At 70.2% G+C, this 114,703-nt stretch carries 101 protein-coding genes, 1 tRNA gene, 1 pseudogene and 1 riboswitch (1 of these 104 cut by a window edge); of the genes and pseudogenes, 36 read left to right on the top strand and 67 right to left on the bottom strand.

Features of this window, described 5'->3' with window-relative positions; translation table 11 throughout:
- From ACYVL2_RS11570 to ACYVL2_RS11520, 11 genes are all read right to left on the bottom strand, one after another.
- On the bottom strand, positions 1-1,000 hold the 5' portion of the coding sequence (locus ACYVL2_RS11570; protein ID WP_460543363.1) for a hypothetical protein. It extends 1,229 nt beyond the left edge of the window; only the first 1,000 of its 2,229 coding nucleotides appear in the window; its start codon is at positions 998-1,000; its stop codon lies off the left edge, out of view.
- A 7-nt stretch (positions 1,001-1,007) separates the two neighbouring features.
- Complete coding sequence (locus ACYVL2_RS11565) at positions 1,008-2,105, bottom strand: glycosyltransferase family 4 protein (RefSeq protein ID WP_460543361.1); 1,098 nt, start codon at positions 2,103-2,105, stop codon at positions 1,008-1,010.
- Positions 2,102-3,733 (bottom strand): murein biosynthesis integral membrane protein MurJ, encoded by a 1,632-nt coding sequence (murJ, locus tag ACYVL2_RS11560; protein WP_460543359.1) that lies wholly within the window; start codon positions 3,731-3,733, stop codon positions 2,102-2,104. Before murJ ends, ACYVL2_RS11565 begins: the two co-directional genes overlap by 4 nt.
- Positions 3,730-4,614, bottom strand: a complete 885-nt coding sequence (locus ACYVL2_RS11555) for a hypothetical protein (RefSeq protein ID WP_460543357.1) — start codon at positions 4,612-4,614, stop codon at positions 3,730-3,732. The genes murJ and ACYVL2_RS11555 overlap by 4 nt, the downstream gene beginning before the upstream one ends.
- Before the next feature lie 10 nt (positions 4,615-4,624).
- Complete coding sequence (locus ACYVL2_RS11550) at positions 4,625-5,557, bottom strand: copper transporter (protein WP_460543355.1); 933 nt, start codon at positions 5,555-5,557, stop codon at positions 4,625-4,627.
- On the bottom strand, positions 5,554-6,735 hold the full coding sequence (gene steA / locus ACYVL2_RS11545; RefSeq protein WP_460543400.1) for a putative cytokinetic ring protein SteA: 1,182 nt from the start codon (positions 6,733-6,735) through the stop codon (positions 5,554-5,556). The genes ACYVL2_RS11550 and steA overlap by 4 nt, the downstream gene beginning before the upstream one ends.
- Before the next feature lie 81 nt (positions 6,736-6,816).
- Complete coding sequence (recN, locus tag ACYVL2_RS11540; protein ID WP_460543353.1) at positions 6,817-8,553, bottom strand: DNA repair protein RecN; 1,737 nt, start codon at positions 8,551-8,553, stop codon at positions 6,817-6,819.
- Positions 8,554-8,670: 117 nt separating this feature from the next.
- Complete coding sequence (locus ACYVL2_RS11535) at positions 8,671-9,570, bottom strand: diacylglycerol kinase catalytic domain-containing protein (RefSeq protein ID WP_460543351.1); 900 nt, start codon at positions 9,568-9,570, stop codon at positions 8,671-8,673.
- Positions 9,567-10,364: a TlyA family RNA methyltransferase gene (locus tag ACYVL2_RS11530; RefSeq protein ID WP_460543349.1), complete on the bottom strand. Its 798-nt coding sequence runs from the start codon at positions 10,362-10,364 to the stop codon at positions 9,567-9,569. The genes ACYVL2_RS11535 and ACYVL2_RS11530 overlap by 4 nt, the downstream gene beginning before the upstream one ends.
- Positions 10,365-10,388: 24 nt before the next feature.
- Positions 10,389-10,589 carry a hypothetical protein gene (locus ACYVL2_RS11525; RefSeq protein ID WP_460543347.1) on the bottom strand — a complete coding sequence of 67 codons (201 nt, stop codon included), beginning with the start codon at positions 10,587-10,589 and terminating at the stop codon, positions 10,389-10,391.
- A complete protein-coding gene (locus tag ACYVL2_RS11520; protein WP_460543345.1) occupies positions 10,586-10,981 on the bottom strand; it encodes a phasin family protein in 396 nt (131 codons plus the stop codon). Before ACYVL2_RS11520 ends, ACYVL2_RS11525 begins: the two co-directional genes overlap by 4 nt.
- Positions 10,982-11,159: 178 nt before the next feature.
- Between ACYVL2_RS11520 and ACYVL2_RS11515 the strand changes: the two genes are divergently transcribed.
- Positions 11,160-11,498 (top strand): SCP2 sterol-binding domain-containing protein, encoded by a 339-nt coding sequence (locus ACYVL2_RS11515; protein ID WP_460543343.1) that lies wholly within the window; start codon positions 11,160-11,162, stop codon positions 11,496-11,498.
- Between the two features lie 184 nt (positions 11,499-11,682).
- Positions 11,683-12,030 (top strand): SCP2 sterol-binding domain-containing protein, encoded by a 348-nt coding sequence (locus ACYVL2_RS11510; protein WP_460543341.1) that lies wholly within the window; start codon positions 11,683-11,685, stop codon positions 12,028-12,030.
- A 51-nt stretch (positions 12,031-12,081) separates the two neighbouring features.
- Here the strand turns inward: ACYVL2_RS11510 and ACYVL2_RS11505 are convergent, their stop codons facing one another.
- From ACYVL2_RS11505 to ACYVL2_RS11470, 8 genes are all read right to left on the bottom strand, one after another.
- Positions 12,082-13,113 carry an HAD-IA family hydrolase gene (locus ACYVL2_RS11505; protein WP_460543339.1) on the bottom strand — a complete coding sequence of 344 codons (1,032 nt, stop codon included), beginning with the start codon at positions 13,111-13,113 and terminating at the stop codon, positions 12,082-12,084.
- Complete coding sequence (locus ACYVL2_RS11500; RefSeq protein WP_460543337.1) at positions 13,088-14,731, bottom strand: tetratricopeptide repeat protein; 1,644 nt, start codon at positions 14,729-14,731, stop codon at positions 13,088-13,090. The genes ACYVL2_RS11505 and ACYVL2_RS11500 overlap by 26 nt, the downstream gene beginning before the upstream one ends.
- A gap of 52 nt (positions 14,732-14,783) precedes the next feature.
- The gene (tyrS, locus tag ACYVL2_RS11495) at positions 14,784-16,040 is read right to left on the bottom strand and encodes a tyrosine--tRNA ligase (RefSeq protein ID WP_460543335.1); all 1,257 of its coding nucleotides are present in this window, start codon (positions 16,038-16,040) and stop codon (positions 14,784-14,786) included.
- A gap of 80 nt (positions 16,041-16,120) precedes the next feature.
- Complete coding sequence (locus tag ACYVL2_RS11490) at positions 16,121-17,965, bottom strand: RNB domain-containing ribonuclease (RefSeq protein ID WP_460543333.1); 1,845 nt, start codon at positions 17,963-17,965, stop codon at positions 16,121-16,123.
- 72 nt (positions 17,966-18,037) lie between these two features.
- A complete protein-coding gene (locus ACYVL2_RS11485; protein ID WP_460543331.1) occupies positions 18,038-18,763 on the bottom strand; it encodes a cupin domain-containing protein in 726 nt (241 codons plus the stop codon).
- 2 nt (positions 18,764-18,765) lie between these two features.
- The gene (locus tag ACYVL2_RS11480; protein ID WP_460543329.1) at positions 18,766-19,680 is read right to left on the bottom strand and encodes a DUF6807 domain-containing protein; all 915 of its coding nucleotides are present in this window, start codon (positions 19,678-19,680) and stop codon (positions 18,766-18,768) included.
- 40 nt (positions 19,681-19,720) lie between these two features.
- Positions 19,721-20,818, bottom strand: a complete 1,098-nt coding sequence (locus ACYVL2_RS11475; protein WP_460543327.1) for a Gfo/Idh/MocA family protein — start codon at positions 20,816-20,818, stop codon at positions 19,721-19,723.
- Between the two features lie 56 nt (positions 20,819-20,874).
- On the bottom strand, positions 20,875-23,184 hold the full coding sequence (locus ACYVL2_RS11470; protein WP_460543325.1) for a beta-glucosidase family protein: 2,310 nt from the start codon (positions 23,182-23,184) through the stop codon (positions 20,875-20,877).
- A 270-nt stretch (positions 23,185-23,454) separates the two neighbouring features.
- Here ACYVL2_RS11470 and ACYVL2_RS11465 point away from each other — a divergent pair, with 270 nt between their 5' ends.
- On the top strand, positions 23,455-24,492 hold the full coding sequence (locus ACYVL2_RS11465; RefSeq protein WP_460543323.1) for a LacI family DNA-binding transcriptional regulator: 1,038 nt from the start codon (positions 23,455-23,457) through the stop codon (positions 24,490-24,492).
- On the opposite strand, the gene bioB is transcribed toward ACYVL2_RS11465, so the two are convergent.
- Positions 24,489-25,556: a biotin synthase BioB gene (gene bioB, locus ACYVL2_RS11460; protein WP_460543321.1), complete on the bottom strand. Its 1,068-nt coding sequence runs from the start codon at positions 25,554-25,556 to the stop codon at positions 24,489-24,491. The two genes, ACYVL2_RS11465 and bioB, sit on opposite strands and share 4 nt — an antisense overlap.
- Before the next feature lie 222 nt (positions 25,557-25,778).
- Between bioB and ACYVL2_RS11455 the strand changes: the two genes are divergently transcribed.
- Positions 25,779-26,720: a C40 family peptidase gene (locus tag ACYVL2_RS11455; protein ID WP_460543319.1), complete on the top strand. Its 942-nt coding sequence runs from the start codon at positions 25,779-25,781 to the stop codon at positions 26,718-26,720.
- Here ACYVL2_RS11455 and ACYVL2_RS11450 read toward each other — a convergent pair.
- Positions 26,686-27,717, bottom strand: coding sequence for a TerC family protein (locus ACYVL2_RS11450; protein WP_460543317.1), 1,032 nt, complete (start codon positions 27,715-27,717; stop codon positions 26,686-26,688). The genes ACYVL2_RS11455 and ACYVL2_RS11450 overlap by 35 nt on opposite strands.
- A gap of 271 nt (positions 27,718-27,988) precedes the next feature.
- Here ACYVL2_RS11450 and ACYVL2_RS11445 point away from each other — a divergent pair, with 271 nt between their 5' ends.
- Positions 27,989-28,279: an antibiotic biosynthesis monooxygenase family protein gene (locus ACYVL2_RS11445; RefSeq protein WP_460543315.1), complete on the top strand. Its 291-nt coding sequence runs from the start codon at positions 27,989-27,991 to the stop codon at positions 28,277-28,279.
- Between the two features lie 9 nt (positions 28,280-28,288).
- On the opposite strand, the gene uvrB is transcribed toward ACYVL2_RS11445, so the two are convergent.
- Positions 28,289-30,343 carry an excinuclease ABC subunit UvrB gene (gene uvrB, locus ACYVL2_RS11440; protein ID WP_460543313.1) on the bottom strand — a complete coding sequence of 685 codons (2,055 nt, stop codon included), beginning with the start codon at positions 30,341-30,343 and terminating at the stop codon, positions 28,289-28,291.
- A gap of 78 nt (positions 30,344-30,421) precedes the next feature.
- On the opposite strand from uvrB, the gene ACYVL2_RS11435 reads away from it, so the two are divergent.
- The gene (locus ACYVL2_RS11435; protein WP_460543311.1) at positions 30,422-31,822 is read left to right on the top strand and encodes a hypothetical protein; all 1,401 of its coding nucleotides are present in this window, start codon (positions 30,422-30,424) and stop codon (positions 31,820-31,822) included.
- Positions 31,823-31,849: 27 nt separating this feature from the next.
- Here ACYVL2_RS11435 and coaE read toward each other — a convergent pair whose 3' ends face one another.
- From coaE to ACYVL2_RS11415, 4 genes are all read right to left on the bottom strand, one after another.
- Entirely contained in the window at positions 31,850-33,040 is a 1,191-nt protein-coding gene (gene coaE, locus ACYVL2_RS11430; RefSeq protein ID WP_460543309.1) for a dephospho-CoA kinase, read from the bottom strand.
- 67 nt (positions 33,041-33,107) lie between these two features.
- Entirely contained in the window at positions 33,108-34,598 is a 1,491-nt protein-coding gene (gene rpsA / locus ACYVL2_RS11425) for a 30S ribosomal protein S1 (protein WP_460543307.1), read from the bottom strand.
- A gap of 285 nt (positions 34,599-34,883) precedes the next feature.
- Positions 34,884-37,583 (bottom strand): DNA polymerase I, encoded by a 2,700-nt coding sequence (gene polA, locus ACYVL2_RS11420; protein ID WP_460543304.1) that lies wholly within the window; start codon positions 37,581-37,583, stop codon positions 34,884-34,886.
- Between the two features lie 120 nt (positions 37,584-37,703).
- Positions 37,704-38,321, bottom strand: coding sequence for an ANTAR domain-containing response regulator (locus ACYVL2_RS11415; RefSeq protein ID WP_460543302.1), 618 nt, complete (start codon positions 38,319-38,321; stop codon positions 37,704-37,706).
- Between the two features lie 195 nt (positions 38,322-38,516).
- Between ACYVL2_RS11415 and ACYVL2_RS11410 the strand changes: the two genes are divergently transcribed.
- Positions 38,517-38,590: transfer RNA gene (locus ACYVL2_RS11410), tRNA-Leu, on the top strand.
- Positions 38,591-38,679: 89 nt separating this feature from the next.
- Here the strand turns inward: ACYVL2_RS11410 and ligD are convergent.
- Complete coding sequence (gene ligD, locus ACYVL2_RS11405; RefSeq protein ID WP_460543300.1) at positions 38,680-39,585, bottom strand: DNA polymerase domain-containing protein; 906 nt, start codon at positions 39,583-39,585, stop codon at positions 38,680-38,682.
- A gap of 466 nt (positions 39,586-40,051) precedes the next feature.
- Between ligD and ACYVL2_RS11400 the strand changes: the two are divergent.
- Positions 40,052-40,933, top strand: a pseudogene (locus tag ACYVL2_RS11400) (anti-sigma factor RsbA family regulatory protein); the annotation flags it as partial.
- 120 nt (positions 40,934-41,053) lie between these two features.
- Here the strand turns inward: ACYVL2_RS11400 and ACYVL2_RS11395 are convergent.
- Positions 41,054-42,934: a glycoside hydrolase family 127 protein gene (locus tag ACYVL2_RS11395; RefSeq protein ID WP_460543298.1), complete on the bottom strand. Its 1,881-nt coding sequence runs from the start codon at positions 42,932-42,934 to the stop codon at positions 41,054-41,056.
- Positions 42,935-43,178: 244 nt separating this feature from the next.
- On the opposite strand from ACYVL2_RS11395, the gene ACYVL2_RS11390 reads away from it, so the two are divergent.
- Entirely contained in the window at positions 43,179-44,207 is a 1,029-nt protein-coding gene (locus tag ACYVL2_RS11390; protein ID WP_460543296.1) for a LacI family DNA-binding transcriptional regulator, read from the top strand.
- On the opposite strand, the gene ACYVL2_RS11385 is transcribed toward ACYVL2_RS11390, so the two are convergent.
- Complete coding sequence (locus ACYVL2_RS11385) at positions 44,200-44,772, bottom strand: DNA-3-methyladenine glycosylase I (protein ID WP_460543294.1); 573 nt, start codon at positions 44,770-44,772, stop codon at positions 44,200-44,202. The genes ACYVL2_RS11390 and ACYVL2_RS11385 overlap by 8 nt on opposite strands.
- Positions 44,773-44,986: 214 nt before the next feature.
- Here ACYVL2_RS11385 and ACYVL2_RS11380 point away from each other — a divergent pair, with 214 nt between their 5' ends.
- The 3 genes from ACYVL2_RS11380 (at position 44,987) to ACYVL2_RS11370 (ending at position 47,948) form a co-directional block, all read left to right on the top strand.
- Positions 44,987-46,291, top strand: coding sequence for a cytochrome P450 (locus tag ACYVL2_RS11380; protein ID WP_460543292.1), 1,305 nt, complete (start codon positions 44,987-44,989; stop codon positions 46,289-46,291).
- 39 nt (positions 46,292-46,330) lie between these two features.
- Positions 46,331-47,098 (top strand): class I SAM-dependent methyltransferase, encoded by a 768-nt coding sequence (locus ACYVL2_RS11375; RefSeq protein ID WP_460543289.1) that lies wholly within the window; start codon positions 46,331-46,333, stop codon positions 47,096-47,098.
- An 82-nt stretch (positions 47,099-47,180) separates the two neighbouring features.
- Positions 47,181-47,948 (top strand): class I SAM-dependent methyltransferase, encoded by a 768-nt coding sequence (locus ACYVL2_RS11370; protein WP_460543287.1) that lies wholly within the window; start codon positions 47,181-47,183, stop codon positions 47,946-47,948.
- A 6-nt stretch (positions 47,949-47,954) separates the two neighbouring features.
- On the opposite strand, the gene ACYVL2_RS11365 is transcribed toward ACYVL2_RS11370, so the two are convergent.
- Entirely contained in the window at positions 47,955-48,416 is a 462-nt protein-coding gene (locus ACYVL2_RS11365; protein ID WP_460543285.1) for a PPC domain-containing DNA-binding protein, read from the bottom strand.
- A 263-nt stretch (positions 48,417-48,679) separates the two neighbouring features.
- Between ACYVL2_RS11365 and ACYVL2_RS11360 the strand changes: the two genes are divergently transcribed.
- Positions 48,680-49,009, top strand: a complete 330-nt coding sequence (locus ACYVL2_RS11360) for a hypothetical protein (RefSeq protein ID WP_460543283.1) — start codon at positions 48,680-48,682, stop codon at positions 49,007-49,009.
- Positions 49,010-49,042: 33 nt separating this feature from the next.
- On the opposite strand, the gene ACYVL2_RS11355 is transcribed toward ACYVL2_RS11360, so the two are convergent.
- The 3 genes from ACYVL2_RS11355 to ACYVL2_RS11345 are packed head-to-tail and all read right to left on the bottom strand — an operon-like array spanning position 49,043 to position 51,892.
- The gene (locus ACYVL2_RS11355; protein ID WP_460543281.1) at positions 49,043-49,840 is read right to left on the bottom strand and encodes an energy-coupling factor transporter transmembrane component T family protein; all 798 of its coding nucleotides are present in this window, start codon (positions 49,838-49,840) and stop codon (positions 49,043-49,045) included.
- Positions 49,834-51,276 (bottom strand): ABC transporter ATP-binding protein, encoded by a 1,443-nt coding sequence (locus tag ACYVL2_RS11350; protein WP_460543279.1) that lies wholly within the window; start codon positions 51,274-51,276, stop codon positions 49,834-49,836. Before ACYVL2_RS11350 ends, ACYVL2_RS11355 begins: the two co-directional genes overlap by 7 nt.
- Before the next feature lie 7 nt (positions 51,277-51,283).
- Positions 51,284-51,892 carry an ECF transporter S component gene (locus ACYVL2_RS11345; RefSeq protein ID WP_460543277.1) on the bottom strand — a complete coding sequence of 203 codons (609 nt, stop codon included), beginning with the start codon at positions 51,890-51,892 and terminating at the stop codon, positions 51,284-51,286.
- A 36-nt stretch (positions 51,893-51,928) separates the two neighbouring features.
- Positions 51,929-52,032: riboswitch (TPP riboswitch) on the bottom strand.
- Positions 52,033-52,130: 98 nt separating this feature from the next.
- Between ACYVL2_RS11345 and ACYVL2_RS11340 the strand changes: the two genes are divergently transcribed.
- Positions 52,131-52,472, top strand: a complete 342-nt coding sequence (locus tag ACYVL2_RS11340) for an MGMT family protein (protein ID WP_460543275.1) — start codon at positions 52,131-52,133, stop codon at positions 52,470-52,472.
- Here ACYVL2_RS11340 and ACYVL2_RS11335 read toward each other — a convergent pair whose 3' ends face one another.
- Positions 52,473-53,054, bottom strand: a complete 582-nt coding sequence (locus ACYVL2_RS11335; protein WP_460543273.1) for a DUF1349 domain-containing protein — start codon at positions 53,052-53,054, stop codon at positions 52,473-52,475.
- 80 nt (positions 53,055-53,134) lie between these two features.
- Between ACYVL2_RS11335 and ACYVL2_RS11330 the strand changes: the two genes are divergently transcribed.
- Entirely contained in the window at positions 53,135-55,246 is a 2,112-nt protein-coding gene (locus ACYVL2_RS11330) for a RecQ family ATP-dependent DNA helicase (RefSeq protein ID WP_460543271.1), read from the top strand.
- A gap of 66 nt (positions 55,247-55,312) precedes the next feature.
- Here ACYVL2_RS11330 and ACYVL2_RS11325 read toward each other — a convergent pair whose 3' ends face one another.
- Both ACYVL2_RS11325 and ACYVL2_RS11320 read right to left on the bottom strand, forming a co-directional pair.
- Complete coding sequence (locus tag ACYVL2_RS11325; protein WP_460543269.1) at positions 55,313-56,098, bottom strand: SGNH/GDSL hydrolase family protein; 786 nt, start codon at positions 56,096-56,098, stop codon at positions 55,313-55,315.
- 11 nt (positions 56,099-56,109) lie between these two features.
- The gene (locus tag ACYVL2_RS11320) at positions 56,110-56,934 is read right to left on the bottom strand and encodes an SGNH/GDSL hydrolase family protein (RefSeq protein WP_460543267.1); all 825 of its coding nucleotides are present in this window, start codon (positions 56,932-56,934) and stop codon (positions 56,110-56,112) included.
- Positions 56,935-57,165: 231 nt separating this feature from the next.
- On the opposite strand from ACYVL2_RS11320, the gene ACYVL2_RS11315 reads away from it, so the two are divergent.
- Complete coding sequence (locus tag ACYVL2_RS11315) at positions 57,166-57,726, top strand: hypothetical protein (RefSeq protein ID WP_460543265.1); 561 nt, start codon at positions 57,166-57,168, stop codon at positions 57,724-57,726.
- Here ACYVL2_RS11315 and ACYVL2_RS11310 read toward each other — a convergent pair.
- Positions 57,665-58,615 (bottom strand): DMT family transporter, encoded by a 951-nt coding sequence (locus ACYVL2_RS11310; RefSeq protein ID WP_460543263.1) that lies wholly within the window; start codon positions 58,613-58,615, stop codon positions 57,665-57,667. The two genes, ACYVL2_RS11315 and ACYVL2_RS11310, sit on opposite strands and share 62 nt — an antisense overlap.
- Positions 58,616-58,739: 124 nt before the next feature.
- Between ACYVL2_RS11310 and ACYVL2_RS11305 the strand changes: the two genes are divergently transcribed.
- The 3 genes from ACYVL2_RS11305 to ACYVL2_RS11295 all read left to right on the top strand — a co-directional run bounded on the left by ACYVL2_RS11305 (position 58,740) and on the right by ACYVL2_RS11295 (position 63,817).
- Positions 58,740-59,372 carry a hypothetical protein gene (locus ACYVL2_RS11305; RefSeq protein ID WP_460543261.1) on the top strand — a complete coding sequence of 211 codons (633 nt, stop codon included), beginning with the start codon at positions 58,740-58,742 and terminating at the stop codon, positions 59,370-59,372.
- 159 nt (positions 59,373-59,531) lie between these two features.
- On the top strand, positions 59,532-60,734 hold the full coding sequence (locus ACYVL2_RS11300; RefSeq protein WP_460543258.1) for a sulfotransferase family protein: 1,203 nt from the start codon (positions 59,532-59,534) through the stop codon (positions 60,732-60,734).
- A gap of 185 nt (positions 60,735-60,919) precedes the next feature.
- Positions 60,920-63,817, top strand: a complete 2,898-nt coding sequence (locus ACYVL2_RS11295) for a glycoside hydrolase family 2 TIM barrel-domain containing protein (RefSeq protein ID WP_460543256.1) — start codon at positions 60,920-60,922, stop codon at positions 63,815-63,817.
- 59 nt (positions 63,818-63,876) lie between these two features.
- On the opposite strand, the gene ACYVL2_RS11290 is transcribed toward ACYVL2_RS11295, so the two are convergent.
- From ACYVL2_RS11290 to gltB, 8 genes are all read right to left on the bottom strand, one after another.
- Positions 63,877-65,418: an ABC transporter substrate-binding protein gene (locus tag ACYVL2_RS11290; RefSeq protein WP_460543254.1), complete on the bottom strand. Its 1,542-nt coding sequence runs from the start codon at positions 65,416-65,418 to the stop codon at positions 63,877-63,879.
- Complete coding sequence (locus tag ACYVL2_RS11285) at positions 65,415-66,365, bottom strand: hypothetical protein (protein ID WP_460543252.1); 951 nt, start codon at positions 66,363-66,365, stop codon at positions 65,415-65,417. The genes ACYVL2_RS11290 and ACYVL2_RS11285 overlap by 4 nt, the downstream gene beginning before the upstream one ends.
- 175 nt (positions 66,366-66,540) lie before the next feature.
- Entirely contained in the window at positions 66,541-67,746 is a 1,206-nt protein-coding gene (locus ACYVL2_RS11280; protein ID WP_460543250.1) for a sulfotransferase family protein, read from the bottom strand.
- Between the two features lie 114 nt (positions 67,747-67,860).
- Positions 67,861-70,038 (bottom strand): acyltransferase family protein, encoded by a 2,178-nt coding sequence (locus ACYVL2_RS11275; RefSeq protein ID WP_460543248.1) that lies wholly within the window; start codon positions 70,036-70,038, stop codon positions 67,861-67,863.
- Between the two features lie 162 nt (positions 70,039-70,200).
- Entirely contained in the window at positions 70,201-71,097 is an 897-nt protein-coding gene (locus tag ACYVL2_RS11270) for an acyl-CoA thioesterase (protein WP_460543246.1), read from the bottom strand.
- Positions 71,098-72,507, bottom strand: coding sequence for a pyruvate kinase (pyk, locus tag ACYVL2_RS11265; RefSeq protein ID WP_460543244.1), 1,410 nt, complete (start codon positions 72,505-72,507; stop codon positions 71,098-71,100).
- A 158-nt stretch (positions 72,508-72,665) separates the two neighbouring features.
- Positions 72,666-74,135 (bottom strand): glutamate synthase subunit beta, encoded by a 1,470-nt coding sequence (locus tag ACYVL2_RS11260; protein WP_460543242.1) that lies wholly within the window; start codon positions 74,133-74,135, stop codon positions 72,666-72,668.
- The gene (gltB, locus tag ACYVL2_RS11255) at positions 74,128-78,609 is read right to left on the bottom strand and encodes a glutamate synthase family protein (protein WP_460543240.1); all 4,482 of its coding nucleotides are present in this window, start codon (positions 78,607-78,609) and stop codon (positions 74,128-74,130) included. The genes ACYVL2_RS11260 and gltB overlap by 8 nt, the downstream gene beginning before the upstream one ends.
- 352 nt (positions 78,610-78,961) lie before the next feature.
- Between gltB and ACYVL2_RS11250 the strand changes: the two genes are divergently transcribed.
- From ACYVL2_RS11250 to ACYVL2_RS11225, 6 genes are all read left to right on the top strand, one after another.
- The gene (locus tag ACYVL2_RS11250; protein ID WP_460543238.1) at positions 78,962-79,951 is read left to right on the top strand and encodes a hypothetical protein; all 990 of its coding nucleotides are present in this window, start codon (positions 78,962-78,964) and stop codon (positions 79,949-79,951) included.
- Positions 79,952-80,140: 189 nt separating this feature from the next.
- Entirely contained in the window at positions 80,141-80,953 is an 813-nt protein-coding gene (locus ACYVL2_RS11245; protein WP_460543236.1) for a hypothetical protein, read from the top strand.
- 39 nt (positions 80,954-80,992) lie between these two features.
- A complete protein-coding gene (locus tag ACYVL2_RS11240) occupies positions 80,993-81,937 on the top strand; it encodes a sigma-70 family RNA polymerase sigma factor family protein (RefSeq protein ID WP_460543234.1) in 945 nt (314 codons plus the stop codon).
- Positions 81,938-82,016: 79 nt separating this feature from the next.
- Entirely contained in the window at positions 82,017-83,222 is a 1,206-nt protein-coding gene (locus tag ACYVL2_RS11235) for an NAD(P)/FAD-dependent oxidoreductase (RefSeq protein WP_460543232.1), read from the top strand.
- A gap of 10 nt (positions 83,223-83,232) precedes the next feature.
- Entirely contained in the window at positions 83,233-84,168 is a 936-nt protein-coding gene (locus ACYVL2_RS11230) for a sigma-70 family RNA polymerase sigma factor family protein (RefSeq protein ID WP_460543230.1), read from the top strand.
- An 81-nt stretch (positions 84,169-84,249) separates the two neighbouring features.
- Positions 84,250-85,500 (top strand): NAD(P)/FAD-dependent oxidoreductase, encoded by a 1,251-nt coding sequence (locus tag ACYVL2_RS11225; RefSeq protein WP_460543228.1) that lies wholly within the window; start codon positions 84,250-84,252, stop codon positions 85,498-85,500.
- Here the strand turns inward: ACYVL2_RS11225 and hisS are convergent.
- Positions 85,420-86,742, bottom strand: a complete 1,323-nt coding sequence (gene hisS, locus ACYVL2_RS11220; RefSeq protein ID WP_460543226.1) for a histidine--tRNA ligase — start codon at positions 86,740-86,742, stop codon at positions 85,420-85,422. The two genes, ACYVL2_RS11225 and hisS, sit on opposite strands and share 81 nt — an antisense overlap.
- A 40-nt stretch (positions 86,743-86,782) precedes the next feature.
- Positions 86,783-87,463, bottom strand: a complete 681-nt coding sequence (locus ACYVL2_RS11215; RefSeq protein WP_460543224.1) for an MBL fold metallo-hydrolase — start codon at positions 87,461-87,463, stop codon at positions 86,783-86,785.
- 195 nt (positions 87,464-87,658) lie between these two features.
- Here ACYVL2_RS11215 and ACYVL2_RS11210 point away from each other — a divergent pair, with 195 nt between their 5' ends.
- From ACYVL2_RS11210 to ACYVL2_RS11200, 3 genes are all read left to right on the top strand, one after another.
- Positions 87,659-87,973, top strand: coding sequence for a hypothetical protein (locus tag ACYVL2_RS11210; RefSeq protein WP_460543222.1), 315 nt, complete (start codon positions 87,659-87,661; stop codon positions 87,971-87,973).
- 36 nt (positions 87,974-88,009) lie between these two features.
- On the top strand, positions 88,010-88,969 hold the full coding sequence (locus tag ACYVL2_RS11205; protein ID WP_460543220.1) for a peptidylprolyl isomerase: 960 nt from the start codon (positions 88,010-88,012) through the stop codon (positions 88,967-88,969).
- Positions 88,970-89,106: 137 nt separating this feature from the next.
- Positions 89,107-91,476, top strand: a complete 2,370-nt coding sequence (locus tag ACYVL2_RS11200) for a RelA/SpoT family protein (protein ID WP_460543218.1) — start codon at positions 89,107-89,109, stop codon at positions 91,474-91,476.
- Between the two features lie 11 nt (positions 91,477-91,487).
- On the opposite strand, the gene ACYVL2_RS11195 is transcribed toward ACYVL2_RS11200, so the two are convergent.
- Positions 91,488-92,687 carry an FAD-dependent oxidoreductase gene (locus ACYVL2_RS11195; RefSeq protein ID WP_460543216.1) on the bottom strand — a complete coding sequence of 400 codons (1,200 nt, stop codon included), beginning with the start codon at positions 92,685-92,687 and terminating at the stop codon, positions 91,488-91,490.
- A 196-nt stretch (positions 92,688-92,883) separates the two neighbouring features.
- Here ACYVL2_RS11195 and ACYVL2_RS11190 point away from each other — a divergent pair, with 196 nt between their 5' ends.
- Positions 92,884-93,105 (top strand): hypothetical protein, encoded by a 222-nt coding sequence (locus tag ACYVL2_RS11190; protein WP_460543214.1) that lies wholly within the window; start codon positions 92,884-92,886, stop codon positions 93,103-93,105.
- Positions 93,106-93,171: 66 nt separating this feature from the next.
- Here the strand turns inward: ACYVL2_RS11190 and secF are convergent, their stop codons facing one another.
- From secF to ruvC, 6 genes are all read right to left on the bottom strand, one after another.
- The gene (gene secF / locus ACYVL2_RS11185) at positions 93,172-94,332 is read right to left on the bottom strand and encodes a protein translocase subunit SecF (RefSeq protein ID WP_460543212.1); all 1,161 of its coding nucleotides are present in this window, start codon (positions 94,330-94,332) and stop codon (positions 93,172-93,174) included.
- A 9-nt stretch (positions 94,333-94,341) separates the two neighbouring features.
- Positions 94,342-96,195 (bottom strand): protein translocase subunit SecD, encoded by a 1,854-nt coding sequence (secD, locus tag ACYVL2_RS11180; protein ID WP_460543210.1) that lies wholly within the window; start codon positions 96,193-96,195, stop codon positions 94,342-94,344.
- Between the two features lie 227 nt (positions 96,196-96,422).
- Positions 96,423-96,875, bottom strand: a complete 453-nt coding sequence (yajC, locus tag ACYVL2_RS11175; protein WP_460543208.1) for a preprotein translocase subunit YajC — start codon at positions 96,873-96,875, stop codon at positions 96,423-96,425.
- A 75-nt stretch (positions 96,876-96,950) separates the two neighbouring features.
- Positions 96,951-98,027: a Holliday junction branch migration DNA helicase RuvB gene (gene ruvB, locus ACYVL2_RS11170; protein ID WP_460543206.1), complete on the bottom strand. Its 1,077-nt coding sequence runs from the start codon at positions 98,025-98,027 to the stop codon at positions 96,951-96,953.
- 3 nt (positions 98,028-98,030) lie between these two features.
- Positions 98,031-98,627, bottom strand: coding sequence for a Holliday junction branch migration protein RuvA (ruvA, locus tag ACYVL2_RS11165; RefSeq protein ID WP_460543204.1), 597 nt, complete (start codon positions 98,625-98,627; stop codon positions 98,031-98,033).
- A complete protein-coding gene (ruvC, locus tag ACYVL2_RS11160; protein ID WP_460543202.1) occupies positions 98,624-99,139 on the bottom strand; it encodes a crossover junction endodeoxyribonuclease RuvC in 516 nt (171 codons plus the stop codon). Before ruvC ends, ruvA begins: the two co-directional genes overlap by 4 nt.
- Before the next feature lie 221 nt (positions 99,140-99,360).
- Here ruvC and ACYVL2_RS11155 point away from each other — a divergent pair, with 221 nt between their 5' ends.
- Both ACYVL2_RS11155 and ACYVL2_RS11150 read left to right on the top strand, forming a co-directional pair.
- Positions 99,361-100,581 carry a multidrug effflux MFS transporter gene (locus tag ACYVL2_RS11155; RefSeq protein WP_460543200.1) on the top strand — a complete coding sequence of 407 codons (1,221 nt, stop codon included), beginning with the start codon at positions 99,361-99,363 and terminating at the stop codon, positions 100,579-100,581.
- 81 nt (positions 100,582-100,662) lie between these two features.
- Positions 100,663-102,663, top strand: coding sequence for an erythromycin esterase family protein (locus tag ACYVL2_RS11150; RefSeq protein ID WP_460543199.1), 2,001 nt, complete (start codon positions 100,663-100,665; stop codon positions 102,661-102,663).
- Positions 102,664-102,711: 48 nt separating this feature from the next.
- Here the strand turns inward: ACYVL2_RS11150 and ACYVL2_RS11145 are convergent, their stop codons facing one another.
- The 5 genes from ACYVL2_RS11145 to pdxT all read right to left on the bottom strand — a co-directional run bounded on the left by ACYVL2_RS11145 (position 102,712) and on the right by pdxT (position 105,663).
- Entirely contained in the window at positions 102,712-103,128 is a 417-nt protein-coding gene (locus tag ACYVL2_RS11145; RefSeq protein WP_460543197.1) for a type II toxin-antitoxin system VapC family toxin, read from the bottom strand.
- Positions 103,125-103,433, bottom strand: coding sequence for a type II toxin-antitoxin system Phd/YefM family antitoxin (locus ACYVL2_RS11140; protein WP_460543195.1), 309 nt, complete (start codon positions 103,431-103,433; stop codon positions 103,125-103,127). The genes ACYVL2_RS11145 and ACYVL2_RS11140 overlap by 4 nt, the downstream gene beginning before the upstream one ends.
- Positions 103,434-103,559: 126 nt before the next feature.
- On the bottom strand, positions 103,560-104,213 hold the full coding sequence (locus ACYVL2_RS11135; protein ID WP_460543193.1) for a dienelactone hydrolase family protein: 654 nt from the start codon (positions 104,211-104,213) through the stop codon (positions 103,560-103,562).
- Positions 104,214-104,248: 35 nt separating this feature from the next.
- Positions 104,249-105,007, bottom strand: coding sequence for a YebC/PmpR family DNA-binding transcriptional regulator (locus ACYVL2_RS11130; protein ID WP_460543191.1), 759 nt, complete (start codon positions 105,005-105,007; stop codon positions 104,249-104,251).
- Positions 105,004-105,663, bottom strand: coding sequence for a pyridoxal 5'-phosphate synthase glutaminase subunit PdxT (gene pdxT, locus ACYVL2_RS11125; RefSeq protein ID WP_460543189.1), 660 nt, complete (start codon positions 105,661-105,663; stop codon positions 105,004-105,006). Before pdxT ends, ACYVL2_RS11130 begins: the two co-directional genes overlap by 4 nt.
- Before the next feature lie 174 nt (positions 105,664-105,837).
- Between pdxT and ACYVL2_RS11120 the strand changes: the two genes are divergently transcribed.
- Both ACYVL2_RS11120 and ACYVL2_RS11115 read left to right on the top strand, forming a co-directional pair.
- Positions 105,838-106,248 carry a hypothetical protein gene (locus ACYVL2_RS11120; RefSeq protein WP_460543187.1) on the top strand — a complete coding sequence of 137 codons (411 nt, stop codon included), beginning with the start codon at positions 105,838-105,840 and terminating at the stop codon, positions 106,246-106,248.
- 21 nt (positions 106,249-106,269) lie between these two features.
- On the top strand, positions 106,270-106,800 hold the full coding sequence (locus tag ACYVL2_RS11115) for a hypothetical protein (protein ID WP_460543185.1): 531 nt from the start codon (positions 106,270-106,272) through the stop codon (positions 106,798-106,800).
- Here the strand turns inward: ACYVL2_RS11115 and ACYVL2_RS11110 are convergent, their stop codons facing one another.
- The gene (locus ACYVL2_RS11110) at positions 106,801-107,106 is read right to left on the bottom strand and encodes a hypothetical protein (RefSeq protein ID WP_460543183.1); all 306 of its coding nucleotides are present in this window, start codon (positions 107,104-107,106) and stop codon (positions 106,801-106,803) included.
- A 78-nt stretch (positions 107,107-107,184) separates the two neighbouring features.
- Between ACYVL2_RS11110 and ACYVL2_RS11105 the strand changes: the two genes are divergently transcribed.
- Entirely contained in the window at positions 107,185-107,592 is a 408-nt protein-coding gene (locus ACYVL2_RS11105) for a subtilase-type protease inhibitor (protein ID WP_460543181.1), read from the top strand.
- A 72-nt stretch (positions 107,593-107,664) separates the two neighbouring features.
- Here the strand turns inward: ACYVL2_RS11105 and pdxS are convergent, their stop codons facing one another.
- From pdxS to ACYVL2_RS11075, 6 genes are all read right to left on the bottom strand, one after another.
- Positions 107,665-108,585, bottom strand: a complete 921-nt coding sequence (gene pdxS, locus ACYVL2_RS11100; protein WP_460543399.1) for a pyridoxal 5'-phosphate synthase lyase subunit PdxS — start codon at positions 108,583-108,585, stop codon at positions 107,665-107,667.
- A gap of 91 nt (positions 108,586-108,676) precedes the next feature.
- Positions 108,677-109,156 (bottom strand): hypothetical protein, encoded by a 480-nt coding sequence (locus ACYVL2_RS11095; protein WP_460543179.1) that lies wholly within the window; start codon positions 109,154-109,156, stop codon positions 108,677-108,679.
- 52 nt (positions 109,157-109,208) lie between these two features.
- Positions 109,209-110,327, bottom strand: a complete 1,119-nt coding sequence (locus tag ACYVL2_RS11090) for a glycosyltransferase family 4 protein (RefSeq protein ID WP_460543397.1) — start codon at positions 110,325-110,327, stop codon at positions 109,209-109,211.
- 8 nt (positions 110,328-110,335) lie between these two features.
- Positions 110,336-111,232 (bottom strand): phosphatidylinositol mannoside acyltransferase, encoded by an 897-nt coding sequence (locus tag ACYVL2_RS11085; protein ID WP_460543177.1) that lies wholly within the window; start codon positions 111,230-111,232, stop codon positions 110,336-110,338.
- A complete protein-coding gene (pgsA, locus tag ACYVL2_RS11080) occupies positions 111,225-111,854 on the bottom strand; it encodes a phosphatidylinositol phosphate synthase (RefSeq protein WP_460543174.1) in 630 nt (209 codons plus the stop codon). The genes ACYVL2_RS11085 and pgsA overlap by 8 nt, the downstream gene beginning before the upstream one ends.
- Before the next feature lie 79 nt (positions 111,855-111,933).
- Positions 111,934-112,410 carry an HIT family protein gene (locus tag ACYVL2_RS11075; protein ID WP_460543395.1) on the bottom strand — a complete coding sequence of 159 codons (477 nt, stop codon included), beginning with the start codon at positions 112,408-112,410 and terminating at the stop codon, positions 111,934-111,936.
- A 151-nt stretch (positions 112,411-112,561) separates the two neighbouring features.
- Between ACYVL2_RS11075 and ACYVL2_RS11070 the strand changes: the two genes are divergently transcribed.
- Positions 112,562-114,055 carry a potassium/proton antiporter gene (locus ACYVL2_RS11070; RefSeq protein ID WP_460543172.1) on the top strand — a complete coding sequence of 498 codons (1,494 nt, stop codon included), beginning with the start codon at positions 112,562-112,564 and terminating at the stop codon, positions 114,053-114,055.
- Position 114,056: 1 nt separating this feature from the next.
- Here the strand turns inward: ACYVL2_RS11070 and ACYVL2_RS11065 are convergent, their stop codons facing one another.
- On the bottom strand, positions 114,057-114,386 hold the full coding sequence (locus ACYVL2_RS11065; protein ID WP_460543170.1) for a helix-turn-helix domain-containing protein: 330 nt from the start codon (positions 114,384-114,386) through the stop codon (positions 114,057-114,059).
- A 146-nt stretch (positions 114,387-114,532) separates the two neighbouring features.
- On the opposite strand from ACYVL2_RS11065, the gene ACYVL2_RS11060 reads away from it, so the two are divergent.
- Positions 114,533-114,703: helix-turn-helix domain-containing protein (locus tag ACYVL2_RS11060; RefSeq protein WP_460543393.1), on the top strand; the 171-nt coding region annotated here is incomplete at its 3' end.

Genomic DNA, 114,703 nt, shown 5'->3' with positions numbered 1-114,703 from the left:
CGAAGACCGCCTGCCGCTGCTCGAAGGACAGGTTGTCGTGTGCGGCTCCGGCCGAGACGCCGGTGACCGTCTCCGGCAGCGGGGCGCCCAGGAGCGTCAGGATGGTGGCGCTCAGGTCGGTGAGCCGCAGGTAGCCGGGCCGCTCGGAGGGCAGGTCGAGGAGGTTGTGTCCGTCGTCGCCGCCGAAGTTCGCGATGGCGGCGAGCAGCCGGTTGGGTTCGGCGTTCTGGCTGATGCCGGTGACGATGATCGCCGAGTCGGGGCCGCGGGCCTGGTCGAGGCGGCCGACAATCGAGTCGAGGACGGCCAGTGCGGCCTGCCGGGGGCCTTCGGCGGTCGGCAGGACGCCGCCGTCGACGACGGTGAGCGGGCATTCGGTCAGGGCGTCCGGCAGTCGCTCTTCGCCGGGCATCAGCGAGTAGTAGTCGGAGACGCGTCCGACGGAGTTGGCGGTGGCGTAGGCGGCGCCGGGTCCGATGGCCGCGGCGCACGAGGTGCCGGCGGCGAGCGTGCCGACCTCGGTGCCCTGGTCGAGGTCGCGGTTGAGCTCGACGAGCTGGGTGAGGTCGTCGACGGCGGCGTCGGTGTCGTCGGCGGTGATGCGGTCTTCGGGCACCGGGCCGCAGTCGGCGGCGTCGCCGAAGGCGGTGCTGACGGCGGGCGCGCCGGCCGAGAGGGTGAGCCAGCCGTCGAGGGTGCAGGTGAAGTTCCGGGCGGAGTTGGTGTTGAGTTCGGCGACCGACCCGTCGGAGGCGAGCGCACTGAGGTTCGGTGTGGTCTCTTCGTCGATGTCGCTCCAGGTCAGGCCGCCGACGCCGACGACGATGACCGAGGACACGGTGTCGGGGACGCGTTCGCCGGCCGGTTCGGGGAGGATGTGCCAGGCGGCGATGACGGCGAGGAGTGCGACGGCGGCCCAGGCGGCGATGGTGGCGCGGTGGCGGGCGACGGACCTGCGGAAGCGGCGGACGAAGCGTCCGAGTGCGAACGTCTCAAGCACGAGCGGACTATCTTCCCGTCAGTTCGAGGTAGAGCGCGTCGAGGGTGTCGACCATCTGCTCTTCGTCGGGCCAGGTGGCGGCCTTGGCGCGTCCGGCTTCGGCGAGTTCGTTCAGGCGCGCCGGTGCGGCGATGAGGTCGCGGACGGCCGATGCCAGGGCGCGGGCGTCGCCGACGTCGAACAGGACCGCGGCGTCGCCGACGAGCCCGGGGATGCCGCCGGTGCGGGTGGCGACCAATGGGACTCCGGATTGGAGCGCCTCTTGGGCGAACAGCTGGCGGGCCTCCCATTCGCTGGTGACGACCGCGAGGTCGGCCGCGGCGAGGAGGTCGCCGACGTCGGTGCGGTGGCCGAGCAGGCGCACGTCGACGCCGGCGGCGTCGATGAGCTGTTCGAGGCGGAGCCGTTCGGGACCGTCGCCGGCGATGGCGACCACCGGTGCCGGCACCAGGTCGCTCCAGCGCTGTGCTGCGGCGATGAGGGTGTCGTAGTCCTTCTGGCGGTGGAGGCGGCCGACCGAGAGGATCAGCGGCCGGTCGCCGAGGGCGAGCTCGTCGCGGATGGCGGCGGAGTCGCCGGTGGGGCGGCGCGGCGGAGCGGCCACGGGCGCGAGGCGGGCGTCGGCGGCGCCGAGCGCCATGAGGTGCTCGTGCAGGTCCGAGGAGGCGGCGAGGGCGACGTCGACGCCGCGCGCGAGCCGCTTCTCGATCTGGTCGGAGAGTTTGCGTTTGACCCCGGAGGTGATCAGCTGGTTGTGCCAGGTGGTGACCAGCGACGCGCCGCTCGGCTTGGCCGCCAGCGCGGTGATGCCGGCGGTGAGCCCGTGGGCGTGGACGAGGTCGACGCCGCGTCCGGTGGCGCCGCGCAGGGCGCGGCGGGCGGCGAGCCAGGCGGCCGGGAGTTCCGGTGACGGCTTGGCGGTGATCGGGGCGGGGGCGAAGCGCGCGCCTCTGGCGCGGAAGCCGAAGCGCTCTTCGGTCTCGGGCGGGCCGACGACGAGCACGGCGTCGCCGCGGTCGACCAGGCCGGCGGCCAGCGAGGCGACGTGGGTGCCGATGCCTCCGGTCGAGGGGCCCAGCACCAGTGCGATGCGTCGGTGGCTCACTGGTCTTCTCCGCTCTCTGCTTCCGGTTCTTCGGTCGGTCGTATTGTGCCAGTCTTGCGTCGCACGGCTCCCAGTATGTCGCGCCGGTCGATCAGTGCGGCCAACCCAACGTAGACCAGCGCGGCGACGGCGCCGGCCGCGAGGCCCTCGGCGAGTGCGCCCGAGACGGTGCCGACGGGCCCCCACCAGGCGATGAGGCCCCGGGCGGAGGCGACGGCCGCGGCGGTGGCGATGAGCGTGGCGGCCAGCGCCCGTCCCATGCCGTCCAGGCTCGCCGCTCCGGTGCGTGCGGCGACGACGGCGGTCAAGGCGACGCCGATGACGGTCATGCCGATCGACCAGGCGATCGCGAGGGCGACGGTGCGGTTGTCGACGTCGATGACCGCCGAGAGGATGACGGCGCTGACGGCGGCGGCGGCCCAGCCGGCGGCGGTCGCGGCGGCGGCGGCGTAGGCGCGTCCGACCGCGTAGAGGCCGCGGGAGTAGACGGCGAACATGGAGTAGCCGAACAGGCCGAAGGCGAGTCCGGCGAGAGTGGCGCTGATCTGGCCGTCGGGGGCGTCGTTCTGGACGATCTCGAGGACGCCGGCGATCGGGTCGGCGACGCCGGCGAGGGCGGTGACGCCGAGTCCGGAGAGCACGAGGACGCCGCGGCCGGTGGAGGCGAGGCCGCGCTGGTAGGCGCGGGTCTGGCCGAGCGCGTGGGTCTCGGAGAGGTTCGGGAAGGCCGCGGTCGCCAGGGGCACGGCCAGGATGGCCCAGGGCAGGAGGAAGAACGTCTGGGCGACGGTGAAGACGACCGCCGGGCCGTCGCCGGCGTCGTTGGCGAGCCGGAGCAGTACGAACTGGCACAGCTGCTGGGCGCCGAGCGTGATGACGCCGGCGAGGGTGAGGGCCCTGACGCTGCCGGAGATCTCGGTGTCGAACCGCCAGGTGGGGCGCAGTCGCAGTCCGAGGCGGCTGAGCGGGATGAACAGGCATCCGGCGAGGACGGCGACGCCGAGCGTGGTGCCGCCGGCCAGCAGCCACAGTTCGCCCTGGGTGACCGCCGCGGCGTCGGATTCGCCGCCGGAGACGGCGGCGTAGACGATGTAGACGCCGATCATGGTGATGCTGGAGAGCAGGGGCGCGATCGCCGGCCAGGCGAAGCGGCGGTGCGCTTGGAGGACGCCGGTGAGGACGACGGCGATGCCGTACAGCGGCAGCTGCGGGGCGAACAGGATGAGCATCTCGGCGCCGGCGTCGACTGTGGCGGCGGAGACGTTGTCGGTGAGGACCAGTTCGACCAGGGGCCGGGCGAACAGGGCCGCGGCGGCGGCGATCGGGACGAGCGCGGTGAGCGCCCAGGTGAGCAGCCCTGAGGCGATCCTGTCGACCTGGCCGGCGTCGTGGCGGGCGAGCGGGCCCGACAGCAGCGGCACGGCCAGGGCCGCAAGCGCCCCTCCGGCGACGAGTTCGAAGATGAGGTTGGGTATGGCGTTGGCGCTCTGGTAGGCGGTGCCGAGGGAGAAGTACCCTACCGCCCAGGTGAACACCAGGATCCGGCCGAACCCGGCCAGGCGGGAGCCTATGGTGATCGCACCGATCAGGGTGGCGGCACGACCGACTTCGCGTCGGGTGTCGGTCACGCCTGGTTCCGGCCCAGTTCGTCCAGTTCGCGGAGCACCGGCGTTTCGGCGATGACCTTGGTGAAGGAGACTCGTTCGCTGGCGCCGATGAGGGCGACGAGTCCGGCGAGGGCCACGTGGCGGCCCACCGGGCCGGTGCGGGCGATGTAGGACAGGCCGAGGAGGGCGCCGAGCGCGTTGGCGCCGCAGTCGCCGAGCATGGTCTTGCCGTCGAGGTCCTCTCCCATGGCCGCGGCGGCGGCCGAGGAGACGGCCACGGCGGTGCCGGCGCCGCCGGCGGCGGTGGGGCGGGCGCCGTCCTTCGGCGGGCGCGACAGCGGCGCGGACAGCAGGCTGACGACTTTGAGGGCGCGGCCGGGGCGCAGGTCGAACAGGTTGATGAGGTTGGCGGTCCCGGCGACGACGCCGCCGGCGACGCCGATGTTCCACAGCCGGGAGGCTCGGCTCCGGTGCTGTTCGCCTGAGGCAGCGTCGATCATGGCGGCGGAGGCGATGCCGGCGGTGCCGATGCCGAGGATCTTGACCAGCCCCGCGGAGACGCGGCCCTTCGTCAGGGCGCGGAGGTGTCCTTTGAAGCCTTTGGCCTTCTCCCCTTTGGCGTCGGCCAAGTCGTCGTAGAGCCCGAGCGCTCCTCCGGCCAGTCCGGCGGTGGCCGCGGCGGCGGCGTAGGCCGGTGAGTTCGCTCCCGCGACGGCGGCGACGGTGGCGCCGACGGTGACACCGGGGCCTTCGGCCAGGCTCACGGTGTCGCCCTTGTGGTTGACCCGTTCGAGGTCGGTGGACCATTTGGACCGGCGGACGGCGCTGATGGCGGCGAGCGTGCCGCCGGCGGCCAAGCCGCCGAGGAACGCCCGGCCGGCTGCGCGGGAAAGCTGGCTCATGGGCGGAATCCTAGGCCGCCTCGGGCAGCAGGCCTTCAGCGCCCTCCCCGGTGCCGAGGTGGTGGACGGTGCCGTCGTTCATCAGTTCGGTGAGGGCGATCACGGCGGCGATCTGGCCCTGCGGGGAGTTGGCGTTGTCGACCGTGGCGATGGTGACCTCGGTTTCCTCCGAGCGCAGCGTCGCGATCGGGTTGCCGTCGCCGACCGAGGAGGTGGTGGCGTACACCGACGGGTCGTCGACGGCGAAGGCGCCGGCGATGGTGACGACTCCGGCGTTGCGGGCCTCGGATTCGGAGTCGGCGGCGGCGCTCGTGCCGACGAGGACGACGCCGTCGGCCACGCCGGTGGGCTCGGTCTCGACGGTGAGCATGCCGAGGTCTTCGAGTCCGGTGGTGACGCGGGTGATGTCGCCGGCGTCGGTCTCGACCGGCTGGCCCTCGAAGCTGCCGGTGGTGACGGCGGCGAGGACGGCGCTCATGGCGGCGACGCCGTCGTAGGTGACCGGCGCTTCGATGGTGTCGGGCGTGACGCCGTCAACGAGGTCGGCGAGCTGGTCGCTGTTGGCCGGGTCGAGGAAGTCGTCGAGGACGGTGATGCGCCCGGTGATGTTCGCGTCGGCGTAGCCGAGCATCTGCTCGACGCTGTCGACCACGGCCGAGTCGACGCCGGGCAGGGCGACGATGAGGATGCTCCGCTCGGTGAGCTTGCCGTCGAGGTGGGAGGGGGCGATCGCGGAGGCGAAGGACTGGTCGTCGTTGAGCTCTTCCTCCAGCTCCGTGATCTCGGCGCGGAGCGCTTCGTTGTTGTCGCGGAGGTTCTGGCTGGTCGCCTCGAGCGCGTCGATGGCGGGGCCGTTGAGGGCGGCGGTCCCGAGGATGAGCCCGACGGTGAGGGCGAGGAACACCGCGGTGAGGCTGACGAGATGGTAGCGGAAGTTGATCACGAGAAGAGCCTTTGAATCTGGAAGAGCAGCCCGTCCCACCAGTCGGCGATGACGTCGACGAAGGAGCGGCCGACGGTGGAGATGGCGATGGCGGTGGCCATGGCGGCGAGCGCCGACACGATGAGCAGGAGCAGGGCGGACACGGACATGTCCTGGCGGTAGAGGCGCGAGACGCCTTTGGCGTCGACGAGTTTGCCGCCGACGCGCAGGCGGGTCAGGAAGGTCGAGGCCATGCCGCCGCGGCCCTTGTCGAGGAACTCGACCATGGTGACGTGGGTGCCGACCGCGCAGATGAGCGAGGCGCCCTTCTCGTCGGCCAGGAGCATGGCGATGTCCTCGGAGGTGGCCGCGGCCGGGAACGGGATGGCGGGGACGCCGAGCTTCTCCATGCGCTCCATGCCGGGGGCGCGCCCGTCGGCGTAGGCGTGGACGACGATCTCGGCGCCGCAGCGCAGCGCGTCGTCGGAGACCGAGTCCATGTCGCCGACGATCATGTCGGGCGTGTAGCCGGCCTCCAGGAGCGCATCGGCGCCGCCGTCGACGCCGACCAGGACGGGCTTGAACTCGCGGATGTAGGGCCGCAGGACGTCGATGTCCTCCTTGTAGTTGTACCCGCGGATGACGACCAGGGCGTGGCGGCCGTTGAAGTCGGTCGCGACGTCGGGAACGCCGACGCCGTCGAGCAGCAGGTCGCGCTCGCGTTTGAGGTATTCCATGGTGTTGGCCGCGAAGGCCTCGAGCTGGACCGACAGCCCTTCGCGGGCGGCCTCCATGTCGGCGGCGACCGACTCCTCGGACTGCAGGATGCCTTCGGCGATCTCCTCGCCGCCGAGGAAGACCTTGTTGCCCTCGACGCCGACGGTCTTGCCTTCGCGGACCCGGTCGAAGATCTCGTCGCCGACGCCGTCGATGAGGACGATGCCGGATTCGACCAGGACCTCCGGTCCGAGGTTCGGGTAGCGGCCCGAGATCGACTTGGCGGCGTTGACCACGGCGGCCACGCCGGTGGCCACGAGGGCGTCGGCGGCGACGCGGTCGAGGTCGACGTGGTCGATCACGGCGATGTCGCCGGGTTCGAGACGGCCGGAGAGCCGTTTCGTCCGGCGGTCGAGACGAACGGTCCCGACCAGCCGGCCGTTCCCGGAGTCGTCCTCCGGGTTACGGCCGGGCAAACGCAAGCTAGGTACACGCATCGTGCATCATCATGCCATTCGACCGCCGGTGCGAGGCAGCGGCGCGCCGCTCCGGCGGAGGTGAGGCTACGACTTCATTTTGGCGGCCTCTGCCAGCAGTTCTTCGGCGTGGGCCACCCCCAGGTGGGAGTCGGGCATGCCGGCGAGCATGCGAGCAAGCTCACGTGCCCGCTCGGCGTCGTCGACGACGCGGACGCCCGAGACGGTGACCGACCCGCTGGTGTCCTTGCTGACGACCAGGTGCCGGTCGGCGAACGCCGCGACCTGCGGCAGGTGGGTGACCACGAGCACCTGGTAGCGGCGGGCGAGCTTGGCCAGGCAGCGACCGATCTCCACGGCCGCGCGGCCGCCGACACCGGCGTCGACCTCGTCGAACACCAGTACGGGAGGCCCGCCGATGCCGGCGAAGACCACTTCGATCGCCAGCATCACGCGCGACAGCTCGCCGCCGGAGGCGCCTTTGTGCAGCGCGGCCGGGAGGGCGCCCGGGTGGGGTCGCAGCTGCAGCTCCACGTCGTCGGCGCCGTCCTCGGTGGCCCCGGACACGGCCGTGTCGACCGCCAGGTCAACTCCCCCGCGCCCGGCCGGGCGCGGCTCGACGGCGGCGGTGACTTCGGCGTGCGGCATGGCCAGGCCCTTGAGTTCGGCCGAGACGGCCTCGGAGAAGCGCTCGGCGGCGCTCTTGCGCGAGGCGCGCAGCTGGGAGGCCAGTTCCGCGGCGCGTGCCTGGAGATCGGCGTGGCGCGACTCGAGTTCGGTGACGCGCTCGTCGGAGACGTCGAGCTCGCTCAGCCGCTTGCGGGCGTTCTCGGCCCAGGCCAGGACCCCGGGCAGGTCCTCGGCGTACTTGCGGTACAGGGACTTCAGGGCCGCCTGGCGCTGGTAGATCTCCTCCAGGCGCGACGGGTCGGCGTCGAGCTCCTCGAGGTAGCGCGACAGGTCGACGGCGGCCTCGGACAGCAGCGCGGCGGCCTCGCCGAGTCGATCGGCGAACTCGCCGATCTTGGCGTCGGCGGCGGCGTCGTGCTCGAGGGCGCGGTTGGCCGATCCGACGGTGTCGACCGCTCCCCCGTCGCCGGTGGTCGGGTCGCCGGTCAGCGCGGTGTGCGCGGCCGTGGCGGCCTGCCGCAGGGTCTCGGAGTTCTCCAGTCGGCGGGCCTCGGCGGCCAGTTCGGCGTCCTCGCCCTCCTGCGGGTCGACGGCGGTGATCTCCTCGAGGCCGAGGCGGAGCATGTCGGCCTCGCGGGCCATGTCGCGGGCGCTGGTGCGCAGCCGCGACAGCTCGGCGGCGCATTCGCCGAGCTCGCGGAAGACGGATCGGTAGTCGTCGAGGATCTTGGCGTGGTCGGCTCCGGCGAAGCGGTCGAGCGCGGCCCGCTGCTCGGCCGGCTGGAGCAGCCGCATCTGATCGGACTGGCCGTGGACCGAGATCGCCAGTTCGCCCAGTTCGGACAGGACGCCGACCGGCGCGGCGCGGCCGCCGACCCAGGCTTTGGAGCGGCCTTCGGAGGAGACGGTGCGCGAGAGCAGCAGCTCCCCGTCGTCGAGGTCGGCGCCGGCCTCCACGGCGCGCTCGCGCAGTTCGTGGGCGCCGTCGGACACCAGGAAGCGGCCCTCCACAAGGGCCTTCTCCCTCCCGATGGGGGCCCGGGAGGCCCTGCCGCCGAAGAGCAGGCCGAGACCGGCGACGACCATGGTCTTCCCAGCGCCGGTCTCGCCGGTGATGCAGGTGAGGCCGGGTGCAAGCGGAAGCGTGGCGTCAGCGATCACGCCCAGGTTCTGGATGCGAAGCTCGTCCAACACGCTCCCGAGCCTATCGGGTCGTCCCGACAAGCGTGGGGTGAGATGCGGCCGGGAGGCCCGTGTCTCCGGCACGCGGACCGCAACTCGTTCCGGACCGCAAGCGGCGCTTCGTTACTCCTAAATCCGGCCGTGGCGCCAGCCGTCGACCGGCAACGAGAGTTTGGTGACCAGGCGGGAGGAGAAGGACCGCTCGGACATGCGCACGAGTTTGACCGGGCGCTCCGACCGCCGGATGGTGACGGTGGACCCGGCGGTGAGCTCGGCGACGGGCTTGCCGTCGGTGATCAATGATCCGGCCGTGCCGGCCGATTCGACGCCGATGCGGATCTGGGAGGACGAATGGATCACCATCGGCTTGGCGAACAGCGCGTGCGCGTTCATGGGGACGACCAGCAGGGCGTCCACATCGGGCCACACGACCGGACCGCCGGACGACAGGGCGTGCGCGGTCGAGCCGGTCGGCGTGGCGCACAGGATCCCGTCGCAGCCGTAGCGGGCGATGCGGGAGCCGTCGATCTCGACGAAGACCTCCAGCATCCGGGCCGGTTCGGCCTTCTCCACGGCGATGTCGTTGAACGCCCACGAGGAGGTGGTGGAGCCGTCGGCGTCGGTGGACTCCACGGTGATGGTGGTGCGCTCCTCGACGGCGTAGTCGCCCTCCAGGAGGCGGGAGACGACCGTGTCGAGCTCGCCGGTCTCGGCTTCGGCGAGGAAGCCGACCCGGCCGAAGTTGACGCCCAGCAGCGGCACATCGGCCTCGGCGGCCAGCCGCGCCGACCGCAGGACGGTGCCGTCGCCGCCGAGCGCGAGGACCAGGTCCGCCGCGGCGGCCTCCCCGTCGCCGACCATGATCGCCTCGGCCCGGCCGAGCCGCGAGACCTCCCCCGACACCACGCGCGAGGCGACGCCGGCCTCCCGCAGAGCGAGGGAGACCTTCTCGGCAAGCTCCGCGACGTCTTCGCGCAGCGGGTGCGTGACGACCAGGACCCGGCTCGGCTTCTGCTGCACTGGGCTCATCCGCCTTCCCTATCTGGCGCCACGGCCGCGAAGACCGCGTCGCGGTCCAACGTGTCCGCGCCGTAACGCATGCGGCAGAAGAACTCTACATTCCCCTTCGGGCCGGGCAGCGGGCTCGGCACCACGCCTGTGGTCCCCCACCCAAGCTCACGGGCCGCCCCCACGACCTTCCAGACCGCCTCGGCGCGCCTGACGGGGTCGGCGACGACGCCGCCGGCGCCCACCTGCCCCTTGCCGACTTCGAACTGCGGCTTGACCATCGGCAGCATCGTGCCGCTCGGATCGGTGCAGGCCGCCAGCGCGGGCAGCACGAGTCCGAGTGAGATGAACGACAGGTCGCCGACGGTCAGGTCGACGCGCCCGCCGAGGCGGTCGGGGTCGAGGTGGCGGACGTTGGTGCGGTCGTGGACCTTCACGCGCTCGTCGGTCTGGAGTTTCCAGGCCAGTTGGCCGTATCCGACGTCGACGGCGAGGACTTCGGCTGCGCCGCGGCGCAGCAGGACGTCGGTGAAGCCGCCGGTGGAGGCTCCGGCGTCGAGGCAGCGCAGCCCGGAGGGGTCGACGTCGAAGGCGTCGAGGGCGCCGATGAGTTTGTGGGCGCCGCGGGAGACGTAGTCGTCGGTCTCGCCGACGAGCCGGATGGAGTCGCCTCCGGTGACGCCGGTGGCGGCTTTGGAGGCCGGGATGCCGCGGAGGTGGACGCGGCCGGCGGCGATCAACTCGCGGGCGTGCTCGCGGGAGCGGGCGATCTTGCGGCGGACGAGTTCGACGTCGAGGCGGTTGCGCGCTGGCATTCGGCGGCCCGGGGTTCTTCTGTCTCAGACGTCGTCGACGTTGCTGAGGATCTCGGACAGGCGCAGTTGGACGCCCTCGAAGACGGCGACGTGGTCGGTGACGGCCAGGTCCGGCAGCGCCTCGAGTTGGCCGAGCGCGGTCTCGACCTCGGCTTCGACCTCTTCGGTGTCGGTGGTCGGCTGGAGGCGCCGGGCGAAGGTTCCGGGTGTGGGCGTGTCGCTCATGCCTGCTCTTCGTCGGTCGGTCCGTCGGCGGTTTCGGGGCCGCGGGTCGGCGGCGCGGCGGTCGCCTCGGCCAGGCGCATGCGCAGCTCGCGGACCTCTTCCTCGGTGTGCTCGAGGCGGAGGTTGAGGTCGTCGAAGTCGGCTTGGGTGGCGAGGCCGAGCCTGGTGAGTCCGGCGTCGACTTCGGCGCGGACCAGGCGGCCGATGTCGCTGAGGGTGCGCGAGCTTTGGTCGCGGAACTGCTCGGTGCCCGTTCGCAGGTCGGACCGGAATCGTCCGGCGCCGTCGCGGAGGTCGTCGCGGACCTTGTCGGCGAAGTCGCGGGCGCGCCGGCCGGAGTCGCCGGCCAGGCTGAAGACGGTGTCGAAGTAGGCGCGGGCGGTGTCTTGCATCGGCCCTGCTCCTTCCTGCTCGGCGGTGCGGCGCGGCGGCCGTGGAGGCGCGGCCCCGCCTTTCTCAACGGTACTGCCAAGGTACCCGCGGCGGGTCGCGCCCACCGCGTTCTACCGGCCGGTAACCTTCAGGTGGGCGCATCGCCGCGTCCTCGCTCGATTCGAACAGGAGGGCACCATGGCCACCGTCGACGAATGCCGGACCGCTTTGGAGCAGTTCGCCGCCAATCTCGCCGCGAACCCGAAGTCCGTACGCAAGCTGACCGGGTTCCAGCGCTCGCTCGCGTGCGACATCACCGACCTCGGGACGTCCTTTCACGGGAGGTTCGACGGGGGCAAGCTCGTGGACATCACCGACGGGGACGATCCCGACGCGGACATCCGCATGATCGTCTCCTCGGACGACCTGGTCAAGCTCGTGGACGGGGAGTTGGACTTCATGAAGGCCTTCACCGCCGGGCGGGTCAAGCTCAAGGCCAACATGATGGACATGATGAAGCTCCGAGGGGTGCTCTAGCGGCGTCGCGGGACGGGCCGCCAGGCCCGTCCACAATGCCCGCCTTGGCGGCCGTTTCGACATCGCGGACCGTGACGGGGTCGTTGACCCATGGTCGGACGCAAAGGCTTTCGGGCCACGTTGTACTCTTCTGCCCAGTCGAGCCCTTCGCGCTCAAATCGCAACTCACTGGGAGGACGGAAGTATGGCCACTGTCGACGAATGCCGCAACGTACTTGAGAAGCTGGCGGGCAAGGTCGCCAAGAAGTCCGGTGACTTCGAGGGGCTTGAGGAATTCGAACGCACGCTGGTCTGCGAGATCACCGATCTCGACACCTCTTTCAACGCGCGGCTGGCCGGCGGCAAGCTGACCGACCTGATGGACGGCGACAACGAGGACGCCGAGGTGCGCGTCTCGGTCGCCTCGGACGACCTGCTGAAGCTCGCCAAGAAGGAGCTGAAGCCGGCCAAGGCGTTCCTGACCGGCAAGATCAAGGTGAAGGCGAGCGTCAAGGACCTCGCCAAGCTCCGCAAGGCCCTCAAGGTCGACTAGCAGCCGAAGTCCTGCGAGCCCGGACCGTCGAGGCGGTCCGGGCTTTGGCGTTCACACCAGCAGTTTGTCGGCCGCGGCGCCCACCGGCAGCGGCGAAGCCCCCGGCTCGCACCGGCCCGAGTCCATCGCGTCCCAGGCCAGCTCGCACAGCGCCCGCCAGCCGTCCAGGTCGGCGCCCTCACCGCCGAGTTCCAGCCGCCCGTCTTCGATCACGGCGGTCCAGCCGCCGCATTCGACGCGGTCGGCCGCGCGGTCCCAGACCGGCTCGGGGTGGGTCTCGGTGAGCGCGGCGATGCTCCAGCCCAGGTAGTCCGGTCGGCGTTCCGGGATCAGCCACAGCGCGTCGCGCGGCGCGACCACCCCGGTGAAGACCAGCAGCGAATCGATGCCGGCCCGGCGCGCGCCCTCGATGTCGGAGTCGGGGCGGTCGCCGACCATGATGGCGCGGCCTCCCGGCAGGCGGCTGAGCGCGGCCTGGAAGATCGGCTGCTCGGGCTTGCCGGCCACCAGGTCCGGGCCGCGACCGAGGGCCGCGGCGACCGCTCCGGCCAGTGCGCCCATGCCCGGGAGCGGGCCGTCCGGGGTCGGCAGCGTGGCGTCGAGATTGGCCACGGCCCAGAAGGCGCCTTCGCGGGCGGCGATGGTGACCGCGGCCAGGTCGCGCCAGGTGGTGTCCGGCGTGTACCCGAAGGCGACGGCCTGCGCCTCGCGCGGCTCATCGGTCAGTGCCAGCCCGGCGGCCTCGACCGCCGCGCTCAACGCCGGGGATCCGGTCGCGAGCACGACGCCGCCGGCGCCGATGCGGTCGCGAATGCTCGCGGCGACGACCTGCGCCGAGGTGAGGACCTCGTCGGCCCGCGCCGGAACGTCCATGCCGCGCAGCACGTCGGCGACGGTCTCGGGACTGCGTGAGGCGTTGTTGGTGACGAACACCGGCCGGCAGTCGAGGCCCGGGAGCGCGCCGACGGTGGGCGCGGCTTCGGGAATCGGCTGCTGCAGCAGGTACACGACGCCGTCGAGGTCGAGCAGGGCGAGGTCGTACTCTGCGGCGAGCGGTTCAGTCGCGGCGGTCAGTCTCGTCATCGGCGTCCTTCACGGTGGGGGTCGCTGCGTCGTCCGGCGTCGCTTCGTCGTCGCCGGCCTCGTCGTCCTCGGCGAGGTCGTCGTCGAAGTCCTCGTCGGTCTCGTCCTCGAATTCGTCGAAGTCGACGCCTTCGAGCTCGAGGAGGCGCTCTGCGGCGCCGCTCTCCCCGGCCTCGTCGGCCGCGACGGCCCTGGACAGCCATTCCCTGGCCTCGTCCTCGCGGCCGTCGGCCAGCAGGTTCTCGGCGTAGGCGTAGCGCAGCCGGGAGACCCACGGTTCGGTCTTCGGGGAGTTGAGCGCGCCGACCTTCAGCATCGCCGTGGCGGCCTCGCCCATGCCCATGTCGCGGCGGGCGCCGGAGGCCACGATCAGCAGTTCGACCCGGACCTCCGGGTCGATGCTCTTGTCCTCGCCGAACTCGCGGTAGAGGTCGATGGCGCGCTCGGGGTGGCCGGTGGCGCGCTCGCAGTCGGCGATCATGGCGACGTGGTCGCGCGTGCCGCCGAGGCGCTGGGCGGCGCGGAGCTCGTTCATGGCCAGCTGCCATTCGCCGGCGCCGTACGCGGCCACGCCGGTGACCTCGCGGACGATGGCGACGCGGGAGGCCTTGCGGCGGGCGTAGCGGGCCTGCTCGAGCGCGCCTTCGATGTCGTCCTCGGCGAGGAGCGCGGCGGTGGCGATGAGCCGGTTGCCGACGGCTTCGGCGAGCTGCTTGTTGAGGCTGCGCAGGCCGGCCTTGGTCTCCTTGTCGAGCTGGTCGAAGCCGTACTCGAGACCTTCGGGCAGGTCCGGGGCGCGATCGGACTCGCCGAGGCGGATCGGTCCCTCGTGGCCGGCCTCGCGCTCCTCGACGGGGCGGAGCGCGTCCTTGCCGCGGCGGGGCCTGCCGTCGCGGCCGTACCGGTCCTCGGAGCGGCGGTCGTCGCGGCGATCGAAGTCCCTGCGGCCGCCGCGGTCGTCACGGCGTGGAGCGCGGTCGTCGCGACGCGGGCGATCGCCACGGTAGCCGCCTCCACGGCCGCCCCGGTCGTCCCGGCCTTCGTAGCGGCGAGACCGGTCGTCGCGGTCTCGGCGGGGGCGGTCGCCGCCCTGGTAGCCGCCGCGTCCGCCGCGGTCGTGGGTGCGGCCGCGGCCCTCGCCTCGGCCGCCCCGGTCGCCGTAGCCGCCTCGGCGGTCGTCGCGGCCCCGGTTCTCGTACCGGCGGGGCCGGTCGTCGTCGGAGCGCCGAGGTCCTCGGTCGCCGCGGTCGCCGCGATGGCCGCCTCGATCGTCGTCCCGGCGCGGCCGGCGGTCCTCCCACTCGCGACGCCGGTCGCCGCCCTCGCGGCGGTCGGATTCGCGGCGGGGACGGTCGCCTCGGTAGCCGCCCCCACGGCCGCCCCGGTCGTCGTCGCGGCGCGGACCCCGGTCGTCCCGGCCTTCGTAGCGGCGAGGCCGCTCGTCGCGGCCCTGGTCGCCGCGGCGGTCATCGTCGAAACGGCGAGGACGGTCGTCACGGCCGCGGTACCCGCCCCGGTCGTCGCGACGCCCGGGCTCTCCGCCTTCGCGCCGCCCGTAGCCGCCTCGGCCGCCTCGTCGGTCGTCTCCGCCCTTGCGGGCGCGGCCGTAATCAGCCACGTCGTCCTCCCCCTATTTCGTTCACCGCGACAAAACCAGCCAAGTGTATGCCTCAGGAACCGACCTCGACTCCGGCGACGGTCTTCTTTCCGCGCCGGATCACCGCGTAGCGGCCGTGGAGCAGGTCAGCGCGGTCGAGGACGGCGTTCGGATCGGATACCCGCACGTTGTTGACGTACGCCCCGCCCTCCTTCGCCGCCCGGCGGGCCTCGCCGAGGCTCGCCACCACTCCCGACTCCTTCATCGCCTCGGCGACGGTGACCTCGGGCTTGTCGATCGCGGCCATTCCGGCCTCGACCAGGGCCGCGCGCAGCGTCCTCTCCGGCAGCGCCCCCAGTTCGCCGCGCCCGAACAGCGCCTGGGAGGCGGCGATGACGTGCGCGGTCTCCTCCTCGCCGTGCAGCAGCGAAGTCAGCTCCTCGGCCAGCGCTCGCTGGGCGAGCCTGGCGGCCGGTTTCTCCTCGGTCGCCCGCTCGAGCTCCTCGATCTCCTCGTGAGACTTGAACGAGAAGTACTTCAGGTAGCGCACCACGGAGTCGTCGGCGGCGTTGATCCAGAACTGGTAGAAGGCGTACGGGCTGGTCAGCTCGGCGTCCAGCCACACCGCTCCGCTTTCGGTCTTGCCGAACTTGGTGCCGTCCGCCTTGGTGACCAGCGGGGTCGCGAGGGCGTGGACGTGCCTGCCCGCGCGGCGGCGGATGTAGTCGACCCCGGCGGTGATGTTGCCCCACTGGTCCGATCCTCCGAACTGGAGGGTGCAGCCGTGGCGCCGGTTGAGTTCGAAGAAGTCGTGCGACTGGAGCAGCTGGTAGGCGAACTCGGTGAAGGAGATCCCCGATTCCAGACGTGCCTTGACGACCTCGCGGGCGAGCATCTTCGAGACCGGGAAGTGCTTGCCGACATCGCGCAGGAAGTCGACCACGCTCAACTCGCTGGTCCAGTCGAGGTTGTTCACCGCGATCGCGGCGTTCTCGCCGTCGTAGGTGACGAACGGGGCCAACTGGTCGCGGATCTTCTCGACCCATCCGGCGACGACCTCCGGCGGTTTGAGCGTGCGCTCTCCGGCTTCCTTCGGGTCGCCGATCTGGCCGGTCGCGCCCCCGACGAGCAGCAGCGGCCGCAGTCCGGCCCGCTGGAGGCGGCGGGCGGTCAGCACCTGCATCAAGTGCCCGACGTGGAGGCTCACCGCGGTGGGGTCGAACCCGACATAGAACGTCACCGGCCCCGAGTCGAGGTGCTCGCGCAGAGCTTCGAGGTCGGTCGATTCTTGGATGAGGCCGCGCCAGGCGAAATCGTCGAGAATATGCACGTCCCCATTCTGCCTCAGCGGGCAGAACGCATTTGCGAAGCGTCGTCGGCGTACAGGTGGCGCACAGCGGGCACGGTTCGTCAGTCCGCGGCCTCGCGCATGAGCCGGATCGCGGCCTCGACGTGGACGCGCAGAATCTCGGCGGCGGCGTTCTTCGAGGCCTGTTTGCTCGCGCCCTTGCCTTCGGCGTCGACGGCGACGCCGCTGCTGCCCATCGTGGCTCCGGCCTCGCAGGTGAACACCCGGTCGTGTGCGGGACCTTCGTGGCTGAAGCGCCAGTACAGGCCGTCGATCACGCCGCGGGCGAGGTAGATCTGGACGGCCTCGACCGGGTTGAGGTCCGCGGGGACCAGGGCCGGGGCCCGCTGGGGGCCCGGCTCGATGCCGCGCGGGTCGACGTCGTCGGAGGGGTCTGGCAGGCCGGCGAGCTGCGCGGCCAGGGAGAGCGCGGCTTGGTTTCGGGCGTCTTTCTTGGTGCGCTGGGTGCGGACGCCCGAGCGGCGCCGCTCGCCGTTGAAGTTGATCTCCAGGCGGGCTCTGAAGGAGGCGATCCGGTTGCCGAGGACCGGCTCGACCTCCCAGACCATGTCGCCCGGCCCGATGGGGCCGCCGAGCTGGTCCTGGAGGTACTTGTTGATGAGGGACACCGCGAGGTGCGGCTCCTTGGCCAGGCGGTGGTTCAGCTTCGCGCGCAGGTCGGCGAACTCCGCGGCCCCGCCGTCGAAGTAGACAGAGGCGAACTCGCGCAGTTGGAGCTCCCCGGTCCCCAGGCGTCGTTCGGTGTCCCCGATGAGGCCGTCGGGCGCTTCGCCGCGTTCGACCGCGACGCGCAGGACCTTGGCGAACTGGCCGTACGGCAGCGACTCGAAGTCGGCCTCGTCGAGGCGGCGTTCGGCGGCGGCCTTGGCGCGCCGCCGGAAGTGCTGGGCGGTCCGCTCGCGCTCCTCGGCGATGCGATCGTTGACCTCCGAGGCGACCTCGTCGAGCTGCTCGACGGAGTACGGGCTCGCTTCACCGGCGGCCGCGGCCAGCAGGATCCGCTGTGTGACCAGGTCCGGGTAGCGGCGGATCGGGCTGGTGGCGTGGGTGTAGACCGGCAGCCGGAGGCCGTTGTGGCCGTGGACGGTGGGCCCGTAGGTCGCCGGGCGCGAGACCATGCGGGTGCGGCTGCGCAGCATCTCGAACGCGGAGGCGTCCCCTGAGGCGGCCACCGCGTCGAGCTCGTCGCGCAGTTCGGCGGGGTCGCCTGCGACGGCGGCCATGCGGTGGTTGCGGAACAGGATCGGGAGGTCCTGCTCGACCGCCCAGGCCGCGATCTGCGCGTTCGCGGCGATCATGAACTCCTGCACGATGATGTACCCGGAGTTGCGTTCAGAGGTGTCGAGGCGGACGAGCTGGCCCTCCTCGTTGGTGGCGAAACCGCTGAGCAGGTCGTAGAAGGCCAGCGCGCCCGAGGCGCGGCGGGCGGCCAGCATCGTCTGGGCGAAGCGCAGTGCCAGCGACATGGGGCGGTGGAGCGGGTGATCGGGGTCGGCGGCGGCGGTGGCGGCCTCGCCGTGGGTCAGGGCCCAGGAGCGCGTGAGACGTCCGGGCCCGAGTTCGGCGGACTGGACGTGTCCGTCGGCGTCGACGCGGAGGTGGACGGCGAAGGTGTCCTTGGCGTGGTCGGCCTCGAGGGAGGCCAGGGCCTCGACCGGCTGCGGGAGCATGCGGCGGACGTGGTCGGGGCGGTAGCGGGTGTGGACGCGTCGCCGGGCCTCGGTGTCGGCGGCGCCTCCCGCTGGGACGTGGTCGGCGACGCGGGCGATGTGGACCCAGACGTCGTATCCGTCGCCGTGCGGTTCGATCCAGATGGCGTCGTCGCGGTCGACAGTGGTCTCGGCGTCGATCATGACGCCGGTCTCGGCTGGGCTGTAATCGGCCAACTGCGCTCCTTCGGTGTCCTGCGACGATGGTAGTCGCCGCCGGACACCGAAGGTGCGCACGTCCTGCCGCGGTCATTCCCGCGGACGCAAGTCCCAGGCCTCGAGCCGACCGCACATGCCCCAGCGGTGAGCCGGGGCGCCGGCGTCGGTGACGTGCGCGTCGCACAGGTGGGCCGCGTCGGCCGCGGCGAGCGCCTCGAGGTGGCGGCCGGTGGTGTCGGCTTGGGCTTTGGGCCCGGCCGTCCAGAGGCCGCGCCAGGTGTCGACGCGGTTCTGGACGAGCGCCGCGGCGGCCGTCCAGAGTGGTTCCATGGCTTTCGCGCCTTGTGCCTCGACGCGTTCGCGCAGCGCCAAGTAGCCTTCGACGGCGAGGTCGCGGCGCTCGCGGGCGGCTCGTGCGCGTTCGTCCTCGGACAGTCCCGGGGCGCCGGGCGCGCCGGTGACGGTGGCGTAAGCCTCGGGGTCGCCGAGCGTCTCGGGCGGGTAGACGAGCACGGCGTCGCCGGCCTCGGGGATGCCGGCGTTCTGCATGACGACGGCGAGCTCGAGGTCCCCGGAGCCGTTGATGAGCCGGTGCACGGTCCCGGGGGTGAACCACAGGACCTTGCCGCGTTCGAGCTCGTGGCGCCGGTAGCCGTCGCCGGACAGGGTCTCGACCGCTCCCGATCCCCGCGTGACCACGTAGCCTTCGGTCGAGGCGGTGTGGAGGTGCGGGGATCCTCCGGCCTGGCCGTCGAGTGCGGGCCAGTCGTAGACGGTGACGAGGGAGACGGCGGTGCCGCCGGGGAAGCCGCTCACGTTCAGCCCAGGCGGGCGAGTTCGGCGGCGGCGATCTCGGCGACCTTGGCCGCTCCGTCGGGTCCGGTGTCGCCGGTGCGGACTGCGACGGCGTGGCGGAGCGTCACGGTCTGGCCCGGTTCCATCGGCAGTTCGGTGTCGAAGAACGGGGCGGGGCAGACCGCGGCGAACGGGGTCGTGCGGACGAACCACTTGACCGGCGCGCCGGGGTTGTCGGGGTGGTCGGTGAAGACCAGGGTGGACTCGGCGTCGATGGAGTCGTGCTTGCCGTGGAAGGCCAGCCAGTCGCCGCGTTTGCCCATGAGGTCGTCGCCGCCGACGGCGTCGGGCGCGTAGACCTCGCCGCCGGTGAAGGAGCGGGGACCGCGCCAGAAGAATCCGCCGTAGCCGGCGTTCTCGCGGCCTTCGGTGGTGGGGCTGCCCATGACGACGACCTGGTCGGTGTCGTTGGTGAAGGCGGTGGAGAACGACAGGACCCAGGTGTCCTCGGCGGGGACGGTGACGGCGAAGGCGCGCTTCTCGCTGAAGAAGTGGCGTCCGTCCTGGGTGACCCAGTCGAGGTCTTCGGCGGCGCGGACGGTCTCGCCGTCGGTCTCCAGTGTGCTGAATTCCTTGTGGAGCATCGAGCCGTCGTTCTGCTCGTCGACGTAGCCCTTGCCGCGGCGGAAGGTGGCCCCGCCCCAGAAGTTCTCCGGGCCGCAGTTCGGCAGCGAGAGGGCGATGCCCTTGTGCCAGACGTGGTCGTGCGGCCGGTAGAGGCTGACCTGGTGGCCGGCGAGGTCGCGGAGCGGTTCGAAGTAGGGTCGCGGGGACTCGAACTGCGCGTTGTCGGGACGGTATACGTAGTGGAGCAGTTCCAGGTCTCCACTGGTGATCGACAGTGCCTTGTCCTCGATCTGCTCGAGCTGCAGCGTCATCGGTGTTACTCCAGTTCCTTCGTGAGGGTCTCGGGGATCGTCACTTGCGGTCCGGCCAGGGAGTTCCCGACCCGTCCATGCGCTGATAGTAGGGGGAGGTCGGATCGATCTCGCCGGCCCGCACCGGCCTGCCGGTGAAAGCCGAGGCGTAGATCGCGGTGACGAGTTCGAGGGTCCGGCGGGCGTCGTCGACGGCGACCGGCGGCGCGATGCCCTTGTCGAGGGCGTCGGCGATGGCGGCGAACTGGGCGCCGTGGCCGGATCCGCGGCCGCGCGGCTCGCCGGCCCAGGCCCGGCCGACCTCTTCGGCGTGGGCGTCGAGCGGGGTGATCGTCCAGTTGTCGTCGCCGTAGCCGTAGAGGTGGTCGAGTTCGACCGTGGCGCAGTCGAAGTCGAGCCGGAGCTGCGAGGTCTCGCGGGGGCTGAGCAGCGAGTTCGTGATCGCGACGCTGGCGCCGCTCTCGAGGGTGACGATCGCGTGGGAGACGTCCTCGGTGTTGGTGATGCGGCGATGGCGGTGGGCGGTGGCGACGACCTCGGACCAGGGTCCGACGATCGACAGCAGAGTGTCGATCTGGTGGATGCCGTGGCCCATGGTGGGTCCGCCGCCTTCGGTCTCCCAGCGGCCGCGCCAGTCGACGGCGAAGTACTCCTCGGGGCGGTACCAGAGGGTGTCGCATTTGCCGACGGCCAGGGAACCGAGGACGCCCGAGGCCATCATGTTGCGCACCCGCTCGGCCGCCGAGCCGAAGCGGTGCTGGGAGATCACCGCGAAGTCGCCGGCGGAGACGGCCGCGGCGGCGGCGATCCTGTCGTGCTCGGCCAGACTCAGCGCCGGGGGCTTCTCGCAGACGACGCCGACGCCGGCTTCGAGGGCCGCGACGGCGCCGGCGGCGTGGGCGCCTGGCGGGGTGCACAGGTCGACCAGGTCCAGCTTTTCGGAGGCCAGGAGGTCCTCGAGGGTGGCGTAGCCGCGCTCGATGCCGAAGCGGGCCTGGAACGCCTCGAGCCGGTCGGCGGCCGGGTCGACCGCGGCGACTATCTCGATGCGTCCGTCGAGGTGCGCACGCAGGTTCTCGGCGTGCAGATTGCCAATGCCACCGGTGCCGACAATGGCGAGACGGTAGGTGGAGGACACGGTGGGGCTCCTCTGAATGGGCGAGTTGTAAGCGTTTTCTTGCCGTTTTGTGAATACTAGCGGACTGTGGCCGCGGTCTCCAAACGCCGTGTCCCCGGTTCCAGACGACGAGATTCGGCGACCTCGACCGACACGGTGCCCACGATGTCCTCGGCGGAACGGGCCAAGTGCAGGTCCAGGGTTCCGGCCTCGACGACCCACCCGCCGTCGACCCCGACGAGCGCGGCCATGTCGACCGGCATCGCGAAGTGCGCCTCGGCGGACTCGCCCGCGGCCAGACGCAGCTTGGCGAAGCCGACCAGGCGCTGGACCGGACGCACGGTCGAGGCGACCGGGTCGTGGAGGTAGAGCTGGACGACCTCGACGCCCGCGCGGTCGCCGGCGTTGCGCACCTCGACGGCGACATCGACGGTCCCGTCGGGCGCGACCTCGGCGCCGGACAGCAGCCGCGGCTCGCCCCATTCGAACCGGGTGTACGACAGTCCGTGGCCGAAGGAGAAGCGCGGCGTCGGGTCTACGGTGGACACTTCGCTCTTGCGAGCGAGCTCGGGGGCCAGGTAGGTGGCCGGCGGGGAGTCGGCCCGAGCGGGCACGCCGATCGGCAGCCGGCCTTCGGGCTCGGCGGCGCCGGTGAGGACCTGCGAGATGGCCCCGGCGCCTTCCTGGCCGGGCAGGAACGCCTGGACGACCGCCGCGGCCCGGTCGGCGGCCGCGCCGAGGGCGTACGGGCGGCCGGAGATGACCACGGCCACCGTCGGGGTGCCGGTGGCGATGACCGCGTCGAGCAGTTCGCCCTGGCGGCCCGGGAGCGCGTGCGAGGCCGCGTCGCAGCCTTCGCCGGAGGTACCGCGCCCGAACAGGCCGGAGCGGTCGCCGACGGCCACGATCGCCAGCTCGGAGCGCTGGGCCGCCGACACGGCGGCCTCGATGTCGACGTCGGTGGCCTCGAGGACCGAACCGCCCGCCACGTGCTCGAGCTCGGCGCCGGCCAGGTCGGCGGCGAGGCGCTCGGCGAGCGTGGCGATCTCGACGCCCATGTCGACGTGCGGGTACTTGTCGTCGGGGTCTTCGGATTCGGCGTCGTTGCGGCCGTGGTGGTTCGGGAAGGCGTAGCAGCCGAGCATGACGGCCTTGTCGTCGGCGACCGGGCCGACCAGGGCGACGCGCCGCGGGGAGGCGAGCGGGAGGATGCCGTTGTTCGACAGCAGCACGATCGAGCGGCGGGCGCACTCGGCGGCCAGTTCGCGGGCCTCGGCCGGGTTCAGGTCCACTTCGGCCGGCGGCTCGGGGATCTCCTCGAGCAGGCCGAGCCGGATCTTCTGGGTCAGGACCCGCTCGGCGGCGCGGTCGATGACGTCCTCTTCGATCCTGCCGGACTCGACGGCCTGTTTGAGCGGCTCGCCGTAGCAGTCGGTGTTGGGCAGCTCGACGTCGACGCCGGCGGCCAGCGCGAGGACGCCGGCCTCGCTGCGGTCGGCGGCGAGGTGGTGCAGCGAGTTGAGGAAGTTGACGCCGAAGTAGTCGCTGACGACGGTGCCTTCGAAGCCCCACTCCTCGCGCAGGGTCTCGGTGAGCAGGTGGCGATCGGCGGCGGCCGGGACGCCGTCGTTGGCGGCGTAGGACTGCATGACCGAGCCGGCCCGGCCGATGCGCACGGCCATCTCGAAGGGCGTCAGGTAGGTCTCGGCGAGCTGCCGGGATCCGAGGTAGACCGGTCCGAAGTTGCGGGCCGCGTGCGAGGCGGAGTATCCGGCGAAGTGCTTGAGAGTGGCCACGACGCCGGCCTCCTGCAGGCCGGTGACGTAGGCGGTGGCGACTTCGCCGATCAGGTACGGGTCTTCGCCGATGGTCTCTTCGGTGCGGCCCCAGCGGGAGTCGGCGACGACGTCGAGGACGGGGGCGAGTCCTTGGTGGACGCCGACGGAGCGCATGGAGGCGCCGACCTGCTTGGCGACGGCGTGGATCAGATCGGGGTCGAAGGTGGCGCCCCAGGCCAGTGAGGTGGGGAAGATGGTGGCGCCGTGGGCCATGAATCCGGTGAGGCATTCCTCGTGGACGAGGGCGGCGATGCCGAAGCGGCTGTTGTCCCGGATCTGCCGTTGCACCGCGGCGAGGCGGGCGGCGCCTTCGGCGGCGTCGACCGGGCCCGAGCCGAACGGCCGGGTGAGCTGGCCGAGGCCGTGGGCCATCGCTTCGCGCTCGTCGAGTCCGCCGGTCTGCTCGCTCTGGTGGGGAGCCAGGTCCCCGGCGTCGGCGGTCGAGTCGCGCCAGAGGCTGCCCAATTGCGCGCACTTCTCCGCAAGCGTCATTCGCTTGACGAGTCCAGCGGCGCGCTCGGCGGCCTCTGCGGGGGTGTCGGTGTCCATGCCACTCCACATCAACGGCCCGATACTAGCTACCTGGGGGGCTGTCAGGCCGATAGTTTCTGAAACTTTTCTGATCGATTTCGATACAGGTTTGCACACCATAACATTGATTACGCGGGAGTTCTAGCGCTTACCAAGCAGTGAAACAGCCTTGTATGAGACTCATTCGATCGGTTTTTCGCCGAAAGTTTCGGGCGGAGGTCGAGAGGGTCCGGTACCGCTATAGGATGTCGACGGCTACCTTGGAAAGTACCGACCACGGGAGGACCATTGACTGAAGCCGAACACGGGCGCGTCACGATACGCGCCATAGCCGACGAGGCCGGCGTCAGCGTGCCCACGGTCTCCCGCGTCATCAACGGCCGTTCGGACGTGGCTCCCGAGACCCGCAAGCGTGTGGAGGAACTGCTCACCGAGCGCGGGTACCAGCGTCGCCGTTCCACTCGGACGCCGAACCGGAACGCCCGCCTGGTCGACTTGGTCTTCAACGAACTGGACAGCCCCTGGGCCGTCGAGATCATCCGCGGAGTGGAGGACGCCGCGCACTCCGCCGGTGTGGGCACCGTCGTCTCCGCCGTGCACCGCCGCCGCGCCTCGACCGAGCAGTGGCTCGACAACCTGCGCACCCGCGCCTCCGACGGCGTGATCCTGGTGGTCTCGACGCTGTCGTCGCCGATCTTGGAGCAGCTGCGAAACCTGCGGGTGCCGATGGTGGTCCTCGACCCGGCCGGCGGGCCGACGATGGACGCTCCGACCATCGGCGCGACCAACTGGGCCGGCGGCCTGGCCGCCACCGAGCACCTCATCGAGATGGGGCACCAGCGCATCGGCTTCATCCACGGCCCCAAACAGGTCCTGAGCTCCCGGGCGCGCTTCGACGGCTACCGGGCGGCCCTGGACGCCGCCGGACTGCCCTACGACCCCGAGCTGGTCTACGACGGCGACTTCTACCACCAGTCCGGCTTCGACGCCGCCAAGGAGCTGCTGGGCATCGGGGATCCTCCGACGGCGATCTTCGCTTCGTCGGACCAGATGGCCTTCGGCGCCTACGAGGCGATCCGCCAGCGCGGCCTGCGGATTCCCGAGCACGTGAGCGTGGTCGGCTTCGACGATCTGCCCGAGTCGAGGTGGACCTCGCCGCCGTTGACGACGGTGCGTCAACCGCTGTCTGAAATGGGAGCGCTAGCCGCCCGGACCGTCCTCGGCATGGCCGCCGGCAACGACGTGGACTCCCCTCGACTGGAACTGGCCACCGAGATGGTGGTGAGGGAGTCGACCGCGCCGCGCGGCAGCGCACTGCCCGATTAGGCGTTCGGCGCCTCGGCGGTGCCCGCGCCGCGGCGACGCACCTTGACCGCCTCGCGCACCTCGCCCGGGGCCTCGTCCAGGCCCAGCGGAATCATGCCGGCGTCGGCGATGAGCTCGAGGTCCTGCCGTGCGGCCTGGCCCTCACTGGTCAGGTAGTCGCCGAGGAAGATCGAGTTCACCACCTGCAGCGCCAGGCCCTGCATGTGCCGCAGGTGCACTTCGCGGCCCGCGGCGAGGCGCACCTCGGCGGCCGGGTTCGCCAGCCGGACCATGGCCAGGATCCTCAGGCACCGGCGCGGGTTCAGCTCCCACGTGCCTTCGAGCGGAGTGCCGTCGAAGGGCAGCAGGAAGTTCACCGGGATCGAGTCCGAGCCCAGTTCCCGCAGCCCCAGGGCCACGGAGACGAGGTCGGCGTCCGACTCCCCCATCCCGGCGATGAGTCCCGAGCACGGCGACAGCCCGGCGCCCCTGGCGGCGTTGACGGTGTCGACGCGGTCGGCGAAGGTGTGCGTCGAGCAGATCTCGGCGTACTGGTCGGCCGAGGTGTTGAGATTGTGGTTGTAGGCGTCGGCGCCAAGCTCGGCCAGCCGCTCGGCCTGGCCGTCCCGCAGCAGGCCCAGGCAGGCGCAGACCTCGACGCCGGGTGCGGCGTTCTTGACCGCGGCGATGGTCTTGCCGACCCGCTCGAGGTCCATATCGGTCGGACCGCGGCCGCTTGCCACGAGGCAGACTCGGGCGGCGCCTCCGGACACGCCCGCGGCGGCCTGCCGGGCGGCCTCCTCCGGCGTTAGCCAGGTGTACTTGAGCACCTCGGCCTTGGACCCCAGCCGCTGCGAGCAGTAGTTGCAGTCCTCGGGGCACAGCCCGCTCTTGAGGTTCACCAGGTAGTTGAGCTTGACGCGGTTCCCGAAGTGGCGGAAACGGAGTCGGGCCGCCGCGGCCACCACGTCCATCAGTTCGGCGTCGTCGCTCGCCAGCACCGCTTCGAGGTCGGCGGGGACCGGGGCCTCACCGGTCTCGGCGGCGGCGGACAGGCGGTCCAAGGCGTCGTTCACAGCTGGCATGGCAAGATCCTGCCACATCCGCCCCCACGGTGATGCTCCGGTCACTTCGGCGCCCGCCACCCGGTATCGACCGTTGCGTCGCCGATCAGGCCGCGCCGTCCCGGTGCGGATGCTCTTGCTACATTGGGTGATCGGTGCTGCGTGAACGCGGCGGGCCGGTGGAGGGTCCCCCTGCTCGCGTCTTGAATACTGAACCGCCCGAACATTCGGAGAGAACCAACCGTGCCGATCGCACCTGGACAACCGGCGTTGATCGCCGTGGCAGTCGCCACCCTGTGGGCCGCTCCGTCGGCCCCCGGACCCGAGGATCGGCTCGCCCTCGGCGTCCCGTCCGCCGTCAGAGACTGGGTGGCCCGACTCACCAGCGATGTCCGCGCTCACGGCCTCAAGGGCCGGGTGCGGACCCAGTGCCTGCTGGGCACGGAGGTCCTGGTGGAACGGATCGAGGACCTCTGGGCGGAGGTGCGGTGCCCCGGGCAGGAGATCTCGGGCTGGCTGCCGCTCGCTCAGCTGGTCAATCCCGCCGAGAACGACTACACCGGCACCGAGTACCTCGTGAGCGCCACCGCCACGGCCGTGCGCGACGAACCGGGCGGCGACGTCCTCATTCCCGGCGTGACCCTCGGCACGCGGCTGCGCGTGGTCGGCAGGGGCTACCGCGGCTGGGTTCCCGTGGCGCTGCCGGGGCCGCAGCAGCCCGGCTGGGTGCCGCAGCGAGACCTGACCACCGAACCGGCGGCGCGGCGCCAGGAGGACCCGCCGGCGACCGCCATGCTCGCCAGCGGACTCGACGCGGTGAAACTCGCTCACCAGCTGCTGGAGATCCCGTACCTGTTCGGCGGCGTCAGCGCCTACGGCATCGACTCGCCGGGCCTGGTGTGGATCGTGTACCGGCAGCTCGGCATCGAGGCGCCCCGGTTCAACGAAGCGCTCCTCGAGACCGGCGAGAGCGTCGAACTCGAGGACGTGATCCCCGGCGACCTGGTGTTCCTCGGTCACGGCGGCGAGGCGCACATGCCGGCCATCGTGGCCGAGCGCGGCCACCCCGACCTGCCCGAGGTGATCTTCTCCTCGCCGGTCTACGGCAAGGTCGTGATCGAGTCGATCAAGGACTCGGAGTTGGGCCAGATCACTGCCTGCCGGCGGCTGCGGTCGCGGGGGTAGTGGTCGGCTCGGAGAACAGGTCCGCCCAGGTGCGGCCCTGGCGTCGCAGCAGGATCCAGTTGGCGACCACCACCCCCGAGAGCACGGCGGCGATGAAGCCGAGCGACAGCCACGTCGGCACGTGCGGGATGTGGAGCGGCTCGCCGGAGTTGATGAACGGCAGCTGGTTCGCCGCCAGCCCGTTGATGATGAGCTTGACGCCGATCCAGCCGAGGATGGCCGACAGGCCGAGCGCCAGGAAGTGCAGGTGGCGCAGGAGCGCGGCCAGCAGGAAGTACAGCTGACGCAGCCCGAACAGTGCGAAGATCGTCGCCGTCCACACCAGGTAGGGCTCCTGGGTCAACCCGAAGATCGCCGGGATCGAGTCGAGCGCGAACAGGATGTCGGTCGAGCCGATCGCGAGCATCGCCAGCAGCAGCGGCGTCACGAACCGCTTGCCGTCGACGCGCGTCAGGAGGTGGCCGCCGTGGTAGTCCGGGGTCACGCGCAGGCGCGACTGGGCCCACCGCATGAAGCGGTTGGGCTCGTAGCTCTCCTCCTCGCCGCTGCCGCGCAGCAGCCCCCAGGCCGTCCAGATGAGGATCGCCCCGAAGATGAGGAAGACCCAGCTGAATCGTTCGATGAGTATGGCGCCCAAGCCGATGAAGACACTGCGGAGCACGATCGAGAGGACGATGCCGACCAGCAGCACCCGCGACTGCAGCGGATCGGGGACGCGGAAGGCCTGGATGATGAGCAGGAAGACGAAGAGGTTGTCGACCGAGAGCGCCTTCTCGGTCAGGAAGCCGGCCAGGAACTCACCGCCGAAGGTGGCTCCCTGGGTCCAGAACATCACCCCGGCGAAGACGAGCGCGGAGGCGATGTAGACACTCGACCAGATCGCCGCTTCCTTCATCCCAGGACGGTGCGGGTTCCGGATCGCGAGCGACAGGTCCACGACGACGACGACGGTCATGGCCACGATCGTGAGGACCCAGACCCATACTGGGAGTTCCAATGTGTTGCCTTCCTTATTCATGGAGGGTCACATGGTCTCTCCCAATCCGCCGGGATCAGCGCCACCGGAGACCGTCGGCGGTCTCGTGTATTGACGACGACGCTAACAACGCTGCGTGCGCTGCGGGATACTCCCCATATACCAATTTTGATTCGCCGGGCCCTATTATGCATTGAACAATCCGACAAGTCATCCGTCGGATATGTGACTTGCCTCTCGAGCCTAAGTCTGATCGAGTTGATCGTCAAGCGGTTGTGCGAGGCTCACGTTCGTGGTCCTCGAAGTCGCCGAAATCAACGTCACCCCCGGCCGGGAAGCGGAGTTCGCCGCGGTCTACCGCAAGGCCCGGAAGCTCGTCTCCTCCTCCCCCGGCCTGCGCTCGATGCGCATGACTCAGGGCGTGGAGTCCCCGAGCCGCTTCGTGCTCCTCATCGAATGGGACTCGATCGAGGCCCACGAGAAGGGCTTCCGCGAGACCGACCGCTTCGCGGACTGGCGCGAGGCGATCGGCCCGTTCTTCTCCCGGCCCCCGCTCGTGGAGCACTTCGAAGACCTCGACTGAAAGCCCTTCTCAGGCGCCGGCCTCGTCGAGCTCGCGAAGCTCGCGCTTGAGGTCGGTGATCTCGTCCCGGTAGGCGGCGGCGAGCTCGAAGCGAAGTTCCTTTGCGGCGGCGAGCATCTGCTCGTTGCGTTCGTCGATCTGCCGCAGGATCTCGGAGCGGACCTTCGCCGCGCCCTTCTCCCGCTTGGACGGCCGTGCCGACCCCGACTCCTTGACCAGTTCCTCGGTCTCGGCGGCGGTGTCGTAGAGGTCCTCCATGATGTCGCCGATGCGTTTGCGCAGCGGCGTCGGGTCGATCCCGTGCTCGGCGTTGTAGGCGATCTGCTTCTCGCGGCGCCGCTCGGTCTCGTCCAGGGCTTCCTTCATCGAGTCGGTCAGGTTGTCGGCGTACATGAGCACCGTGCCCGAGACGTTCCGCGCCGCGCGTCCGATCGTCTGGATCAGCGAGGTCGAGGAGCGCAGGAAGCCCTCCTTGTCGGCGTCCAGGATCGCCACCAGCGACACCTCCGGGAGGTCCAGACCCTCCCGGAGCAGGTTGATGCCGACCAGGACGTCGAAGTCCCCGCGGCGCAGTTCCCCCAGCAGCTCCACCCGCCGCAGCGTCTCGACCTCGGAGTGGAGGTACTGCACCCGCACGCCGTTGTCGAGGAAGTAGTCGGTGAGGTCCTCGGCCATCTTCTTGGTCAGCGTGGTCACCAGCACGCGCTCGTTCCTGGCGGCCCGCTCCCCGATCTCGTACATCAGATCGTCGATCTGGCCCTTGGTGGGCCGGACCTCCACCTGCGGGTCCACCAGGCCGGTGGGGCGGATCACCTGCTCGACGAACTCGCCCCCGGCCTGCTTCATCTCCCAGGGCCCCGGCGTGGCCGACAGGTACACCGTCTGACCTACGCGCTCGCGGAACTCCTCGAACCGCAGCGGGCGGTTGTCCTGCGCGCTCGGCAGCCGGAAGCCGTGCTCGACGAGGTTGCGTTTGCGGGAGGCGTCGCCCTCGGACATCGCGCCGATCTGCGGCACCGTCTGGTGCGACTCGTCGAGGATCGTGATGAAGTCCGACGGGAAGTAGTCCAGCAGCGTGTGCGGCGGCTCCCCGGCCCGGCGGCCGTCGATGTGCCGCGAATAGTTCTCGATGCCGTTGCAGGAGCCGGTCTGCTTCATGTTCTCCAGGTCGAACACCGTGCGCATCCGCAGCCGCTGGGCCTCCAGGAGCTTGCCCTGGGACTCCAGCTCGGTGAGGCGCTCCTCCAGTTCGGCCTCGATGGCGGCGATGGCGCGAGCCATCGTCTCGTTGCCGGTCGCGTAGTGCGAGCCGGGGAAGATCAGGACCCGGTCGACCTCGCGGATGACGTCCCCGGTGATCGGGTGCAGGTAGTAGAGCCGGTCGACCTCGTCGCCGAACATCTCGATCCGGATCGCCAGCTCCTCGTAGGCCGGAATGATCTCGATCGTGTCACCGCGCACCCGGAAGGTGCCGCGAGTGAACGCCATGTCGTTGCGGGCGTACTGGACGTCCACGAGTCGGCGCAGCAGCTTGTCGCGGTCCCACTCCTGCCCCACGGCGACCTCGGTGGCCTGCTGCAGGTACTCGGCGGGCGTCGCCAGGCCGTAGATCGCCGAGACCGTCGCGACCACGACCACGTCGCGGCGGGTCAGCAGCGAGTAGGTGGCCCGGTGGCGCAGCCGCTCGACCTCCTCGTTGATGGAGGCGTCCTTCTCGATGTACGTGTCCGTCTGCGCGACATACGCCTCGGGCTGGTAGTAGTCGTAGTACGAGACGTAGTACTCCACGGCGTTGTTCGGCAGGAGCTCGCGGAACTCCTTGGCCAGCTGCGCGGCGAGCGTCTTGTTGTGGGCCATCACCAGCGCCGGCCGCTGCAGCTTCTCGATCAGCCACGCGGCCGTGGCGGACTTGCCGGTGCCCGTGGCGCCCAGCAGCACCACGTCCCGCTCGTCGGCGTCGATGCGCTCGGCGAGCCCGGCGATCGCGGTCGGCTGGTCGCCGGCCGGGTCGTACTCGCTGACGACTTCAAAGCGCCCCTCGGCGCGGGGAATATCGAATGCCACGGCCCAACGGTAGCCCGCCGGTCCGACATCGGTCGCCCTCGCCGGTGACTTTTCACCGCCCGGATCGTTGGTCCCTTCGTGAGCACCATTACCGCTACCTCTTTGAAGTCCGTCCTGCTCTGGACGCTGATCGCCGCGCTCGCGATCGGCACCGCCGGCTGGTTCGCCGTCTCCTGCGGGAGCGACCGCGCCGACGCCGAGCGCCCCGTCACCGAGGAGGAAGCCAGGGCGCTGGCCGAGCTTCGCCACCGCAACTTCGACTCCGAACCGGTCGCGGTCCGCCTGACCTACCCGGTCGAGGGCGAGCAGGTCGTCGTCGACGGCTACCTCGACTGGCGGACCCCGCTGCTGTACGTCCGCGCACCGGGCGCGGACGGCGAGGACCGCCTGGTGCAGGCGGTGCCGGGTCTGGTGGCCCACCGCGCCGACCACGAGACGTTCGACGACGTCCGCGTGCCGGGCCAGGGCTGGTCGACGCGGCAGATGCTGGCCGGAGGGGCCGCTCCCGACCAGATGATGTTCGACATCCTGGCCTCCTCCCTGTTCACCCTCAGCGCCGAGCAGGACGCCGACCCGGCCTACGTCGCCGAGCGCGCCACCTGGCAGGAGGAGGGCCTCGTCGACGGCGAGAACGTCGACACCTACCGCGCCCCCATCATGGTCGACGCCGGCCAGGCGACGGCCTCGAATCCGGAGGCGCTCTACTCGCTGGACGAGGAGGGGAGCATCCGGCGCTTCCAGGTCAACACCGGCGGTGCGGACCTGGCGTCGGTCGAATTCCTCCGCGAGGTCGAGTTCGACGCCGCCGGCCTCGAGCGGATCGATCTGCTCGGCGGCCCGCGGATCGAGCCGTCGACGGTCGACACGGACCTGGCCGAGACCCTCGCTCACCTGCGTCACGAGAACTGGTCTTCCTCGGCGACGGTGGAGATGACCGTGCCGGTCGGCCACGGGCGGGTCGCGAGCGGTCACGGCCACATCGACTGGCGCACGATGACCGCCTACCTGAACATCACCGAGGACGGCGAGCATCGGCTGGTGCTGGCGCGGCCCGGCGGCCTCGCCGAGCTGCCGGTCGATACGGACGAGCTGCCCGAGCCGCTGCCGGTCGAGGGGTGGGAGACGCACGCTCTCGGCGACGAGGACATCAAGGAGCATTTCGGGCAGCTCGAGACCCTCACCTACCGGCTGCTCGAGATGGCCGCCGAAGACCCTGAGGACCCCTCGACGATGGCCGAGGAGGCGTCGCTCCTGCGTGTCGACGAGATCGACGGCGAGCCGACGCACGTGGTCGAGTTCCCGGTGGTCGGCGACGCCCGCGCGGAGGCCGGTCAATCGGCGTTCCGGTACCACCTCTCGGGCGAGCGGCTGAGGAAAGTCGAGCTGATGACGCCCTTCGGCGTCGCCGGCGCCGAGCTGTCGTACGAGGACTACCCGATCGCGGCGATTCCGTGGTCGGTCAGCGAGCGGATCGGCTGACGACCGGATTCACCGCGAACGGCGCGGTCAGCACACCGGCGGGTGCCAGCCGGAGGCCTCGGCCCACCGGTTGGCGCGGGGCCAGCCTTCACGCAGGAACCACGGTTCCTTCGCCTCGGCGTAGGCCGTCACCGAGTCCACCTTGGCGGCCAGCTCCCCTTTGGCCTGGGCGTAGTCGGCGCGGGCCTGCGCGTCGGCGCGCAGCCAGTCGCGGAACAGGAGCGCGAACCGCTGGCCGGGGCTGTCGATGGGCCGGAAGTGGATGTGCGCGATGTTGCCCGGGTCGGCGTAGCCGTAGAGGCGCTTCTCCCACTCCGAGAGGTCGGGGCGATCGGGCTTCGGGTCGTCGAAGGCCTCGCCGCCGAAGAAGCCGGCCGCGCCGAGCTCCTCCTGCATCATGTCGACCGCTCTGAGGGTCACGACGGTGACCTGGATGTCGATGACGTCCTTCGACGGCAGGCCGGAGACGGCCGTCGACCCGACGTGGTCGATGCGGACCGCGCTCGGCCCCATCACGCGCCGCAGGCGCGCGGCCAGGTGTTCGAAGCGGCGCGGCCAGGCCGGGTCGGACTCGACGAACTGGAGCTTCTCGGGCCGGTGCTCCTCGCGGCGCAGGCGGAGGTTCTCGGCGAAGGGCACGATGCGCTCGTCCCAGAGCATCGCCACGCGCCGGCCGATCTCCTCGACGCCGTCGCGGTTGTAGAGGACGACGTCGCAGACTTCCCGGCGCTCGGCGTCGCTCGCCTGAGCGTCGATGCGTCGGATGGCGTCGTCGCGGGACATGCCGCGTTCGACGAGCCGTTCGAGCCGGAGCTCCCGCGGCGCCTCCACATCGATGGCGAGGTGGAAGCTCGGTGCCTGGCCGGTCTCGGCCAGCAGTGGAATGTCTTGGACGACGATCGCGTCGTCGTTCTGGGCATCGGTGAGTTCACGGGCGCGCTGGCGCACTCGCGGGTGGATGATCGCCTCGAGTTCGGCGCGGGCGTGCGCGTCGTCGAAGACGATCCGGGCGAGCCGGGCGCGGTCGAGGGCCCCGTCGGCGTCGAGCACTTCGGGGCCGAATCGGGATACCACCGCGGCCAGGCCGTCGGTGTCGGGGGCGACGACCTCTCGGGCGAGGGCGTCCGCGTCGACGACGTAGGCTCCCAGCTTCTCGAGCTCCGCCGCGACCGTGCTCTTACCGGCTCCGATGCCACCGGTCAATGCGACTTTAAGCACATCTAAAACACTACCCGCCCCAGGAGAACAACCTGGGACGGGTAGTGGTCCGTCAGCTTAAAGAGCACTAGCTCCCGGCGAGCTTCTCGCGCAGAGCGGCGAGGGCCTCGTCGGTGGCCAGCGTGCCAGAAGGCTCGGCCGGAGCCGCCTTCTTCTCCGCGGGCTTCTTCTTCTCGGCCTTCTCGACCTTCTCGCCCTCGGCGGGCTTGGCCGGCGGCTCGGAGATGGTGCGCTCGGCGATCTGCTTGCCGTGCTCCTCCCAGCGGGTGCGGGCCTCGGCGTACTGACGCTCCCACTCCTCGCGGGCCTCGTCGTAGCCTTCCATCCACTCGCCGGTCTCCGAGTCGAAGCCCTCCGGGTAGATGTAGTTGCCCTGGTCGTCGTACTGCGCGGCCATGCCGTACAGCGTCGGGTCGAACTGCTCCTCGTTCTCGACGAAGGCCTCGTTGGCCTGCTTGAGCGACAGGGAGATCCGGCGGCGGTCCAGGTCGATGTCGATGACCTTGACCATGGCGTCGGAGCCGACCTTGACGACCTGCTCGGGCACCTCCACGTGGCGCTCGGCCAGCTCGGAGATGTGGACCAGGCCCTCGATGCCGTCCTCGACGCGGACGAACGCGCCGAACGGGACGAGCTTGGTGACCTTGCCCGGCACGATCTGGCCGATCGCGTGGGTGCGGGCGAACTGGCGCCACGGGTCTTCCTGGGTCGCCTTCAGCGACAGGGAGACGCGCTCGCGCTCCAGGTCGACCTCGAGCACCTCGACCTCGACCGGCTGGCCGACCTCGACGACCTCGCTCGGGTGGTCGATGTGCTTCCAGGACAGCTCCGAGACGTGCACCAGGCCGTCGACGCCGCCGAGATCGACGAAGGCGCCGAAGTTGACGATCGAGGAGACGGTGCCCTTGCGGACCTGGCCCTTGGCCAGCTGGTGGAGGAACTCGGTGCGGACCTCGGACTGGGTCTGCTCCAGCCAGGCGCGACGCGACAGGACCACGTTGTTGCGGTTCTTGTCGAGCTCGATGATCTTGGCCTCCAGCTCACGGCCGACGTACGGCTGGAGGTCGCGCACGCGGCGCATCTCCACCAGCGACGCCGGCAGGAAGCCGCGGAGCCCGATGTCGAGGATGAGACCGCCCTTGACCACTTCGATGACCGAGCCGCGGACGACGCCGTCCTCGTCCTTGATCTTCTCGATCGTGCCCCAGGCGCGCTCGTACTGGGCGCGCTTCTTTGACAGGATCAGACGGCCTTCCTTGTCCTCCTTCTGGAGGACGAGGGCCTCAACGTGATCGCCCACAGCGACGACGTCTTCAGGGTCCACGTCGTGTTTGATCGACAGCTCGCGCGAGGGGATGACGCCCTCGGTCTTGTAGCCGATGTCGAGCAGGACTTCGTCCCGGTCGACCTTGACGACGGTACCTTCCACGATATCGCCGTCGTTGAAGTATTTGATGGTCGCGTCGATCGCGGCAAGGAGATCCTCGTCAGAAGCGAACTCGTCGACCGTGGTGCTGTTCTCAGCGTTGCTCGAGGTGGCCTCGATGCTGCTCGTCATGTGGGCTGGTGCTCCGGATACGTTCAGAATTGTGGGCTCGCGCCCGCGCCTCGCTAATGTACGGCTCCCGCAGGCGTCGCCGTCGACTGCTGACTCACGGCTCCGCAAGCGTGTTGTGAGGTGCGAGACGCGAATGCTCGCAGTTACCTGTTCGCCTGGCCGCCCTGCCGTCTCCGGCTCGTGCCCTGCTCCCTTCTGAGGACACGGACGTGCCTAGGCCAGTCCAGGTTACCGTGCGCGATAATCCCACGCCAGCCCGGGCCGCACCTGGTGTCGACTGACACCTCAGTGAGCGGCGGATTCCCACGACTCACCGAAACCGGCCGAGACGGTCAGCGGCACCGGAAGCTCCGCGGCGCCCGACATCTGCTCGCTCACGAGCCGCTCGAGGCGGTCGGCCTCGCCGGGCGCGACCTCGCAGACCAGCTCGTCGTGGACCTGCAGCAGCACCCGGGAGCCGAGACCCTGGGCGCGCAGCTCGCGGTCGACGTTCAGCATCGCGGTCTTCATGATGTCGGCGGCGCTGCCCTGGATCGGGGCGTTGAGCGCGGCCCGTTCGGCCATCTCGCGGCGCTGCCGATTGTCGCTGGTCAGGTCCGGGAAGTAACGACGACGGCCCATGATCGTCTCGGTGTACCCGGTCTTGCGGGCCGCCTCCACGGTGTCGCGCAGGAAGTCGCGGACCTTCCCGAAGCGGTCGAAGTAGTCGGCCGAGAGCTGCTGGGCCTCCTCGGTCGAGACCCCCAGCTGCTGGCTGAGCCCGTAGGTCGACAGCCCGTAGGCCAGGCCGTACGACATGGCCTTGATCTTGCGGCGGTGTTCGGCGGAGACCTCGGCGGGAGCGACGCCGAAGACCTTCGCGGCGACGGCGCGGTGGATGTCCTCGCCGGATTTGAAGGCATCGATGAGGACTTCGTCGCCGGTCAGGCTCGCCATGATCCGCATCTCGATCTGGCTGTAGTCCATGGTCATCAGCGACTCGTAGCCGTCGCCGACCACGAAGCCGGCGCGGATGTCGCGCCCGGCCTCGGAGCGGACCGGGATGTTCTGCAGGTTCGGGTCGGATGACGACAGACGCCCGGTCGCGGCCACGGTCTGGTGGAACGTGGTGTGGATGCGCCCGTCGGGCTGGATCGTGGACCGCAGGCTCGCCACGATCTGCTTGAGCTTCTCGACGTCGCGGAAGCGCAGCAGCTGCTCCAGCAGCGGGTGCCGCGTCTTGACGAACAGCTGCTGGAGGGCCTCGGCGTCGGTCGTGTAGCCGGTCTTGGTGCGCTTGGTCTTGGGCATCTTCAGTTCCTCGAAGAGGATCTCCTGAAGCTGCTTGGGCGAGCGCATGTTGAACTGGCGGCCGACGATCTCGTGCGCGGCGTCGGTCGCGTCCTTCGCCTTGGCAGAGAAGCTCGCCTCGATGTCGGCGAAGTGCCCCTCGTCGGCGGCGATGCCGGTGATCTCCATGCGCGCCAGCACCCCGGTGAGCGGGTACTCCATCTTCTCGGCCAGCTCCGCCTGCTTGCGCTCGGCCAGCCGCCCCGCCATCTCGGCGGCCAGGTCGGCGACGACTCCCGCCGCGGCGCAGTCGGCTTCGAAGCGGGTCTTGTCGTCGGCCATCGCCGCGTCGAGGCCGACCAGCGTCGCCTGCTTGGTCTCCTGGACGGTCGTCTCGAGCTCGCGGCCGAGGTACTGCATCGCCAGGTCGCCCAAGGCGTAGTTGCGCTGCTCGGGCTTGAGCAGGTAGGCGGCGATCACGGTGTCGGCCTTCAGGCCCGCCGGCTCGGGCCAGCCGGCCGCGTCGGCGCCCCAACTGAAGCCCTTGACGTCGTGGACGATCTTGCCGCGCCCCGCGTCGGCGAGCCACTCGGTCCAGACGCGGTCGTCTTCGGCGTCGAGCTGGGACGGGTCGAACCAGAGCGCGTCGCCGCCCTCGGCCAGCGCGATGGAGTCGATCGATCCGGCGCCGGACTCGAAGGTGCCGGTGTAGGCGACGGCCACGTCGCCCCGGTGGGCGTCGAGCCAGGCGCGCAGCCCTCCGGGTTCGAGGCGCTCGGCGTTGAGGTCGGCGACCTCGGGTTGCTTGCAGGCCGGCTCGCCGACGGCCTTGTCGCCGAGGCTGTTGTTGAGCCGCTCGCCGAGGGTGCGGAACTGCAGGGCGTCGAACAGGGCGTTGGTGTCCTCGACCGACCAGCCCTTCCAGGTCAGGGCCGGGAAGTCGGAGGGGAGTTCGAGGTCGTCGACCAGGCAGTTGAGGCGGTGGTTGCGCATGACGTCGTCGAGGTGGTCGCGGAGGTTCTGGCCGGCCTTGCCGCCGATCTCGTCGACCTTGGCGATGAGCGCGTCGAGGGAGCCGTATTTGGCGAGCCACTTCGCGGCGGTCTTGGGGCCGACGCCGGGGACGCCGGGGAGGTTGTCGGCCTTCTCGCCGACCAGTGCGGAAAGGTCGCGGTACCGCTCGGGCGGGACGCCGTACTTCTCCTGGACGAACTCGGGGGTGTAGTGGGCCAGGTCGGTGACGCCCTTGACCGGGTAGAGCAGGGTGACGTCCTCGCCGACCAGTTGGATCGCGTCGCGATCGCCCGAGGAGATGAGGGTGTGCGCTCCGGCGGCCCGGCCCTGCGCGGCCAGGGTGGCGATGATGTCGTCGGCCTCGTAGTTCTCCTTGGTGAGCCACTTGATGCCGAAGGCCTCCAGGACCTCCTGGATGATGGGGATCTGGCTCTTGAACTCGCCGGGGGTCTCGTCGCGGCCGTCCTTGTACTCGGCGTACTCGTCGGTGCGGAAGGACCGGCGGGAGACGTCGAAGGCCACGGCGATGTGGGTGGGCCGGTGGTCCCGCAGGAGGTTGATGAGCATCGAGGTGAAGCCGTAGACGGCGTTGGTGACTTGGCCGTCGTCGGTGGAGAACTTCTCGGCCGGGAGGGCGAAGAAGGCTCGGAAGGCCATGGAATGGCCGTCGATCAGCAGGAGGCGGGATTGCGAAGCGGTCACGTCTCAGAGCCTATCGACTGGCTCTGACAAGTCCCGGCCACGCCTCGCGGGGGCGGGCCTCAGGCGAACGGCCCGCCTCCCCGTGCGGGGCGGCGGGCCGCGAAGCGGGTCGGGGGCCGGTCACTCGGCGTCTTGGGATTCCTTCTCATTGGCCTCGTCGATGACGCGCTGGGCGACGTCGCGCATCGAGAGGCGGTGGTCCATGGCGGCGCGCTGGATCCAGCGGAAGGCGTCGGGCTCGGGCATGCCGTACTGGGTCATGAGCAGGCCTTTGGCGCGGTCGACGAGCTTGCGGACTTCGAGGCGCTCGTTGAGGTTCTCGACTTCCTTCTCCAGCGCCGTCATCTCGGCGAAGCGGGTGATCGACAGTTCGATCGCCGGCACCAGATCGGACTTCTGGAACGGCTTGACGAGGTAGGCCATGGCGCCGGCGGACTGGGCCCGGTTGATCAGGTCGCGCTGGCTGAAGGCGGTGAGGATCACGACGGGGGCGATGCGCGCGGACACGATCTTCTCGGCGGCCTGGAGGCCGTCCATGATCGGCATCTGGATGTCGCAGATCACCAGGTCGGGCTGGTGCTCCTGGGCGAGCCGGACGGCGGCCTCGCCGTCGGCGGCTTCGGCTACCACCTCATAGCCTTCCTCGGTGAGCATCTCGGCCAGGTCGAGGCGGATGAGCCCCTCGTCTTCGGCGATGAGCACGCGCTTGCGCGGCTCCTCGGCGGCCTTGCTCGTCATGCGTGTCCGTACCTTTCATGCGCGGCTGGTCGGTAGGGCGTGCGGCATCGAAGGCACACCAGGGACTCAGCTTATCCGCCGCGGACTCCGGCCGCACCTCCCTATGTCGAGCGTTTCGACGGCCGGGCCCGACTGCCGTCCGCTCCGCCCCACGGGTATCATATGCTGCGGTCCGGGCCTGTCTTCCCGGAGCCCGGGGCGGTATTCCAATTGGCAGAGAAGACGGATTCAAAACCCGTACAGTGTGGGTTCGAGTCCCACCCGCCCTACACCACAGACCCGTACGCCTTCACGGCTTCGTACGGGTCTGCTGCCTTCTGAGTGTTCTGCCTGTTCAGGTGGGGGTTCTCGGGTTCTGTCAGAGGGCGTCGAAGCGGTCTCGAGCCCGGGCGGGGGCGGCGGCGTGGTCGTCGATGTCCTTCCACGGGTCGGACTTCTGCGCGAGGCGTCTGCGGATCGTCTTGACGGTGTAGCCGTCGGGCTCGGAGCGGCCGAGCTCTGACCAGTCCAGCGGGGTGGCCACGGTCGCGCCGGGGCGGGCGCGCAGCGAGTACGGCGTGATGAACGTCTGGCCGTAGGAGTTGCGGCCGGCGTCGAGGAAGACGCGGTCGCCGCGGCGCCGCTTGCGTTGAGCGGTGGTCAGTCGGTCGGGGTCGCGGGCGGCGAGGTGGTCGGCGATGTCGGCCGCCAGGTCGCGGACGAACTTGAAGTCGGCTGAGCGGTCCAGTGGGGCGACCACGTGGTAGCCGCGTCCGCCGGTGGCTTGCACGAACGGCGTCAGTCCGATCTCGGTGTAGAGGTCGCGCGCCTGGCGGGCGACCGTTCGGAGTGTGGCCGTCGGGACGCCGTCGGGCGGATCGATGTCGATCACCAGGCGGTCGGGGTGGCCCTTTTTATCTATGGTGGACAGCCATATGTGGAACTCGATCGTGGCCTGATTCGCCAGGTACACCAAAGTGGCGGCGTCGTCGCACACCACGTGGCTGACCGAGCCGTCGGAGCGCTGCGGCACCTCGACGATGTTCACCCAGTCGGGGAAGTAGTCCGAGGCATCCTTCTGGAAGAACCCGTCGGCGGCGATCCCGTCGGGAAAGCGCCGCATGGTCAACGGGCGGCCGGTGAGATGCGGAAGCATCATGTCGGCGACCGAACGGTAGTGGTCGATCACGTCGCCCTTGCTGACGTGCTCGCCCGGATAGAACTCCTTGTCGAGCCTTGACACGTCGACCTCGTGGTCGGCGACGTGGATCGTCTGTGAGGCCATGTCAGCTCGTCTCCCGATCGACCTTCTCAAGCGGCGCCGCGGCGTCATGCGCGGAGGTACCCGGCCGCTCTCGCCGCCAAACTGACCGGCGATGCCCGGCGGTGGCCCCCGCCGGGACAAGACGGACGCCGCCTTCCCCGGACTGCTGACGCGCTCATCGGTCGGCAAAGCCACGACCAGGCCGAATCCCTTACGACGCAGGGGTTCGCACCGGAGCACAAAGGTCTCATTCACTGACCTGCGCCAATGCGAGCAGGCGGCGGCCATCGCGGCATTTGATCGCTCGGTACGGAGAGCTAAAATCAAAGGTGGCAAAACTCGGGTGCATCGTCATTCGAGGGGTCGCCGCGCTCGCCGTCGCGGATGCACGACAGGCGGGGACGGCGCGGTCCGCTGCGCCTGTCGCGGCCGAAAATGCAAGTCGGTGGCCGCGCGTCGCGGCCGCGACCATGTTCAAAGGAGATAAATGACCCCTGCGGCCGTTCATGAGACGAATGACCGGTTCGAACACCCTGCACTGTTCTACTCGGATACCGAAGAATATCTGGCCGGAACGATACCGTTCATCGACGCGGGGCTCGCCGCCGACGAGCCCGTGGCCGTCGCCGTGCCGCGGCAGAACCTCGAATCCGTTCGGGACGCCCTCGGCTCCTCGGCCGAGCACGTCCTCCTGGTGGACATGACCGAGGTCGGCGCGAACCCCGGGCGGATCATCCCGAGCGTGCTCCGCACGTTCGCCGACACGCACCCGGACCGCCGGGTACGGATCATCGGCGAGCCGATCTGGCCGGGGCGCACCGAACTCGAGTATCCGGCCTGCGTCCAGCACGAGGCACTGCTCAACCTCGCGTTCGACGGCCGCGCGGTCACCAAGCTGTGCCCGTACGACACCAAGGGACTCGGCGACTGGGTCATCACCGACGCGAGGGCCACCCATCCGGTGCTGATCGACCGCACCGGGGAGCACGTCAGCGACCAGTACGACCCCGACCGCATTCTCTGCGACTACAACCAGCCGCTCACTCCCCCGCCGCGCACGGCGCTCGAACGCGTCGCCGACGAGGAGACGCTCGACAACGCGCGCTGGTTCGTCACCGCCTACGGGCACCGGGCCGGGCTGACGGGCAATCAGCTCGTCGACCTCGAGATCGCGGTGACGGAGCTGCTGACCAACAGCATCGACCACGGCGGCGGCATCGGGACCTTCCGCATCTGGACCGATGACAAGCACCTCGTCTGCGAGGTGAGCGATTCGGGCCGGATCACCGATCCGCTCGTCGGCCGACGCCCGTCGGACGAGACCGATCGCCGCGGTCGCGGGCTGCTGCTGGTCAACCAGATCGTGGACCTCGTCCGCATGCACACCAGTCCCGTCGGCACGACGGTGCGGATCCACCTTCGACTTCCGGCCTCATTACACGAGGTGTTCCAGGGGGCACGGCCGCGGCCGTGCCCCCTGATGCCGCCGCTAGTCGGTCGGGAGCCACACCCGCATGGTGGCCGGTCCCCTGGTGGCCCGAAGGTGGAACGGGATGAGGCCGATCTCGGTCGCCGCCGCCGATCCGGGCTCGGTGGCGGGCCCGTAGGGCCAGGCGTCCGTCCGGTCGTGGAGGCGGCCGGTCACGGCCACCTTGCCGCCGTGGTCGGCCGGGGCCCCGGCGGAGTCGACTGTGAGGTCGGCGATGTCGGCGCCGCCGGGCAGGTCGACCGATTCGGCGCACAGGACCAGCGGACCGCGTTCGACGGCGACGCAGCCGCGGACGGCGTCGATGCGCGGGTCCGGCAGCGTCCACCTCGGTGCGACCGGCAGTTCGAGCCGGACGGTGTCGCCCGGCGCGAAGTCCCGGGCGACCTCGGCGGCGCCCGGTCCGACCACGCTGGTGTTCCCGTCCGGGTCGGTCACCGTCGCGCCCTCGGCCCAGGCGGGGACGCGCATCTGCAGCGCCCAGTGCCCGGCGTCGTTGCGGTCGACGCGGACGGTGATCGCGCCGTCGTCGGGATAGTCGGTCTCCACGGCGATCTCGATCGGTCCGCCGGGCAGGTCGGTGGTGATCCGGCCGGTCGCGTACTGGTGGAGCTGGAGTCCGCCGTCGTCGACGGTGGCGATGTAAGCCGCCAGCGACGCGAAGGTCCGCGCCAGGTTGGTCGGGCAGCATGAGACGTCGAACCATGGGGCGCGTTGCCCGCCGGCGGCGCGGTGGGACAACGCTCCGGCGACGGGCGCCTCGTCGGCGGTGCGCTGGTGGAGCGGGTTGGCGTAGAAGAACGCCTTGCCGTCCGGAGCCACGGCCCCTGCCAAGACGTTCCAGGCGATCCGCTCGATCGAGTCGGCGTAATCAGTGCGGCCGGTGGCCAGCAGCATTCTCCAGGCGGTCATGACGGCGCCGACGCCGGCGCAGGACTCGGCGTAGGCGCGATCGGGCGGGAGCGAGAAGTCCTCGCCGAACGCCTCGTCGGTGTAGCGCGAACCCATGCCGCCGGTGATGTGGGTGCGCCGGGCGAGGGTGCGATCCCATTGCCGCTGAACGGCTTCGAGGAGCTCGTCGTCGCCGGTTTCGACGGCGACGTCGACCGCGCCGGAGGAGAGGTAGAGGGCGCGCACGGCGTGGCCGCGCAGAACTTCGGCGTCGCGGACGGGCACGTCGTCCTGGTAGTACTCGCGGCCGAAGCCGCCCTCCGCGAGCGTGTGCCGGCCGTGGCGGTCGATGAACAGCTTCGCCTGCTCGAGGTAGCGTTCCTCGCCGGTGGCGCGGGCGAACTCGGCCAGCGCGACTTCGATTTCGGCGTGTCCGCAGATGCTCTCGATGCCGCCGGGCCCGAAGGTGTCGCAGACGTGGTCGGCGACTTTGCGGGCGACGGCGACGAAGTCGTCCTCGCCGTGGGTGCGCAGTCGCGCGACGGCGGCTTGGATGAGGTGCCCGTAGCAGTAGAGCTCGTGGCCCCATTCGAGGTTGGAGTACCGGGGCTCCTGGCCCGGGTGGCCGAACATGGTGCTGAGGTAGCCGTCGGGTTCCTGGGCGGCGGCGATCTGCTCGGTGAGCCGGGCGAACCGCGCTTCCAGTTCCGGGGATCCGTTGCGGCCGATCTCCCAGGCCATGGCCTCGGCGAGTTTGTAGATCTCGGAGTCGGAGAACTCGCGGCCGGCGCGTTCGAACGGCTGACCGGTCGCGGCCTTCGCGAAGTTGGCGAGCCAGCCGAGTTCCTCGAGCCAGTGCAGGCAGTGCCAGATGGTGGCTTCGGCGTTGGCCTGCTGGCGCCGGCCCCAGTAGCCGCCGGTGATGCGGACTTCGTCGAGTCCCAGGGGGCGAAGCGCGCCTCGGCTCGGCTGCACGGGTGTCGGCTTGTTCATCCTCTGCTGGCTCCTGTCGGGTCGGCTGCGGGGGTGTCCTGGCATCAGGAAAAGGTTTTCGGACGGATGTCGACGACATGTTATGGCCTGCCCGAAGCGGTGTCAACGCGCGTGGCCGAGCTGGCACGGGCCCGGACTCACAGCGCCGGGTTCGTCCGAAATCCGGTGCGTCGGTTTTTCCGCCGGTCGGCTAGAGTCGATCCGACTTCGCCCGCGCGGCGGGGCGAGCCGTGGAGGAGGACGTATGGCCGGACGTGCCGGTTCCCGTGGGAGCCGGGTGGCGACGCTGTCCGATGTGGCGAAACTGGCCGGTGTATCGGTGGCCACCGCCTCCAAGGCCCTCAACGGCCGCGACCACGTCCGGGCCCAGACGAGGGAGCGGGTGATGGAGGCGGCCGCCCAGCTCTCGTTCTCCCCCAACTCGCTGGCCCGGGGGCTGCTGGCCGGGCGCAGCGGCACGGTCGGGCTGCTGACTTCCGACCTGGTGGGTCGCTTCAGCCTGCCGATTCTCACCGGGGCCGAGGACGCTTTCGGGGCCGGGCAGGTGTCGGTGTTCCTGTGCGACGCGCGCGGCGATGCGATCCGTGAACGGCATCATGTGAAGGAGCTGCTCAGCCGGCGGGTGGACGGGCTGATCGTGGTCGGCGGCAGCACCGATCCGCGGCCGCCGCTGGCCGACGCGGTCGATGTGCCGGTGGTGTACGCCTACGCGCCGTCAGAGGACCCGGACGATCTCTCGATCGTGCCGGACAACGTCGGCGCGGGGCGAATGGCAGTGGAGCACCTGGTCGCGTGCGGGCGCAGTCGGATCGCTCACATCAGCGGCGACCGCGGTTACAGCGCGGCCCGGGACCGCGTCACCGGGGCGCTGGAGGGCTTGGGCGAGGCCGGGCTCGTGCCGGTCGGCGAGGTGGCTTACGGCACCTGGACGGAGGGCTGGGGCCGCGCCGCGGCGGGGATGCTGCTGGACCGGCACCCGGAGGTCGACGCGGTGATCTGCGGCAGCGATCAGGTGGCCCGGGGCGTGCTGGAGACCGTGCGCGAGCGCGGTCGCAGGGTTCCCGAGGACGTGGCGGTGATGGGCTTCGACGACTGGGAGGTGCTGACGACCGGCGCCAGGCCTCCGCTGACGAGTGTGGACATGAATCTGGAGGAGCTGGGCCGCGCCGCCGCCAGGGCGTTGTTCAACGCCATCGACGACGAGCCCGACAGCGGCGTGCGGTCGATGCCGTGCCGCGTGGTGATCCGGGGTTCGACCGCCCCGCTCACCTGACCGGCACGTGGCAGCCGGCCAGGTGATCGTCGACCATGCCGACGGCCTGCATCATCGCGTACGCGGTCGTGGGGCCGACGAAACGGAATCCGCGCCGCTTCAGCTCCTTGGCCAGCGCGGTGGATTCGGGGGTCACGGCCGGGAGTTCGCCGAAAGTCTCGGGCCTGTCGCGTTTCGGCGGGGCGAAGTCCCAGATCAGTTCGGCCAGTGAGCAGTCGAGCGCCATGGCGGCTTTGGCGTTGGCGATGGTGGCGGCGATCTTGGCGCGGTTGCGGACGATGCCGGCGTCGCCGAGCAGCCGTTCGGCGTCCTCGTCGGTGTAGGCGGCGACCTTCTCGATCCGGAAGCCGTCGAAGGCGGCGCGGAACGCCTCTCGTTTTCGCAGGATCGTCAGCCAGGACAGGCCGGATTGGAACGCTTCCAGGCTGATGCGTTCGAACAGGTCGTCGTCGCCGCGCAGCGGTGCGCCCCACTCGTGGTCGTGGTAGCTCCGGTAGATCTCGGGCTCGGCGCCCCACCGGCATCGGGCCAGTCCGTCGGCGCCGATGATCACGTCCTGTTCCATGTGCGCTCCTTCCTGCGGGTTCGACCGTACGTCGCGGGACCGACGGTTCTGGTCGCGGCGCGGGTCGGTCCTCGTGGTTGCGTCCGCCGCGCGCCGAGGGTTACGATTCGGACACGATCGGCGATCCCCACCCGCCGATGGGCTCTGGTCGAGTTGATCCCCCGCCGGCAGCTCACATCGACGAGGACCAAAGCGACCCTTTGAGGTGACACATATGAATACCAGCACGTCGATACCCACCGTCTCGGGCGCGCGCCCGGTGCTGGGCCACAGCCTCGAGCTCGCTCGCGACCCGCTCGGCCTGTTCATGCGAGGCCATCGCGAGCACGGTTCGATGTTCCGCATCCGAATGCCGCTCAAGGAGCTGGTGGTCCTGCTCGGATCGGAGCACAACAAGCTCGCCTTCGCCGAGACCGACCACAAGCTGTCCATCCGCACCGCCTATCCGTTCTTCCTGCGGATGTTCAGCACCGACTTCTACTTCTTCGCTCCCTACGACGAGTACAAGCGCCAGCGCCAGGTGGTGCTGCCGCGTTTCCAGGGCCGCCAGCTCGACACCTATGTGGAGATCATGGAGGCCGAGTCGAAGTCGTTCATGGACGGCATGGGCGACAGCGGCGAGCTGACGATCCCCGACGACTTCGGGCCGCTGATCATGCGGGTGGCCGCGCACGCGTTCCTCGGGGAGCGCTTCGCGGAGACCACCACCGACTGGTTCGAGGAGTTCCGCCGCTTCTCGGAGGGCGCCGACTTCATCACGCCCGGCTGGCTGCCGGCGCCGCACCTGCTGCGCAGCCGCGCGGCCGGCAAACGCATCCGAGAGCGGCTCCAGCAGATCGTCGACAAACGCCGCGCCGAGCCTGGCGACGGCGAGGACTTCCTGGACTACTTCGTCGAGGCCGAGTACGACGACGGCACGCCGGTACCCGACGACATCCTCCTGCACTTGATCATCATGCTGGTGTGGGCCGGGCACGAGACGACGACCGGGCAGATCTCGTGGGGGCTGATCGACCTGCTGCGCCACCCCGGCGAGTTGGAGCGGGCGCGCGAGGAGTTCGCGGACATGCCGGACTTGATGAGCGCCAAAGACGTCCGGCGGCTCGGCCATCTCGACCGGTGCCTGCACGAGTCGGAGCGGCTGCATCCGGTCGCGCCGATGATGGCGCGGAGCACGCTCGAGCCGATGGAGGTGGACGGGAGGCGGATTCCGGCCAAGTCGGTGGTGCTGCTGTCTCCGGCGGCCACGCACCGGCTCGAGTCGGAGTTCCACGAGCCCGAGTCGTATCTGCCCGATCGCTACGCCGAGGAGCCCGAGCAGCTGCGTCGGCTCATCGGGTTCGGCGGCGGTCTGCACCGGTGCCTGGGGATGCGGTTCGCCTACCTGGAGATGACGGTGGTGCTGGCCAGACTGCTGCAGCACTACGAGTTCACGCTGCTCAATCCCGATCCGCAGGCGATCACGGGTCAGGGCGCCAAATGGCCCGAGCCGACTCGGGTGGCCTACCGGCGGACTTAATCGCTTGCCGGTCCCTCTCGCCGCTGCGAGGGTGGGACCATGCGCACCGAACCGTCCTGGCGCACTTTCGAACGCGTCGCCGATTCCTACGACACGGTCCTGCCGTTCTTCGGCGAGATGGGCGAGGCGCTCGTCGCCGCGCTCGCCCCGGCCGCGGGCACCCGGGTGCTCGACGTCGGGGCGGGCAGCGGCGCGCTGGTCGGTCCGGCGCTGGCTCGAGGCTGCGCCGTCACCGGGATCGACGCGTCGCCGGCCATGCTCGACCGGCTCGCCCGGACTCACCCGGGTGCCGAGACGCGCGTCATGAACGCCGAGTCGCTCGAGTTCGACGACGCGAGTTTCGACCTGGTCACCGCCGCGTTCGTGATCCACCTCCTCGACGACCCCGCGAAGGGCGCCTCCGAGGCGTTCAGGGTGCTGCGCCGAGGCGGGCACTTCGCTCTGACTTCCGGGGCCGCTCCGAAACGGGTGGAGGCGAACGCGATCCAGGACGCGCTGGACGCCTTGTTCGCCGAGTTCAGCGCCCATCTGCCGCCGAACGGCGGCATGGGGTCGCCGGTCCCCCCGGCGGACCTGCTGTCCGAGGCGGGGCTCGTCGACATCGAGTCCCTGCACGCCGAGGTGAGCATTCCGGTGCCCGACGGCGACAGGCTGTGGGCTTCGGCGCTGTCGCACGGTTACCGGGCCTTCATCGACGACCTTCCGGCCGAGCGGCGCGAAGCGATGCGCTGGCGCATGCGCGCGATTCCAGGACCCGGGGCGGTGCTGCAGCGCGCCGCGCCGCTGGTCATCGGCCGCAAACCCTGACGCAAAGGAGCATGTCATGACCGTCGACCACAGCGGGCACGCGGAGTGGATCGAAGCCAACCGGGCGATGTGAGACGAACGCGTGCCGATCCACGCCGAAAGCGAGTATTACGACCAGGACGGTTTCCGCGAGGGCCGCGATGAGATCCGCGACTTCGAGGCGGCCGAGGTCGGCGACGTGACCGGGAAGCGCCTCCTGCACCTCCAGTGCCACATGGGGCAGGACACGCTGTCGTGGGCGCGCCGCGGTGCAACGAGGGTCGTGGGCCTGGACTTCTCCGAGCCCGCCGTGGCGGTCGCGCGGAACCTGGCCGCCGAGCTCGGGCTCGGTCCCGAGCGCGCCGAGTTCGTGGTGTCGGACGTCTACCGGGCCGCGGGGGCCGTGCCCGATGCGGACTACGACATCGTCTACACCAGCATCGGCGTCCTGGACTGGCTCCCGGACGTGCAGCGGTGGGCCGAAGTCGCCGCCTCGCTGGTGGCACCGGGAGGGTTCCTCTACATCGCCGAGTTCCATCCGTTCCTGCACGCGCTCGACTGGGAGACCGGCACCCGCGTCGTCGACGACTACTTCTCTGCGGAGCCGTACATCGCCGAGGAGCCGGGAACGTACGCCGCTGACGCGCCGCACACGGTCCACAACCGCAGTTTCGAACGCAAGCACACCCTCGGCGACATCGTCTCCGCGGTCGCGGCCGCGGGACTGCGGATCGAGTTCCTGCACGAGTTCGAGCGAACGGTCTTCCAGAGCTTCGGCGCGGACCGGCGCGGCGCCGACGGCTGCCTGCGGTCGGTCGAGGGGCGGCCGGAGCTGCCGAGGATGTTCTCGCTCAAGGCGAGCCGGACGTGAAGCCGGTCAGTCGTCGAAGGTCAGCACCGGCACGTCGTACAGCGACCGGTTCTTGATCCTGGTGGCGTTGGGGGCGGTGACCTCGACGATGATCATCTCGGTGAGGAACTGCACGGTGGCGCGCAGCAGGTGGCTGGTGTAGCCGACGGCGCCGTGCTGCCGGGTGCCGACGCTGAGGTGGATGTGCGGGGACACGGTCCCGTACTCCTCGTCCCAGGCGAGACTGCCCGCGCCGACCGCTTCGAGGTTGGTCAGGTGCACCGCCGACCAGACCGGCGCCTCGGGGTCCTCGGGTTTGGAGCAGGTGCCGGCCAGTTCGGCCTCGGACATGCCGGCGACGAACATGGGGATGTAGCCCTGCCGGATGCCGGCCTCCTCGCAGGCGCTGCGGACCGCTTTGAAGAAGTCTTCGCCGTGTTCGAAAGTGACCGCCACAGTGCGGCCGATGTTCAGGGCATTGAGCTTCAATGGACGCTCCCTCCGGCCGGGCGTCCCGGGCGACCTTGCCCGTGGCGACCCGATGCAGCCCGGCGCACATCGGACTCCGAGTTGTCTCCTGGCCACCGCCCACCACATGCCGTAGCTCGCATCTCGGTGCCCGCCAAGCATACGCCAGCGAGTTGGCACACCGGTTCCCTCCGTGACCGGCGCTCCGGACCGGGGACGGTCGGTCTCGCTCGGCTCCCCGAGGCCGCGTCCGGTGGCGGTGCCCCGCCGCCTTCGGCATCGGCGTGCCGGACGAGGCGGGCCGGCTCGAGTTCACACGCGTCAGTGACGGCGGCATGCACGGCCTGCCGGCCGTGGTACTGGCGACCGTCTGCGGTTACCGGGGACGGTCGGGCTCGTACGCCGTGACGCGCGAGCAGCTCGAGCGGGCCATCGAGCTGCTGGCTCCGGCCGAGGCCTGCACGGCGTTCGAGCACCCGAACCTGTGGGCCTGGCGGGCGCTCCTCCCCCGCCTTCAAGGTGATCGGGGCGCGATCGCGGTCTTCGTCGGCGACTGGGACGAGGCGAGCGACGATCCGCATGTCGCCCAGATGCGAGCCGCCGCCGGTCGGTGAGACCTTCGGCCAGGCGGTCCACAAGAACCGAGTTCAGGTGAGGGTGGTGAAGGCGCCGTAGGCGAGGCTGATCGCCACGGCGGCGGCCGCGACGGCCACGGCTCCGGCCAGCACCAGCCAGTCGGCCGGGCGCATCCGTTGAGCTCTCGCGTAAGTCCTCGGCACGTCCGAGTCGAACCCCCTGGCGTCCATGGCCGTCGCCAGACGCCCGGCTCTGCGGATCGCGCCGACCAGGAGCGTGAACATCGTCGACAGGAACAACCGGCCCCGGCGAACCGGGTTCCGGCCTCCTTCCATGCCCCTGGCCCGCCGAGCGGTCGTGATCTGCTGCCATTCCGCGGTGAGCAGCGGAAGCATCCGCAGCGCCGCCAGCGAACCGATGGTGAACCGCGGCGAGGTGCGCAGCTGCTGCGTGAGCGCGTCCGCCAGATCGGTCGGGTCGGTCGTCGCGAAGCCCAGCACACCGGCGGTCGCGGCTACGCAGACCCGGAGCCCCAGCGCCACGCCGTCGATCACGGCGTCGCTCGCGATCACCAGCGGTCCGGCCTCGAACCACACGCTCCCGGTCTTGTCGGCGGCGAACACCGTGTTCACCACCGCCACGGTCCCGGCCGCCAGCCACAGCCACTTCAGCCGGCGCACCAGCGGTCCCGGCCGAATTCCGGTGAACGGCACCACGGCCGCGATGGCGGCCAAGAGCAGCAGCGGCGTCAGCCAGTCGGCCGCCACCAGCGCCGTCGTCGAGACGGCGACGACCGCGGCGAGCTTCGCCACCGGGTTCGTCCTGGCGATCGCCGCTTCCGGGTCGCAGATCGGCGCCAGGGTCAGCATCGGCTCGCCTCTCGGTCGATCCGGCCGTCCTTCAAGACCAGTTCGCGGTCGGCCAGCGCGGCGGCGAAGTCGCGGTCGTGGGTGACCGCCAGGATCGCGGTGCCGTCGTCTCGGATGTCGGCGGTGAGGTCGACCAGTTCGCCCCAGGTGCGGCGGTCCTGGCCGAAGGTCGGCTCGTCGAGCAGCAGCACGTCGGGCGCGGCGGCGAGCGCGCCGGCGACCGACAGCCGGCGGGCTTCGCCGCCGGAGAGCGTGTGCGGGTTGGCTTCGGCGAGGTGGTCGAGGCGCAGCCGTTCGAGCAGTTCGGTGACGCGCCGGTCGATCCGGTCCTGCGGCCATCCGGCGGCGTGCGGCGCGAAGGCGAGCTCGGCTCTGACGGTGGCGGTGACGAACTGGTGCTCGGGGTCTTGGAACACCGAGCCGACGCGTGTGGCGAGTCGCCTGGCCGGGAGGCGATGGAGGGGGCGGGCCTCACCGGTGATGTGGGCCGATCCGGTGGTCGGCGGGACGAGTCCGCCGGCGAGGAGTGCGAGTGTGGACTTGCCGGAGCCGTTGGGTCCGGTGACCGCCAGCAGTTCCCCGGCTCGCAGGTGGAAGTCGACGCCGTCGAGGGCGGGCCGGTCGGCACCCGGGTGGGTCCTGGCGAGACGCTCGGCGCGCAGGCGGGTTTCGCCCGCTCCCGGGCCTTTTCGGGTCGGCAGTGGGATGCCGGGCGCCCATACGCCTTGTTCGGCGAGTGCCTCGCCGTGCTCGGAGAAGACCTTTTCCGGCGGCCCGTCGGCGACCGGCGTCCCGCCGGGGCCGAGGGCGATGACGCGGTCGATGAGGTCGAGGATGTCGCTGACTCGGTGTTCGACGATGACGAGCGTGGCGGACGTTTCGGTCAGCGCGGCTTTGAGGCCGCTGCGGACCGCTTCGGCGCCTTCGGGGTCGAGGTTGGCGGTGGGTTCGTCGAGCAGCAGGAGGTCGGGGCGGCGCGCCAGGACGCCGGCGAGCGCGAGTCGCTGCTGTTCACCGCCTGAGAGCGCGTGCGTGGGATGGGCGAGCGGGTAGGGGAAGCCGACCGTTTCGAGGGCTCGGTGGACCAGCGGCCATATCTGTGCTCTGGGCACGGCCTGGTTCTCGAGCCCGAAGGCGACGTCGTCGCCGCTGCGGGCCATGACCAGTTGGGTCTCGGGGTCTTGGAAGAGGGTGCCGACTCGGCCGCGACGCCGGATCGCGTCCTCGCCGTCGAGGAGGGCATGGCCGGTCTGCTCGCCGGAGTCGGTGGTCAGCAGTCCCGCGAGCGCGGCGAGCAGCGTCGACTTGCCCGAGCCGGAGGGGCCGAGCAGCAGGACGTGCTCGCCGGGGTCGATGCGCAGGTTCACGTCGGCGACCGCCGGGGCTCGCCGCCCGGCGTGTCGCCACGTGAAGTCGCGGAACTCGACCGAGATCACGGCCGGGTCAGATCCGCTGCCGGTCGCGTCCGGCCGGGAAGCGGTCGAGGACGCCGGTGGGCAGCATGGCTTTGACCAGGGCGCGGGAGCCGAGCCCGGCGATGACGGCGCCTGAGAGGATCGAGATCAGGAAGTACGGCACTTGGAAGGCCCAGAAGTCGGTGGCCTGGTAGTAGTTGCGGATGTCGAACAGGGCGAGGGCGACTGCGGCGAGCGCGCCGCCGACGAGGGCGGTGGCGGTGCCGAAGCGGCGGTATCGGGTCCCGGCGAACGCGAGCTCGCCGCCGAGCCCTTGCAGCAGGCCCTGGTAGACGACCAGGACGCCCCAGAACGATCCGAGTAGTGCGGAGAAGATCGCCGCCAGCGTCTCGGTGAACACGGCGGCTCCGGCCCGGCGGACGATGAGCGGGGCGAGTACCGCCGGGATGAGCCAGACGCCGTTGAGGACGGCTTTCAGCGGCGGGTAGAACGCGAGCACCGGTTCGAGGCCGGACCAGACGAACCCCCAGGCCCAGAAGACGACACCGAATGCGACGGCGAGGACCGCGCAGGTCACGATGTCGATGGTGCGCCAGCGGGTGCTCGCGGCGGGAAAGAGGCTGTCGTTGGCAGGCATGGGTGTCGCCTTTCAGGTGTGCGTGGACACGTCGCGACAGCGGTAGACGAGACTCCCTACGCCGGTATTGCCCGGATCAGGTTCGAGGGTCTGCGGGTGGTTCCCGCACTCTCAGCCGGTCGGCTCCCCTGTCGGCTTCGACCGTAGCACCGGCGCGGCGGCCGGTCGCCGGGTCGCGGCGGACCGGTGGCGTCTGAGGCCTCGGTGCCGCGTCGGCCCGGCTCGATACAGTGCACCGATGGCGACAGAGCAGGACTGGGAGCTGGTGCGGCGGCTCGTGGCCGCGCTCCCGGAGGGGACGTGGACCTCGTACGGCGACTTGGCGGAGCTGATCGGGACCGGGCCTCGCCAGGTCGGGGCGTACATGCGCGACGGCGACGTGCCGCGGGCCTACCGGGTCCTGACGGCGCGCGGCGTCGTTTCTGAAGGTTTCCGCTGGTCGGACGGGCGTCCGGGCGTCGATGTGCCCGAGCTGTTGCGCGCCGACGGTGTCACGGTCAACGCCAAGGGCGTTGCCGATCCGAGCGGGCGCATGTCCGTTTACGACCTGCGTCTGCTCGCGTTGGAGCTCGACGAGTAGCTAATGCGGCGCCAGGTCGGGATCGGTGAGCCGCCAGGAGTTGAACGCGACGGTCAGGCCCGCGCGGCTCGGCGCGCAGCAGAACGGTCCGGCCTCGGCGGTGACGTCCGGGTCGAGCGGGGCGAGGCGGACCAGTCGCCACGGCTCGTCGTCGACGCGGGCGCGAATGATCACCGAGTCGGCCAGGCGCGAGGCCCGGACGGTGACCTCCCTGCCGGCCCATTCGGGCACGGGAGCGGTCGACCAGTCGGAGTAGACGTCGGTGACGACGGCGCCGACTTGGAGGAGTCCGTCGGCGAATTCGAGGCCGGTCTTGATCCAGCGTTCCTCGTCGACGCGGATGAACAGGCCCGCCTGGTCGAACTGCCGGGCGAAGTCGGCGGTGAAGGACACTTCGACGGCCCGTTCGCGGTCCCATTCCTCCAGAAGCGCGTGCTCGCTGCCGTGGACGAAGCCGTAGCAGGTGTGGCGCCAGGCGTCGCTGGCTTCGGTGGCGGTGACCAGCAGGCGGCCGTCCTGCTCCAAGGCCGCGGCGGGCAGTGTCGTCCAGGTCCCGGACTTCCAAGGCACTTCGATGCTCACGGTATCGAAGCCTAGTGGTCCGGCGGCCGGGCCACTAGTGTCGTCGGGGCCTGTCGCTCCGGCACGGTACAAAGGTTGGCATGGCGGGAACCGGGAACATCATCGAGAACGCGACCAGGGACGAGGCCGAGGAGCTGCTGCGGGCGCTCGCCGGGGAGCATGCGCGGCTGCGGGACGACCAGTGGCGGGCGATCGAGGCCCTCTGCGACGGCGCGGGGCGCCGGGTGCTGCTGGTGCAGCGGACCGGTTTCGGCAAGTCGGCGGTCTACTTCGTCTCGACGGCGCTGCTGCGGCGGCGCGGGGCGGGACCGACGGTGATCGTCTCGCCGCTGCTGGCGCTCATGCGCAACCAGATCGAGGCCGCCGAGCGGGCCGGTATCCGGGCTCGCACGATCAACTCGGCGAACCTGGAGGAGTGGGACGAGATCAGCGCCGCCATCGGGGCCGACGAGGTCGATGTGCTGCTGATCAGTCCCGAGCGGCTCAACAATCCGGCGTTCCGCGACTACCAGCTGCCGAAGCTCGCGGCCGGCTGCGGGATGCTCGTGGTCGACGAGGCCCACTGCATCTCCGACTGGGGCCACGACTTCCGGCCCGACTACCGGCGCATCGCCACGTTCATCGACGACCTTCCCGAGGCGGTCCCGGTGCTGGCGACCACGGCGACGGCGAACGCCCGCGTCAGCGCCGACGTCGCCGAGCAGCTCGACCGGGAGCGCTCGGCGACGCTGGTGCTGCGCGGCAGCCTGGACCGGGAGTCGCTGCGCCTGTCGGTTGCCGAGCTGCCCGACAACGCCCACCGGATGGCGTGGCTCGACGAGCGGCTCCCGTCGCTGCCGGGCTCGGGCATCGTCTACACGCTCACCGTGGCGGCGGCCGAGGAGGTCGGCGAATACCTGTCGAGCCGCGGGCACGCGGTCGCCTCCTACACCGGCCGCACCGACAACGCCGAACGGCTCGCTCGCGAGGAGGCGCTGCTGGGCAACGAGATCAAGGCGCTGGTGGCGACGAGCGCGCTCGGCATGGGGTTCGACAAGCCGGACCTCGGGTTCGTCGTCCACTTGGGCGCGCCCTCCTCCCCGGTGGCGTACTACCAGCAGATCGGGCGTGCCGGGCGGGCCCGCGACCGGGCCGAGGTGATCCTCATGCCCGGCAGTGAGGACCGGGCGATCTGGGACTACTTCGGGTCGCTGTCGTTCCCGGAGGAGGCCGCGGTGCGCCGGACTCTGGCGGTGCTGGAGGAGGCCGGGCGGCCGATGTCGACCGCGGCGTTGGAGCCGCGGGTGGACCTGCGCCGGACGCGGCTGGAGATGATGCTCAAGGTCCTCGACGTCGACGGGGCGGTGCGCCGGGTCAAAGGCGGATGGGAGGCGACCGGGCGTCCGTGGCGCTATGACGCCGAGCGGTATGCGAAGGTCGCGGCCACCAGGGAGCACGAGCAGCGGCGGATGCTCGCCTACGAGGCCACCGAGGAGTGCCGCCTGCGGTTCCTGCGCGCCGAGCTCGACGATCCGGGTGCGGCGCCGTGCGGACGGTGCGACAACTGCACCGGAGAGAAGGTCGAATCGGCGGTGTCGGCCGAGGTGGTCGGCAGCGCGGCGGAGGCGCTCACGCGCCCCGGCGTGGCATTCGAGGCCAAGCGGATGTGGCCGACGGGGATGCAGGCGATCGGCATCGACCTCAAGGGCCGGATCTCGGCCGAGGAGGGCGCCGAGGACGGGCGGGCGCTCGCGCGGCTGTCGGACATCGGCTGGGGCGGTCCGCTGCGCGAGCTGCTGTCGGACGGAGCCGATCGGGAGGTGCCAGAGGACGTCTTCGCGGCGGTGGTGAAGGTGCTGGCGGCCTGGGACTGGGACCGGCGGCCGTCGTCAGTGGTGTCGATGGGGTCGCTGACCAGGCCGAGGCTGGTCGACGGACTGGCCCGGCGGATCGCGGACCTGGGCCGGATGGAGTATCTGGGCGCGCTGGGGCGGCCGCCCGGTGCCGTGCCGGCGCCGCGGCGGGCCAACAGCGCCCAGCGACTGCGGCAGGTGCTCGACTCGTTCACCGTGGACTTCGCGGTACCGGCGACGAGTGTGCTGCTGGTCGACGACGTGCGCGACAGCGGGTGGTCGCTGACGGTGGCGGCTCGGCGGCTGCGGTTGGAGGGCGCGACCGCCGTGTATCCGCTCGCGCTGGCCTTGCAGGCCTGACGGTCGGGCTTTCGAGAACGGCGAAGGCGGCCCGGCCGTCGGCCCGGGCCGCCTCACGATCGGGGCTCACACTGCCGCGGCGAGAGCGGCGAGGTAGGCGCCCTGGCCTTTCTCGGTGGGATGGAAGGAGTCGACGGTGCCGGTGTGACCGTTGATCCACGAGTCCTGGTCGCAGACCGCGTGTCCCTCGAAGACGTCGATGACGTCCACATAGGTGAAGCCGTGCTCGTCGGCCTTCGCCTCGATGACGTCGGCGAGGAGGTCGGCGGCCTCGTTCATCTCGGCCTGCTCGGCGGGCGTGATGTAGGGGATCGACTCGCACGGCTCCTCCTCGTTGAACAGCCGGGGGTAGCCGAGCACGTAGACCTCTGCGCTGGGGGCGCGCTCGGCGATCTCGGTGTAGACCTCGTCGAGCCGGGCGGGCAGTTCGCCGGTGATGGCCGCCTCGGACCGAGCGACCACCGGCATGCAGTCGAAGGTCTCCGGCTGCATGCAGGCGCCCACGGCCGTGCCCCAGCCGATGTCGTTGCCGCCGATGCCGACGGTGACCAGTCTCGTGCCCCGGTTGAGCGAGTCGATCTGATCGGCCAGGAGGTCCTCGGTGTCGGCGCCCGAGCAGGCGGGGAACTTGAACCTGCCCTTGAGCCGGTCGGCCAGCAACCGCGGGTAGGCCGACTCGGAGCGCAGGCATTCCTCGCCGTCGTAGTCCCCTGCCCCCACGCCGGAGGTGTACGAGTCCCCGAGGGCGACGTAGTTCGCGCGGAAGCAGTCCGCTTGCGCCGAGGCCGGCAGCAGCATCAAGATCGCGGCCGCCATGGCGGCCGACGCGGCGGCCCGTCCGGCAGGCTGCATACGATCTCCTCTCAGGATGCGTTCACCGGGATTGTATGGGCGGACGAGGCGAGGACGCCGGTCAACGCAGGAAGGTAGCCGTCGGCGTGGCCGGCGCGGTTGGGGTGGTAGGACTCCCCGATCGGATAGGTCAGACCGTTGAGCCAGGCCGGAGTGTCGCAGATCGCGTGGCCGTCGAACTCGTCGCGGACGTCGATGTACGGCAGGCCGTGGGAGTCGGCCGCGCCCTCGATGACCTCCGACAGCAGGTCGGCCCCTTCGTTCATCCGCTCCTGCTCGGCGACGCTGATGAGGCCGAAGGCGTCGCAGGTGTCCTTGGCGGCGAACAAGCGGGGGTAGCCCAGGACGTAGACCTCCGCGTGCGGGGCTCGGGTGGTGATCTCGGTGTAGACCTCGTCGAGCAGGGCGGGGAGCTCCTCCCTGGCGAACCGCTCGGCACGTTCGATGTCGCCGGTGCAGTCGTACGCCGGGATCATGCAGGAGGTGACGGCGTCGGTCCAGCCGATGTCGTTGCCGCCGATGGTGACGGTGATCAGATCGGTGCCCTCCTCGAGGACCGGCGCCTGTTCGGCGAGAAGGTCCTGGGTCGTCGCGCCGGAGCAGGCGGCGAAGATGAGTTCGGCGCCGATGTCGGCGGCCAGCAGCGACGGGTAGGCCAGCTCGGAACGACTGCAACCGGAGTCGATATAGGACCCGGTGCCGGTTCCGGAGGAGTACGAGTCGCCGAGCGCGACGTAGTCGAGAGGTTCTCGGGCCGTGGCGGAAGAGGCCGGGATGGTGAGCGTCAGCGCGAGCGCGGCGACGGCGATGGTGATCGGGCGTCGGGTGATTCGCATGGAGGGCTCCGTTCCGAATTGTGATCGACGGGCGGAACCATATACTTAACCGGCCGGTAATATTCGCGAAAGTACCAGAACGACGCAAGTCAGAAAATTGACTCGCAAATATGCGGCTATACGCCACAACAGCCCCAACAGGAGCTGGCGACCCACTCGCGGCGGGAACGGCGGACAGTCCACGCCGGGCGATCCGCCCCGGCCCGCACCGGTTGCGCTTACGCTGACTCCATGGGCGAATCCGCAGCGCGACGACGCGACACCATGTCCGACCAAGCCCTCATCGAAGGCACCGGGGTCGACTGGAAGACCTGGCTTGCGCTCCTCGACGAACGGGGCGCCACCGCGATGGACCACGCGGCCATCGCCGAACTGCTGATCAAGGAGTTCGGCGTCGACGGCTGGTGGGCCCGGTCCATCACCGTCGGCTACGAGCAGGAACGCGGTATGCGCGAACCCGGCCGGCGCGATGACGGCACCTCCTCGGCCAACGCCTCCGAGACCGTCCCGGTCGACCTGCCGACGGCCTTCGAGTGGGTCGCCGACGCCGAGCGGCAACGGCACTGGCTCGGCGAGGTCGCGCTCGCGCAGCGCAGCGCCTCGCCGCCCGGATCCGTCCGGTTCGACGCCGACGACGGCACCCGGGTGCTGGTCGACCTCTCGCCCACAGGCGAGGGCGAGACCGCCGTGCAGGTCGAGATCGCGGGGCTCGCCTCGGCCGAGGACATCGCTACCGCGAAGGCGGCGTGGCGGGAGCGGCTGGCTCGACTGGCCGACGCTCTGTCCCGCTGACGTCGGGGGCTTTCGGGCCTCGTCCGCGAGAGCGCGCGATCGCCACGCCCAGCAGGCACAGCACGCCGCCGGCAAGCGTGAGCCAGGCGGGGATCTCGGCCAGGAACAGCCAGGACATGAACACCACCAGCGCCGGGACGACGTAGGTGGTCGCGCCCATCTTGCCGGCCGTCGTGTACTTGAGGGCGTAGCCCCAGGTCACGAATGCCAGCGCGGTCGGGAAAAGCCCGAGGTAGACGATGTGCGCGGCCGCCGACGAAGGAGCCGACTCCAACTGGGAGAACAGCATCGGGGCGAACGGCAGGCACAGCATCGCGGCGATGGCGTTGCCGAAGGCGGTGAACTGCAACGAGGACGCGTGTCGCAGCGTAGGCTTCTGGACTACCACGCTGATGGCGTACGTGACCGCCGAGACCAGGCACAGCAGGACCCCGAGCACCGAGCCGGCGCCGTCCTGCGACATCGAGAGGCTGACGACGGCGACACCGGCGAAGGAGACGGCGATGCCGATGAACAGGCGGGGGGCGAAGCCCTCCTTCAGCAGCCAGCCGCCCAGCAGCGCGATGAGGATCGGTCCGATGTTGACGATGAGGGCCGCGGTTCCCGCGTCGACGAGCTGTTCGCCCCAGTTGAGGGCGAACATGTACAGGCCGAACCAGAGGACGCCCGCGGTGATGATGCCCGGCCAGGCCTTTCGGCCGGGAAGTCCTTCGCGTCGCGCGCCCCAGATCGCCAGCAGCACGACGGCGGCGATTCCGGAGCGGCCGAGAGTGACCGGTCCCGGATCGATGTGCTGGACGACGTCGCGGATCGACACGAACGCCGATGCCCAGCACAGGACGGTGAAACCGGCCGCCAGGGCCGCCCGGACGTTGATTGACTGGCTCATGGGCGAGGTCGCTTTCAAGTTGGGCCGGGCGCGGGGTGTGCGCGCCGCACTGAACCTAGCACCGGGGTGCGACGGACGGGAACCGAAATTCCGCCGCCTGCGTCGAAGGGGTATGACGAGAAGAATGACACTTTTGCGCATAGCGCCCCTAGCGGCGGCTTTCGTGCTCGTGGCCTGCGGCCAGGGCGGGACCGGCGGCTCGGAAGAGACGTCCGCCGGCGCCGGGCAGGGCCCCGATCAGGACGGAGACGTGGTCTACCAGGGCGCGTTGACGGTGATCGAGACGCCCGACCACGGCCCGCAGTTGACCGCGGCGGTCGCCCAGTCGTACCCGCCGCAGGGCGGCGGCATGGACGTCGTCGGCTGGGACTGGGACGCCGTCGCACACGAGTCGGCCCAGGGCACCAGCTGGGGCCACTACATCGTGACCGGCACCTATGACGGCGAGGCGTTCGTCCTGACCGAGGACCCGGTGCCCACCGACGAGATCGACATGTCCGACTACCCGCACCTTCAGCACACCGAGCCCGAGGTCGACGAGCCCGCGGAGCGGCTGAGTCACGAAGAGCTGCAAGGCGTCGTCGAGGATCTCGCCGAGCGGTTCCCCGACCTCGTCACCGGCGGGCGGGTCGACGAGGCCAAGTCCGTGGCGCGCGTCGACGTCTATCTGGTCACGCCCGAGCTGGATGAGCACGTCTCGCAGCGGTATCCGGACGGCGCGGTCGTGTTCACCCGGCTCCTGCAGCCGGTCTCCTGAGCGGCACGGTCGGTCCGGGGCCCGCTCCGGAGGGCGAGCGGCCCCGGTCCGGTCTCGACCGGTTCGGGGCCGATCGGCGGACCGGTCCGGCATGTGGACCCCGCTCGGTGACTGTGCGAGAATGACTCGATCCACCCCGGACTGAAGGAGCAGGCCCTCATGCGCCGAAAGTCGTTCACCACCAGTGCCCTCAACGTGCTGCTGCAACCGGCGTCCACCGGGCTGCGCAATCCCGACCGGGTCTTCGACAAGCTCGTCGACAAGGCCGAGAAGACGACCGGCGGCGACGCCTCGGCCGTGTCGGGTTTCGTCGAGGACTTCCGGTTCCTCATGCACAGCTTCACCTCCGACACGGGTTTGAGCCCGATGGGCTGGCAGAGTGTCGTCGCCGACCTCAGGGCCCGGCTCGAGAACCGTATGCGGGTGGAGCGGCTCGTCCGCGAGATTCCCGAGATCGCCGAGGAGCCGATCGAGCGGCCCATCTTCATCGCGGGGCTGCCGCGCACCGCCACCACTCTGGCGCACAACATCATCGCCAAGTCCTCGGGGCACCGCGGTCCGGCGCTGTGGGAGCTGCTGTTCACCGACATCGACCGCGGCGAAGAGGCCAAGCAGCGCCACATCAAGGACGCCAGGCGGATGGTGAGCACCTTCATGCGGCTGGCTCCGGCCTTCAAGGTCATCCACCCGCTCAACGCCGAGAAGCCGGACGAGTGCAACTATCTGCTGCCGCACGGGCACCAGCACCTGGCACGCGTCCTCATGCCCGAATACGACGCCTGGCAGCGCGACCGCGACTACCTGCCCGACTACGAATACCTCAAGCAGGCGATGCAGGTGCTCCAGTACGGGCGCGAACGCAAGCGCTGGATCCTCAAGTCTCCGATGCACCTGGACCACATTCCGGAGATCCTCAAGGTCTTCCCGGGGGCGACGATCGTGTGGACGCACCGTGACCCGGTCACCGTCATCGGCTCGCTGTGCTCCCTGGTCGAGACGACGCAGGCGCTTCACGTCCGCCGTCCCGACCTCGAGGCGATCGGGCGGACCTGGCTCGACATCATGGCACTGGCGATCGAACGCGCGCGGGCGGCGAGAGTCGACGCGCCGCGCCAGGCGTTCGTCGACGTGCCGTACACGTGGCTGGCCGCCGAGCCGCACGAGAAGGTGCCGAAGCTCTACGAGCTGCTCGACGCGCCGTGGACCGACGAGGACGCCTCGAATCTCGACGGCGTTCTGGCCCGTCCGGGCGTCGGTCGGCAGCACGAGTACGAGCTGTCCCGATACGGTCTGACACCTGGCGACGTCGAGGAGGCGTTCGGCGATTACAACGGCGTCGTGCAGGCCATGAAGCTCGACTGACGCCACGTCCCTGGCTCTTCGGGGCACCGCCGACCGGTCACCGGCCGACCCCGTGAGGTCGCTCCGGCGACCGCCGCTGCCCTCGTGCGGCCTCGTTCACCGGTCTTTCGGGGTGGATCTGCGACCGTGTTCGGTGGTATTTATTTGGGGTCACTAAATTGAACAAAATCGAAGGGAATCCAACGGTGCACCCTGAATTCGCCTACGTCGAGGACCGAGGTCCCGGCGCGGGCCGGCTCGAGCCTCGCGCCGGCCTCGATTCCGACGCCGCCGCGATCGACCTCGACGGACCTTGGCGGTTCCACCTGGCGGACGCGCTGGCGCGCACTACGACCGGTTTCGAAGACCCCCGCTTCGACGACACGGCCTGGGACCTGCTCGAAGTCCCCTCATGCTGGCAGATGGCCGGCGTCCCCGGCGAACCGACGTACGGCGCTCCGGCCTACACCAACACGGTGTACCCGTTCCCGGTAGACCCGCCGCGGGTGCCCGACGCGAACCCGACCGGCGAGTACCGGCGGACCTTCGCGCTTCCGGCCGACTGGCCGTCCGACGGCCGCGCGGTGCTGCGGTTCGAAGGGGTCGACTCCTGCTTCGCCGTTTGGCTCAACGGAACCCGTCTCGGCGACGGCAAGGGCAGCCGCCTGCCCACCGAATTCGACGCCACCGCGCACCTGCGGCCGGGCGAGAACACGCTCGCAGTGCGGGTCCACCAGTGGTCGGCCGGCTCCTACCTCGAAGACCAGGACATGTGGTGGCTCTCGGGCATCTTCCGGCCGGTCCGCCTCCTGCATCGGCCCCAAGCCGGACTCGACGACCTGTTCGCCCACGCCGACTTCGACCACCGCACCGGCCGAGGCACGCTCCGCGTCGACGCCGAGGCCGAAGGCCGAGTGCGCGTGCCCGAACTGGGCATCGACATCGCCATCGGCGAAACGGCGACGGTGGCGGTCGAGCCGTGGACGGCCGAGACGCCGCGCCTGTACGACGTCGAGGTCGCCGGCGCGAACGAACGCGTCGCCTTGCGGATCGGCTTCCGCACCGTCAAGGTCGAGGACGGCCTTCTCAAGGTCAACGGCAGGCCAGTCCTATTGCGCGGAGTCAACCGCCACGAGTGGCACCCCGAGACCGGACGCGCCCTCTCGGTCGAGACGATGCGGGCCGACCTGGAGCTCATGAAGCGGCACAACGTCAACGCCGTCCGCACCAGCCACTATCCGCCCGACCGCCGCTTCCTCGACCTCTGCGACGAGCTCGGCATGTGGGTGATCGACGAATGCGACCTGGAGACCCACGGCTTCATCCACGTGGGCTGGAAGGACAACCCCAGCGACGACCCGGCCTGGCGCGATGCCTACCTCGACCGCATGGCCCGCATGGTCGAACGCGACAAGAACCACCCCTCGATCATCATCTGGTCCCTCGGCAACGAGAGCCACACCGGCGAGAACCTCGAAGCCATGTCCGAGTGGGCCAAGGAACGCGACCCGGACCGCCCCGTCCACTATGAAGGCGACTGGGACTGCGGCTATGTCGACCTCTACAGCCGCATGTACGCCGACCACGCCGAAACCGACCTCATCGGCCGGCGGGCCGAGAATCCGACCGACGACCCCGCGCTCGACGAGCACCGCCGGAGCCTCCCGTTCGTCCTGTGCGAGTACGCGCACGCGATGGGCAACGGACCCGGCGGCCTGAGCGAATACCAGCGCCTGTTCGAGCAGCACCCGCGCTGCCAAGGCGGGTTCGTGTGGGAGTGGATCGACCACGGCGTCGCCCAGCGCACCGAGGACGGCGGGGAGTACTTCGCCTACGGCGGCGACTTCGGCGAACCGATCCACGACGCCAACTTCATCGCCGACGGACTGGTCTTCCCCGACCGGACCCCGTCGCCGGGCCTGACCGAGTACAAGAAGGTCATCGAACCGGTCACGATCGCCATCGACACGGCCGGGCGGACCGTATCGGTCGCCAATGGCTACGACTTCGTCGACACCGCGCACCTGCGCTTCACGTGGCGGCTCGAGGACGGCGGCGAGCCGGTCGCGAGCGGCGAGCTCGACGTGCCGGTCGTGGCCGCCGGCGACTCGGCGTTCGCGCCCTGGCCCGAGGAGCTGCGCAAGGCATGCGCGTCCGAGGCTAGAGACGAGCGCTGGCTGACCGTCGGGGCGTACCTCGCGACCGACACGCCATGGGCCGAGGAGGGTCTTGAGATCGCCTGGGGCCAAGAGCAGATCGCCGCCGCGACGCCGAAGGGGCCGTCCGAGTCTCGGGCCGCCGGTGCAGCGCCACGGGCCGGGGCCGTCTTCGATTCCTACGGGCGACTCATCGAGCTCGGCGGGCTGGCGTTCGAGGGTCCTCGCCTGGACCTGTGGCGCGCCCCCACCGACAACGACCTCCTGGGCTGGCACGGCAGCGTCGCCGAACCGTGGCGCAGGGCCGGCTTGCACCGCCTTGAGCACAAGGTCGTCCACTTCGGCGAAGAGGACGGGCGGACGGTGGTGCGCACCCGTGTGGGCCCCGCATCGACCGACCTGGCGATGGAGGCCGTCTACCGGTGGAGGCCGGAAGGGTCGAGCCGGGCCTGGCTGACCGTCGAGGTCCGCCCGCTCGGCGAGTGGGACGGCCCGATCCCCCGGCTCGGGCTCCGGATGGCGGTGCCGCGAGAGCTCTACCGAGTGACGTGGTTCGGGCTCGGGCCCGGCGAGGCCTATGCCGACACCCGCGCCGCCGCCCGCGTCGGCCGGTACCGCATGGACGTGGCCGACATGCAGACGCCGTACGTCTTCCCGCAGGAGAACGGCAGCCGCGCCGACGTCCGGTGGGCGAGTCTGGCCGGCGGCGATCGCGAGATGCGGATCCTCGGCGCTCCGCACTTCGCGTTGACGGTGCGGCCGTGGAGCAGCGAGGACCTCGACACGGCCCGGCACCCGACCGACCTGGTCGAACGCGACCGCCTCTACGTCAACATCGACGCCGCGCAGCAAGGCATCGGCACCGCCTCCTGCGGGCCCGGCGTGCTGCCGCAGCACCGACTCATGCCGGAACCGACCTCCTTCACCGTCGGCTTCGAAGTCTCCTAGCGGTGGCCGGCTCCTCCCGGCCGGTGCGGATCGGCGGGGAGGAGCCGCACGGAGGGAGCCTATTCGGTGGAGGTCACATAGGTCTCCGAGTTCGCGCGGTCGCCCGGCTCGTCGGGATACGGGAGCGGCACGACCGGGACGAACTTGCCGCCGGGATTGCCGCCGCGGTTGATCGAGAAGTTCAGCGTGCCGGTCGCTCCCCGCACCACCTGTTCACTGTTGAGCAGCAGCAGGTGCTCTCGGACGTCCTCGGCCGCGGGAGCGCGGTCCGACCAGGGATCGGTGTTCCGGACGGCGGCGATCGCGATGGCGAGGGCATCGTGGTAGGTCGCCGCGTAGCCGTCGAACAGCGCCGACGGTTCGGAGTCCACCAGGTTCCGGTAATGCGAGTGGAAGGCCGCGAAGCCTTCGGGCGGCTCGGTGTGGCCCATCGCCCACCCGGGGTCGGATCCGGCCGCGAACAGCACTTCGAGGTTCCCGATCTCGACCCACTCGGCGATCTGGGCGTCGCTGTGGAGGTGCGTGCCGGTGACGCCGAACAGGACGGTCAGCGGCTCGTCGCGGCAGGAGCGCACGCTCAGCGCCTCGATGAACACCTTCAGATCCGGTTCGCGTCCGGCGAAGAGCACCACGTCCGGCCGCACATCGCAGATGTTGGTGGAGATCAGGTCGAACACCTCCGGGCCGCCTTCGGCGATCGACCGGCCGACGAACGGCTGGTGCGCGGAGACGAGGTACTCCCCCAGGTGCGCTTCGTAGGTCGTCCGCAGGTTGCTGACGTAGAGGTCCTGCGCGGTGCTGTCGTAGACGAGCATCGCCGACTCGAGGTCGGCCCGCGCCTCGAGGTGCGCGCGGAGCGCCGCCGCGAAGTCGGAGTTGCTCGGGGCGGTCCGGATGAGTCCGGGCACGCCGTCGTAGTCGATGGCGTCCGCAGTGGTGACACCTGTCACCATCGGGATGCCGTGCTCCGAGAGCCGCTCGGCGGCGGCCATGGTGTTCTCGCTGCTGACGCTCTGGCCCATGACCGCCACGAGCGGTACCTCGTCGTCGGTCATCTCCAGCAACTGCCCCACCGGCACTTCCCAGTGCCGTTGGCGGGCACCCTCGTTGGCCAGCAGCAACTGGATGTACGGCTGATGGTCGCCGAGCTCACGCGTCCGGTTGGCCCGGTAGAGGGCCACATAGGCGCCTTCGAGGGCGCTCTGCATCTTGCTGCCGCTCATCGCGCTGCTGTCGGTCGTGGTCAACGTGGTGAGCAGCGCGATCTTCACCAGCGGTTGATCATCCGCCTCGGCCTGGGCCGCGGCCCAGTCGTTCTCGATCTCGATGAGCCCCTCAATCTTCTCGAACCGATCGTCGAAGACGAACGAGCCGTCGGTCACTCCGAGGCATTCGCCGTCGACCATGCGGACCTCGTAGCCTCCGTCGGAGACGCCGCCGCACTGCCAGTCGGGATACCGTCCCACCGCGACGAGGACGGCGGTCGCGAACACGGCCAGGGCGGTGAGCCAGCGCAGCGACCGCATCACCCGCCGCCACCGCTCGGCTCCCCGGCTCAGGGGGATCTTCATCTCGTCGGCGGTCCACGCGTGCTCGGTCATGCCGGCTCGCCATCCTCGGCGCGCTCATCCGAGAGGCAGTCGTCGAGCCGGCGCTCGCTGCCGGCGACGATCAACAGCGGTTCGGCGCGGACGGCGTTCCGGTCGAGGTGCGTGCGCACGTCCCGGAGTCGCTTCAGCAGCGCCCTGCCGGTCCTGGCGTCGGCGTTGCGCAGCAGGACGACCGAGTTGTGCCACTCGTCCCTGGCCAGTCTGCCGTGCCGGTAGACGCCGCGCAGGTCGGCGAGCAACGCCTCGATGAGGACCTCGTCCCGCCTCCGGAAATCGGCGGCTCTGGCGAGACTGCTCACCTCGTCACCGGGAAACGCCCATCCGTTCAGATTCTCCATCAGGTGCAGCGGCGAAGTCCTGATCTGCTGGTCCCGGTGGCCGTACCACTTGTAGAAGTCGTACAGCTCCGGGAAGCGGCTCTGGAACAGGGAGAGCGCGAGGGCGCCGATCCAGGCGAACCGGGGCGCGAGCAGCAGCAGGAACTCGATGAGGCCCTTGGAGGCGGACTCGTCCGGCATCGCCGGAGCGAACGTCTGGCCGGCCGCGCGCTTCAGCTTCCGCCGCGCTTCGCGCTGAATGTCGAACGGGATCGCCTCCTTGATCACCGCCGACCCCAGTTCGAAGCGCCGGAACTGGAATGTCGGATAGGACTCGCACCCGTGGGCGAGCTGGCGTTTGATCTCGACGAGCAGGCGAGGCGTGTTGGCCTCTGAATAGCGCTCGCAGTCGACCATCGCGAACGGCGCCTTTCCGTCCAATTCCTTCGCCAGGTGATCGAGCACGGCGGTGTTCCCGAACCCGAGCTCTTCGGTGAAGTTGAGGATCGGAGTCCGCGCCCCATCGGAGGCCGGGACGCGCAGGTGCTTGTTCACCTTCCGGGTGGCGGCGATGAGTCGGGACGATGAGGGCTCGACGTCTACGTGTTGTCTGGGAGGCATGCGAGGCTTCCTGTCGGGGTGTCACCGGGCGGCGAGCAGGGATTCGCTTCTCTGCAGAGTAGAGGATCAGCGCGCCCCGCAGGGGTCGGAGCCGTCGCCAACACGACCCCGAGGTTCTACGCGCGCTTCAGGAATGAAGCAGCGAGTCGGGTGTTCCCGAGGAGGCGCAACCGATTCAGGCCGCGAGGTGCTCGATGAAGCGGCCGTAGTCGCCGAAGGCCTTGTCGACGTCCGATTCGGCGAGTCCGTAGCGCGACAGGTCGTAGCTGTGCGATCCGCTGCCGCCGGCCTTGGCCATCGCCTTCTCGAGGCTGTGCTTCTCGGCGGTGCCCCAGTGGACGCCGAGCCGCTCGAACAGTGCCGGGAAGCGTTCGGCGGGCTCGTCGGCCAAGTGGCGGTACGGCACGTCGATGACCGTCTCGTCGGGGAGGCTCCGCCGGTCCGAGCGGGCGCGACCGATCCCGGTGGCGAGCAGGTCCAGCCATCTGCGTCCGATCGCGTGCGGATCGGTGCCGCGGGTGTGCACGGCCATGGTGGTCTCCGCCAGGGAGCACATGGAGGCGGTCACCGTCGCCGGGTCGCGGTGGGTCCACACCACCTGGGCGTCCGGGAAGACCTTCAGCAGCGTCGTGAGGTTCCACAGGTGCGCCGGGGATTTGAGGACCCAGCGGCGGTGCGGCCGCCCGTGCTGGAGGACTTGCAGGGCCTGCTTGAGGTACCGGTAGTCGGGGGTGTAGTCGCGGTCGAGCATCCACCGCTCGTAGCGGGGCATGCCGGCGCGCACCACGTAGATCAGGCCGTGCGGCAGCACGAACACGCACTCTTCGGGCTTGTCGGCGCCGAGCTTGTGGATGCTCGCCATCATCGGCGAGGCCTTCTCGGTGCCGACGGCGACCTGCTCGGCCTGCTTGATGTACTTCTCGCGCTCGGCCTCAGAGATGTCGCCGAGGTCGCAGTGCAGCAGTTCCCACAGGAGCGGGGCGCGATGCTCGGCGGACTGGGCGAGGACGTGGTGGGTGAGCGTGGTGCCGGTGCGCGGCAGGCCGACGACCACGATCGGCCGCTCGATCGACTCGTCGGCGATCTCGGGATGCCGGGCGTGGAGCCTGCGGATGCGGAAGCGGTTCTCGAGGCGGGAGTTGATGTCCTTGACGGTGCCGATCCAGCCGATGGGGCTGAGGTTCGGGACTTCGGCGAAGCAGTTCAGGAGGAACCGCATCTCCTCGATGAACTCCTCGTCGCCCGAGGCGGTGCCGTCGGTCTTGGTCTCGGCCTCGCGGACCGCTCGGTCGATGATCTTGTCGACTCGGTTCCGGCGGTTCGCGATCGTCGGGGTGAGCACGACGTTGGCGGCCTTGAGCCACGGGGCAACTCGGCGCATGCGGCTTCTCCTCTTGGCGCGGTTCAGATATGAGGCAAGCCTACCTTCAAACGCGAGCGAGCCTCATGCCGAAGCTCGGCCGATGCTCGCGTCGCCATAGGACTCGGCGCGCGCCTATCCGCTGTGGACCTCCGCATCCGGCGGTTCGGTCTCCATAGGAAGCACCGCCGCGAGCTGCGGAGCGAGTTCGGCCGCGAAACTGGCGGACAGGTGGTTGTCGTCGCGGTACACCATGAGGTTCCCGACGACGACCGGGCACTTTCCCTCCTCGGTGTCGCAGATCCACGGGATCGGGTCGATGACCTGCGCTCCGGTCTCGGCGACCGCCTCCATGGCCCGCTCGCGCCGGTCGGGGAAGACGATCGCGTCCTCGAGGTCGTTCACGCACTCGGTGGCGTCGTCCGGGTGTTCGGACAGGCAGTCGGGCACGTTGCCGACACCCCAGGCGGTGTCCTCCAGGACGTAGACCTCGCCCGAAGCGTCCGTCAACCGCTCGGCCGTTTCGGCCCAGCCGTCGATCCACGCCTGGTCCGGGTCGTCGGCGAGCACCTCCTTGTTGTCCGAGTTCGACGCCACGACGAGCTCCGGCTCGAGGTCCTCGATCTTCTCGATCGCCTTCTCCTTCCACTCGACGCACTCGGTGTACTCGCGGTCGAGTTTGGAGTTGTATTCGGCGACGTCCGGCGCGCTGCAGGCGGCCTTGGTGAGCACCAGCATCCGGTACCCCGAGACCTGCGCCAACTGGTTGAGCGGCGGGAACCACTGCGCCGCGTGCGAATCACCGAACAGGACCATGGTCTTGCCGCCGTCGGGGTCGCCGAACCAGCAGTCTTCGGCCAGGTCGGTGCCCTTCTGCATGGTCATGCAGCCCGCATCGTAGGACAGCGGCTTGTCCTCGCCGGCGTCGTCGAGCGACGGCCGCAGGTTCGCCGGGACGTCCTCGACGTTCGAGGAGTCGCCGAGCAGCTGCCACACCGTCGCGTCGTTGCCGGTGACCTCTTCGGCCGTGGTGCCGTCGAGATGCTGCGCCGGCTGACTCACGGCGACGAACGAAGCGGCCAGCGCGCAGGTCATCAGCGCACCGCCCATGGCGAGCGCGCGCGAAGGGACCTGGACGAGCGGCTTGCGGGTGCGGACCGGATGCTCGATGCAGTGGTACATGAGGACGCTCAGCAGGAATGCCAGGCCCATCATGGGGACGAGGAGCCGCAGGCGCGGTTCGACGCCGAGCGCGCTCGGGGCGATCATGATGATCGGCCAGTGCCACAGATACAGTCCATAGGAGATCTTGCCGAGGTACTGGGCGGGCGCGATCCCCAGGAGCGTCACGGCGCCCCAGCGGTGCTCGGCGCATCCGGAGGCGATCACGAGCGCGGCGCCTGCCACCGGCAGCGCGGCGGCGTAGCCGGGGAAGACGGTGGACTCGTCGATGAGGAAGACGGAGGCCACGATCATGGCCAGCCCCGTCCAGGACGCGGCTGCGGCGAGCGGTGAGGGCATGCGTCCGAGTCGCGCCGCGGCAACCGCCACGAGAGCGCCGACGGCCAGCTCCCATGCGCGCGTGTGGGTTCCGAAGTAGGACCAGATCGGGTCCGCGGCGCTCGCGGTGACGCTCAAGTAGAAGGAGCCGAGGGCGGTGAGCACCAGGAATCCGGCGATGACGGCGGTGCGCCCCGTGCCGCGGTTGCGCCGGGCCTGGAACCTGCCGGGACTGCCGAGTCGGGCGCCGAGCGCGGCGATGCCGAGGAGGACCAGCGGCCAGACCAGGTAATACTGCTCCTCGACCGCGAGCGACCAGAAGTGCTGCAGCGGTGAGGGTTCGGCGCCGGCGTTGAGGTAGTCGGTGCCCTCAACGGCGAGACGGACGTTGATGACGTTGAGCGCGGCCGCGGCGGTGTCGGCGGCGATGTCGCCGAGCCTGGTGCGCGGCAACCACAGCCATGCCGCCGCGAGCGTCGCCAGAAGGACGGTGGCGGCGGCCGGGAGAAGCCGAATGGCCCGGCGCGCGTAGAACTTCGTGATCGAGACCCGGCCGGTGCGGTCGATCTCGCGCAGCAGCAGCGAAGTGATCAAGAAGCCCGAGATCACGAAGAACACATCGACCCCGATGAAACCCCCCGCCATGAACGGGAAGCCGATGTGCGCGGCGATGACCGCGCCCACCGCGACGGCTCTGAGCCCTTCGATGTCGGGACGCCAGTGCTGCGGACGCGGCTGGCTCGGCGCCGACGCGGGGGACGCGTCAGCGCCGTCGTCGAGCTTCGCCGGTTGTCGTGCGCGGGTTGAACGCATGTATGTCGGTCTCCGAACATCTCACCGGGCAGGTGTTTCCCAGCGGGCAATGCTGGGCGGACATACGGGCGTAATCCAGGGGACGGTTGGAGACCATAGCACCGTCAGCGGAGCGGCATCGGGCCGTGCCGAGAAGGTGGTGTTCGCCTCACCCTGTACGGCTCAAGGGACTCCGGGCGGCACGTCGGGGGTCTGGCGCAGCAGGCCCTCCTGGGTCGCCGAGGCGATGTGGCGGCCGTCGCGGTCGAAGAAGCGGCCTTGCGCCAGGCCGCGCCCGCCCGAGGCGGTCGGCGACTCGGCGTCGTAGAGGATCCATTCGTCGGCGCGGAAGGGTCGGTGGAACCACAGCGCGTGGTCGAGGCTGGTCCCGAGGTACCCGCCGGGGCCCCAGACGGCACCGTGGCGGCTCAGCACCGTGTCCAGGAGCGTCAGGTCGGAGGCGTAGGTGAGCACGCAGACGTGGATCAGCGGGTCGTCCGGGAGCGTCCCGTCGGCCTTCATCCAGACGCGCTGGCGGGCTTCGGCGGACCGCTCGCCGGAGCGGAGGTAGCCCGAGCCGCCCAGGTAGCGCACGTCGATCGGGCGGGGGATGCGCCCCCACATGCTCAGCCGGTCGGGGTCGGCCTTGAGCCGGTCGGCGATGGTGGGGACCTCTTCGGGGGCCGGCAGGTGGTTCGGGACCGGGTCGGCGTGGTCGAGGCCGGCCTCGCCGGTGTGGAACGAGGCCGACATGAAGAAGATCGGTTTGCCGTTCTGCAGCGCCACGGTGCGGCGGACGGAGAAGGAGCGCCCGTCGCGGATGTTCTCGACCTGGTACAGGATCGGCTTCGACGAGTCGCCGGGGCGCACGAAGTAGCCGTGCAGGGAGTGGACGCGCCGGTCGGCCTCGACGGTGCGACCGGCGGCGACCAGCGCCTGCCCGGCGACCTGGCCGCCGAAGACGCGCTGCAGGCCGACTTCGGCGCGCGGGCCCCGGTACAGGCCGGTGTCGATCAGTTCGAGGTCGAGGACGCCGAGGAGCGAGTCCACGGCGTCCTGACCGACGAGTACCTCCGCCACTTACGAACCGACCTGGTGGACGCGGACGGTGTTGGTCGAGCCCGGCGTGCCGGCCGGGGTGCCCGCCACGATGACGACGAGGTCGCCGGGCGAGGCCAGGCCGTTCTGCTGCATGGCCTTGTCGACCAGCGAGAACATGGCGTCGGTGTGGTCGACGTGCTCGACGAGGTAGGCGGCGGTGCCCCACGACAGCGCCATCTGGTTGCGGACCGACTCGATCGAGGTCATGCCGACGATCGGGAAGTTCGGCTTGAGGCGGGCGAGGCGCTTGACGGTGTCGCCGGTCTGGGTGAAGGCGGCCAGGGCCTTCGCGTCGATCGCCTCGGCGATCTTCGCGGCGGCGGCGGTGACGGCGCCGGCCTTGGTGCGCGGCTCATGGGACAGCTCGGGCAGCCCGATGGGACCGGACTCGGTGGTCTCGACGATCTTGGCCATGGTCCGGACCGTGCCGATCGGGTACTTGCCGACGGACGTCTCGCCGGAGAGCATGACCGCGTCGGAGCCGTCGAGGACGGCGTTGGCGACGTCGGAGACCTCGGCGCGGGTGGGGCGCGCGTTGTCGATCATCGAGTCGAGCATCTGGGTGGCGACGATGACCGGCTTGGCGTTGTCGCGGCACAGCCGGATGATCTCCTTCTGCACCAGCGGCACTTCGTCGAGCGGCATCTCGACGCCTAGGTCGCCGCGGGCGACCATGATGCCGTCGAAGGCCAGCACGATCTGCTCGAGGCGCTGGACGGCCTCGGGCTTCTCGACCTTGGCGATGATCGGGCGGCGCACGCCGACCTCGTCCATGACCTTGTGGCCGAGGCGGACGTCGTCGGGGTGGCGCACGAACGACATGGCGATGAGGTCGACGCCGAGGTTGAGGGCGAACTTCATGTCGGAGACGTCCTTCTCCGACAGGGCGGGCACGGAGATGTTGACGTTCGGCAGGGACAGGCCCTTGTGGTTGGAGACCGGGCCGCCCTCGACGACGAGGCACTCGACGTCGGTCTCGTCGGCGCCGAGGACCTCGAGGGCCAGCTTGCCGTCGTCGACCAGGAGCCGGTCGCCCTTGGTGACCTCGGACGGCAGCTTCTTGTAGGTGCACGAGACCCGGTCGTGGGTGCCGTCGACGTCCTCGGAGGTGATGCGGACGCGGTCGCCGGCGGTCCACTGCTCCGAGCCGTTCGCGAAAGTGCCGAGGCGGATCTTGGGGCCCTGCATGTCGGCCAGGATCGCCACCGGCTTCCCGGCGGTGTCGGCGGCTTCCCGGACCATTTGGTAGACCGCTTCATGGTCGGCCTGGGTGCCGTGGCTGAAGTTCATTCGGGCGACATTCATACCGGCGTCGATCAGGCCGGCCATACGCTCCGGAGTGGCCGTCGCGGGCCCGATGGTGCAGACGATTTTAGCTCTACGAGTCACCCTGCGAGCTTATATCGGACGCAGATTGGCACTCGGCGGGTCACCGCAGATGAGAGGTGGAATTCACGAGGGCCGAATTCGCGTCGGAGCGCAAAAGAGAATACGCGGAATTGCGCGCGGGCCATTGGGTCCGCGCGCAATTCCGCGTCAATTCGCGCTTATGCGCTGAGCGGCTGCGCGTCGACGGCGACCGGCTCTGGCAGGGCCACCTGGCCGCCGAGGTAGCGGTGCACCGCCGCGGCCGCGGCGCGGCCCTCGGCGATGGCCCAGACGATCAGCGACGCGCCGCGGTGGGCGTCGCCGGCCACGAACACGCCTTCGGCGTCGGTCTGCCAGTCGTCGCCGCAGTCGAGGGAGCCGCGGCGGTTGCGCTCGATGCCGAGCTGGCGCAGCAGCTGCTGGTCCTCGGTGCCGGCGAAGCCGATCGCGAGCAGCACCAGGTCGGCGGGCACGATCTGCTCGGTGCCGGGCACCGGCTTGATGACGCGGCGGCCCGAGGACTTGTCGACCTCGACCTCGCTCAGGCGCATCTGGCGGACGTGCCCGTGCTCGTCGCCGATGAACTCGGCGGCGGCGCTGCCGTAGTTGCGCTCCCCGCCTTCTTCGTGGGCCGGGTAGTTGCGGACGATGACCGGCCAGGTCGGCCACGGGTCGGACGACTCGTCGCGTTCGGTCGGCGGCATCGGGTACAGGTCGAGCTGGCGCACCGAGGCCGCGCCCTGCCGGTGGGCCACGCCCAGGCAGTCGGCGCCGGTGTCGCCGCCGCCGATGATGATCACGTGCTTGCCGCGCGCGTCGATCGGCGCGAACGGGGCCTTCCCCGCCGCGACCTGGTTGGCGCCGACGAGGTGCTCCATGGCCTGGTGGATGCCGGCGAGCTCGCGGCCGGGCTGGTCGGTCTCGCGGCCTTCGAGCGCGCCGACGGCCAGCACGACCGCGTCGTGGCGCTCCCGGAGGTCGTCGGCGGACAGGTCGAAGCCGACGTTGACGCCGCAGGAGAACTCGACGCCTTCGGCCTCCATCTGCGCCAGCCGGCGGTCGATGTGGCGCTTCTCCAGCTTGAAGTCCGGGATGCCGTAGCGCAGCAGGCCGCCGGGCGCGTCATCGCGCTCGTAGACGGTCACCGAGTGGCCGGCGCGGGCCAGCTGCTGGGCGGCGGCCAGACCGGCGGGACCGGAGCCGACCACCGCGACGGACTTGCCGGTGGAGGATTCCGCCGGCCGGGGCTTGACGACGTCGTCGTCGAAGGCCCGGTCGATGATCTCGACCTCGATGTTCTTGATCGTGACCGGGTCGTCGCCGATGCCGAGCACGCAGGCGGCCTCGCAGGGCGCCGGGCACAGGCGACCGGTGAACTCCGGGAAGTTGTTGGTCGCGTGGAGCTGCTCGATGGCGGCGCCCCAGCGGCCGACGCGGGCCAGGTCGTTCCACTCCGGGATCCGGTTGGCGAGCGGACAGCCATTGTGGCAGAACGGGACACCGCAGTCCATGCAGCGCGAGGCCTGCTTGGTGACCAGCTCTTCGCTGGTGCGCTCGTAGACCTCGCGGTTGTCGAGGATGCGCACCGGCACCGGCCGCTTCTTGGGCACTTCGCGGCCGTGCTGGAGGAATCCGCTGGGATCAGGCATGCTGCGCCTCCTTCTCCTGAGACTGGGCGGCGAGCACGGCCTTGTACTCGGTGGGGATGACCTTGGTGAATCCGGACGCGGCCCGCGGCCAGTTGCTGAGCAGGTCGGCGGCCACGGTCGAACCGGTGGCGCGGCCGTGCCGCAGCAGCAGGCTGTGGACCAGGTCGATGTCGGTGGCGCCGAGCTCGTCGAGGTCGACCAGCGTGGTGTTGGTGCGTCCCTCGTCGAGACGCCAGACGTAGGCCACGCCGCCGGACATGCCCGCGGCGAAGTTGCGGCCGGTCGGGCCGAGGACGAGGACGGTGCCGCCGGTCATGTACTCGCAGCCGTGGTCGCCGACGCCTTCGACGACGGCGACGGCTCCGGAGTTGCGGACGCCGAAGCGCTCGCCGACCTTGCCGCGGATGTAGACCTCGCCGGAGGTCGCGCCGTACAGGAGGGTGTTGCCGGCGATGACGTTGTCCTCGGCGGCGAAGGGCGCTCCCGCGTCGGGCAGCAGCACGAGGCGGCCGCCGGAGAGGCCCTTGCCGACGTAGTCGTTGGCGTCGCCGACGAGCTTGAACGTCGCGCCCCTGGTGAGGAAGGCGCCGAAGGACTGGCCGGCGGTGCCTCTGAAGGTCAGGTCGATCGACCCGTCGGGCAGGCCTTCGCGGTGAGTGCGGCTGACGGCCGCGCCCAGCAGCGCCCCGACCGTGCGGTCGGTGTTGCGGATGTCGAGCTCGGCCGACACGGTGCGGCCCTCCTCGATGGCGGGCCGGGCGATCTCGACGAGCTTGGCGCCGAGGGTCTGCTCGATGCCGTGGTCCTGCTCGCGGCGGCGGACCCTGGGGCCCTCGACCGGCGGAGCGATGACGTTGGACAGGTCGATGCGGGCGGCCTTGCGGGCCTCGCCGGGCACCTGGCGCAGCCGCTCGACGTCGCCGATGGCCTCGTCGAGGGACCGGTAGCCGAGCTGGGCGAGGTATTCGCGGACCTCTTCGGCGATGTAGCGGAAGAAGTTCTCGACGAACTCGGGGCCGCCGTTGTAGCGCTGGCGCAGCAGCGGGTCCTGCGTGGCGACGCCGACCGGGCAGGTGTCCAGGTGGCACACGCGCATCATGACGCAGCCGGCGACGACCAGCGGCGCGGTCGCGAAGCCGTAGCCTTCGGCGCCCAGCAGGGCGGCGATGACCACGTCGCGGCCGGTCTTCATCGCACCGTCGACCTCGAGCCTGACGCGGTCGCGCAGGCCGTTGCGGACGAGGGTCTGCTGGGCTTCGGCGAGACCGATCTCCCAGGGCGTGCCGGCGTGCTTGACCGAGTTGGCCGGGGCCGCGCCGGTGCCGCCGTCGTGTCCGGAGATGAGGATCGTGTCGGCCTTGGCCTTGGAGACGCCGGCGGCGACGGTGCCGACGCCGACCTCACTGACCAGCTTCACGTGGACCTCGGCGTCGCCGCCGCCGGCGTGCTTGAGGTCGTGGATGAGCTGGGCCAGGTCCTCGATCGAGTAGATGTCGTGGTGCGGCGGCGGGCTGATCAGGCCGACGCCGGGCGTGGCGTTGCGGGTCTTGGCGATCCACGGGTGGACCTTCTTGCCCGGCAGCTGGCCGCCCTCGCCGGGCTTGGCGCCCTGGGCCATCTTGATCTGGATGGCGTCGGCCGTGGCCAGGTACTCGGAGGTCACGCCGAAGCGGCCGGAGGCGACCTGCTTGATCGCGCTGCGCCGCTCCGGGTCGTAGAGGCGGTCGATGTCCTCGCCGCCCTCACCGGAGTTCGAGCGCCCGCCGAGGCGGTTCATGGCGATCGCGAGGGTCTCGTGCGCCTCCTGGGAGAGCGCGCCGTAGGACATCGCGCCGGTGTGGAACCGCTTGACGATGTTCTCGACCGGCTCGACCTCCTCGACCGGGATGCTCTCGCGCGTGCCGGTCTCGAAGTCGAGCATCCCGCGCAGCAGCGCGGAGTCGGCGGCCAGAGCGTCGACCTTCTGCGTATAGCGCTTGAACACCTCGTATTGGCCCGAGCGGGTGGCGTGCTGGAGCAGGAACACCGTCTCGGGGTTGAACAGGTGGATCTCGCCTTCGCGGCGCCACTGGTAGTCGCCGCCGGGCGGCAGCGGCTGGTCGGGGTCGACCTTCTGCTCGTAGGCGCGGCGGTGCCGTTCGGCGACCTCCTTGCTGAGCGTCTGCAGGCCGATGCCGCCGATGCGCGAGTCGGTGCCCTTGAAGTAGCGGTCGACGAACTCCTCGTCGAGCCCGACGGCCTCGAAGACCTGGGCGCCGGTGTAGGAGGCGACCGTGGAGATGCCCATCTTGGACATCACCTTGAGGATGCCCTTGCACAGGCCCCCGATGTAGTTTTCGACCGCCTGCGCCGGCTCGAGGTCGATCACGCCGAGGTCGCAGAGCTCTTCGATCGAGTCGAAGGCCAGGTACGGGTTGATCGCGGCGGCGCCGTAGCCCAGCAGCACGGAAGCGTGGTGGACGGTGCGGCAGTCGCCGGTCTCGACGATGAGCGCGACCTTGGTGCGGGTCTGCTCGCGGATCAGGTGCTGGTGGACCGCGGCGGTCAGCAGCAGCGACGGGATCGGCGCGAGGTCGGCGGTGGTGTCGCGGTCGGACAGCACCAGGATGCGCGCGCCGTCCTCGATCGCCTCGGAGACGTGGCGGCAGATCTCCACCAGGCGGTCCTTGAGGCCGCGGGAGCCGTGGCGGGCCTTGTAGAGACCGGAGACGCGCACGGCGCGGAAGCCGGGCATGTCGCCGTCGTCGTCGATGTGGAGGATCTTGGCCAGCTCGTCGTTGTCGAGGACCGGGCGGGACAGCTCGATCTGGCGGCACGAGTGCGGACCCGGCTCGAGGATGTTGCCCTCGGGGCCGATCATGTTGCCGACGGCGGTGACCAGCTGCTCGCGGATGGCGTCAAGCGGCGGGTTGGTGACCTGCGCGAACAGCTGCGTGAAGTAGTCGTAGAGCAGCTTGGGGCGCTTGGAGAGCCCCGCGATCGGGGTGTCCGAGCCCATGGACACGACCGGTTCGGCGCCCGTGGAGGCCATGGGCGCCAGGATCAGACGCATCTCCTCGTCGGTGTAGCCGAAGGTCAGCTGGCGGCGCCGCACGATCTCGGAGTTGTAGACGACGTGCTCGCGCTCGGGCAGCTCCTCGAGGTGGATGAGGCCGGCGTGGAGCCAGTCGCCGTAGGCGTGCTCCTTGGCCAGCGCGTCCTTGATCTCCTCGTCGTCGACGATGCGTCCCTCGTCGGTGTCGACCAGGAACATGCGGCCCGGCTGGAGCCGGCCCTTCTCGGCGACCTCGCTGGGCTCGAAGTCGACCACGCCGGCTTCGGAGGCGAGGACGACGACGCCGTCGGTGGTGCGCCACCAGCGGGCGGGGCGCAGGCCGTTGCGGTCGAGGACCGCGCCGATCTGCGTGCCGTCGGTGAAGCAGACGGCGGCCGGGCCGTCCCAGGGCTCCATGATGGCGGCGTGGTAGCGGTAGAAGTCGCGACGCTTGGGGTCCATGGTCGCGTTGTGCTCCCAGGCCTCGGGCATCATCATGAGCATCGCGTGCGGCAGGCTGCGCCCGCCGAGGTGGAGCAGTTCGACGACCTCGTCGAAGTTCATCGAGTCCGACGCGCCGGGCGTGTTGATCGGGAACAGGCGGCGCAGGCGGCCGGGCAGGTGCTCGCTGGCCAGTTCGGCCTGGCGGGCGGTCATCCAGTTGCGGTTGCCGCGGATGGTGTTGATCTCGCCGTTGTGGGCGACCATGCGGTAGGGGTGGGCCAGCGGCCACGACGGGAAGGTGTTGGTCGAGAAGCGCGAGTGGACCAGGGCCAGCGCGCTGGCCAGGCGCTCGTCGCGCAGGTCCGGGTAGAACTCGGGGACCTGGGCGGGCGTGAGCATGCCCTTGTAGACGATGGTGCGCGACGAGAGGGTCACGATCGCGGCGCCCTCGAGGCGGCGTTCGCGCAGTTCGCGTTCGGCCTGCTTGCGGACGGCGAAGGCCAGCCGGTCGAGTTCGATGCCGGAGGCGGCTTCGTCCTCGGAGGCGATGAAGACCTGGCTGACGCGGGGCATGGAGGCCAGGGCGCCGTCGCCGAGGCCGGAGGGGTCGACGGGGACGTCGCGCCAGCCGAGCACGTGGCAGCCTTCGGCGATGGCGTACTTCTCGATGATGGAGCGGGCGCGCTGCGTCGACTCCTCGGATTCGGGGGTGAAGACGAGCCCGGCGGCGTAGTGGCCGGCCCGGGGCAGGCGGAAGTCGACGACCTCGCGGTAGAAGGCGTCGGGGATCTGGAGCATGATGCCGGCGCCGTCACCGGAGTCCGGGTCGGGCGCGGTCGCGCCGCGGTGCTCCATGCGGACCAGCGCGGAAAGGCCCCGCTGGACGACGCTGTGGTCGACGCGGCCTTGCAGATCCGCAACGAAGGCGACGCCGCAGGCGTCGTGTTCCCATTCGGGGCGGTACAGACCTCGTCCGGTGTTCTGGGCAGAACTCAACCGTGGCCTCCTTCGTCGTCGAGGGCTCCAGCTGAGTGTGGGGCGCTGGAACACGGCGGTGTTTCGTACGGGACGACGTCGGCCCGAAGAATGCAAAGTGTCAGACGAGTGTAATGCATGGCTCATCTGGCGGACACCCTCGTCCTACGATCCGAGCAGCTAGCGCGGTTTCGGGCCTCGCGGCCCGTCGCCGAGCGCAACACCCTCGTAATGCGTCGGTAACGGTCCCTGCCTGGGCGGATCGCATCGTGGCGCCTTTGCGCCGTGTGGTTAGAGTGATCGAATCTCACGGCTCCCCTCGCCGTGTCTCGAGCACCCCCGCAACTGTACGTTCGCAAGGAGCAAATCAACAATGACCTATCCCCCACCCGGCGGCAACCCGCCGCCCCCTGGCTACGGACAGCCGCAGCAGCCGGGATATCCCCCGCAGCAGGGTGGGTACGCCCCGCAGCCGCAGCAGCCCGGGTACGGACAGCAGCCGGGTCACCCGTCCGGGCAGCCGCAGCAGCCCGGCCATGGGGCGCCTCAGCAGCCGGGATACGGCCAGCAGCCCGGCTTCGGCGGTCAGCCGCCGGCCGGTCCGCCGCCGGTCCCGCCGCCGCCTCCGAAGGGCGGCAGCGGCGGCCTGGTCGCCAAGATCCTCGGCGTCGTCGGCGCGGTCGTGGTGATCGCGGCCATCGGCATCGTGCGATTCGTCATGACCGACGACGGCGGCAGTGACGACTCCAACACCTCGACGACGCTCGACGACGAGGCCGTCGAGGCGGCAGAGGCCGCCCAGGTGGGCGACTGCATGTCCGACGCGCTGTCGGCGGCGACCGACGAGCTGGTCGTCCCCTGCGACGACCCGAACGCGTTCTGGTCGATCACGGCCGTCTCCGACGACTCGGGCGCGGAGGTCGACTCGATGGGTGCGCTCACCGACCCGTCGCTCGCCGAAGCGGCGTGCGGCCAGGAGTACATGGGCTGGCAGATCGGCCGGCTGTGGAAGAGCTACCAGTACGTCTACACCAAGGACGTCGCCGGGCTCGGCGGCCCGGTCGACTACCTGTACTGCGTCGAGGCCATCGACAAGGCCGACGCCGACGGCCGGACGCCGCGGGTGCCGGACGTCGGCGACTGCATGGACGACACCGACGGCTTCTGGACCGTGGACTGCTCCGCTGCGAGCGCCTACTACGAGGTCGTCGACTCCCAGTCGTACGACCCGCCGGTCGAGATGAGCGAATCGGACCTCCAATCGGAAATGGGCGGCTGCCCTGACGCCGAGTACTACCCGTACGGCCTCTACGGAGCCGACGGTCTGCTCTACGGCGCCCTGTGCATCAACACCAACGCCTGAACCGGACCGAATCGGATCGAGGCCGCCCCGGCGCATCGGGCCGGGGCGGCCTTCGCGTTGGAAACGCCGATGTCCCGCAGCGCTTGCGCCGGAGCGGAACCCGGAGTGCGGCGTCGTCGTCTGACGAACGGTCGCACCGGGCCCATATGATGAAGCCGCCCCGCCCGGTGATGCAACGGAGAGATCAGAATGAGTTACCCGCCCCCCAATCCCTATGATCCGAACCAGCAACCGCAGCCCGGGTACGGCCAGCCCTCCCCTCAGCCGCCTCAGCACTATTCGACGGACGCCGACCCCTATTCGCGGCCCGACCCGTACGGGCAGAGCCCTTACGGCAACCCGCCGATGAGCGTCCAGCCCGGCAGCGTCCCGCCCGGCGGCATGGCCCAGCCGCCCGGACAGACGCCACCGGGCCCGATGCCTCCGGGGCACGTCCCGCCGCCGGCGAATCCGTTCCAGCCGGGCCAGCCCGCTCCCCCGCCGCCGGGCGGCTCCTCGAACACGCCGCTCCTGGTGACCCTGATCGTCGTGGTCGTCGCGGTCGCGGCCGGAGCGATCATCATCGGGATGATGTTCACCGGCGACGACGGCGAGACCGACGTCGCCGGCAACGAGACCACCGCCGCCGAAGCGAGCTCGGCGGCCGAGGAGACCACCGAAGCGGAGGAGACCTCCGAGCCTTCGCCCGCGGAGACGACCGAGGCCGAAGGCGCCGACTACCGCCTTCCCGAGATCGACGAATGCATCGAGAACGTCGACGAGGGTTTCTACGTCGTGCCGTGCGACTCGGACACGGCCTACTGGAAGGTCCTCCACATCGAGAAGAACCCCGACGACCCCGACCCCGACGACGAGTGGCACTACACCGCGGCGCACAACGCCTGCAAGGACTTCGACTACACGAACTACTACTTCACCGACACGGCCGTGTCGGCCGGCCGCGACTGGGACCCCGAGATCGACTCGATCACCGCGATCTACTGCGTGCGCGAGGTCGGCTGACGAACGGGCCCGCGACGGGACCGCGGTTAGTATCGACCCATGTCGCTCAGTCCGCGGGAAGTCGACCGCTTCGAGGACTCCCGGGCCCGTCTGGGAGCCATCGCCTACCGGCTGCTCGGCTCGGCCGTCGAGGCCGAGGACGCGGTGCAGGAGACCTTTCTGCGCTGGCAGTCCGCCGACCGGGACCGGATCGAGGTGCCCGAGGCGTGGCTGACGAAGGTGCTCACCAACGTGTGCCTCAACCAGCTGACCTCGGCCAGGGCCAGGCGCGAGACCTACGTCGGCCAATGGCTGCCCGAACCGGTCCTCGAGAGTGACCCCATGCTGGGGCCCGCCGACACCGCCGTGCAGCGCGAATCGGTCTCGATCGCGGTGCTCACGCTCATGGAGCGGCTCTCCCCCAATGAGCGCGCCGTCTACGTGCTCCGCGAGGCGTTCTCCTACACCCATGCCGAGATCGCCGAGATCCTCGAGATCAGCGAGGCCAACAGCCAGCAGATCCTCCACCGCGCCAAGCGGCACGTCACCGACGACCGGGTCCGGGCCGCCGTCGACCGCGACGCCGCGCGCAAGGTCGTCGAGAAGTTCCTCGCCGCGGCCGCCAGCGGCGAGACCGAGCCGCTGGTGCGGCTGCTCGCCGACGACGCCATGGGCGTGGGCGACGGCGGCGGCAAGGTCCCGGCCCGCGCCAAGGTCATGGTCGGCGCCACGGCGGTGGCGAAGTTCCTGCGCGGCCTGTTCAAGCCGTCGGTCGCCAAGCGCGACATGGTCGGCGGCCCGCCGTCCCTGTACGACGCGATCGTCAACGGCGATCCCGCGCTGGTGGCCGTCGTCGGCGACCGGGTCGTCGGCGTCATGATGCTCGAGCACACGCCCGAGGGCATTTCCGCCGTCCGCAGCCAGGCCAACCCGGACAAGCTCGAATACCTCTCCCGCCGATGGGCCGAGACCGACCACGGAACCCCGCTGACCACTCTTTGGTGATCCATTTCATATCCGCCTCCTGTCAGGATTCGCGACGCCGTCTCGTTCAGAGGGCACGCCGACCCGACAGGAGCACGTCATGGAACACGTCCTGAAGCAGAGTACGAAGCACCGCATCGTCGTCCTCGGAGCCGGATACGCCGGAACCGGCGCCGCCGGATCGCTGGCGCGCAGGCTCCACCCCGACGACTTCGCGATCACCCTCGTCAACGCCGAACCCGACTTCGTCCAGCGCCTGCGCCTGCACCAGATCGCCGCCGGGCGCGAGTGCAAGCCGCTGCCGCTCGCCGAGATCTACCGGGGCACCGGAGTGCGGTTCCGCCGGGCGCGCGTCGAGGCCGTCGACCCCGAGCGCGGGACCGTCGCGGTCGACGACGGCGACGAACTCGCCTACGACACCCTCGTCTACGCCCTCGGCAGCACCACCGACGACCAAGGCGTGCCCGGCGTCGCCGAGCACGCTCACCACATCGCGAGCCGCCCGGGAGCGCTGCGGCTGCGCGAACGCCTGCGAGACCTCACCGCAGGGCAGGCGGTGGTCGTCGTCGGCGGCGGTCTGACCGGCATCGAGGGCGCGACCGAGATCGCCGAGACCCGGCCCGACCTGAAGGTCACGCTCGCCACCCGCGGCGAGCTCGGCGACTGGCTCTCGCCCAAGGCGAATCGCCACCTGCGCCGGGCCCTCGAGCGCCTCGGCGTGGCCGTCCTCGAGCACGTCTCCGTCGAACGCGTCGAAGCGAGGCGGGTGGTCGGCGCCGACGGCGCCGCCCTGCCGTCCGACGCGACCGTGTGGGCCGGCGGCTTCGCCGTCCACCCCATCGCGGCCGCCGGCGGCCTCGAGGTCACCGAGACCGGCACGATCGTCACCGACCGCACGATGCGCTCGGTCTCGCATCCCGAGGTCTACGCCATAGGCGACAGCGCCCACGTCCTCGGCGACAACGGCACGCCGCTGCCGATGTCGTGCGCGTCGGCAGGCTTCACCCGGATCCAGGCGGTGGGCGCCATCGTCGCCCGCCTGACCGGCGCGAAGCCGCCCGAGCCGAGGCTGCCGTACTTCGGCAACAACATCGGCCTCGGGAGTCGGGACGGGGTCTTCCAGCTCGTCGGCTCGGGCCTGCGGCCCAAATCCTGGAGCCTCAGGGGCCGGGCCGCCGCGCGCTTCAAAGCCTTCGTCAACTGGGCGACGGCGTGGAACGCCGCCCACCCCACCGCCGGCCCGCCGACGCGCAAGCGCCGCAAGGCCGCCTCGGCGGCGACCGCCGACGAGAGGGTCTCGGCCTAAGGTGGCTCGCATGGACAGAGCCGCGATCGAGCGTTTCGAGGCCAGCCGTGCCCGGCTGTCCTCGCTGGCGTACCGTCTCATCGGCTCGGCCGCCGACGCCGAAGACGCGGTGCAGGACGCCTTCCTGCGTTGGCAGGCGGCCGACCGGGACCAGATCGAGGTGCCGGAGGCCTGGCTGACGAAGATCGTCACGAACCTGTCACTCGACCGGCTCCGCTCGGCGCGGGCGCGCCGCGAGCGCGCGGTCGGCTCCTGGCTGCCGGAGCCGCTGCTCGAGGGCGACCCGATGCTGGGGCCGGCCGACACCGCCGAGCAGCGCGAATCGGTCTCGATCGCGGTGCTCACGCTCATGGAGCGCCTCCCGCCGGTCGAGCGGGCCGTCTACGTCCTGCGTGAGGCGTTCTCCTACAGCCACGCCGAGATCGCCGAGATCCTCGACATCTCCGAATCGGCGAGCCAGCAGCACGTCCACCGCGCCCGGCGCCACTTGGCCACCGCGAGGCGCGGGGACGACGTCGACCGGGAATCGGCGCGCCGCATCGTCGAGGCGTTCCTCGACGCCGCCTCCTCGGGCCGCACCGAGCGGCTGGTGGCACTGCTCACCGACGACGCGACCGCCGTCTCCGACGGTGCGGGGCTGTCCGAGACGCTGATGTCGTTCGAGTCCCCTGAGCGGGTCGCGGCCGTCTTCAGGGCCGGCTTCAAACCGACCGACGCGAAGCGCCGGCGCATCGGCGGCTCCCCCACGATGTACTTGGCCGCGGTCAACGGCTCCCCCGCCATGCTCGCGGTGCTCGACGACCGCGTCGTCGGCGTGGTGGTGTTCGACGTCGCCGACGGCAAGATCTCAGCCTTGCGCGGCTTCGCCCACGAGCGGCGACTCGGCCGCATCACCGAGGCTTGGCGGCGGCGGGACTTCGAGGCACCGCTCATCGCTCAGTGGTGACCGGCCTCATAGCCGGTCCCTGTCAGGTTTCACGGGCCCATCCGGTTCAAGAGGCGAACACACCGAGACAGGAGCGAGACCATGAAACACCGCATCATCGTCCTCGGCGCCGGATACGCCGGAGCCTCCGCCGCCGGTCGCCTGGCCAGGCGCCTGCACGGCGACGACGTCGATATCACGCTCGTCAACGCCGAACCGGACTTCGTCGAACGCGTCCGGATGCATCAACTCGCCGCCGGACGAGAGCTCAAGCCGCGGCCGCTCGCCGACATGTTCGACGGCACCGGTGTGCACGTCCGCCTCGGCCGCGTCACCGCCGTCGACGCCGACCGCAGGACCGTGGCCCTCGGCGACGGGGACGAGCTGTCGTACGACACGCTCGTCTACGCGCTCGGCAGCGCCGGGAACGACCACGGGGTCCCCGGCGTCGCCGAACACGCCTTCGACATCGCCGGACGTCAAGGGGCGCTGCGGCTGCGCGGGCGCCTCGATGGCCTGGCCGAAGGAGGGCGCGTCGTGGTCGTCGGCGGTGGACTCACCGGCATCGAGGCGGCCAGTGAGATCGCCGAGGCCCGGCCCGAGCTCGACGTCGCCGTCGTCACTCGCGGCGGTTTCGGCGACTGGCTCTCGCCCAAGGGGCATCGGCATCTGCGCGGAGCCTTCGACCGCCTCGGCGTCACCGTCCACGAACACGCCGAGGTCGAACGTGTGGAATCGGACGCCGTCGTCACCGGCGACGGATCGGCGATCGGCGCCGACGCCACGGTGTGGACCGGCGGTTTCGCGGTCCACCCGATCGCCGCGGCCGGCGCCTTGGAGGTCGCCGACACCGGCCGGATCCTCGTCGACCGCACCATGCGGTCGGTCTCGCACCCGGACGTCTACGCCGTCGGCGACGCCGGTCTGGCCGAGGGCCCGGGCGGGAAGCCGCTGCGCATGTCGTGCGCCTCGGGCACGCCGATGGCCTGGCAGGCCGCCGACGCGATCGCCGCGCGCCTGACCGGACGTGAGGTCCCCAAGACGCCGCTGCGCTACTTCAACCAGTGCATCAGCATCGGCCGCCGAGACGGCCTCATCCAGTTCGTCACCGCCGACGACCGCGCCAAGCCGTCGATCCTGAAGGGGAAGGCCGCGGCCCGCTACAAGGAGCTCGTCTGCAAGGGCGCGGCATGGGGCGTCGCCAATCCGACCCTCGGCGTGCCGGTCCGGCGCCGGCGGATCGCGACGCCGGCCCGGCGGTCGACCGCGGTGTTATCCGGCGACGATGCGCGGGAGCAGGTCCTCGGCCGGCGGGTTCCAGGAGTCGACGTCGACCGGGACCTGGTCGCCTGACCGGATGTCCTTCATCTGCGGGCCCTCTTCAGCCCCGAAGAGGACGAACGGGATGCCGCGCTTGTCGGCGAATTTGATCTGCTTGCCGTATTTGGCCGCCGAGGGCGAGACCTGGGCCGGGATGCCGCGGGCGCGCAGGCGCCGCGCCAGCGCGTTCGCCTCGGTCCGCTCGCCCTCGTCGGCCAGCGCGACGAGCACGCACGTGGGGACCTCGCGGGTGGCGGTCAGGGCCCCGGTGTTGAGCAGGGGCACCAGCAGCCGGGATACGCCGATGGACAGGCCGACGCCCGGGTAGGTGTTCTTGCCGTCGGAGGCGAGCGTGTCGTAGCGTCCGCCCGAGCAGACCGAGCCGAGGTTCTCGTAGCCTTCGAGGACGGTCTCGTAGACGGTGCCGGTGTAGTAGTCGAGGCCGCGGGCGATCTTCATGTCGGCGATGACGAGGCCGGGCGCCTCCTTGGCGGCGGCCTCCGCGACGGCGGCCAGTTCGCTCAGGCCCTCGTCCAAGAGCGGGTCCGAGACGCCGAGGGCTTTGACGCGGTCGACGAACGAGGTGTCCTCGGAGCTGATCTCGGCCAGCTTCAGGCAGGCCTCGGCCTGTTCGGAACTGGCGTCGATCGCGTCCATCAGCTGCTTGCGGACGCCGTCGGGGCCGATCTTGTCGAGCTTGTCGACGATCCGCAGCGCCTCATCGGTGTCGCCGATGCCGATGCCCTGGTAGAAGCCTTGGGACAGCTTGCGGTTGTTGACGTGCATGCGAACCGGCGGCAGCGGGAGTCCCCGCAGCGCGTCGGCGATGACCAGCGGGATCTCGACCTCGTAGTGGGCCGGGAGCTCGTCGCGGTCGACGATGTCGATGTCGGCCTGCAGGAACTCCCGGTAGCGTCCCTCCTGGGGGCGCTCCCCGCGCCAGCACGGCTGGATCTGGTAGCGGCGGAAGGGGAAGTTGAGTTTCCCGGCGTTCTCGAGCACGTAGCGCGCGAACGGCACGGTCAGGTCGAAGTGGAGCCCGAGCCCGGCGTCGCCGCCGTCGTCGTCGGCTTGCAGGCGGCGCAGCACGTAGACCTCTTTGGAGGTCTCGCCTTTGCGCAGGAGCTGGTCCATCGGCTCGACGGCGCGGGTCTGGAGGTTCGCGAAGCCGTGGAGCTCGAAGGCGCGGCGGAGATGGTCGACCACCTGCTGCTCGACGATGCGCTGCCGGGGCAGCAGTTCGGGGAATCCCGAGAGCGGCTGGGGTCGTGGCATGGATGTCTCCTGGTTCAGGCTGTGTGCGGTGTCGCGGCGCTCAGGCGCGATGAGACTGGGCGACGCGGCGCAGGTACGGGTTGCGGGCGCGTTCGGCGGCCATGTCGGTGCGCGGGCCGTGGCCGGGCAGGATCTGGACCTCGTCGGCCAGCGGCAGTACCTTGCGCTCGAGGCTGTCCCACATCTTCGCGTCGCTGCCGCCGGGCAGGTCGGTGCGGCCGATCGCTCCGGCGAAGAGGACGTCGCCGGTGAGCGTGTACGGGGTCGCGTCGCTGCCGCTGGTGTGGAACATGATCGAGCCCTCGGTGTGGCCGGGGGCGTGGTCGACCTTGAGGCGCAGCCCGGCCAGTTCGAGGACCGCTCCGTCGGCGAGGACCTCGACGTCGTCGGGTTCGGTCCACTCCAGGCCGGTGCCGAACATGGCGCCGGTGCCGGGACCGAAGCCGCGGGCCGGGTCCTCCAGCAGGTGCGAGTCGTCGGAGTGGATGTAGGCGGGGACGTCGTTCGCGCCGCAGACGGGCGTGACCGAGAAGGTGTGGTCGAGGTGGCCGTGGGTGAGCACGACCGCGACCGGCTTGAGCTTGCGGTCGGCGAGCACCTCTTCGAGTCGGGGCGCGATGCCGATGCCGGGGTCGACGACGACGCACTCGGATCCGCGGCCGTCTGCGATCACATAGCAGTTCGTGCCGAACGCGTCCGCCACAAGCGTCTCGATGAGCACCCGGTTTCCCTCCTTCGCCGCGCCTCAGGATACACCCGGTGGCCAAGGTGATGTCGCCGACAGAGTCCCGATACACTCCCATTCGCGTAACCCCCAGAACGAGCCGGGCCGATGTACGGCTAGCGAGCGGCCTCTACGAAGCTTGCGAACCATCAGTCGGCGCGGCCAAGACCGGTTGACCGAGGAGGCCCCGCAGTGCCCGCCAAGTCCAAGCACATGGAGCGGCGCAAGCAGCGCATCGCGAACGCGAAGAAGAACGCGCGGCTTGCGGCGAAGCTCCGCCGCCGCCGCCGGCTCCAGGCGACGTTCGGACTGCTGGCCATCGCCGTGCTCCTCACCGCCGGATACCTGTGGACGACCGGTTTCTTCGACTCCGAGGAGCCGGCCGACGTTCCGACCACCGAGATGCCGACCGAGGAGATGGTCGAGACGCCGGCGGAGGAGCCGACCGACGGTGGCGAGGCGAGCCCGACCGACGAGGCGAGCCCGACCGACGAGACGACCGAGTAGACCCCTTAATCCCACCACTTCGAAGGAGATTTGACGGTGGCGTCGAAACAGGCACAGCGCATGGCCGCCCGCGCGCAGCTCGAGCAGCGCATGGCCGAGAAGGCCGAGGAGGAACGCAAGCGGCGCACCGTCTTGTGGAGCATGGGCGGCGTGGGCGCGCTGGTGCTGCTGGTGGTCGTGGCCTGGGCCGCGGTCTCGATCGCCTCCGACGACGAGGAGTCTGACGGCGCGTCCCCCGGTACCGACGCCGAGACCAGCGCTCCGGCCTCCGAGGAGCCGTCCGAGGCCCCGGCCGTGGTCAACGACGCCCCGATCGAGGAGACCGTCGCGGGCGCCGAGGCCGCCGCCGGCCGCTGCGCGGACGTAGCGCCCAGCGGCGAGGGCGCCACCGCCGAGTCCGGCGGCAACACCGACGGCCGGCCGGCCAAGGACGTGTACCTGGAGTGCATGTCGCTGTCGGCTCCGGACGCTTCGGCGACCGCGGACTGCGCCTACACCCCGACGCAGGGCGAGACGGTGCCCCCCGCCGTCCAGCCGGCCGCGGGCACGCAGGAGATGACGATCGTCTCCAACCTCGGCACCATCACCGCGGAGATCGACACGGCGAACGCCCCGTGCACGGCCGGTTCGTTCACGTTCCTGGCCGGGCAGGGCTACTTCGACGCCTCGCAGTGCCACCGGCTGACGACCGACGGCATCTGGGTACTCCAATGCGGTGATCCTGACGCGCGCGCGGCCATCGAGGCCGGCACCCCCGAGCAAGCCGGCATGGGCGGTCCGGGCTACCAGTACGGCGAGGAGAACCTGCCGGCCGAGGGCGAGAACAACTATCCGGCCGGGACCATCGCGATGGCAAACAGCGGCCCGGGGACCAACGGCAGCCAGTTCTTCATCGTGTACGAGGACACCACGCTGCCGGCCTCGTACACGATCATGGGCCGCATCACCGAGGGCCTTGACATCGTCGAAGAGGTCGCCGCGGCCGGGGCCATGTGATTCAAGGCTGGCCTGTGAATCGGGTCGCCCGATTCACAGGACGGGCCCTAGACGCCCGGGGCCGCTGGTAGCCCAGGCTAGGATGGGAACCTAAGCTTGATGAGCGATACCGGCGAGTCGAGTTCTAGGAGGCGACGGTGGTTACCGAACGAGCCGCAGGGCCCAGCGGCAAAAACGCGGACACCGGGACGCAGGCCTCCGGCTCGGAGGCCGTCTCGGTCGGCCCGCCCACAGGGCGGCGAATGCGAGCCAGGCTCGCGCGTTTCAACGCGCCCTGGCAGTCATCGACGTTGCCCGAAGTGCTGGAACCGCTGGTCGCGACCCACCGCGCCGCGCACCCGCGCGCAGACGTCCGGCTCCTGCAACAGGCGTACACGGAGGCCGACCGCCTGCACAGCGGTCAGTTCCGCAAGTCCGGCGATCCGTACATCACCCACCCGCTCGCGGTGGCCTCGATCCTCGCCGAGCTCGGCATGGACACCAACACGCTGGTGGCCGCGCTGCTGCACGACACGGTCGAGGACACCGACTACACGCTCGACCAGCTCTCCGACGAGTTCGGCGGCGAGGTCGCGCTCCTGGTCGACGGGGTGACCAAGCTCGACAAGGTCAAGCTCGGCGACGCGGCCAAGGCCGAGACGATCCGCAAGATGGTCGTCGCCATGGCCAAGGACCCGCGGGTGCTGGTCATCAAGCTGGCCGACCGCCTGCACAACATGCGCACGCTGACGTTCCTGGCTCCCGAGAAGCAGGAACAGAAGGCGCGCGAGACGCTCGAAATCCTCGCTCCCCTGGCGCACCGCCTGGGCATGAACACCATCAAGTGGGAGCTGGAGGACCTGTCGTTCGCCACGCTCTACAAGAAGCGCTACGCCGAGATCGCCAGACTGGTCTCCGAGCACTCCCCGCAGCGCGAGATGCTGCTCCAGCAGGTGACCGCGCAGGTCAAGGAGCAGCTCAAGGAGTCGCGCATCAAGGCGGACGTGTCGGGCCGGCCGAAGCACCTGTACTCGATCTACCAGAAGATGATCGTGCGCGGCCGCGACTTCAACGACATCTACGACCTGGTGGGACTTCGCATCCTGGTGGACGACGAGCGCGACTGCTACGCCGCGCTCGGGGTGATCCACGCGAACTGGCAGCCGGTGCCGGGGCGCTTCAAGGACTACATCGCGATGCCGAAGTTCAACATGTACCAGTCGCTGCACACGACGGTCATCGGCCCGAACGGCAAGCCGGTCGAGATGCAGATCCGCACCTGGGCGATGCACCGCACCGCCGAGTACGGCATCGCGGCGCACTGGAAGTACAAGGAGACCAAGAACTCGACGGTGGCCGGTCCGCCCGCCCACATCGACGACATGGCGTGGCTGCGGCAGCTGCTCGACTGGCAGCGCGAGGCGGCCGACCCGTCGGAGTTCCTCGACGCGCTCCGCTTCGACCTGGCCTCCTCGGAGGCGTACGTCTTCACGCCCAAGGGCGACGTGATCGCGCTGCCGGCCGGTTCGACGCCGGTCGACTTCGCCTACGCCGTCCACACCGAGGTCGGCAACCGGTGCATCGGTGCGCAGGTCAACGGCAAGATCGTGCCGCTGGAGTCGACGCTCTCCAACGGCGACGTGGTCGAGATCTTCACCTCGAACTCCCAGGACGCCGGCCCCAGCGAGGACTGGCTCAACTTCGTCAAGAGCCCGCGGGCGCGCACCAAGATCAAGCAGCGCTTCAAGCGCGAGCGGCGCGAAGAGGCCATCGAGCTGGGCAAGGAAGAGCTCACGCGGGCGATGCGCAAACGGCGTCTGCCGATGCAGCGCATGCTCACCAGAGACAACCTGACCTCCCTGGCCAAGGACCTGAACCTCAAGGACGTCGAGGCGCTGTACGCCGCGCTCGGCGAGCACCACATCAGCCCGAACCAGGTGGTCCAGCGGCTGCTGGAGGTCCAGGGCGGCGCCGAGGGCGCCACCGAGGACATGGCCGAGGCGACCGCGCCGACGCAGCCGGCCCGGATCGTCCCCGAGGAGCACGGCGACATCCACGCCGCGGTCACGGTGGCGGGCATGAGCGACGGCGACATGCCGGTGCGGCTGGCACACTGCTGCAGCCCGATCCCGGGCGACTCGATCATCGGGTTCGTCACCCGCTACCACGTGATCAGCATCCACCGCCGCGACTGCGAGAACGCCGAGGAGCGTGTGGAGCTGCAGCCCGACCGCGTCGTCGAGGTCCACTGGTCCGACGAGGAAGACCAGGCCACCTTCGTGGCGACCGTCCAGGTGGAGGCGCTCGACCGCCACCGGCTCCTGGCCGACGTCACGCAGGTCCTCTCCGGGGAGCGCGTTTCGATCCTCTCGGCCACGGTGACGACCACCCGCGACCGGGTGGCCTTGTCGCGTTTCACCTTCGAGATGGCCAATCCCGAGCATCTGGACCACATCATCAAGGTGATCCGCAAGATCGACGGCGTCTACGACGCCTACCGGCTCACCGGAGCCGACTCGGGCGCTTAGGCCGGGCGCTCTCAGGCGCGCCGGTCCCAGTCGATGCGGTAGTCGTACTGCCAGGCCGTCCGCTCGGGGGTGTTGAACTTCTCCAGGAAGAACGGCATCAGCAGGTCCCTGAAGCGGGCCGCGATCGGGCCGGCGGCCTTGCTCTGGTTGGTGCGCGCGGCGGCCGCGGCGATGCGCTCCACCCGCTCGCGGCGGTGCCGCAGGTAGGCGCTGAAGGCATCCTCGGTCGGCAGGTCCCGAAGACACCGCGCCAGCTCGACGGCCGACTCGATCGCCAGGGAGGCGCCCTGGCCCGACGACGGCGAGGTGGCGTGCGCGGCGTCCCCGACCAGCACCATGCGGCCCTTCGACCAGCGCGGCAGCCGGGGCAGGTCCTCCAGCAGGTGAACGGGGGCGAAGTTCGCGGCGGTGACCCGGTCCAGGATCGCGAGCGCCGGCGTCTGGTCGCGGGCGAAGGCCGCTCGCAGCCGCTCGACCCAGTGGTGGAAGGCCGGGGCGCGGACGTCGGCGCGGGTGGCGCGTTTGACCGGCAGGTTGGCGAACCAGGCGCATTCGGTCCCTTCGACCTGATAGCCGAGGAAGGCGCGGCGGCCGAAGACGAAGTGCTGGGCGCCGCCGGTGTCGGGCAGGCCCGTGCCGTCGACATAGCCGCCGAAGCTGAGCAGGCCGGTGTAGCGGGGTTCTGGGGCGCGCGGATCGATGCGGCCGCGCACGTCCGACCGGACGCCGTCGCAGCCGACGAGGATGTCGGCCTCGGCGGTGGTGTGGTCGTCGAACTGGGCGATGACGCTGCCGCCGGTGTCCACGGCGTCGACGAACCGCCTGCCGTAGACGATCTTGACGCTTTGCTCGGCGGCGCGCCGCTGGAGGGCCTCGGCCAGAGCGCCGCGCGGGAGGGTCAGGCGGGGCCGCTGCCCTACGCGGTCGGTGATCTCGCCGAGGACTTTGCCGGTGTGGCTCTGGATGATCATCCGCGGCGTCGGGGTCGCCGCGGCGTCGAGGACGTCGTCGGCGCCGACGAGCGCGAGCGCGGCCTGGCCGTTGGAGGCCAGTGAGAGCGGGCCGCCGGCGGTGCCGTGGCCCGGCTCGCGGGCCTCGTAGACGACCGCTTCGATGCCGGCTCGGCGCAGGGCCATGGCCGTGACCGGTCCGGCCACTCCCCCGCCGATGACGACGGCGGTCCGGGCTCGGGGGTTCGTGGGGTCGCTCATGTCGCTCTCCTGCCGTGCTGGGTGCCTGCGGCGACGGTAGGGCGGCGGCGGGCGCGGCCGAATCGGCCCGGAGTCGCATGTCGGGGTCGACTCCGGGTGTACGCCACTCGGTCGGCGTACTCTTCGGCGAGACGCTCCCGCTGTGCCGATCGATGCCTATAGTGATGACTGACTCACACCAAGAGGGGGTTTCATCGTGGGCATCGGGGACAAGTTCAACGAGATGAAGGACAGGGCCGAAGGGTTCGCCGACGACGCCAGGGAGAAGGCGGGCGACGCGTTCGACAGGGCCAAGGACTCTCCGCTGGGCGACAGGATCGAGAACTCGCCTCTGGGAGACGAGGCGGAGGAGTTGCTCGGGCGCGGGCGGGACCAGGGCGGGGAGTCCGCTTCGGACATCGAGGATGAAGGGCGCTAGAAGCGGCCAGAATGTGACGGGGGCTCGTGATCCGGCCGGATCATGAGCCCCCGCTTCGTATGTCGATCAGCGGCGCTTCTTGCGGCGCTGCTGCGGACGGGCGCCGCCCGAACGCGGCCCGCCGCCTTGGCGCGGGGCCCCCGCTCCCGCCGGCTCCTCGTCGAGCAGCTCGATCGGGATGTCGTCGGTCTTGGCCCGCGGCAGGGCGTCCTCGTCGTCGTCCCCGCCGGTGCCCGCGCGCTTGTTGGCGATCTTCTTGTTGTGCTTCTTGTAGACCGGGCTGCGCTCGGCCATGTCGACCACCCACGGCGCGGCCAGGAAGACCGAGGAGTAGGTACCGGTGACGATGCCGACGAACAGCACCAGCGCCAGGTCCTTCAGGGTGCCGACGCCGAGCATGCCCACGCCGATGAACAGCAGCGCGCCCACCGGCAGCGCGCCGATGAGGGAGGTGTTCAGCGAGCGCATGAGCGTCTCGTTGATCGCCTCGTTGACCCCTTCGGCGAAGGTCTGCCGCCGGGTCTGGAGCAGGTTCGCGGTGTTCTCCTGCACCTTGTCGAACACGACCACGGTGTCGTAGAGCGAGTACGCGAGGATCGTCAGCATCCCGACCATGGTCGAGGGCGTGACCTCGAATCCGACCAGCGAGAACACCCCGGCGGTCAGCACCAGGTCGTGCCCGAGGGCGGCGAGCGCGGCGATCGCCATGCGCCGTTCGAACCGCAGCCAGATGAATATGGTGATGAGGATCAGGAACACGATCAGCGCGATGAGCGCCTTCTGCGACACCGCCTCGCCCCAGGTCGCCGAGACCTCGGAGACGGAGATCTCGTCGGTCGAGATGCCGACCTCCTCGGCGATCGCCCGGCGGATCTCCTGGGAGGTGTCGATATCGGTCGCGGCGGTGCGGATGATGTAGGACTGGTCGGCTCCGGCGCCGGCGATCTGCCCGGAGGCGACCTCCGCTCCCGCCGAGGCGGCGGCGTTCTCCACCTCGGTGAGCGTGGAGCCGCCGGCGGGAACGGTGTACTGGTTGCCGCCGGCGAAGTCGATGCCCAGGGAGAAGCCCTTGACGAGCATGATCGCGATGCAGGCGGCGATGACGATTGCCGATCCGAGGTACCAGCGCCTGCGGTTGGCGACGAACTCGAAGTCGGTCTCACCGCGGTAGAGCTGGCTCCAGACGGAGCGCTTCGGGGTGTCGGCGTTGTTCTGCTGAGTGCTCATGGCTGCTCCTTAGCCGCGCGAGGCCGCTTTGCCGGGGGCCGGGATCGCCCTGGTGTGGAGCCCGGACAGGTGGACGTTGTTGAGGACCCGGCCGCGGGCCAGCCATTCGGCGATCGGGTGGGTGAACAGGAACACCACCAGGATGTTCACCAGCGTGGACAGTCCCAGCGCGAAGGCGAACGCCCGGACCGGGCCGAGCGCCAGGAAGTACAGGACCAGCGCGGCGATGATCGAGATGGTGTTGGCCGACAGGATGGTGCGGCGGGTGCGGACCCAGGCGCGGGGCACGGCCGAGCGGGCCGAGCGGCCGTCGCGCATCTCCTCCTTGATCCGTTCGAAGTAGACGACGAACGAGTCGGCGGTGATGCCGATGGCTACCACGAAGCCGGCGACGCCCGCGAGTGTGAGCGTCAGGCCGATCTGGGATCCGAGCAGCGACACGGTCGGGTACAGCACCACGGTGGCGGCCAGGAGGCTGCCGAGGACGATGAAGCCCAGGACCCGGTAGTAGGCCAGGCAGTACAGGAACACCAGGATCAGACCGATGACCATGGCCAGCAGGCCGGCCTCGAGCTGCTCGACGCCGAGGGTCGCGGTGACCTCGTCGACGGTCTCGACCACGAAGTGGATCGGCAGGGAGCCGAAGTTGAGCTGCTCGGCCAGCTGATTGGCCTCGTCGGCGCTGAAGTCGCCGGAGATCTGCGTCGAGTTGCGGGAGGCCTCGCGGATCGTCGGGGCGCTCACGACCTCGTTGTCGAGGACGATCGCGACGTCTTGGCCGACGTTCTCGCTGGTCAGCGTGCCCCAGCGCTCGGCGCCGTCGGCGGTGAACTCGACGTTGACGACGAATCGGGTCGGGTTGGCCGGGTCGTTGCCGACGTCGGCGTTGGCGACGTCGGAGCCGACGACCTGCGCGGGCTGGAGCAGGTACTTGGACGAGTAGCTGCCGGTGGCCTCCCCGTCGGAGATCTCCTCGGGGGCCGAGCAGGCGGTGACTTCGACGTCGGGGTCCTGGACCGATCCCGGCGGGCGGGCGTCGAGCTGCTCGCAGGTGATGCTGGGGACGTAGAACTGGACGGTCGCGGGCAGCACGCCGACTTCTTCGGGCGTCAGCTCGCCGAAGACCTCGAGGGTCTCGACGGATGCCTGGTCGGTGGGCGCGGTGGTCAGGGACTGCGCCAGTTCGGCGGCTTCGGGGCCGACCTTGGCCCACACGTCGTCGAGCGTGACGTCACCGGTCGGCTCGTCGGTCTCCTCGTCGGAGGTGTCGACCTGGGCGCCGCCGGAGTTGTCCTCGGAGGCCTCCTCGGAGGGGGTCTCGGACGCCTCGTCGGTGGGCTCGTCGGTCGCCTCCTCGCCTTCTTCGGCGCCTTCGCCCTCGGTCGACTCCTCGCCGCCGGTCTCCTGCTCGGCGAGGCCCTCCAGTCCGGAGGTGTCGGTGGTCGCCTGCGTGACGATGCGGAAGCGCAGTTCAGCAGGAGCGCCGACGTCGCGCAGGGCGTCCTCGTCGGTGTCGTGCCCGGCGACGTTGACCACGATGTTCTCGTTGCCCTCGACGTAGACCTCGGGCTCGGCCACACCGGTGGAGTTGACGCGGGACTCGATGATCTGCCGCGCCTGCTCCATGGTCTCGGGGCCCGGGTCCTCCTCGGTGCCCTGCAGGTAGGCGGTGAGCGTCATCGACAGCCCGCCCTGCAGGTCGAGACCCAGTTTCGGGGTGGGGAACTTCAGTCCGGCGCCTGCCAGCGCGGCGGCCCAGAGCACCCCGACCACGGCCAGGAGCGCCAGGAAGTAGGGGGCGACGGGCAGGCGCTTGCGCTGGATCTTCTTCCTTGGGCGGTCAGCGCCCGTGGTTGCACCCATGTTCGACGGCAATGGTCAGTCTCTTCCTCGGTCAGTTCTCGGGCGGGCAAAGGGGTATGCCCGCCTGGGCGGTCCCGGCCTCCGGTTCCTGGACGCGGTCGAGCGCCGCGCCGAGGGAGTGGCCTGGCACACGCGATGTCGGCGCGGCTCATTCTAGACGGCCGCGATCAGAGGCTTTGCCCCGCCTTGTCTACGATTCGCAAGGGCGGTCGAGCCCGAGGCGGGCTCTAGTATTCCTTGCGGTCCGACTTGCCGGGGTGCTTGTCGTTGTCGTCGCCTTCGTCGGTGGCGCGGAGACGCTCCAGGTCCTCGTCGGTGAGCGTGGCCTCCTCGTCGGAGAGCGGGGCCGCGTCGGTCACCTCGGCGGCTTCGGTCTCGGTCGGGAGGACGCGGGCGATGGCCTGGCGCGCGAACACCAGGAAGACGTCGTCGGAGGCCTCCAGCGTCACCGTCTCCTCGTCGGAGTCGACGACGGTGCCGTACAGGCCGCCGATGGTCATGACCTTGGCTCCCGCGTCGACCTGCGACTGCATTTGCTGCTGCTCGCGCTGGCGCTTCTTCTGCGGGCGGATCATGACGAAGTACATGAGCACGATGAAGCCCACGATCATGACCAGGAAGAGCAGGTTGCTGCTGCCTCCGGCGTCGTCCTGCGCGAGGACGTCTACAGCTGAGAGCACGGCGTGCCTTTCGTTGTCGGATGGTTGCTCGAGACGTGGCCGGAGTCTATCGCGGACGTCCCGACATACCCCACCCTACGCGGCGTCGCCGCCGAAGAGCCCTTCGGTGGGCGGCGGATCGAGGCCCAGGTGCCGCCATGCGTCGGCGGTGGCCACGCGCCCTCTGGGGGTCCGGGCGAGCAGTCCGGCGCGCACCAGGAACGGCTCGCAGACCTCCTCGACGGTGTCGGACTGCTCACCGACGGCGACGGCCAGGGTGGTCAGGCCGACGGGGCCGCCGCCGAAGGTCTTGACCAGGGCGGCGAGGACGGCGCGGTCGAGCCGGTCGAGGCCGAGCTCGTCGACGTCGTAGAGGGCGAGCGCCTCGGCGGCGACGGTGGCATCGATGGTGCCGTCGGCGCGGACCTGCGCGAAGTCGCGCACGCGGCGCAGCAGGCGGTTGGCGATGCGGGGGGTGCCGCGGGAGCGGGAGGCGATCTCGGCGGCGCCCTCGGCGGTGATCTCGACGCCGAGGATGCCCGATGAGCGTTCGACGATGGCCTCGAGTTCGGCGTGCTCGTAGAATTCGAGCTGTCCGAGGAAGCCGAAGCGGTCGCGCAGGGGCCCGGTGAGGAGCCCGGCGCGGGTGGTGGCGCCGACGAGGGTGAACGGTTCGAGTTCGAGCGGGATGGCGGTGGCGCCGGGGCCCTTGCCGACGATCACGTCGACGCGGAAGTCCTCCATGGCGGTGTAGAGCAGCTCTTCGGCGGGACGGGCCATGCGGTGGATCTCGTCGATGAACAGGACTTCGCCGGGGCCGAGGCTGGTGAGGATCGCGGCCAGGTCGCCGGACCGCTCGATGGCCGGTCCGGAGGTCTGGCGCAGGCCGACGCCGAGTTCGGCGGCGACGATCATGGCCAGGGTGGTCTTGCCGAGGCCCGGGGGGCCCGACAGGAGGAGGTGGTCGGGGGCGGCGCCGCGGCGCCTGGCGCCTTCGAGCAGGAGGCTGATCTGCTCGCGGACCCGACCCTGGCCGATGACGTCGTCGAGCTTGCCCGGCCGGATGCCCGCTTCGGCGACCCGGTCGAGCTCGGAGGCTTCGGCGGCGGTCAGGGCCTTGTCCCACTCGTCGGAGCTGATGCCGGTCTCGGCGGTGTGTTCGGAGTCGTCCATGGCCTATCGCTTCCCGAGCAGTCGGATGGCTTGCTTCAACAGCGTAGGGACGTCGGTTCCGTCGACGCCCTCGGCGTCGAGCTTCTCGATGGCGGTCTTGGCGTCGGCGGCGGACCAGCCGAGGGCCTGGAGGCCTTGGCTGACCTGGGTGCGCCAGCCGCCGGGGCGGGAGCCGGCCTGCTTGGGGATGCCGGTGTCGACCGGTCCGATCTTGTCGGCCAGGTCGAGGACGATCCGCTCGGCGCTCTTCTTGCCGATGCCGGGGATGCGGGAGAGGGTGGCGGTGTCGCCGGTGGCGATGGCGCGGCGGATGACGTCGGGGCGGAGGGCTTCGACGGCGTCTCGGGCGATGCGCGGCCCGATCTTCTGTGCGGTCTGGAGCAGTTCGAACAGGTCGCGTTCGTCGGGGGTGTTGAAACCGAAGAGGGTGATTGAGTCCTCGCGGACGATGGTGGAGACGTGGAGGACGGCGCTCGAGCCGACCTTGAGGCCCGCGAGCGTGTGGGGGCCGGCGTGGACGGCGTAGCCGACCCCGCCGACGTCGACCACGGCGTAGGCTTCGCCGACTGCGGCGACGGTGCCGGTGAGTTGGGCGATCATCGCGGCCCCCTCTGCTGCGCGGCGGTGAGCTTGGCCTTCAACGCGCCTCTCCAAAGGTGACAGACCGCGATCGCCAGCGCGTCGGCGGCGTCGGCGGGCTTGGGCGGATCGGTCAGCCGCAGGATGCGGGTGATCATGGCGGTCACCTGGCGCTTGTCAGCGGTGCCGTTGCCGCAGATGGCGGCCTTGGCTTCCGAGGGAGTGTAGGTGGCGGCGGGGAGCCCGGCCCGGGCGGCGGCGAGGAGCGCGATGCCGGAGGCCTGGGCGGTGCCGATGACGCTGGCGACGTTGTGCTGGCTGAATACTCGCTCGACGGCAACGGCTTCGGGTTCGTACGATTCGAGGTGGCCTCGCAGGCCGTCGTCGAGTTCGAGGAGCCGGTCGGCGAGGTCGGCGGCGGGATCGGTGCGGATGACGTCGACGGCGATCATCTTGCCGGGCGCGCCGGGTCGGCCTTCCACGATGCCCACACCGCAGCGGGTCAGTCCCGGATCGATCCCCATGACGCGCACTCGCTCCTCCGTTCGGTCGTTCGCGTCAGCTTATCCGGATGGGACGACAGCCGGGTTCCGTGACGCTCGTGGCGTGGCCCATAAACTACTTGCCGACCGGCTAGGCGTGGCGTTAGGCTCGAACCGGCACGGGCCTCGACAACGGCGACCATGAGCCCGGCTCCCCAATTCTCCACCAACGACTTTGTGAGTTGACTGTGTCCGCTGCTGCGTTCAACCCTGTGGCCGTCGCGAACGGCCACTCGCGCCGCTTCATCTTCATGATGGTGTTCGTCCTCGGCGCCCTCACGGCGACCGCGCCGCTGGCGACCGACCTCTACCTCCCCGCGTTCCCGGACATGGCCGAGGCGCTCGGCTCGACCGAGAACCACATCCAGCTCACCCTGACCTCCATGATGGTCGGTCTGGCCGTCGGGCAGGCCGTCATCGGTCCGCTGTCGGACCGCTTCGGACGCCGCATCCCCCTCCTGATCGGCATGGGGGTGTTCACCGTGACCGCGCTGCTGTGCGCGGTCGCCACCAGCGCCGACCAGCTGATCGCCATCCGCTTCGCCCAAGGACTCTCGGGCGCGGCCGGCATGGTCATCGCCCGCGCGGTCATCCGCGACCACTTCGTCGGCGACGACATGACCCGCTTCACCGCCAAGATGCTGTTCATCACCATGCTCGCTCCGATGCTCGGACCGATCATCGGAGCACAGCTGATCAACATCGGACCGTGGCCGGTCATCTTCGTGTTCATGGCGCTCATGTCGGCGCTGGCCACGACCTTGGTGTGGCGGTACCTGCCCGAGAGCCTCCCGGCCGACCAGCGCCAGACGCTCAACGGCCGCGAGTTCATGGCGACCGTGGGCCGCCTGGTGCGCGACAAGCACTTCATCGCCCCGACCCTGGCGGTCTGCCTCAACTTCTCGATGCTGTTCACCTACGTGTCGACCTTCAGCTTCATCTCGCAGAACGAGATGGGCGCCTCGGCCGGCATGTACTCGGCGATCTTCGCGGTCGGCACCCTCTCCCTGCTGGCCGGCAACCAGACCAACATGTTCCTCATCGACCGCGTCGGCTCCAGCCGGCGCATGGTCGTCGGCCTGACGATCTCGATGTCCGGCGTCGCGGTGCTCACCGGCGTGCAGCTGCTCGGCATCGACAACCTCGTGACGGTGCCGACGGGCATCGCGGTGATGATGTTCGGCTGCGGCGTCATCTTCCCGAACCTCGGCGCGGCGGCGATGTCGTCGCAGGAGCCGAAGGTCGCCGGAACGGCCTCGGCGTTCATGGGCTGCCTGCAGATGACCGCCGGCGGCGCCCTCCCGGCGCTGGCGACGGTCGGCGGCGTGAGCCTGGCGAACATGACCGGCGGGATCGTCGTCTACGGCCTCCTCACCACCCTGCTGGTGATCGCGACCATCCGGATCTACCGGACCGCGCCCGTCGCCGCCTGACCAGACCTGAAGACGCCCGGTTCCCGTACGGGGACCGGGCGTCCGGTTTAGGGCCCTCCGGCGGCGGGCATCTCCTCCGACATGCCTGAACAGGTGTTCCGCGACCGACGCGACGCCGGGCACGCGCTCGCCAATCTGCTCGACCACTACCGGGGACGCTCCGACGTCCAGGTGCTGGCGCTGCCGCGCGGCGGCGTGCCCGTGGCCTTCGAGGTCGCCGAGGCGCTCGGAGCGCCGCTGGACGTCTTCACCGTCCGCAAACTCGGCGTGCCGGGCCACGAGGAGCTCGCGATGGGGGCGATCGCGACCGGCGACGTCATCATCACCAACGACCGCGTCATCGAGGGCTTCGGCGTCACGCCCGACCAACTCGACCGCACCGCCGCGAGCGAGGGCGCCGAGCTGCGCCGCCGCGAACGCGCCTACCGCGGCGACCGTCCGCCGCCGGAGCTGCGCGGCAAGACCGTGATCCTCGTCGACGACGGTCTGGCCACCGGCGCGACCATGAAGGCGGCGATCGAGGCCGTCCGCCGGCTCCACCCGTCGCATCTGGCCGTGGCGATACCGACCGCGCCGGTGAGCGTGTCGCTCGAGATCGGCGAGACGGTCGACGAGATGGTCTGCGCGACCACCCCCGAACCGTTCAGCGCCGTCGGCCAGTCTTACCGCGACTTCGGCCAGACCACCGACGACGAGGTCCGCGAGCTCCTCGCCGCCGAGACCGCCGCCGACCCGCCCGGCGGCAACCCCGGACCGGACTCGGAGGCCGCGATCGTGCGCGCCGAAGCCCGCCCCGTCGCCGACGGCGTCCCGGAGGACGAGACGTGGCTGGAGCTGGTCGGAGACGCGCGATTCGTGCTGCTAGGCGAGGCCTCCCACGGCAGCGAGGAGTTCTACTCCTCCCGGGAGCGGCTGACGCGCCGGCTCATCGAATCCAAGGGCTTCTGCGCCGTGGCCGTCGAAGCCGACTGGCCCGACGCCTACCGCGTGAACCGCTACGTCCGCGGCCAAGGCGACGACGGCACCGCCGAGGAGGCGCTGCGCGGCTTCCAACGGTTCCCGACCTGGATGTGGCGCAACATCAAGGTCGTCGAGTTCGCCGAATGGCTGCGGGCCCGCAACGACGCGGCCGAGGCACCCGCGGGCTTCTACGGCTTGGACCTCTACAGCCTCCACCGGTCCATCGACGAGGTCATCGCATACCTGGACCGCATCGACCCGGACGCGGCCGAGCGCGCCCGCCGGCGCTACTCGTGCCTGGACCACCGCGGGCGCGACGACGGCCAGGCCTACGGGTACGCCGCCGCGTTCGGCGCCGGGGTCTCCTGCGAGGACGAGGTGCTCGAGCAGCTCCTCGACCTCCAGCGCCACGGACTCGAAGCGGCCCGGCGCGACGGGCTACTGGCCGAGGACGACCGCTTCTACGCCGAGCGGAACGCCCACACCGTCCAGGCGGCCGAGGAGTACTACCGGACCATGTTCGGCGACTCGGTCGACTCGTGGAACCTGCGCGACACGCACATGGCCGACACGCTCGACGCGCTGGCCGCTCATCTCGGCGAGCAGCGGGGCGAGCCGGCGAAGATCGTGGTGTGGGCGCACAACTCCCACCTCGGCGACGCCCGCGCCACCGACGCGGGCGAGCGCGGGGAGATCAACCTCGGGCAGTTGGTCCGCGAGCGGCACCCCAGAGCATCGCGGTCGGTCGGGTTCACGACCTACACCGGCACGGTGACCGCCGCCGAGGACTGGGGCGGCTCGGCACTGCGGCGGCGGGTGCGCCCGGGCCTGGCAGGGAGCGTCGAGGAGCTGTTCCACCAGGTCGGCCGCAAGGAGTTCATGCTGCGGTTCGACGAGGCGCCGCGCGCCGCCGAGGCACTGCGCAGGCCGCGACTCGAACGCGCGATCGGCGTGATCTACCGGCCCGAGACCGAGCGGTACAGCCACTACTTCAACGTCGACCTCGCCGAGCAGTTCGACGCGGTGATCCACATCGACGAGACCGGCGCCCTCGAGCCGCTGGATCGCACCGAGCGCTGGGACCGAGGCGAGGCCCCGGAGACCTACCCGTTCACGGTATGACGCCAAGTGTGAGCCGCGGTCAAGGTGGTGCGCAGATGCCCTGGACCATCAGTCGGTCAGCCCTGGTGAAACCACATTCATGCCCTCTGCCTCGGCCGCCGCGGCCTGGCGCTTGTCATAGGTGACGAAACATGCCAGCGCCTTACTGAGCGACGCCGCGGCGGCGACATGAATGGCGTCCAGTGATCGCAGCGCCGAATCCGGCGCGAGCTCTCCCGCACTGTCGAAGACATGAGCGGGCAGGGCGACGTGGGCTGTCCGTTCGAGCCAGTGGTGAGCCCGCATATGAGCTGATTCCGGCGCTTTGAGGCCGTGAAGCCCTCGCCGAACCTCAGTACGGGTCAAGTGGCTTGTGATCTGGCGATCCGGTACCCGGCTGATCAGCCACTCCTCCAGAGGAGCGGACTGCGGTTCACGGACGAAGAGCTTCAACGACGCAGAGGTGTCAAGGTAGAGGAACTTCACGGGAGGTCCCGCTCCTCGCGCAGCCTTTCGAGCACTTCAGAGCTGAGCTCGGAACCCGGCGGCAGAGGCTCGGGGGCACCTTCCAAAGCCTCTGTTCCGGTGGGAAGCGAATCGAGTACGGCGGGATCGAGCACTTTTTCGGCGATGGCCTTCGCGATCGCTTCCTCCGCCGGGTCCGGCGGAGTGATCTGGCCGACGATCTCACCCCAACGGGTCACGAGGATGGTATGACCCTCCTGAACGCGCTTGAATATCTCAGCGGCGTTGCGCTGGAGATCCCGGATGGTCACGTGTTCCTCGGTCATGACATCTATCATGACGCATATTCTCGCCAGCGCGTCAGTCAAATCCTGTGAATGACGCAGCTTCGGAAAGGTTGTGTCAGTCACTCAGAACTGTCGTGCGCGGCGAGGCCCCGGAGACCTACCCGTTCACGGTATGACGCCGGTCAGGTGCTCGGCGAACCATTCGCGGGCCAGGTCGGAGACCTTCGCCAGCGCGCCCTTCTCCTCGAACAGGTGGGTCGCGCCGGGGACGATCGAGATCCGGCTGGAGCCGCCCAGGCGCCGCTGCGCGTCGTAGTTGAGCCCGAGTACCTCGTAGTCGAGCCCGCCGACGATGAGCAGCGTGGGCGCGCGGACCTTCCCCAGGTCGTCGCCGGCCAGGTCGGGCCGACCGCCGCGGGAGACCACGGCGTCGACCTGGACGCCGGGTGAGGCGGCCGCTCGCAACGCGGCGGCGGCGCCGGTGCTGGCGCCGAAATAGCCGACGGTCTTGTCGGCGTGTTCGGGCCGGTCCTTGAGCCAGTTGGTGGCGGTGACCAGACGCTCGGCCAGCAGCGGAATGTCGAAGACGTTCCCGCGGTCCTCCGCTTCGGCGGGGGTGAGCAGGTCGAACAGCAGCGTTCCGACGCCGGCCTCCTCGTTGAGGAAGTCGGCGACGTACCGGTTGCGTTCGCTGCGGCGGCTCGAACCCGATCCGTGGGCGAACACGACCACCGACTGGGCGTCGTCGGGCACGGTCAGGTCGGCTTCCAGCTCGACCGGACCGGCCGGAATCGTGAGGGTCTTCGTCTGATCTGTCATCGGGCCGGTATACCCGCCCCGACCGCCCCTATGCGCTAGGAGTCGAGTTCGGCCAGGACCTCGTCGGGGATGTCGACGTTGGTGTAGACGTTCTGGACCTCGTCGGAGTCCTCCAACGCGTCCACGACTTTCATGACTTTCTTGGCGCCTTCGGCGTCGACCGGGACGGTCGTCGAGGGCTGGAAGCCGGTGTCGGCCGAGTCGTAGTCGATCTCGGCCTTCTGGAGCGCGGTGCGCACGTCCACCAGGTCGGTCGGCTCGCACAGCACCTCGAAGCCGCCCTCGCCGAGGTCGTTGACCTCTTCGGCGCCGGCGTCGAGGACCGCCATGAGGATGTCGTCCTCGGTCAGGCCGTCGGCGCGGGGCACGATGATGACGCCCTTGCGGGAGAAGAGGTAGCCGACACTGCCGGCCTCGCCGAGGGTGCCGCCGTTGCGGGTCAGCGCCACGCGCACCTCGGAGGCGGCGCGGTTGCGGTTGTCGGTCAGGCACTCGATGAGCACCGCGACGCCGCCGGCCGCGTAACCCTCGTACATGATCGTCTCGTAGTCGACGCCGCCGCCGTCGAGCCCGCCGCCGCGCTTGATCGCGCGGTCGATGTTGTCGTTGGGCACCGAGTTCTTCTTGGCCTTCTGGACCGCGTCGAACAGGGTCGGGTTGCCGTCGGGGTCGGGTCCGCCGGTCCGGGCCGCCACCTCGATGTTCTTGATCAGCTTGGCGAACAGCTTGCCACGCTTGGCATCGATGGCGGCCTTCTTGTGCTTGGTCGTCGCCCACTTGGAGTGGCCACTCATTCCGGCGTTCCCTCGTTCCTCTTATCGACCTCTCCGGCGGCGGCGCGCCGGACCATATCCACGAAGTACTGGTGCACCCGGGCGTCTCCGGTCACCTCGGGGTGGAAAGAGGTGGCCAGGCACACGCCGGCGCGTACCGCGACGATCCTACCGTCCGGCGCCTCCGGGTCCCCGTGCCCGCCGTCGACGCGGCCGAGCACCTCGACCCCGTCGCCGACCCGCTCGACCCAAGGCGCGCGGATGAAGACGCCGTGGAACGGCCCGCCGTCGACGCCCTCCAGGCCCACCGGCGACTCGAAGGAATCGACTTGGCGGCCGAAGGCGTTGCGCCGCACCGTCATGGGAATGGCGCCGAGCGAACGCTGATCGGGCCGGCCGTCGAGCACCTCGTCGGCCAGCATGATCATGCCCGCGCACGAGCCGAAGGCCGGCATGCCCTCGTCGAGGCGCTTCCGCAGCGGGTCGAACAGGTCGAAGACGGTGAGCAGGCGGCTCATCGTCGTCGACTCGCCTCCGGGTATGACCAGGCCCTCCACTTCGTCGAGCTCTGAGGCGCGGCGCACCGGCACTGCGCGGCCGCCGGCGGCCTCGACGGCGCGCATGTGGTCGACGACGTCGCCCTGCAGCGCCAGCACACCGATCAGGGGCTGGTCCATCAGAGAACTCCAAAAACTCGGCTTCAGCGGGCGCTACAAGCGTAGTTCGGGCGACTCGCGGTGCCTAGCTGGGCAATCGGCCCTGTGACCGAGGTCGGGCCAAGCTCGGGCCACTGGGGCCGATCCGTTAGGCTCTGCGGTCGAACGTGCCGCACCCCTAGGAGCTTTAGGACCATGCCTGAGATTGTGAAGCGCAACCCGATGCCCCGTTCGGTCCGCGCCGGACGCAACGCAATGTTGATCCAGGCGGCCATCAGCGCCGTCGTCGGCGGACTGATCGTGCTGGCGCACCACACCGCTCGCGGCCTGGTGCCCTCCGCCGCGGAGCACGACGTCTACCGGGGCGCGGTCGGACTCGGCGCCTTCGCGGTGTTCCTGGTGCTGGCGGTGCTGCTGCTGCGCACCCAGTGGCGGGTCCTGTGGCTGCTGATCCTGCTCAGCCAGGTGTTGAGCCTGGTGGGACTCGGCTGGCTCATGGTCACCGGCGGCCTGTACTGGGCGCTGTGCATCGGATTGGCTATCGTTCCCATTACGATCATCGGAACGTTGACCGAGCGGTTCGCCCGCCGCTGGTTCAACCATTAACCCGCCCGGAGGCTGACGCCAATGCTCCCGCAACCGAACTTCGGACCCGCCTCCGGACCGGATGACGACGAGGTCGAAGGCCCGCCGCGGCAGCTCGGCCGGCTGCGGATCGCCGTGTGGGTGCAGGCGGTGTGCGCGGTGCTGGCGAGCAATTTCCTGGCCGTCAGCGTCTTCACCTGGCGGTCGATGAGCCAGGAGGAGCTCGAGGAGGCCTTCGGCGAGTCGGAGGGGCCCGAAGAGGCCGCTCAGCTGGCGGAGGAACTCCACGAGTTCTACCAGGGCACGAGCTTCCTGGTCTCGAACCTCACCATGGCCGGGGTAACGATCTTGGCCGCGATCGTCATCGCGCTGTGCGCGCTGCGGTTCAAGTCCCGCTACAAGATCGTGCGCCGCCTGGCGATCGCGATGTCGATCATCCTGTTCCTGTCGGGCATGCTGATGACGACGATCTTCTCCTACCTGGTTGCGCCGTGGGTCTTCGCCTCGGTCCTGTCGCTGTGGTGGCTGTTCAACGCCGACGTCAAGTACTGGTTCAGCGAGTCCGCCAAGTAGTCACCGGTCCTCCCCCTCCGGTTCCTCCCCGCCTTCGCGGGAGAGGTAGTCGATGAAGGCGGCGCGGGCCAGCGGTTCGGTCTCGCCCCACCGGCCCTGGGTGGCCTCGCGCCACATCCCCACCAGGTCGTCGATGGCGACGCCGACCTCGGCCACGTCCGGGTCGAGGTTGTCGGCTTGGCCCGCCGCCGGGGTGTGGCGGAACAGGTCGATGAAGAACCGCCAGTCACGGCGGCGGCGCGCCAGCGCGAACGCCCGCCGCTGGAGCTCTGCGGTCGACAGCCGGTCGAGTTCCTCTGCGTCCATGGCCCCAGCCTAGGTCGCCGGGCCGTTCCGGGTGTGTCGATGGCCGTTTGCGGGCGTGCGCCTACTTAGGATCACTGCATGATCAGAAAGGTCCTTGGCACCGCTGCCGCGTTCACCTCGGCGGCGGTCGTCGCGTTCGCCGTCCCGGCGGCGTCCCACCCGGTCCACCATGCGGCCGGCTCCGGCGCCTTCTACGTCGAGGTCGCCTTCGAGGACGGGACCGGCTACGACGCGGTCCTGACATGCCCCGGCGGCGCCGGGCACCCGCGCGGCGCCGAAGCCTGCGGCCAGCTGGACGACGCCGACGGGCGGATCGGGTCGATCCCGCGCTCGGCGGGGGCGTGTTCGATGGAGTACCGACCGGTGACCGTCCGCGCCCACGGGGTGTGGGGTTCGCGCTTCCAGGTCTACCGGGGCCAGTTCGGCAACTACTGCCACGCGGTGCGGGACACCGGAGGGGTGCTGTTCGACCTCGCCCCCCACTGACCTCTCCGATCGAGCTCCCACGGAACGCGGGCCCGGACCTCTCGGTCCGGGCCCGCCGTTCACGTGCGCGGTCTACCAGCCTCGGCCGGCGAGCTTCTGGTCCTCGGCGAGGGTGTCGACGTTGATGCCGACCATGGCCTCGCCCAGGCCGCGGGAGACCTCGGCGACGACCTTCGGGTCGTCGTAGAAGGCCGTGGCCTTCACGATCGCGGCCGCGCGCTTGGCCGGGTCGCCGGACTTGAAGATGCCCGAGCCGACGAATACGCCTTCGGCGCCCAGCTGCATCATCATCGCCGCGTCGGCCGGGGTCGCGATGCCGCCGGCGGTGAACAGCACCACCGGGAGCTTCCCGAGGCGGGCGACTTCGGCGACCAGCTCGTACGGGGCGCGCAGGTCCTTGGCGGCCGAGAACAGCTCGGCCTCGTCGAGCTGGGTGAGGCGCGCGATGTCGCCGCGGATCTGCCGCATGTGGCGGGTGGCCTCGACGACGTTGCCGGTGCCGGCCTCGCCCTTGGAGCGGATCATGGCCGCGCCCTCGCTGATGCGACGCAGCGCCTCGCCGAGGTTGGTCGCGCCGCACACGAACGGCACGGTGAACTTCCACTTGTCGATGTGGTGGGCCTCGTCGGCGGGGCTGAGGACCTCGGACTCGTCGACGTAGTCGACGCCGACCGCCTCCAGGACCTGGGCCTCGACGAAGTGGCCGATGCGGGCCTTGGCCATCACCGGGATCGAGACGGCCTCGATGATGCCGTCGATCATGTCGGGGTCGCTCATGCGCGACACGCCGCCCTCGGCGCGGATGTCGGCGGGGACGCGTTCGAGCGCCATGACCGCCACCGCTCCGGCGTCTTCGGCGATCTTGGCCTGCTCGGGAGTGACGACGTCCATGATGACGCCGCCCTTCAGCATGTCGGCCATGCCTCGCTTGACGCGGGCAGTGCCGATCTCGGCCTCGGTCTTCTGGGTCTCTGACACGGTCACCGGCTCCATCTGATGGTCGACACGATTCAAGGGGTACCTGACCTGCCCGATTCTACGCCGCGACCGACCTCACAGCCGCCGGTGAGCGGTGAGCCCGACTTCAGCGCATCGGGTCGTCGATGTCCCAGTACCGGGGGCGCGGCAGCCGGTGGTGCATCCGCAGCAGCACCGCCACCGGCAGGGACCGGGAGGCGACGGCGTCGCGCACGAAGTCGCTGTGGATCTGGCGGGCCAGCGCGACCCTCCGGTTGGCCGCCTCCAGGTCGTCGGCGCATACCGGGTCGGGTTTGAGGTCGCGCAGGGCGCGCGTCAGGTCGTTCTCGGCGTATTCGCGCAGTTCCCGCTGTCGCTGGGTCGTGGCCGGGACGGCGACGACCGAGAGGGCGAGCGCGACGGCCTCTTCGAATCCGGGCCGCCCGACGAACTTCAGGACGGTCTCGGCGCGGTCGTCGAGCTTGGCGAGGAGTGCCGACTCGGCGGTTTGGGCGCGTCGGTGCAGGCGCTCCACCCGCGTGACCGTCCACGTCGCGTAGGCGCCGACGGCGGCCACGACCGCTACGAGTATTGCCAGCCACCACATCGGGATCATCGTAATGCGCCCTCGCCCGGGCTCAGGTTCCGGTCGAGGCGCTTCAGCGGCGGCGGTGGTGGCCGGCTTCGATGGCGGCGCGGTAGACCTCGACTACGCGGGCGGCGACTTCGGGCCAGTCGTAGCGGCGCACCCATTCGCCGGCCTGTTCGACGTACTCGGCGCGCAGGGCCGGGTCGTCGAGGAGCCGTCCGGCCGCGGATGCGAGCGCGTCGGCGTCGCCGACGGGGAACAGGCCGCCGACGCGGCCGTCGTCGAGGACGCTCTTGAACGCCTCGATGTCGGAGGCGAGGACGCACGAGCCGGCGGCCATGGCCTCGGTGAGGATCATGCCGAAGGACTCGCCTCCGGTATTGGGGGCGACGTAGAGGTCGACGCCGGCGAGCATGCTCGCCTTCTCTTCGTTGGAGACCGGTCCGAGGAAGTGGATGCGTTCGGCCATTCCGGGGGCGAGGCCGGCGAGCGCTTCGTCGGGGTCGCCGCGGCCGACGACGAGGAGGTGCAGGTGGGGGCGGTCGGCGGCGAGCTTCGCGAAGGCGTCGCGGAGGATGCCGAAGCCTTTGCGGGGTTCGTTGTAGCGGCCCATGAAGCCGATGGTCTGGCCTCGGGGCATGTCGTCGAGGGGCGCGGCCTTGCGGTAGAAGTCGACCGGGACGCCGTTGGGGATCTCGACCGCTCCCCCGCCGAGGTGCTCGACCTGGACTTTGCGGGCGTAGGGGCTGACGGCGATGCGCGCCGAGAGGTTCTCCAGTACCAGCTGGGCCATGTGCTTGCCGGCGGCGAGCATGCGGGAGCGGGTGATGGCGGTGTGGAAGGTGGCCACGACCGGGCATTTGGCGGTGAGGACGGCGAGGCAGGAGAGGCTGGGTGTGAGCGGCTCGTGGACGTGGACGACGTCGAAGTCGCCGTCGATGCACCACCGGCGCACGCGCGCGGCCGAGCGCGGCCCGAAGGCGAGGCGGGCGATGGAGCCGTTGTAGGGGACGGCGACGGCCTTGCCGCCGGAGACGACGAAGTCGGGCAGGTCGGCGGTCTCGGAGGCGGGGGCGAGCACCGAGACGTCGTGTCCGGCGCCGATGAGGGTCTCGGCGAGGTCGCGGATGTGGAACTGGACGCCGCCGGGAACGTCGAAGGAGTACGGGCTCACGATCCCGATGCGCAGGTCCCCCATCAGGCCTCCGCGGTGTCGGCGGCGGGGCCGAAGTCGGCGGTCCAGAAGCGTTGGAGCATGTGCCAGTCGGCCGGGTGGGCGGCGATGCCTTCGGCGAAGGCATCGGCCATGGCCTGGGTGGTGGAGGCGACGCGTTCGCGGAGGCGACCGGCGCCGGTGTCGAGCGGTCCGGTGATGTGGCAGACGGCCCGGTCGGTCTCGTAGTGGATGTTCGCGGTGTACAGCGGGACGTCGTTGCGGATGGCCAGCAGCGCCGGGCCGCTGGGGAAGGTGGTCGTCTCGCCGAAGAATTTGACTTCGATGCCGCTGCGTCCCAGGTCGCGGTCGGCGACGAGGGCGATGACGTCGCCGCGCTTGACGCTTTCGCCGAGCACGGCTTGGGGGTCGCGGTCGCCGCCGGTGGTGGGGACGATCGTCATGCCCAGCGATTCGCGATACTCCAGGAAGCGGCGGAAGACCCCTTCGGGTTTGAGCCGTTCGGCGACGGTGGTGAGCCGGTCCTCGGCGACCCGGCACACCCAGGCCCCGGCCATGTCCCAGTTGCCGCAGTGGGGCAGCGAGACGATCGAGCCTTGACCGGCGGCGGCGCGTTCGGCGACCGGTTCGTAGCCGTGCATCTCGAAGCGGGACGAGATCTCGTCGCGGCTCATCGACGGCAGGCGGAAGGCCTCGAGCCAGTAGCGGGAATAGGAGCGCAGCGCCTCGCGCACCAGGTCCTCGTCGACCTCGCCGACGACGCGCGCGAGGTTGCGGCGCAGTTGCTGGACGCCTCGGCCGTTCTGCCTCCAGGAACGGTCGGCGGCGCGGCGGAACGCGGCGGCGGAGGCCCGCTCGGGCAGGAGCCTGACGCCCCGCCAGGCGGCCAGGTAGCCCCACTCGGTGAGCTTCTCACGCATCGATGCGCTCCTCGCTGGCGTTCAGGGCCGCGCGGGCGTGGACGAGGCGCTGGACGACGGTGATGGAGGTGAGGACGGCGAGCACCGCCATGCCGACCTCCAGCGAGTACGGGACGCCGACGACTTCGGCCAGCGCGGCGGCGCCGGCGATGATGAGGCGTTCGGGCCTCTCGGCGATGCCGACGTCGCATTTCTCGCCGAGCCCTTCGCAGCGGGCCTTGACGTACGAGACGACCTGGGAGGTCACCAGCACCACCAGTGCCAGCGCGCAGGCCAGGAACCGCTCCTCGGCCAGCAGCCAGTAGGCGAGGCCCGCGAAGACGGCGCCGTCGGCGATGCGGTCGCAGGTCGAGTCGAGCAGGGCGCCGAAGCGCGACGGGCTGCCCTTGATGCGGGCGATGGCGCCGTCGAACATGTCGGTGAGGACGGCGACGGCCACGACGATCAGGCCGGCCAGCAGCCGGCCCTGTGAGAGCAGCAGTACCGCGGCGGCCACGACGACGGTGGTGCCCGCGATGGTGACGGCGTTGGCGGAAACGCCGATGCGGACGAGGATCTTGGCGACGGCGTCGACATAGCGCCGCAGGCCGGCTCGTCCGGAGGTCCGAAGGAACTTCGCCATGGTCTCCTGATTTCTCGGCATCGCCCATCGGGTGTTCGGGCGTCGGGCGGGTGGGGATGACTCTATAGTGCCGGGCCCGCTATTCGCCGCCCCAGGCGGCGGACAGCTCGGCACGGGTGTCGGCCAGCATCTGCGGCAGCGTCTTGGTGCGTCCGATGATGGGCATGAAATTCGCGTCCCCTCCCCAGCGTGGCACGATGTGCTGGTGGAGGTGGCCGGCAATGCCGGCTCCGGCGACCTGGCCCTGGTTCATGCCGATGTTGAATCCGTGGGCGCCCATGGCCGCGCGGATGACCCGCATGGCCTCCTGGGTGAGCGATCCCATCTCGGCGACCTCGTCCACGTCGAGGTCGGTGTAGTCGGGCACGTGGCGGTAGGGCACCACCATGAGGTGGCCGGAGTTGTAGGGGAACTTGTTCATGACCACGTACATGCCCCGGCCGCGCTGGACGATGAGGCCGTCGGTGTCGTCCAGCTTCGGGATCTCGCAGAAGGGGCAGCCTTCGATATCGGTGTCCTCACCGGTCGGTTTACCCTCGCCTTTGATGTAGGCCATGCGGTGCGGCGTCCACAAACGCTCGTAACCGTCGGTGGCGCCGGCGCCCTCAGGTGGTTGATCGCTCACGGGGACGATCCTAGGCCACCGCTTCGCGCTCCGGTAATGCGACGAAACTCCGGTGACATACGGTATCGGTTACGCTCCTGGCGTGACGTTGCCGCAGCTGTACCTCGCGTTGCTGATCGGCTGCGCCACGGTGCTGGTGTCGATCGGCGCGCTGCGCGCGACGCACCGACTCGGGCTGCCGGCGCTGCTGGTCTTCATGGGGGCCGGGATGGCGCTCGGCGAGGACGGCCTGGGGATCCCGTTCGGCGACTTCGAGCTCGCGCAGGTGCTCGGCACGACCGCGCTGGCGCTCATCTTGATCGAGGGCGGTCTTTCGACGCGGTGGCGGGCGATCTCGAACCAGTTGGCTCCGGCGAGCATGCTGGCGACGTTCGGCGTCGGGGTGAGCGTGGTGGTGGCCGCTTCGGGCGCGCATTACCTGATCGGCTTCTCGTGGAAGACGTCGCTGATCCTCGGTGCGGTGGTGGCCTCGACCGACGCGGCGGCGGTGTTCTCGGAGCTGCGCGGGGTGGGGCTGCCGAAGCGGCTGTCGGGAACGCTCGAGGCCGAGTCGGGTTTCAACGACGCCCCGGCGGTGATCCTGGTGCTGGCGTTCTCGTCGGCGGCGGGGATCCCGAGCGCGGCGAACCTGATCATGACGCTGGTGTGGCAGCTGGCGGTCGGCGTGGCGTTCGGGCTGGCGATCGGCTACGGCGGCGCGTGGGTGCTGCGGCGGCTGGCGCTGCCGGTCACCGGCCTGTATCCGCTTGCCGTGTTCAGCCTCGGCCTGGCGGCCTTCGCCGCCTCGGGAGCAGTGAACGCCTCCGGATTCATCGCGGCGTACCTGGCGGCGCTGGTCCTCGGCAACTCGCATCTGCCGCACCGGGCGGCGACGCAGTCGTTCGCGACCGGGCTCGGCTGGATGGCCCAGTTGGGCATGTTCGTGATGCTGGGAATGCTGGCGAGCCCCACGAACCTGCTGGACTCGCTGATCCCGGCGATCATCCTCGGCGGCGTGCTCACGCTCGTGGCCCGGCCGCTGTCGGTGATCATGTGCCTGACGCCGTTCAGGTTCTCGGTGCGGGAGCAGACGCTGATCTCGTGGGCGGGACTGCGAGGCGCGGTCCCGATCGTCCTCGCCACGATCCCGCAGTCCGAGCGGCTGCCTGGAGGCCAGGCGCTGTGGGACATCGTGTTCATCCTGGTGCTGGTCTTCACGCTTCTCCAGGGACCGACCCTGCCGTGGATGGCCAGGCGGCTGGGCCTGTCCAACCCCGAGACGGTCCAGCAGGTCGACATCGAGATAGCCCCGCTGGACGCAGTCGACGCCGAGGTCCTCACGGTCACGGTCCCCAAGCGGTCGGGGCTGGCCGGCCTGCGCCTGTTCGAGCTGCGGCTGCCGAACGGCAGCGCCATCGCCGCGGTGGTCCGCAAAGGCCGCCTGTTCGTGCCCGAGCACACCGACCGGCTCCGATCCGAGGACCAGGTCATCGTGGTGACCTACCCGCACCTGCGGGAGGCGACCGAGCAGCGCCTGACGGCCCTGGTGCGGGCCGGCCGCCTGGCACGCTGGCTCGGCGAAGACGGCCGCGACTGAGCTAGGCGACCTTCCAAGTGCGGTCCCCTAGAGTCGCGGTCACATCAACTTGACCGCCGACGGCTGCGACATAGGCCCGAACCGTATCGATTCCGGAGATCTCCCCCGATTCGATCTTGGAGACGCGTGCCTGGGTGACTCCGAGTCGGCGGGCCACCTCCTTCTGGGTCAGCAGCGCGGTCTTGCGCATCTCCGCAAGCTGGTACCCGCGCAGGTATGCCTGATGCCGCTCCCGTGCCTGGGCTTCAACGGCCTCGTACTCTTCATCGCTGAGAGGACTCGCAGCTCGCAGCTCGGCTTTGACGTCTTCCCAATTGACGAATTCAGTCATCTAAGTCCTTCCGAGGAAACCTCGGCCTTCAGGCCGGGGAGGAATCGGGCTCTTGCCGAGCAGGTCAGGTACCGGCGGAGGCGTCGCCTTCGACGCCTCCCCGCCCCGAAGCCCTGCTTACAACGTCTACATGCATACTGTGAAACGTGGGTGTCCAGACGCGGCATCGGGCTTACCGGTTCCGGTGCTACCCGAACCCGGAGCAGGCCGAGAACCTGGCCCGCACGTTCGGGTGCGCGCGATTGGTCTACAACAAGACCCTCGAATACCGGCACAAGGCGTACTTTCGCCGGGGCGAGAGCGTCAACTACCACCAG

The organism is Glycomyces halotolerans, assembly GCF_054779575.1.
The sequence above is the reverse complement of the archived record's forward strand: the minus strand, read 5'-3'. Positions and strand labels throughout refer to the sequence as shown.

Coding starts and splice junctions, on each gene's coding strand:
- ACYVL2_RS11285 (WP_460543252.1), bottom strand. CDS start 66,365: ATGCCTCCCAGACAACACGTAGACGTCGAGCCCTCATCGTCCCGACTC.
- ruvB (WP_460543206.1), bottom strand. CDS start 98,027: ATGGACGACTCCGAACACACCGCCGAGACCGGCATCAGCTCCGACGAG.
- ACYVL2_RS11140 (WP_460543195.1), bottom strand. CDS start 103,433: ATGACCGAGGAACACGTGACCATCCGGGATCTCCAGCGCAACGCCGCT.
- ACYVL2_RS11110 (WP_460543183.1), bottom strand. CDS start 107,106: ATGGACGCAGAGGAACTCGACCGGCTGTCGACCGCAGAGCTCCAGCGG.
- ACYVL2_RS11340 (WP_460543275.1), top strand. CDS start 52,131: ATGGCGACAGAGCAGGACTGGGAGCTGGTGCGGCGGCTCGTGGCCGCG.
- ACYVL2_RS11390 (WP_460543296.1), top strand. CDS start 43,179: ATGGCCGGACGTGCCGGTTCCCGTGGGAGCCGGGTGGCGACGCTGTCC.
- pgsA (WP_460543174.1), bottom strand. CDS start 111,854: ATGGCGAAGTTCCTTCGGACCTCCGGACGAGCCGGCCTGCGGCGCTAT.
- ACYVL2_RS11325 (WP_460543269.1), bottom strand. CDS start 56,098: ATGCAGCCTGCCGGACGGGCCGCCGCGTCGGCCGCCATGGCGGCCGCG.
- ACYVL2_RS11505 (WP_460543339.1), bottom strand. CDS start 13,113: ATGACGAGACTGACCGCCGCGACTGAACCGCTCGCCGCAGAGTACGAC.
- ACYVL2_RS11310 (WP_460543263.1), bottom strand. CDS start 58,615: ATGAGCCAGTCAATCAACGTCCGGGCGGCCCTGGCGGCCGGTTTCACC.
- ACYVL2_RS11280 (WP_460543250.1), bottom strand. CDS start 67,746: ATGCGCCGAGTTGCCCCGTGGCTCAAGGCCGCCAACGTCGTGCTCACC.
- ACYVL2_RS11075 (WP_460543395.1), bottom strand. CDS start 112,410: ATGGCCTACATCAAAGGCGAGGGTAAACCGACCGGTGAGGACACCGAT.
- ACYVL2_RS11520 (WP_460543345.1), bottom strand. CDS start 10,981: ATGCAAGACACCGCCCGCGCCTACTTCGACACCGTCTTCAGCCTGGCC.
- ACYVL2_RS11525 (WP_460543347.1), bottom strand. CDS start 10,589: ATGAGCGACACGCCCACACCCGGAACCTTCGCCCGGCGCCTCCAGCCG.
- ligD (WP_460543300.1), bottom strand. CDS start 39,585: ATGGCCTCACAGACGATCCACGTCGCCGACCACGAGGTCGACGTGTCA.
- ACYVL2_RS11225 (WP_460543228.1), top strand. CDS start 84,250: ATGAAACACCGCATCATCGTCCTCGGCGCCGGATACGCCGGAGCCTCC.
- ACYVL2_RS11345 (WP_460543277.1), bottom strand. CDS start 51,892: ATGCCTGCCAACGACAGCCTCTTTCCCGCCGCGAGCACCCGCTGGCGC.
- secD (WP_460543210.1), bottom strand. CDS start 96,195: ATGGGTGCAACCACGGGCGCTGACCGCCCAAGGAAGAAGATCCAGCGC.
- ACYVL2_RS11480 (WP_460543329.1), bottom strand. CDS start 19,680: ATGACGCTGCAGCTCGAGCAGATCGAGGACAAGGCACTGTCGATCACC.
- ACYVL2_RS11130 (WP_460543191.1), bottom strand. CDS start 105,007: ATGAGTGGCCACTCCAAGTGGGCGACGACCAAGCACAAGAAGGCCGCC.
- ACYVL2_RS11510 (WP_460543341.1), top strand. CDS start 11,683: ATGGCCACTGTCGACGAATGCCGCAACGTACTTGAGAAGCTGGCGGGC.
- ACYVL2_RS11515 (WP_460543343.1), top strand. CDS start 11,160: ATGGCCACCGTCGACGAATGCCGGACCGCTTTGGAGCAGTTCGCCGCC.
- ACYVL2_RS11250 (WP_460543238.1), top strand. CDS start 78,962: ATGACCTATCCCCCACCCGGCGGCAACCCGCCGCCCCCTGGCTACGGA.
- ACYVL2_RS11260 (WP_460543242.1), bottom strand. CDS start 74,135: ATGCCTGATCCCAGCGGATTCCTCCAGCACGGCCGCGAAGTGCCCAAG.
- ACYVL2_RS11275 (WP_460543248.1), bottom strand. CDS start 70,038: ATGCGTTCAACCCGCGCACGACAACCGGCGAAGCTCGACGACGGCGCT.
- bioB (WP_460543321.1), bottom strand. CDS start 25,556: ATGCCAGCTGTGAACGACGCCTTGGACCGCCTGTCCGCCGCCGCCGAG.
- ACYVL2_RS11535 (WP_460543351.1), bottom strand. CDS start 9,570: ATGAGCCCAGTGCAGCAGAAGCCGAGCCGGGTCCTGGTCGTCACGCAC.
- ACYVL2_RS11385 (WP_460543294.1), bottom strand. CDS start 44,772: ATGGAACAGGACGTGATCATCGGCGCCGACGGACTGGCCCGATGCCGG.
- ACYVL2_RS11105 (WP_460543181.1), top strand. CDS start 107,185: ATGATCAGAAAGGTCCTTGGCACCGCTGCCGCGTTCACCTCGGCGGCG.
- ACYVL2_RS11065 (WP_460543170.1), bottom strand. CDS start 114,386: ATGACTGAATTCGTCAATTGGGAAGACGTCAAAGCCGAGCTGCGAGCT.
- ACYVL2_RS11530 (WP_460543349.1), bottom strand. CDS start 10,364: ATGCCAGCGCGCAACCGCCTCGACGTCGAACTCGTCCGCCGCAAGATC.
- ACYVL2_RS11320 (WP_460543267.1), bottom strand. CDS start 56,934: ATGCGAATCACCCGACGCCCGATCACCATCGCCGTCGCCGCGCTCGCG.
- ACYVL2_RS11305 (WP_460543261.1), top strand. CDS start 58,740: ATGACACTTTTGCGCATAGCGCCCCTAGCGGCGGCTTTCGTGCTCGTG.
- ACYVL2_RS11135 (WP_460543193.1), bottom strand. CDS start 104,213: ATGACAGATCAGACGAAGACCCTCACGATTCCGGCCGGTCCGGTCGAG.
- hisS (WP_460543226.1), bottom strand. CDS start 86,742: ATGCCACGACCCCAGCCGCTCTCGGGATTCCCCGAACTGCTGCCCCGG.
- ACYVL2_RS11150 (WP_460543199.1), top strand. CDS start 100,663: ATGCCTGAACAGGTGTTCCGCGACCGACGCGACGCCGGGCACGCGCTC.
- ACYVL2_RS11355 (WP_460543281.1), bottom strand. CDS start 49,840: ATGCTGACCCTGGCGCCGATCTGCGACCCGGAAGCGGCGATCGCCAGG.
- ACYVL2_RS11395 (WP_460543298.1), bottom strand. CDS start 42,934: ATGAACAAGCCGACACCCGTGCAGCCGAGCCGAGGCGCGCTTCGCCCC.
- rpsA (WP_460543307.1), bottom strand. CDS start 34,598: ATGACGAGCAGCATCGAGGCCACCTCGAGCAACGCTGAGAACAGCACC.
- ACYVL2_RS11195 (WP_460543216.1), bottom strand. CDS start 92,687: ATGAGCGACCCCACGAACCCCCGAGCCCGGACCGCCGTCGTCATCGGC.
- ACYVL2_RS11415 (WP_460543302.1), bottom strand. CDS start 38,321: ATGACGAGCAAGGCCGCCGAGGAGCCGCGCAAGCGCGTGCTCATCGCC.
- pdxT (WP_460543189.1), bottom strand. CDS start 105,663: ATGGACCAGCCCCTGATCGGTGTGCTGGCGCTGCAGGGCGACGTCGTC.
- ACYVL2_RS11375 (WP_460543289.1), top strand. CDS start 46,331: ATGCGCACCGAACCGTCCTGGCGCACTTTCGAACGCGTCGCCGATTCC.
- ACYVL2_RS11470 (WP_460543325.1), bottom strand. CDS start 23,184: ATGGACACCGACACCCCCGCAGAGGCCGCCGAGCGCGCCGCTGGACTC.
- ACYVL2_RS11230 (WP_460543230.1), top strand. CDS start 83,233: ATGGACAGAGCCGCGATCGAGCGTTTCGAGGCCAGCCGTGCCCGGCTG.
- ACYVL2_RS11245 (WP_460543236.1), top strand. CDS start 80,141: ATGAGTTACCCGCCCCCCAATCCCTATGATCCGAACCAGCAACCGCAG.
- secF (WP_460543212.1), bottom strand. CDS start 94,332: ATGAGCACTCAGCAGAACAACGCCGACACCCCGAAGCGCTCCGTCTGG.
- ACYVL2_RS11235 (WP_460543232.1), top strand. CDS start 82,017: ATGGAACACGTCCTGAAGCAGAGTACGAAGCACCGCATCGTCGTCCTC.
- pdxS (WP_460543399.1), bottom strand. CDS start 108,585: ATGGAGCCGGTGACCGTGTCAGAGACCCAGAAGACCGAGGCCGAGATC.
- ACYVL2_RS11555 (WP_460543357.1), bottom strand. CDS start 4,614: ATGAGCCAGCTTTCCCGCGCAGCCGGCCGGGCGTTCCTCGGCGGCTTG.
- ACYVL2_RS11085 (WP_460543177.1), bottom strand. CDS start 111,232: ATGCGTGAGAAGCTCACCGAGTGGGGCTACCTGGCCGCCTGGCGGGGC.
- ACYVL2_RS11240 (WP_460543234.1), top strand. CDS start 80,993: ATGTCGCTCAGTCCGCGGGAAGTCGACCGCTTCGAGGACTCCCGGGCC.
- ACYVL2_RS11120 (WP_460543187.1), top strand. CDS start 105,838: ATGCCTGAGATTGTGAAGCGCAACCCGATGCCCCGTTCGGTCCGCGCC.
- ACYVL2_RS11290 (WP_460543254.1), bottom strand. CDS start 65,418: ATGACCGAGCACGCGTGGACCGCCGACGAGATGAAGATCCCCCTGAGC.
- ruvA (WP_460543204.1), bottom strand. CDS start 98,627: ATGATCGCCCAACTCACCGGCACCGTCGCCGCAGTCGGCGAAGCCTAC.
- ACYVL2_RS11095 (WP_460543179.1), bottom strand. CDS start 109,156: ATGTGGTGGCTGGCAATACTCGTAGCGGTCGTGGCCGCCGTCGGCGCC.
- ACYVL2_RS11315 (WP_460543265.1), top strand. CDS start 57,166: ATGGGCGAATCCGCAGCGCGACGACGCGACACCATGTCCGACCAAGCC.
- ACYVL2_RS11115 (WP_460543185.1), top strand. CDS start 106,270: ATGCTCCCGCAACCGAACTTCGGACCCGCCTCCGGACCGGATGACGAC.
- ACYVL2_RS11330 (WP_460543271.1), top strand. CDS start 53,135: ATGGCGGGAACCGGGAACATCATCGAGAACGCGACCAGGGACGAGGCC.
- ACYVL2_RS11300 (WP_460543258.1), top strand. CDS start 59,532: ATGCGCCGAAAGTCGTTCACCACCAGTGCCCTCAACGTGCTGCTGCAA.
- ACYVL2_RS11380 (WP_460543292.1), top strand. CDS start 44,987: ATGAATACCAGCACGTCGATACCCACCGTCTCGGGCGCGCGCCCGGTG.